Annotated in this window: 114 protein-coding genes and 1 pseudogene (2 of these 115 running past the window's edge); 57 read left to right on the forward strand and 58 right to left on the reverse strand. The window is 44.2% G+C overall.

Annotation, left to right across the window (positions count from 1 at the left end):
- Positions 1-2,422, reverse strand: partial view of a ribonuclease E/G gene (locus F9L33_RS02880; protein ID WP_152141222.1) — the 5' portion only. 320 nt of this gene lie to the left of the window's left edge; 2,422 of the gene's 2,742 nt are visible here — the first part of the coding sequence; its start codon is at positions 2,420-2,422; the stop codon falls past the left edge of the window.
- Positions 2,423-2,855: 433 nt separating this feature from the next.
- On the opposite strand from F9L33_RS02880, the gene F9L33_RS02885 reads away from it, so the two are divergent.
- The 3 genes from F9L33_RS02885 to prfB all read left to right on the forward strand — a co-directional run bounded on the left by F9L33_RS02885 (position 2,856) and on the right by prfB (position 7,970).
- Complete coding sequence (locus F9L33_RS02885) at positions 2,856-4,085, forward strand: N-acetylmuramoyl-L-alanine amidase (protein ID WP_193221952.1); 1,230 nt, start codon at positions 2,856-2,858, stop codon at positions 4,083-4,085.
- 135 nt (positions 4,086-4,220) lie between these two features.
- On the forward strand, positions 4,221-6,776 hold the full coding sequence (locus F9L33_RS02890) for a penicillin-binding protein 1A (protein ID WP_152141224.1): 2,556 nt from the start codon (positions 4,221-4,223) through the stop codon (positions 6,774-6,776).
- Positions 6,777-6,842: 66 nt separating this feature from the next.
- Positions 6,843-7,970 carry a peptide chain release factor 2 gene (gene prfB, locus F9L33_RS02895; protein ID WP_152141225.1) on the forward strand — a complete coding sequence of 376 codons (1,128 nt, stop codon included), beginning with the start codon at positions 6,843-6,845 and terminating at the stop codon, positions 7,968-7,970.
- A gap of 64 nt (positions 7,971-8,034) precedes the next feature.
- Here the strand turns inward: prfB and F9L33_RS02900 are convergent, their stop codons facing one another.
- From F9L33_RS02900 to bcp, 4 genes are all read right to left on the reverse strand, one after another.
- The gene (locus F9L33_RS02900) at positions 8,035-8,517 is read right to left on the reverse strand and encodes a polymer-forming cytoskeletal protein (protein ID WP_152141226.1); all 483 of its coding nucleotides are present in this window, start codon (positions 8,515-8,517) and stop codon (positions 8,035-8,037) included.
- Positions 8,507-9,823, reverse strand: coding sequence for a DUF5930 domain-containing protein (locus F9L33_RS02905; RefSeq protein ID WP_152141227.1), 1,317 nt, complete (start codon positions 9,821-9,823; stop codon positions 8,507-8,509). The genes F9L33_RS02900 and F9L33_RS02905 overlap by 11 nt, the downstream gene beginning before the upstream one ends.
- Positions 9,824-10,011: 188 nt before the next feature.
- On the reverse strand, positions 10,012-10,830 hold the full coding sequence (locus F9L33_RS02910; RefSeq protein ID WP_152141228.1) for a ferritin-like domain-containing protein: 819 nt from the start codon (positions 10,828-10,830) through the stop codon (positions 10,012-10,014).
- On the reverse strand, positions 10,827-11,288 hold the full coding sequence (gene bcp / locus F9L33_RS02915) for a thioredoxin-dependent thiol peroxidase (protein WP_370452072.1): 462 nt from the start codon (positions 11,286-11,288) through the stop codon (positions 10,827-10,829). The genes F9L33_RS02910 and bcp overlap by 4 nt, the downstream gene beginning before the upstream one ends.
- 118 nt (positions 11,289-11,406) lie before the next feature.
- Here bcp and F9L33_RS02920 point away from each other — a divergent pair, with 118 nt between their 5' ends.
- The 5 genes from F9L33_RS02920 to lpdA all read left to right on the forward strand — a co-directional run bounded on the left by F9L33_RS02920 (position 11,407) and on the right by lpdA (position 19,355).
- On the forward strand, positions 11,407-14,772 hold the full coding sequence (locus tag F9L33_RS02920) for a DUF3971 domain-containing protein (protein WP_152141230.1): 3,366 nt from the start codon (positions 11,407-11,409) through the stop codon (positions 14,770-14,772).
- 41 nt (positions 14,773-14,813) lie between these two features.
- Positions 14,814-15,863, forward strand: a complete 1,050-nt coding sequence (gene queA / locus F9L33_RS02925) for a tRNA preQ1(34) S-adenosylmethionine ribosyltransferase-isomerase QueA (protein WP_152141231.1) — start codon at positions 14,814-14,816, stop codon at positions 15,861-15,863.
- Positions 15,864-15,962: 99 nt separating this feature from the next.
- Positions 15,963-17,240 carry an MFS transporter gene (locus F9L33_RS02930; protein ID WP_152141232.1) on the forward strand — a complete coding sequence of 426 codons (1,278 nt, stop codon included), beginning with the start codon at positions 15,963-15,965 and terminating at the stop codon, positions 17,238-17,240.
- Positions 17,241-17,294: 54 nt separating this feature from the next.
- Positions 17,295-17,870: a DUF924 family protein gene (locus F9L33_RS02935; protein WP_152141233.1), complete on the forward strand. Its 576-nt coding sequence runs from the start codon at positions 17,295-17,297 to the stop codon at positions 17,868-17,870.
- Positions 17,871-17,960: 90 nt separating this feature from the next.
- A complete protein-coding gene (gene lpdA, locus F9L33_RS02940) occupies positions 17,961-19,355 on the forward strand; it encodes a dihydrolipoyl dehydrogenase (RefSeq protein WP_152141234.1) in 1,395 nt (464 codons plus the stop codon).
- Here lpdA and F9L33_RS02945 read toward each other — a convergent pair.
- Together F9L33_RS02945 and F9L33_RS02950 are read right to left on the reverse strand one after the other, a co-directional pair.
- Positions 19,352-20,086: a VIT1/CCC1 transporter family protein gene (locus F9L33_RS02945; RefSeq protein WP_152141235.1), complete on the reverse strand. Its 735-nt coding sequence runs from the start codon at positions 20,084-20,086 to the stop codon at positions 19,352-19,354. The two genes, lpdA and F9L33_RS02945, sit on opposite strands and share 4 nt — an antisense overlap.
- 96 nt (positions 20,087-20,182) lie before the next feature.
- Positions 20,183-20,728 (reverse strand): peroxiredoxin, encoded by a 546-nt coding sequence (locus tag F9L33_RS02950; protein WP_152141236.1) that lies wholly within the window; start codon positions 20,726-20,728, stop codon positions 20,183-20,185.
- A gap of 262 nt (positions 20,729-20,990) precedes the next feature.
- Between F9L33_RS02950 and lipA the strand changes: the two genes are divergently transcribed.
- Together lipA and F9L33_RS02960 are read left to right on the forward strand one after the other, a co-directional pair.
- Positions 20,991-21,941, forward strand: a complete 951-nt coding sequence (gene lipA / locus F9L33_RS02955; RefSeq protein WP_152141884.1) for a lipoyl synthase — start codon at positions 20,991-20,993, stop codon at positions 21,939-21,941.
- Positions 21,942-21,957: 16 nt separating this feature from the next.
- Complete coding sequence (locus tag F9L33_RS02960; RefSeq protein WP_152141237.1) at positions 21,958-22,287, forward strand: DHCW motif cupin fold protein; 330 nt, start codon at positions 21,958-21,960, stop codon at positions 22,285-22,287.
- 37 nt (positions 22,288-22,324) lie between these two features.
- Here the strand turns inward: F9L33_RS02960 and F9L33_RS02965 are convergent, their stop codons facing one another.
- Together F9L33_RS02965 and F9L33_RS02970 are read right to left on the reverse strand one after the other, a co-directional pair.
- Positions 22,325-23,905 carry a DEAD/DEAH box helicase gene (locus F9L33_RS02965; protein WP_152141238.1) on the reverse strand — a complete coding sequence of 527 codons (1,581 nt, stop codon included), beginning with the start codon at positions 23,903-23,905 and terminating at the stop codon, positions 22,325-22,327.
- A 113-nt stretch (positions 23,906-24,018) separates the two neighbouring features.
- Positions 24,019-25,089, reverse strand: coding sequence for an NAD(P)/FAD-dependent oxidoreductase (locus F9L33_RS02970; protein WP_193221953.1), 1,071 nt, complete (start codon positions 25,087-25,089; stop codon positions 24,019-24,021).
- A 308-nt stretch (positions 25,090-25,397) separates the two neighbouring features.
- On the opposite strand from F9L33_RS02970, the gene F9L33_RS02980 reads away from it, so the two are divergent.
- A complete protein-coding gene (locus tag F9L33_RS02980; RefSeq protein WP_152141240.1) occupies positions 25,398-25,847 on the forward strand; it encodes a type II toxin-antitoxin system RatA family toxin in 450 nt (149 codons plus the stop codon).
- Between the two features lie 64 nt (positions 25,848-25,911).
- On the opposite strand, the gene F9L33_RS02985 is transcribed toward F9L33_RS02980, so the two are convergent.
- The 5 genes from F9L33_RS02985 to ispD form a co-directional block, all read right to left on the reverse strand.
- Entirely contained in the window at positions 25,912-27,093 is a 1,182-nt protein-coding gene (locus F9L33_RS02985; RefSeq protein ID WP_152141241.1) for an ammonium transporter, read from the reverse strand.
- Between the two features lie 181 nt (positions 27,094-27,274).
- Positions 27,275-27,748 (reverse strand): CinA family protein, encoded by a 474-nt coding sequence (locus tag F9L33_RS02990; protein ID WP_152141242.1) that lies wholly within the window; start codon positions 27,746-27,748, stop codon positions 27,275-27,277.
- Positions 27,748-28,236 carry a phosphatidylglycerophosphatase A gene (locus tag F9L33_RS02995; protein ID WP_152141243.1) on the reverse strand — a complete coding sequence of 163 codons (489 nt, stop codon included), beginning with the start codon at positions 28,234-28,236 and terminating at the stop codon, positions 27,748-27,750. The genes F9L33_RS02990 and F9L33_RS02995 overlap by 1 nt, the downstream gene beginning before the upstream one ends.
- Positions 28,233-28,712, reverse strand: a complete 480-nt coding sequence (ispF, locus tag F9L33_RS16035; RefSeq protein ID WP_370452073.1) for a 2-C-methyl-D-erythritol 2,4-cyclodiphosphate synthase — start codon at positions 28,710-28,712, stop codon at positions 28,233-28,235. The genes F9L33_RS02995 and ispF overlap by 4 nt, the downstream gene beginning before the upstream one ends.
- A gap of 3 nt (positions 28,713-28,715) precedes the next feature.
- Entirely contained in the window at positions 28,716-29,375 is a 660-nt protein-coding gene (gene ispD / locus F9L33_RS16040; RefSeq protein ID WP_370452074.1) for a 2-C-methyl-D-erythritol 4-phosphate cytidylyltransferase, read from the reverse strand.
- A gap of 114 nt (positions 29,376-29,489) precedes the next feature.
- On the opposite strand from ispD, the gene dusB reads away from it, so the two are divergent.
- The 9 genes from dusB (at position 29,490) to hflX (ending at position 41,249) form a co-directional block, all read left to right on the forward strand.
- A complete protein-coding gene (dusB, locus tag F9L33_RS03005) occupies positions 29,490-30,473 on the forward strand; it encodes a tRNA dihydrouridine synthase DusB (RefSeq protein ID WP_152141244.1) in 984 nt (327 codons plus the stop codon).
- Positions 30,470-31,546 carry a nitrogen regulation protein NR(II) gene (locus F9L33_RS03010; protein ID WP_152141245.1) on the forward strand — a complete coding sequence of 359 codons (1,077 nt, stop codon included), beginning with the start codon at positions 30,470-30,472 and terminating at the stop codon, positions 31,544-31,546. The genes dusB and F9L33_RS03010 overlap by 4 nt, the downstream gene beginning before the upstream one ends.
- 2 nt (positions 31,547-31,548) lie before the next feature.
- Positions 31,549-32,928, forward strand: a complete 1,380-nt coding sequence (locus F9L33_RS03015) for a sigma 54-interacting transcriptional regulator (protein ID WP_152141246.1) — start codon at positions 31,549-31,551, stop codon at positions 32,926-32,928.
- A 71-nt stretch (positions 32,929-32,999) separates the two neighbouring features.
- Positions 33,000-35,234, forward strand: coding sequence for a PAS domain-containing sensor histidine kinase (locus tag F9L33_RS03020; protein ID WP_226803977.1), 2,235 nt, complete (start codon positions 33,000-33,002; stop codon positions 35,232-35,234).
- A gap of 18 nt (positions 35,235-35,252) precedes the next feature.
- Positions 35,253-36,653, forward strand: coding sequence for a sigma-54 dependent transcriptional regulator (locus F9L33_RS03025; protein ID WP_152141248.1), 1,401 nt, complete (start codon positions 35,253-35,255; stop codon positions 36,651-36,653).
- A 75-nt stretch (positions 36,654-36,728) separates the two neighbouring features.
- Positions 36,729-38,105 (forward strand): Trk system potassium transporter TrkA, encoded by a 1,377-nt coding sequence (gene trkA, locus F9L33_RS03030; RefSeq protein ID WP_152141249.1) that lies wholly within the window; start codon positions 36,729-36,731, stop codon positions 38,103-38,105.
- 4 nt (positions 38,106-38,109) lie between these two features.
- The gene (locus F9L33_RS03035) at positions 38,110-39,615 is read left to right on the forward strand and encodes a TrkH family potassium uptake protein (RefSeq protein ID WP_152141250.1); all 1,506 of its coding nucleotides are present in this window, start codon (positions 38,110-38,112) and stop codon (positions 39,613-39,615) included.
- A gap of 132 nt (positions 39,616-39,747) precedes the next feature.
- Positions 39,748-39,984, forward strand: a complete 237-nt coding sequence (gene hfq / locus F9L33_RS03040) for an RNA chaperone Hfq (protein WP_152141251.1) — start codon at positions 39,748-39,750, stop codon at positions 39,982-39,984.
- Positions 39,981-41,249, forward strand: a complete 1,269-nt coding sequence (gene hflX / locus F9L33_RS03045) for a GTPase HflX (protein ID WP_152141252.1) — start codon at positions 39,981-39,983, stop codon at positions 41,247-41,249. The genes hfq and hflX overlap by 4 nt, the downstream gene beginning before the upstream one ends.
- On the opposite strand, the gene F9L33_RS03050 is transcribed toward hflX, so the two are convergent.
- Complete coding sequence (locus F9L33_RS03050; protein WP_370452084.1) at positions 41,246-43,693, reverse strand: penicillin acylase family protein; 2,448 nt, start codon at positions 43,691-43,693, stop codon at positions 41,246-41,248. The genes hflX and F9L33_RS03050 overlap by 4 nt on opposite strands.
- A gap of 109 nt (positions 43,694-43,802) precedes the next feature.
- Between F9L33_RS03050 and F9L33_RS03055 the strand changes: the two genes are divergently transcribed.
- Positions 43,803-44,669, forward strand: coding sequence for an NAD(P)-dependent oxidoreductase (locus F9L33_RS03055; RefSeq protein ID WP_152141254.1), 867 nt, complete (start codon positions 43,803-43,805; stop codon positions 44,667-44,669).
- 7 nt (positions 44,670-44,676) lie between these two features.
- Positions 44,677-45,360 (forward strand): ribulose-phosphate 3-epimerase, encoded by a 684-nt coding sequence (gene rpe / locus F9L33_RS03060; protein WP_152141255.1) that lies wholly within the window; start codon positions 44,677-44,679, stop codon positions 45,358-45,360.
- 48 nt (positions 45,361-45,408) lie between these two features.
- On the opposite strand, the gene F9L33_RS03065 is transcribed toward rpe, so the two are convergent.
- Both F9L33_RS03065 and hemB read right to left on the reverse strand, forming a co-directional pair.
- A complete protein-coding gene (locus tag F9L33_RS03065) occupies positions 45,409-45,963 on the reverse strand; it encodes a YSC84-related protein (protein ID WP_152141256.1) in 555 nt (184 codons plus the stop codon).
- Positions 45,964-46,092: 129 nt separating this feature from the next.
- Positions 46,093-47,097, reverse strand: coding sequence for a porphobilinogen synthase (gene hemB / locus F9L33_RS03070; RefSeq protein ID WP_152141257.1), 1,005 nt, complete (start codon positions 47,095-47,097; stop codon positions 46,093-46,095).
- Between the two features lie 130 nt (positions 47,098-47,227).
- Between hemB and F9L33_RS03075 the strand changes: the two genes are divergently transcribed.
- From F9L33_RS03075 to F9L33_RS03090, 4 genes are read left to right on the forward strand one after another with little or no spacing between them, the layout of a single operon-like run.
- Positions 47,228-47,728, forward strand: coding sequence for a hypothetical protein (locus F9L33_RS03075; RefSeq protein WP_152141258.1), 501 nt, complete (start codon positions 47,228-47,230; stop codon positions 47,726-47,728).
- A gap of 39 nt (positions 47,729-47,767) precedes the next feature.
- Positions 47,768-51,232 carry a transcription-repair coupling factor gene (gene mfd, locus F9L33_RS03080; protein ID WP_152141259.1) on the forward strand — a complete coding sequence of 1,155 codons (3,465 nt, stop codon included), beginning with the start codon at positions 47,768-47,770 and terminating at the stop codon, positions 51,230-51,232.
- Positions 51,233-51,269: 37 nt separating this feature from the next.
- Positions 51,270-52,520 carry a DsbA family protein gene (locus tag F9L33_RS03085; protein ID WP_152141260.1) on the forward strand — a complete coding sequence of 417 codons (1,251 nt, stop codon included), beginning with the start codon at positions 51,270-51,272 and terminating at the stop codon, positions 52,518-52,520.
- Between the two features lie 17 nt (positions 52,521-52,537).
- Entirely contained in the window at positions 52,538-52,924 is a 387-nt protein-coding gene (locus tag F9L33_RS03090; protein ID WP_152141261.1) for a VOC family protein, read from the forward strand.
- On the opposite strand, the gene F9L33_RS03095 is transcribed toward F9L33_RS03090, so the two are convergent.
- From F9L33_RS03095 to F9L33_RS03105, 3 genes are all read right to left on the reverse strand, one after another.
- Positions 52,921-53,589, reverse strand: a complete 669-nt coding sequence (locus tag F9L33_RS03095; RefSeq protein ID WP_152141262.1) for a site-2 protease family protein — start codon at positions 53,587-53,589, stop codon at positions 52,921-52,923. The two genes, F9L33_RS03090 and F9L33_RS03095, sit on opposite strands and share 4 nt — an antisense overlap.
- Before the next feature lie 85 nt (positions 53,590-53,674).
- Complete coding sequence (locus F9L33_RS03100; RefSeq protein ID WP_152141263.1) at positions 53,675-54,157, reverse strand: metal-dependent hydrolase; 483 nt, start codon at positions 54,155-54,157, stop codon at positions 53,675-53,677.
- Positions 54,154-54,798 (reverse strand): DsbA family oxidoreductase, encoded by a 645-nt coding sequence (locus tag F9L33_RS03105; protein WP_152141264.1) that lies wholly within the window; start codon positions 54,796-54,798, stop codon positions 54,154-54,156. The genes F9L33_RS03100 and F9L33_RS03105 overlap by 4 nt, the downstream gene beginning before the upstream one ends.
- Before the next feature lie 66 nt (positions 54,799-54,864).
- Here F9L33_RS03105 and F9L33_RS03110 point away from each other — a divergent pair, with 66 nt between their 5' ends.
- Positions 54,865-55,491 (forward strand): helix-turn-helix domain-containing protein, encoded by a 627-nt coding sequence (locus F9L33_RS03110; RefSeq protein ID WP_152141265.1) that lies wholly within the window; start codon positions 54,865-54,867, stop codon positions 55,489-55,491.
- Here the strand turns inward: F9L33_RS03110 and F9L33_RS03115 are convergent.
- Both F9L33_RS03115 and F9L33_RS03120 read right to left on the reverse strand, forming a co-directional pair.
- Positions 55,472-56,125: an MIP/aquaporin family protein gene (locus tag F9L33_RS03115; RefSeq protein ID WP_152141266.1), complete on the reverse strand. Its 654-nt coding sequence runs from the start codon at positions 56,123-56,125 to the stop codon at positions 55,472-55,474. The two genes, F9L33_RS03110 and F9L33_RS03115, sit on opposite strands and share 20 nt — an antisense overlap.
- A complete protein-coding gene (locus tag F9L33_RS03120; RefSeq protein ID WP_152141267.1) occupies positions 56,122-56,607 on the reverse strand; it encodes an arsenate reductase ArsC in 486 nt (161 codons plus the stop codon). Before F9L33_RS03120 ends, F9L33_RS03115 begins: the two co-directional genes overlap by 4 nt.
- A gap of 294 nt (positions 56,608-56,901) precedes the next feature.
- Here F9L33_RS03120 and F9L33_RS03125 point away from each other — a divergent pair, with 294 nt between their 5' ends.
- Positions 56,902-58,716: an extracellular solute-binding protein gene (locus F9L33_RS03125; RefSeq protein WP_152141268.1), complete on the forward strand. Its 1,815-nt coding sequence runs from the start codon at positions 56,902-56,904 to the stop codon at positions 58,714-58,716.
- Positions 58,717-58,722: 6 nt separating this feature from the next.
- Here F9L33_RS03125 and F9L33_RS03130 read toward each other — a convergent pair whose 3' ends face one another.
- The gene (locus tag F9L33_RS03130) at positions 58,723-59,853 is read right to left on the reverse strand and encodes a calcium-binding protein (protein ID WP_152141269.1); all 1,131 of its coding nucleotides are present in this window, start codon (positions 59,851-59,853) and stop codon (positions 58,723-58,725) included.
- A 132-nt stretch (positions 59,854-59,985) separates the two neighbouring features.
- A complete protein-coding gene (locus tag F9L33_RS03135; RefSeq protein WP_152141270.1) occupies positions 59,986-60,705 on the reverse strand; it encodes a DUF502 domain-containing protein in 720 nt (239 codons plus the stop codon).
- 234 nt (positions 60,706-60,939) lie between these two features.
- On the opposite strand from F9L33_RS03135, the pseudogene rpsB reads away from it, so the two are divergent.
- The 3 genes and pseudogenes from rpsB to F9L33_RS03150 all read left to right on the forward strand — a co-directional run.
- Positions 60,940-61,716: pseudogene (rpsB, locus tag F9L33_RS03140) on the forward strand (30S ribosomal protein S2); the annotation flags it as partial.
- 376 nt (positions 61,717-62,092) lie between these two features.
- Positions 62,093-62,968 carry a translation elongation factor Ts gene (gene tsf / locus F9L33_RS03145; protein ID WP_152141272.1) on the forward strand — a complete coding sequence of 292 codons (876 nt, stop codon included), beginning with the start codon at positions 62,093-62,095 and terminating at the stop codon, positions 62,966-62,968.
- 147 nt (positions 62,969-63,115) lie between these two features.
- Positions 63,116-63,862 carry a hypothetical protein gene (locus tag F9L33_RS03150; protein WP_152141273.1) on the forward strand — a complete coding sequence of 249 codons (747 nt, stop codon included), beginning with the start codon at positions 63,116-63,118 and terminating at the stop codon, positions 63,860-63,862.
- 15 nt (positions 63,863-63,877) lie between these two features.
- Here F9L33_RS03150 and F9L33_RS03155 read toward each other — a convergent pair whose 3' ends face one another.
- Positions 63,878-64,321 (reverse strand): YqaA family protein, encoded by a 444-nt coding sequence (locus tag F9L33_RS03155; protein WP_152141274.1) that lies wholly within the window; start codon positions 64,319-64,321, stop codon positions 63,878-63,880.
- A gap of 7 nt (positions 64,322-64,328) precedes the next feature.
- Positions 64,329-64,913 carry a TetR/AcrR family transcriptional regulator gene (locus F9L33_RS03160; protein ID WP_152141275.1) on the reverse strand — a complete coding sequence of 195 codons (585 nt, stop codon included), beginning with the start codon at positions 64,911-64,913 and terminating at the stop codon, positions 64,329-64,331.
- A gap of 139 nt (positions 64,914-65,052) precedes the next feature.
- Between F9L33_RS03160 and F9L33_RS03165 the strand changes: the two genes are divergently transcribed.
- The 3 genes from F9L33_RS03165 (at position 65,053) to F9L33_RS03175 (ending at position 67,607) form a co-directional block, all read left to right on the forward strand.
- Positions 65,053-65,601 carry a carboxymuconolactone decarboxylase family protein gene (locus tag F9L33_RS03165; protein WP_152141276.1) on the forward strand — a complete coding sequence of 183 codons (549 nt, stop codon included), beginning with the start codon at positions 65,053-65,055 and terminating at the stop codon, positions 65,599-65,601.
- Between the two features lie 149 nt (positions 65,602-65,750).
- Positions 65,751-67,058: an FAD-binding oxidoreductase gene (locus tag F9L33_RS03170; RefSeq protein WP_152141277.1), complete on the forward strand. Its 1,308-nt coding sequence runs from the start codon at positions 65,751-65,753 to the stop codon at positions 67,056-67,058.
- Positions 67,059-67,061: 3 nt separating this feature from the next.
- The gene (locus F9L33_RS03175; protein ID WP_152141278.1) at positions 67,062-67,607 is read left to right on the forward strand and encodes a thioredoxin family protein; all 546 of its coding nucleotides are present in this window, start codon (positions 67,062-67,064) and stop codon (positions 67,605-67,607) included.
- 5 nt (positions 67,608-67,612) lie between these two features.
- Here F9L33_RS03175 and F9L33_RS03180 read toward each other — a convergent pair whose 3' ends face one another.
- On the reverse strand, positions 67,613-68,470 hold the full coding sequence (locus tag F9L33_RS03180; RefSeq protein ID WP_152141279.1) for a bile acid:sodium symporter family protein: 858 nt from the start codon (positions 68,468-68,470) through the stop codon (positions 67,613-67,615).
- A 144-nt stretch (positions 68,471-68,614) separates the two neighbouring features.
- Complete coding sequence (locus F9L33_RS03185; protein ID WP_152141280.1) at positions 68,615-69,208, reverse strand: outer membrane protein; 594 nt, start codon at positions 69,206-69,208, stop codon at positions 68,615-68,617.
- Positions 69,209-69,626: 418 nt separating this feature from the next.
- Here F9L33_RS03185 and F9L33_RS03190 point away from each other — a divergent pair, with 418 nt between their 5' ends.
- From F9L33_RS03190 to F9L33_RS03210, 5 genes are all read left to right on the forward strand, one after another.
- The gene (locus F9L33_RS03190; RefSeq protein ID WP_152141281.1) at positions 69,627-70,682 is read left to right on the forward strand and encodes a saccharopine dehydrogenase; all 1,056 of its coding nucleotides are present in this window, start codon (positions 69,627-69,629) and stop codon (positions 70,680-70,682) included.
- 11 nt (positions 70,683-70,693) lie between these two features.
- On the forward strand, positions 70,694-71,839 hold the full coding sequence (locus F9L33_RS03195; RefSeq protein ID WP_152141282.1) for a saccharopine dehydrogenase family protein: 1,146 nt from the start codon (positions 70,694-70,696) through the stop codon (positions 71,837-71,839).
- A 64-nt stretch (positions 71,840-71,903) separates the two neighbouring features.
- Positions 71,904-73,151, forward strand: coding sequence for an Hsp70 family protein (locus F9L33_RS03200; RefSeq protein ID WP_152141283.1), 1,248 nt, complete (start codon positions 71,904-71,906; stop codon positions 73,149-73,151).
- A gap of 69 nt (positions 73,152-73,220) precedes the next feature.
- A complete protein-coding gene (locus F9L33_RS03205; RefSeq protein WP_152141284.1) occupies positions 73,221-74,150 on the forward strand; it encodes an AEC family transporter in 930 nt (309 codons plus the stop codon).
- A gap of 107 nt (positions 74,151-74,257) precedes the next feature.
- Positions 74,258-74,872 carry a Hint domain-containing protein gene (locus F9L33_RS03210; protein WP_152141285.1) on the forward strand — a complete coding sequence of 205 codons (615 nt, stop codon included), beginning with the start codon at positions 74,258-74,260 and terminating at the stop codon, positions 74,870-74,872.
- Between the two features lie 7 nt (positions 74,873-74,879).
- Here the strand turns inward: F9L33_RS03210 and aroQ are convergent, their stop codons facing one another.
- Positions 74,880-75,314, reverse strand: a complete 435-nt coding sequence (gene aroQ / locus F9L33_RS03215; protein ID WP_152141286.1) for a type II 3-dehydroquinate dehydratase — start codon at positions 75,312-75,314, stop codon at positions 74,880-74,882.
- A 341-nt stretch (positions 75,315-75,655) separates the two neighbouring features.
- Between aroQ and thyX the strand changes: the two genes are divergently transcribed.
- On the forward strand, positions 75,656-76,570 hold the full coding sequence (thyX, locus tag F9L33_RS03220) for an FAD-dependent thymidylate synthase (protein WP_152141287.1): 915 nt from the start codon (positions 75,656-75,658) through the stop codon (positions 76,568-76,570).
- Entirely contained in the window at positions 76,571-76,906 is a 336-nt protein-coding gene (locus F9L33_RS03225; RefSeq protein WP_152141288.1) for a hypothetical protein, read from the forward strand.
- A gap of 180 nt (positions 76,907-77,086) precedes the next feature.
- On the opposite strand, the gene F9L33_RS03230 is transcribed toward F9L33_RS03225, so the two are convergent.
- Positions 77,087-78,304, reverse strand: coding sequence for a GTP-binding protein (locus F9L33_RS03230; RefSeq protein ID WP_152141289.1), 1,218 nt, complete (start codon positions 78,302-78,304; stop codon positions 77,087-77,089).
- 156 nt (positions 78,305-78,460) lie between these two features.
- Complete coding sequence (locus F9L33_RS03235) at positions 78,461-78,664, reverse strand: DUF6525 family protein (RefSeq protein ID WP_152141290.1); 204 nt, start codon at positions 78,662-78,664, stop codon at positions 78,461-78,463.
- A 441-nt stretch (positions 78,665-79,105) separates the two neighbouring features.
- Here F9L33_RS03235 and F9L33_RS03240 point away from each other — a divergent pair, with 441 nt between their 5' ends.
- Positions 79,106-79,414: a hypothetical protein gene (locus F9L33_RS03240; protein WP_152141291.1), complete on the forward strand. Its 309-nt coding sequence runs from the start codon at positions 79,106-79,108 to the stop codon at positions 79,412-79,414.
- A 122-nt stretch (positions 79,415-79,536) separates the two neighbouring features.
- Here F9L33_RS03240 and F9L33_RS03245 read toward each other — a convergent pair whose 3' ends face one another.
- Both F9L33_RS03245 and F9L33_RS03250 read right to left on the reverse strand, forming a co-directional pair.
- Positions 79,537-79,743 carry a cold-shock protein gene (locus F9L33_RS03245; protein WP_152141886.1) on the reverse strand — a complete coding sequence of 69 codons (207 nt, stop codon included), beginning with the start codon at positions 79,741-79,743 and terminating at the stop codon, positions 79,537-79,539.
- Between the two features lie 382 nt (positions 79,744-80,125).
- On the reverse strand, positions 80,126-80,332 hold the full coding sequence (locus F9L33_RS03250) for a cold-shock protein (protein WP_152141292.1): 207 nt from the start codon (positions 80,330-80,332) through the stop codon (positions 80,126-80,128).
- Between the two features lie 207 nt (positions 80,333-80,539).
- Between F9L33_RS03250 and F9L33_RS03255 the strand changes: the two genes are divergently transcribed.
- Positions 80,540-80,866 carry an ArsC/Spx/MgsR family protein gene (locus tag F9L33_RS03255; RefSeq protein WP_152141887.1) on the forward strand — a complete coding sequence of 109 codons (327 nt, stop codon included), beginning with the start codon at positions 80,540-80,542 and terminating at the stop codon, positions 80,864-80,866.
- A 40-nt stretch (positions 80,867-80,906) separates the two neighbouring features.
- Here the strand turns inward: F9L33_RS03255 and F9L33_RS03260 are convergent, their stop codons facing one another.
- The 10 genes from F9L33_RS03260 to cysG all read right to left on the reverse strand — a co-directional run bounded on the left by F9L33_RS03260 (position 80,907) and on the right by cysG (position 89,062).
- The gene (locus F9L33_RS03260) at positions 80,907-81,452 is read right to left on the reverse strand and encodes a DoxX family protein (RefSeq protein WP_152141293.1); all 546 of its coding nucleotides are present in this window, start codon (positions 81,450-81,452) and stop codon (positions 80,907-80,909) included.
- A gap of 11 nt (positions 81,453-81,463) precedes the next feature.
- A complete protein-coding gene (locus F9L33_RS03265) occupies positions 81,464-82,210 on the reverse strand; it encodes a DUF2063 domain-containing protein (protein ID WP_152141294.1) in 747 nt (248 codons plus the stop codon).
- Positions 82,207-83,079, reverse strand: a complete 873-nt coding sequence (locus F9L33_RS03270) for a DUF692 family multinuclear iron-containing protein (protein ID WP_152141295.1) — start codon at positions 83,077-83,079, stop codon at positions 82,207-82,209. Before F9L33_RS03270 ends, F9L33_RS03265 begins: the two co-directional genes overlap by 4 nt.
- Before the next feature lie 62 nt (positions 83,080-83,141).
- A complete protein-coding gene (locus F9L33_RS03275; protein ID WP_152141296.1) occupies positions 83,142-83,444 on the reverse strand; it encodes a DUF2282 domain-containing protein in 303 nt (100 codons plus the stop codon).
- Positions 83,445-83,634: 190 nt separating this feature from the next.
- Positions 83,635-84,465 (reverse strand): ferredoxin--NADP reductase, encoded by an 831-nt coding sequence (locus F9L33_RS03280; protein ID WP_152141297.1) that lies wholly within the window; start codon positions 84,463-84,465, stop codon positions 83,635-83,637.
- Between the two features lie 48 nt (positions 84,466-84,513).
- Positions 84,514-84,945: a DUF934 domain-containing protein gene (locus F9L33_RS03285; protein ID WP_152141298.1), complete on the reverse strand. Its 432-nt coding sequence runs from the start codon at positions 84,943-84,945 to the stop codon at positions 84,514-84,516.
- Between the two features lie 3 nt (positions 84,946-84,948).
- Complete coding sequence (locus F9L33_RS03290) at positions 84,949-85,689, reverse strand: phosphoadenylyl-sulfate reductase (RefSeq protein ID WP_152141299.1); 741 nt, start codon at positions 85,687-85,689, stop codon at positions 84,949-84,951.
- Between the two features lie 5 nt (positions 85,690-85,694).
- A complete protein-coding gene (locus F9L33_RS03295) occupies positions 85,695-87,362 on the reverse strand; it encodes a nitrite/sulfite reductase (protein WP_152141300.1) in 1,668 nt (555 codons plus the stop codon).
- Positions 87,363-87,365: 3 nt separating this feature from the next.
- The gene (locus F9L33_RS03300) at positions 87,366-87,665 is read right to left on the reverse strand and encodes a DUF2849 domain-containing protein (RefSeq protein WP_152141301.1); all 300 of its coding nucleotides are present in this window, start codon (positions 87,663-87,665) and stop codon (positions 87,366-87,368) included.
- Positions 87,665-89,062 carry a siroheme synthase CysG gene (gene cysG, locus F9L33_RS03305; RefSeq protein WP_152141302.1) on the reverse strand — a complete coding sequence of 466 codons (1,398 nt, stop codon included), beginning with the start codon at positions 89,060-89,062 and terminating at the stop codon, positions 87,665-87,667. The genes F9L33_RS03300 and cysG overlap by 1 nt, the downstream gene beginning before the upstream one ends.
- A 150-nt stretch (positions 89,063-89,212) precedes the next feature.
- On the opposite strand from cysG, the gene F9L33_RS03310 reads away from it, so the two are divergent.
- Positions 89,213-89,674 carry an Lrp/AsnC family transcriptional regulator gene (locus F9L33_RS03310; RefSeq protein WP_152141303.1) on the forward strand — a complete coding sequence of 154 codons (462 nt, stop codon included), beginning with the start codon at positions 89,213-89,215 and terminating at the stop codon, positions 89,672-89,674.
- A gap of 66 nt (positions 89,675-89,740) precedes the next feature.
- Positions 89,741-90,724: a hypothetical protein gene (locus F9L33_RS03315; protein WP_152141304.1), complete on the forward strand. Its 984-nt coding sequence runs from the start codon at positions 89,741-89,743 to the stop codon at positions 90,722-90,724.
- Positions 90,725-90,762: 38 nt separating this feature from the next.
- Here F9L33_RS03315 and F9L33_RS03320 read toward each other — a convergent pair whose 3' ends face one another.
- On the reverse strand, positions 90,763-91,161 hold the full coding sequence (locus F9L33_RS03320) for a hypothetical protein (RefSeq protein WP_152141305.1): 399 nt from the start codon (positions 91,159-91,161) through the stop codon (positions 90,763-90,765).
- A 50-nt stretch (positions 91,162-91,211) separates the two neighbouring features.
- Positions 91,212-92,414 carry a pyridoxal phosphate-dependent aminotransferase gene (locus F9L33_RS03325; protein ID WP_152141306.1) on the reverse strand — a complete coding sequence of 401 codons (1,203 nt, stop codon included), beginning with the start codon at positions 92,412-92,414 and terminating at the stop codon, positions 91,212-91,214.
- A gap of 111 nt (positions 92,415-92,525) precedes the next feature.
- Here F9L33_RS03325 and F9L33_RS03330 point away from each other — a divergent pair, with 111 nt between their 5' ends.
- From F9L33_RS03330 to F9L33_RS03370, 9 genes are all read left to right on the forward strand, one after another.
- Positions 92,526-92,795: a succinate dehydrogenase assembly factor 2 gene (locus F9L33_RS03330; RefSeq protein WP_152141307.1), complete on the forward strand. Its 270-nt coding sequence runs from the start codon at positions 92,526-92,528 to the stop codon at positions 92,793-92,795.
- 65 nt (positions 92,796-92,860) lie between these two features.
- Positions 92,861-93,370: a MarR family winged helix-turn-helix transcriptional regulator gene (locus F9L33_RS03335; protein WP_152141308.1), complete on the forward strand. Its 510-nt coding sequence runs from the start codon at positions 92,861-92,863 to the stop codon at positions 93,368-93,370.
- A gap of 121 nt (positions 93,371-93,491) precedes the next feature.
- Positions 93,492-94,715, forward strand: a complete 1,224-nt coding sequence (hemA, locus tag F9L33_RS03340) for a 5-aminolevulinate synthase (protein WP_152141309.1) — start codon at positions 93,492-93,494, stop codon at positions 94,713-94,715.
- A gap of 113 nt (positions 94,716-94,828) precedes the next feature.
- The gene (locus F9L33_RS03345; protein WP_152141310.1) at positions 94,829-96,034 is read left to right on the forward strand and encodes a helix-turn-helix domain-containing protein; all 1,206 of its coding nucleotides are present in this window, start codon (positions 94,829-94,831) and stop codon (positions 96,032-96,034) included.
- A 90-nt stretch (positions 96,035-96,124) separates the two neighbouring features.
- Entirely contained in the window at positions 96,125-97,255 is a 1,131-nt protein-coding gene (ispG, locus tag F9L33_RS03350) for a flavodoxin-dependent (E)-4-hydroxy-3-methylbut-2-enyl-diphosphate synthase (protein ID WP_152141311.1), read from the forward strand.
- Positions 97,256-97,266: 11 nt separating this feature from the next.
- Positions 97,267-97,716, forward strand: a complete 450-nt coding sequence (locus F9L33_RS03355; protein ID WP_193221954.1) for a DUF1499 domain-containing protein — start codon at positions 97,267-97,269, stop codon at positions 97,714-97,716.
- 297 nt (positions 97,717-98,013) lie between these two features.
- Positions 98,014-99,069, forward strand: coding sequence for a peptide chain release factor 1 (gene prfA / locus F9L33_RS03360; protein ID WP_152141313.1), 1,056 nt, complete (start codon positions 98,014-98,016; stop codon positions 99,067-99,069).
- Positions 99,066-99,914: a peptide chain release factor N(5)-glutamine methyltransferase gene (gene prmC / locus F9L33_RS03365; protein WP_152141314.1), complete on the forward strand. Its 849-nt coding sequence runs from the start codon at positions 99,066-99,068 to the stop codon at positions 99,912-99,914. Before prfA ends, prmC begins: the two co-directional genes overlap by 4 nt.
- Positions 99,915-100,087: 173 nt before the next feature.
- Positions 100,088-100,648 carry a DUF4167 domain-containing protein gene (locus F9L33_RS03370; RefSeq protein WP_152141315.1) on the forward strand — a complete coding sequence of 187 codons (561 nt, stop codon included), beginning with the start codon at positions 100,088-100,090 and terminating at the stop codon, positions 100,646-100,648.
- A 1-nt stretch (position 100,649) separates the two neighbouring features.
- Here F9L33_RS03370 and rsmA read toward each other — a convergent pair whose 3' ends face one another.
- Genes rsmA through F9L33_RS03400 form a run of 6 tightly spaced genes read right to left on the reverse strand, consistent with a single transcriptional unit; the run spans position 100,650 to position 108,068 of the window.
- Positions 100,650-101,489 (reverse strand): 16S rRNA (adenine(1518)-N(6)/adenine(1519)-N(6))-dimethyltransferase RsmA, encoded by an 840-nt coding sequence (gene rsmA / locus F9L33_RS03375; protein ID WP_152141316.1) that lies wholly within the window; start codon positions 101,487-101,489, stop codon positions 100,650-100,652.
- Positions 101,473-102,465: a 4-hydroxythreonine-4-phosphate dehydrogenase PdxA gene (gene pdxA / locus F9L33_RS03380; RefSeq protein WP_152141317.1), complete on the reverse strand. Its 993-nt coding sequence runs from the start codon at positions 102,463-102,465 to the stop codon at positions 101,473-101,475. The genes rsmA and pdxA overlap by 17 nt, the downstream gene beginning before the upstream one ends.
- Positions 102,462-103,673 (reverse strand): peptidylprolyl isomerase, encoded by a 1,212-nt coding sequence (locus tag F9L33_RS03385; protein ID WP_152141318.1) that lies wholly within the window; start codon positions 103,671-103,673, stop codon positions 102,462-102,464. The genes pdxA and F9L33_RS03385 overlap by 4 nt, the downstream gene beginning before the upstream one ends.
- A 17-nt stretch (positions 103,674-103,690) precedes the next feature.
- Positions 103,691-105,835 (reverse strand): LPS-assembly protein LptD, encoded by a 2,145-nt coding sequence (locus F9L33_RS03390; protein WP_193221955.1) that lies wholly within the window; start codon positions 105,833-105,835, stop codon positions 103,691-103,693.
- A 5-nt stretch (positions 105,836-105,840) separates the two neighbouring features.
- Complete coding sequence (gene lptG / locus F9L33_RS03395) at positions 105,841-106,941, reverse strand: LPS export ABC transporter permease LptG (protein ID WP_193221956.1); 1,101 nt, start codon at positions 106,939-106,941, stop codon at positions 105,841-105,843.
- Positions 106,938-108,068: an LptF/LptG family permease gene (locus tag F9L33_RS03400; protein WP_152141321.1), complete on the reverse strand. Its 1,131-nt coding sequence runs from the start codon at positions 108,066-108,068 to the stop codon at positions 106,938-106,940. The genes lptG and F9L33_RS03400 overlap by 4 nt, the downstream gene beginning before the upstream one ends.
- Before the next feature lie 143 nt (positions 108,069-108,211).
- On the opposite strand from F9L33_RS03400, the gene F9L33_RS03405 reads away from it, so the two are divergent.
- Both F9L33_RS03405 and F9L33_RS03410 read left to right on the forward strand, forming a co-directional pair.
- On the forward strand, positions 108,212-109,681 hold the full coding sequence (locus F9L33_RS03405; RefSeq protein WP_152141322.1) for a leucyl aminopeptidase: 1,470 nt from the start codon (positions 108,212-108,214) through the stop codon (positions 109,679-109,681).
- Positions 109,681-110,145: a DNA polymerase III subunit chi gene (locus F9L33_RS03410; protein ID WP_152141323.1), complete on the forward strand. Its 465-nt coding sequence runs from the start codon at positions 109,681-109,683 to the stop codon at positions 110,143-110,145. Before F9L33_RS03405 ends, F9L33_RS03410 begins: the two co-directional genes overlap by 1 nt.
- Here the strand turns inward: F9L33_RS03410 and F9L33_RS03415 are convergent.
- The 4 genes from F9L33_RS03415 to F9L33_RS15705 form a co-directional block, all read right to left on the reverse strand.
- A complete protein-coding gene (locus F9L33_RS03415) occupies positions 110,142-110,723 on the reverse strand; it encodes a TIGR02281 family clan AA aspartic protease (protein ID WP_152141324.1) in 582 nt (193 codons plus the stop codon). The two genes, F9L33_RS03410 and F9L33_RS03415, sit on opposite strands and share 4 nt — an antisense overlap.
- Positions 110,723-111,337 (reverse strand): MarC family protein, encoded by a 615-nt coding sequence (locus F9L33_RS03420; RefSeq protein ID WP_152141325.1) that lies wholly within the window; start codon positions 111,335-111,337, stop codon positions 110,723-110,725. The genes F9L33_RS03415 and F9L33_RS03420 overlap by 1 nt, the downstream gene beginning before the upstream one ends.
- Complete coding sequence (locus F9L33_RS03425) at positions 111,334-113,217, reverse strand: ABC-F family ATP-binding cassette domain-containing protein (RefSeq protein WP_152141326.1); 1,884 nt, start codon at positions 113,215-113,217, stop codon at positions 111,334-111,336. The genes F9L33_RS03420 and F9L33_RS03425 overlap by 4 nt, the downstream gene beginning before the upstream one ends.
- Before the next feature lie 105 nt (positions 113,218-113,322).
- A complete protein-coding gene (locus F9L33_RS15705) occupies positions 113,323-113,466 on the reverse strand; it encodes a hypothetical protein (protein WP_193221957.1) in 144 nt (47 codons plus the stop codon).
- 187 nt (positions 113,467-113,653) lie between these two features.
- Between F9L33_RS15705 and ndk the strand changes: the two genes are divergently transcribed.
- Positions 113,654-114,076 carry a nucleoside-diphosphate kinase gene (gene ndk / locus F9L33_RS03430; RefSeq protein ID WP_152141327.1) on the forward strand — a complete coding sequence of 141 codons (423 nt, stop codon included), beginning with the start codon at positions 113,654-113,656 and terminating at the stop codon, positions 114,074-114,076.
- A 59-nt stretch (positions 114,077-114,135) separates the two neighbouring features.
- On the opposite strand, the gene F9L33_RS03435 is transcribed toward ndk, so the two are convergent.
- The 3 genes in view from F9L33_RS03435 to purM are tightly spaced (each overlapping or abutting the next) and all read right to left on the reverse strand, a layout consistent with a single transcriptional unit that may run on beyond the window.
- Positions 114,136-114,471, reverse strand: coding sequence for a TfoX/Sxy family DNA transformation protein (locus F9L33_RS03435; RefSeq protein ID WP_152141328.1), 336 nt, complete (start codon positions 114,469-114,471; stop codon positions 114,136-114,138).
- Positions 114,468-115,040 (reverse strand): phosphoribosylglycinamide formyltransferase, encoded by a 573-nt coding sequence (gene purN / locus F9L33_RS03440; protein ID WP_152141329.1) that lies wholly within the window; start codon positions 115,038-115,040, stop codon positions 114,468-114,470. Before purN ends, F9L33_RS03435 begins: the two co-directional genes overlap by 4 nt.
- Positions 115,040-115,343, reverse strand: partial view of a phosphoribosylformylglycinamidine cyclo-ligase gene (gene purM, locus F9L33_RS03445; protein ID WP_193221958.1) — the 3' portion only. 740 nt of this gene lie beyond the right edge of the window; the window shows 304 of its 1,044 coding nt (coding positions 741-1,044); its start codon lies off the right edge, out of view; the stop codon is at positions 115,040-115,042. Before purM ends, purN begins: the two co-directional genes overlap by 1 nt.

A 115,343-nucleotide genomic window follows, 5' to 3' on the forward strand; every position in this document is an offset into this window, starting at 1 on the left:
TTTTGCGTGGTGCGCGTTTACGCTTTGGTTTTTCTTCAGCATCTGCAGGTGCGTCTGCTGTTGTTTCTGTTTCAGCGGCTTTTTTTGCAGCTGTTTTGCGTGGAGCACGTTTACGCTTTGGTTTTTCTTCAGCATCTGCAGATGCGTCTGCTGTTGTTTCTGTTTCAGCGGCTTTTTCCGCTGCCGTTTTGCGTGGTGCGCGTTTACGCTTTGGTTTTTCTGCGGACGTGTCTGTGGTTGGTTCTACATCTGTTACAGAGGTAGTTTCCGTTTCTGCATCTGAAGTTTGTTCTTTGCTTTCAGAATTTTGTGGGTTTTCGCCATCTTGTTTGTTGCGCCCACGCCCACGGCCACCACGGCGGCGACGTGATTTTTTCTTTGGCTTCTCCTCCTCATCATTTTCAGAAGATGCCTCAGAAGAAACGTCATCCATACCTTCCATGGATACATTCTCCATTGAGACAGGTGCATTTTCTGGCTGCGGGATAAAGCGTGTTGCCGTTTTAAATTTTTCGACGGAATATTCTGTGCCGATTAATGTTACATCCGCTTCAACACGCACTGATAAGCCGTAACGTGTTTCAATCTTACTGATATGATCACGTTTCTCGTTCAACAAATAGTTAGCAACATTTATCGGTGTTTTCACCAAAACCTCACGAGAACGCTTACGTACACCTTCTTCTTCCAACTCACGTAGGATAGAAAGAGCAAGACTGTCGTCAGAACGTAGTAAGCCTGTGCCGTGACAATGCGGACATTCTTGTGTCGTGGCTTCCAACATACCTGGGCGCAGGCGTTGGCGTGACATTTCCAACAGACCAAAACCAGAAATACGACCAACTTGAATACGCGCGCGATCGTTTTTCAACTTATCCTTCAGACGCTTTTCAACGGCAGTGTTATTGCGCCGTTCTTCCATATCGATGAAATCGATCACGATCAAGCCAGCCAAATCGCGCAGACGCATCTGGCGTGCGACTTCTTCAGCGGCTTCTAAGTTTGTTTTTAAAGCTGTCGCTTCGATAGAATTTTCTTTGGTTGCTTTACCAGAGTTCACATCCACAGCAACTAGTGCTTCGGTAATACCGATCACCAAATACCCACCAGATTTCAATTGAACTGTTGGATTGAACATCGCACCAAGGTGCGTTTCAACCTGGTAACGTGAGAACAATGGCATTTGTTCTCTATATAACTTTACCTTATCCACACGGTTCGGCATGAACATCGTCATGTATTCGCGCGCAGCATCGTATCCACGTTGTCCTTCAACATGAATTTCGTCGATGTCACGCGTGTAAAGATCGCGGATCGAACGTTTGATCAGGTTACCTTCTTCGTAAATCGGAGCAGGGGCGATAGATTTTAATGTCAATTCTCGGATTTGTTCCCACTGACGTGATAGGAATTCATAATCTCGATTGATATCCGCTTCATTGCGACTTGCACCAGCTGTACGGATAATCAAGCCAGCACCTTCTGGAACAACCAGTTTATTCGCAATAGCTTTGATTTTTTTGCGGTCAGCGGCATTGGTGATTTTACGTGAAATACCACCACCACGCGCTGTATTTGGCATCAATACGCAATAACGACCCGCAAGAGATAGGTAAGTTGTAAGGGCAGCGCCCTTATTGCCGCGTTCTTCTTTAACCACTTGGATCAATAGAATTTGACGTACTTTGATGACTTCTTGGATTTTGTAGCGCTTTAGACGTGGTTTACGTGGGCGCACTTCTTCAGATACATCATCATCAGCAACAGACTCTATACCTTCTTTTGGTGTGTCGTCTTTTACCTGAGAATCATCGTCCTCTTCGTCTGTATCATTATCAGAAGGTTCTTCTGATGTTTCAGATTCTGTGTTTTCTTCAATCTCTTCAGTAGGTGTGTTTTCCTCTTTAGGCGCCTTTTTTGTTTTTTCAGCAGCTTTTGCCTCGGGCACTTCAACCAAATCAGATTCGGTTGCGTCTACATCGATAACATCGCCTTCAACTACATCGCTTACAACAATGGCGTCTTCAACAACGGCTGCTTCTGCCACTGCTTTCGCAGGTTTGCGACGACGACGTGTGCGTGATTTTGCGGGTTGTTCGGCGCGGCGCGCTTCTTCTTCTGCCATTGCTTTCGCATAAGCAGCTTCTTCTGCCAGCAGTCTTTCACGATCTGCTACAGGTATTTGATAGTAATCGGGGTGAATCTCGTTAAAGGCCAAGAAACCATGACGGTTTCCACCATAATCAACAAAGGCCGCCTGGAGCGACGGTTCAACGCGCGTTACTTTTGCGAGGTATATGTTGCCAGCTAGTTGGCGTTTATTAAGACTTTCAAAATCGAACTCGTCGACCTTGTTTCCTTCGACCACGACCACGCGAGTTTCCTCTGGGTGGGTGGCATCGATAAGCATTTTCTTTGACATTTAGTATACTCTGAACGCGCATGCGTATTGATCCCTAATGGGTCAACTTCGTCATTGGCGTTATATGTTATGGCGATGGGATGTGGTCGAGCGGTTAGGGCGAAGATTAATTCGTCACAGAGCGCTAAAAAATATATCCACACGCGTTGCATCGCGGTTTTTCTCCAACGTCCTTATGAGCGGACGTTCAGTTCGGGTCATACGGTCTGCATTCGCTAGGTCATACGACAATTCTGTGGCCACTTGGCCTATCGAGCGGATCAGAGGATGACTTTGGCTTTTGGCCTGTCTCATGGTCACAATCGATGAAACTTGTGAGTGCGGCGATATTTTCGCCAGCTACCTTCTTATCATTAGGCACCTTATTTGCGAAATACAATCGCATTTTTCAAAACGTTGGGGTATAAAGAGAAAAAAAAGACGAGGCAGTGCAGTGTTTAAGAAGATTACGGTTTTCGTATGTCTATTCATATGGGGTGTTAATAGTGCAGTATATGCACAGGATTTACGCGCTTTGGCGCGCGTTGATAACGATAATTCTACTATTGCGGATCTGTCTTACCGCGAGATGCAAGTTGAGTTAGAGCTATCACAACCAATTCCATATCGTATCTTCACCCTGACAAAACCAAACCGTATTGTGTTTGATTTCAAAGAAATTGATTGGGCGGGATTCTCTAGTGAAAAGACATTAAAGACTGAAAAAGTAAAGAGCTTGCGCTTTGGTGCCTATCAAGCGGGGTGGTCCCGTATGGTTATCGAATTAACTGAGCCAATGATCTTAGATGAAGTTGAAATGCGTACTGATCCCGATCAGGGTAACGCACGTATGGTTGCGAAATTCAAGTTAAGTAACCAAGATGAATTCAATACACGTTCAGGAATTCGTGAAGAAGCAGGCTGGGATTTGCCAAAGCCAATAGATGTAATCACCCCTAAGCAGCGTCAAGTCGGAGACGCGCCATTGGTCGTTGTCTTGGACCCTGGTCATGGAGGTATAGATTCTGGCGCACGTAGTGGTGGCAAACTTGAAAAAGATTTGGTTTTACAATTTGCGCGCGAATTAAAAGAAAGTCTAATTTTAACAGGGCGCTACAAGGCGCATATGACGCGGGATAAGGATGAGTTTGTATCTTTGCCTGCAAGAATTACGCGCGCACGCGCAGTTGGGGCGGATCTGTTTATTTCATTGCACGCAGATGCATTGAAAAGCGGTTGGGCCACGGGAACAACAGTTTACTCATTATCCGATGAAGCCTCCGATGAAGCTTCAAAAGACCTTGCCGAAAATCAGAACCGTGCTGATTTATTGGCAGGGGTAGATTTGACACAGCAATCAGATGCTGTTGCAACAACTCTCATGGAATTGGCGAGTGTGGAAACGCAATCGCGTAGTGATTTGTTGGCTGATATGGTTGTGTCAGGTGTGGCCCAATCCATTGGGCGTTTGCGTAAACGGCCGCATCTGCAAGCAGGGTTCACGGTTTTAAAGGCGCCTGATATTCCATCTATTTTAGTAGAGCTTGGATTTATGTCGAATGAACGTGATCTGATTAATCTACAAAACCAAGAATGGCGTACGAAAGTGATTGAGGGAATCATATTGGCATTGGACACTTGGTCAGTTGAAGATGCCGCTCAAGGACAATTATTACGTCAATAGGTTACAAAACGTTGCAGAATACCTATGTAATATAGAATATCAGGCATAAACGAGCGCAAATAACTGATAAGTGTTTTTGACCTTCAAACACGCTCGGCCTATAAGCGGTTCAATCTGTAATAAGGGAGGCCACTTGTGCTTCGACCAATCGTATCGTTTTTTGGATGGATTTTCAGTTGGATTACTATTGGTGTAGTCCTTGTTGCTTTAATCATTGGAGCTATCTTTTTTATGTATGGCCGTGATCTACCTGATCATGAACGTCTTGCCAGTTATGAACCAGCTACGATCAGCCGTGTCTATTCTATTGAAGGCAAGGTTATGGATGAGTTTGCACAAGAGCGTCGGTTGTACACGCCAGCGGATGAAATTCCAGAGCTGGTCAAACAGGCATTTATTAGTGCTGAGGACAAAAACTTTTACACTCACAAGGGGTATGATCCACTTGGTATCATTAAAGCGGGTTTTTCTTTTGTAAAAGCTAAGCTTGCTGGCCGTGATAAACGTTTATCAGGTGCGTCTACAATTACCCAACAGGTGATGAAAAACTTTTTGTTATCTGGGGATCGTAAGGTCGAGCGTAAAATCAAAGAGATTATATTGGCAAGCAGGATTGAAGAAACCCTGTCAAAAGATCAAATTCTGACGCTTTACTTGAATGAAATTTTTCTTGGTCAGAATTCATATGGTGTTACAGCAGCAGCACAAACTTATTTTAATAAGAATCTATCGGAATTGTCTCCACAAGAAGCGGCGTATCTAGCTTTATTACCTAAAGCTCCAAGTGATAGGCATCCTGTGGCTGATAAAGAAGTTGCAATTTTTTGGCGTAATTTCGTTTTAAAGGAAATGGGTGAAAACGGTTATTTAACCGTTGAAGAGGTCAAAATAGCCCAAGAAAGCCCATTGTTAACAGTGCAAAATGGTGATTACCCGTCTTCGCGATCTCAACGCCCATCGCGTGATTACTTTACTGATGAAATTCGACGCCAGTTGTCTGGTACTTTTGGCGAAGACGAATTTTTTGGTGGTGGTTTAGCTATTCGTGCGACGATGGATCCCGAATTGCAAAAAGAAGCAGCATTGTCATTACGTGCAGGTTTGGAAAAGTATGATCGCCAATTACGCATATATCGCGGTGCTACTGCTAAGTTGGAAGAGACTGATTTAGTTAATGAGGCAACTTGGCGTAATGCACTATCCAATGTAAAAATTGCCCGTGATGTTGACAGTTGGCATGTGGCCGTTGTTTTAGAACTGGGTGATAAATCTGCGCGTATTGGTATTGAAGGCGTCGACGAAAGTGCAGATGGACATTTCTTGCCAATGGTAGAACTTACATGGCGCCCGCAGGTGGATGGTAAAACACGTGCGAAAGCTAAAAAACCAAGTGATATATTGGCTGTTGGTGATGTGATCCATGTGAAAGCGATTGAAAAAGATGGCGTGTTTAAAAATTGGTCACTGCGCCAAATCCCTGAAATCCAAGGTGGTTTCATGGCAATGGATACAAACTCTGGCCGTGTTCTGGCGATGCAAGGTGGATTTTCTTATCAGCACAGTGTGTTTAACCGTGCAACGCAAGCAACACGCCAACCCGGTTCATCGTTTAAGCCGTTCGTATATGCATCTGCATTAGACAGCGGCTATTCGCCTTCAACAATAATTATCGATGCGCCGATTGAAATCGCAACACCACAAGGGTTATGGCGCCCAAAGAACGCATCTAATAAATTCTATGGTCCAGCACCATTACGTACAGGTATTGAGCGTTCTCGAAACTTGATGACCATTCGATTGGCGCAAGAGGTCGGTATGAATGTTGTTGCTGATTATGCCGAACGTTTTGGTGTTTATCAAAACATGGACCCATTCCTTGCGAATGCTTTGGGAGCTCAAGAGACGACGTTGTTTAAAATGGTTGCTGCCTATGCGATGTTTGCCAATGGTGGTGAGCGTGTAGAACCAACTATGGTCGACCGTGTGCAAAACCGTTGGGGAGAAACTGTTTATCGCCATGATCGTCGATCTTGTGTTGGGTGTACACTTGCATCACTTGAAGCTGGAGTTGCTCCTGAAATTCAAAGCAATCGTCAGCGTATTATGGATGATGTGACCGCTTATCAGCTGACATCTATGATGCGTGGTGTTGTTGATCGTGGTACCGCTAGCCGCACTGTGAACTTGGGCGTGCCTGTTGCTGGTAAAACAGGTACAACAAATGATGCAAAAGATGTCTGGTTTGTTGGATTTACACCAAATATCGTTGCTGGTTGTTACATGGGCTATGATCGTCCACGCAGCCTGGGTCGTGGCGCATCTGGTGGTGGCATGTGTGGCCCTGTATTCAACAGCTTCATGAAGAAAGCTATTGAAGCATATGGTGCTGGTAAGTTCGAGCAACCTGAGAATACCTATTTTATAAAGTTTGACCGTTTCACAGGCACACGTCTGCCAAATGATGCAAAGGGCGAACATGTCGTTGCAGAACTTTTCCGTGTTGGTGAGGATCCATTAGACGGCGCACTTGATATTATCGATGGTGGTTGGGGTTTGGGTTCTGACTTGCTACTATTCTCACGTGGAGAAGGGGATAGTGCAGATACAACTGTAAAAACGGCAACGGGTGCAGTTAAGAAAATTCCGAAAAAAGCCAGCTTTGGTTCGCTTTCATCGGGCGGGTTGTATTAGCACCCTTTACCCGCGCGCAATCGCTTTGTAGAACATCTTGAACACTAAAAAGAATAAGCAGGGCACATGCGCGCAGAAATCGAAAATATTGCAGATGAAATCCGTGACACATTAGAGCTGTTAAAACAGCGTATGGATTGGGAGACTGCTGAGCATCGTTTGGAAGAATTCAATGCGATGTCAGAAGATCCTGATTTGTGGAATGACCCCGCCAAAGCACAAAAACTGATGCGTGAACGCCAGATGCTTGTCGATGCGATGGATAATTTCAAGTCATTAGACCAAGATTTGAATGACAACATTGAGCTTATTGAATTGGGCGAGATGGAAGAGGATCAAGACGTTATTGATGAAGCTGAAAAAGCCATCAAAGGACTTGTTAAGCTTGCAGCCAAGCGCAAATTAGAAGCTTTGTTGAATGGTGAAGCGGATTCCAACGACACATTCCTAGAAGTAAAATCTGGGGCAGGTGGTACGGAAAGCTGTGACTGGGCCTCTATGCTGGCGCGCATGTACGTGCGTTGGGCAGAGAAGAAGGGGTATACTGTAGAACTTCAATCCGAGACGGCTGGCGAGGAGGCGGGGATTAAATCTGCTTCTTATAAGATTTCGGGTCACAATGCTTATGGCTGGTTGAAATCTGAAAGTGGTGTGCACCGTTTGGTCCGCATTTCTCCGTTTGATAGTGCTGCTAAGCGCCATACATCTTTTAGCTCTATTACTGTTTATCCTGTAGTCGATGATAATATTGAGATTGAAGTGAACCCAGCTGATATCCGGATTGATACATACCGCTCTTCTGGAGCAGGCGGTCAGCACGTTAACACAACTGACTCTGCTGTCCGTATCACCCATAATCCCACAGGGATTGTGGTGACATCATCTGAAAAGTCTCAACACCAGAACCGCGAGATTGCGATGAAGGCTTTGAAATCGCGCTTATATCAAATGGAACTAGACAGACGGAATGCTGCTGTAAATGAAGCACATGAAAATAAAGGTGATGCAGGGTGGGGGAACCAGATACGGTCCTATGTATTGCAACCGTATCAGATGATCAAAGACTTACGTACCAATACAGAAACTTCAGATACACAAGGTGTATTAGATGGCGATCTAGACCAGTTCATGGCTGCTGTTTTAGCACAAGATGTTGTTGGTAAAAGTCGTGGTGAGGCAAACGCTGATACTTAAATCTACCATTAAAAAAGCCCGCTTCCTATGACGCGGGCTTTTTGTTTAAACTGTATGTCTAAATTTATGATGCAGATGCTGTCTTTGATTTTGACGATGTCAAAGGATCTTCTTCGCGACGTACAGAACCTTCGAAATGCGCGCCACTCTCAATAGCGATTGTTTTGTGGATGATATCACCCTCAACGCGTGCAGTTGCTGTTAGACGAACTTTCAGACCGCGAACAGTACCAGCAACATGACCGTTTACCACAACATCATCAGCGATTACTTCACCTTTGATTTTTGCTGTTTGGCCAACTGTTAGCAAGTGAGCGCGAACATCGCCAACGATTTCGCCTTCGATTTGGATATCACCAGATGTTTTGATGTTGCCTTTGATGTGCAAGTCGGTGGACAAAACAGATGCAGGTGGTTTTGCTTTTGGAGCAACTGGAGAAGGAGCCGCAGCAGTTGATGACGGCTTTGGTGTATCCGTTTTCTTTTCTGCAGCTTTAGGAGCTTCTGGCTTTTTCTCTGGTTCGTTGATTTTGCTTTTAGAAAACATCTTTAGCAGCCTTTATATAATTCATTGCGTTAACTGGTTTTCCGCCGATGCGGATTTCATAGTGAAGGTGAACACCTGTACTGCGACCCGAGTTGCCCATAGCACCGATTTTATCACCGCGCGAGACCTTTTGTCCCTCTTTTACATTTATACGGTGTAAATGAGCGTAATAGCTCTCAAAGCCTTGCTTGTGTCTGATCTTGATCAGGCGACCATAACCAGATTGACGGCCTGCAAATACAACAACACCGTCACCTGTTGCAACAATTGGTGTGCCTAATGGGCCAGCCATATCCGTACCATTGTGTTGGCGCCATCCACCGTTCTTAGGGTCGCGACGTCCACCAAAACCGCTTGTATAACGATACGACCCACGTACAGGATGAGATAGCGGCATTTGATTGCCAGCAATTTTCAAGAGATTGATACGATCAAGATCTTTCAAAATACCATAAGCGCGCTCAGTATTTCTGTAAGCTGCTGTGCCCTTAGTAGATATTGTCAGTGCTGTTAAAGGGCCGCCAGAGCCAGAATGCGTTCTTTTTACATCACGCAAGAGGGCATCAGCATTAATGCCCGAACGTTTCAACGCGCGTTCAAGTGGTGATAGTGATACTTCGACAGCTTCTGATAAGCGGTTAAAGATTTGTTCATTTTGAAGGTCGTTCAATTCAGCTGTAAACAATAAATCTTGTGCTTGTTGCTTTGCACTCGTTGCTTCATCGTGAAGCTCTTTGCGTTTACCAACTGATGTGGTTAATTCTTGAGACAATAGGGCGACTGTTTTATTTAATTCTTCTGCAGCACCAAGATGCGTTGTCTTATTACCATTCGCTTCTTGTAGTTCTGCCAACAGGTTATCTGAATTGCGTTCCGCTTTATCACGTGCTTTCACTGCATCTTGCAGCTTCGTTTGCATAATCTGTAAGCCTGTCGCTAATTCACGGCGCTGTTCTTCTGCCTCAAGTAAGTCTGTCTGTTGTGCAGAAATTTGATTAAGAGCCACATAGAACTGTTCTTGTGCTGCTTGTGCTTCCAATGCGCGGCGGTCGCGTTCTGCTGAAAGTGTGTTCAAGCGCAACTCATAAGCTTCTTTCAAAGTTTCTGCACGTTTAGATGCAGAGCGTTCCTCGAACATTTCAAAACCAAGAATTGCCGTTGCTATCATCAACCATGAAACGCTAACTGTAGCGATGCCACCAATGAAAAGTTGTGCTTTTGACGTAAGAGTCAAGAAACGCGTTGATTGATCTGTGCGAATATAAATCCGCTGTTCAGGCAAATATTTATTTAGTGCATTTTTCATGCTTTTTTTTCACCAGCCAATTTCATGTATCTCCCCGCACGCCCTATTCCACAAGCGTGGATGTAGAGTTTTTATGCAAATTTTGCCCCTCAATCAACATATTATAATAGAACGTGGCGAAAATATGTCGTTATCCCATATGTTTAGGCAGTTTTACGCTTATTTACCTTGCGTTCTTTTTACAAAAGTTAGCTTTTTTCTCTGACCATTGGCCAGTAGAAATCCAAAGGCAGACCAGCCTCTGCACGTTTTTCATCATTGAAAGGTGGTTTCAATCCCCCAGAGAAATAGGTTTGAACCAATGTATGAAAGCGTTCCTTTGGGTCTTTGTCATGTCGTCCACACAAAAAGTGGAACCATTTAGAGCCGTAAGCCACATGCCCAACTTCTTCGGCATAAATGATTTCCAGGGCTTCGGTGGTTTTAGTGTCTTTGACCCTCTTGAATAAGTCGATCATGCCTGGTGTCACATCTAATCCGCGGGCTTCTAAAACCATTGGAACAATCGCAAGACGTCCCATGAAATCCTCGGCTGTATCTTTTGCTGCACGCCACATTCCAGCATGTGCTGGCATGTCCCCATAAAATGACCCCATTGCTTCAAGTCTATCGCATAGAAGATTGAAATGTTTAGATTCTTCATCAGCTGCTTTCACCCAATCATCGAAATACCCGTGGGGCATTTTTATGTGGGCAAACCGTGGGATGATGTCCCAATGCAAATCAACTGCATTCAACTCTATATGTGCAATAGCGTGAAGTAACGCGATACGCCCTTTTTCTGTACCAGTACGTCTGCGTGGAACTTCGTTGGGTGGGAGCAGTTCTGGTCTATTCGGTCTGCTAGGATCGTTTGGCGGTTGGCTGTTGCCGATCTCCAATGGATTGCCAGCCTCTACACTTGCAAACCATGTTTTCGCGGCTTCGCGTGAAATGTGTGTTTTTTCGCGCCCATCTGCAGTGGTTAATACGGTGCAGGCTAATTCAGTTAAAGTTGGGCGGCTCATAGGTTTTTAACAGCTTCAAGGACAGCTTCTACATGACCTTTTACACGTACCTTTGTCCACATTTCGCGGATAATACCCTCGCCATCTATAATAAATGTTGACCGCTCAATACCCATGTAAGTTTTGCCATACATAGATTTTTCCTTCCAAACACCAAAATCTTCACACATTTGACCGTCAGCGTCCGAAAGAAGAGGGGTTTTTAAGTTATGTTTCGCAATAAATTTATCATGCTTTGCAACTGTATCTTTTGATACACCAATAACAGCAGCACCTAGCGCTTCGAATTCAGATAGGTTTTCGGTAAAACCGATAGCTTCTTTGGTGCAGCCAGATGTGTCATCTTTTGGATAAAAGAAGACGACAAGTGGCTTCCCTGCAAAGCTTTTTAGACTTAATGAACCTTCACCATCGCGTGGGAGTTCAAAACTAGGTGATTTTTTTCCGATTTCTAACAATTGGGACCTCATGGACTGGCGTTTATTCATCTGAATGATAAGATATAATTTATAAATACAAATAGTGTTTGAATAAAAAGATCAAACAAAATTCTAGAGCAGGAGTGTTTCCAAAGAAATGGTTGGGAAGCAAGCTGATATCGAAGAAAGACCTCGGTCAAAATCTGCGTTTCGCAGAGTGTTCAATGCTGCCGTGTATTTAGTTTCGCTTGTTATTGTTCTGTTTGTTATTGCGGGCGCTGCTTTTCTCATACGAATAAAATCTGGCCCCCTTGCTGTTCCAGCAGCGCAACAGACTGTAGAGCGGCTTGCAAGCGATGCCTTAAGTGATTTTGATGTAACGGTTGGGGCCGTCAATTTGGTTATGGCTTCGGAAGGTTTAACCACTCAGGTGCAGTTGTCTGATGTGGTTATTTCATCCAAAGAAGGGCAAAGAATTGTTGCTTTGCCTATTGTGCGTGCAACACTTGATCCAATCACATCAATACGATCAGGTATAGAAGTAAATACTGTTGAAGTAATTGGTGCTGAAATTCGTGTTTTACGTGATCGCAACGGTAAATTTAATTTCTTACCCGCAGATAGTGATAATACTGCGGTTATTGGGCCTGACGTGGTTTTTGCAAACATAAATGCAGCCGCTGTAAAACGTCCATTAAACACTCTAAAACTGATCACTATGGCTGATACACAAGTCACATATGTAGATCAATTGAATGGGCAAATATGGACATCGACTAAGACGCTTTTGAAATCTGAACGTGATGGGGATGTCATAACGGCAGATGCTGACATTGTTCTACAATCTACGGGACAAGAGGATACATCTGCTGGGTTTAGGTTTTCGTATAATGTTGGTGCGGATGATTTTGATTTCGGTTTGAAATTTGAGAATGCAAAAACCACTGTACTTGCCGATCAGGTTCCGACTTTGAATTTTATGCGTAGTTTTGATGCCGCTGTTACGGGTTCTTTGAACACAACGGTAACGACAGATGGGACATTGGGGGCTTTGTCAGGTGTGTTAGAAGCATCTGAAGGCCAACTATTAGAGAGCCCACAGGCGCATCCAGTAAAGTTTAATGGGATCAAAGCCTATTTTGATTACGATAAAGCCGCAGATAGTTTTAATTTTACAGAAGTGACAGCCGAAAGTTCTGTGGGCAAATTATCTGGTGGAAGTAATGTATCACTCTTTAGGGATGATAAAGGTGTTGTTACGTCTGTTTCGGGGGTGATGGATTTAACTAAGTTGGAGCTTTATCCAGAAGGTGTTTTTGAAGAACCTGTTGTCTTAGATAGTGCGCATGCAAATGTTCATCTGACATTGTCACCATTAACACTTACCTTACAAGATGCGACCCTTAAGGCGGGTGACCAAAGTATAAACCTATATGGGTCCTCTGTTGCAGGGGATGTATATTGGAATAATTCGTATCTCATTACATTCAACGAAGCGACGCGTGATGAGGTGATGCATTATTGGCCTGTGATCGCAAAACCAAAAACGCGTGATTGGATTAAACAGAACGTTCAAGAAGGCATTGCAAAAAATGGACGCGCGCAAATAAGCAGTAAAAATGGTGCGATTAATGTCGATTTTAAATTTGATATTGAAGATGCTAAGGTCCGTTATTTGAAAACATTACCCGTTATTCAGAGTGGTTTTGGGAAAGGACACCTGACGGAGAAAACGTTTTCAGCATTTCTATCCACTGGACATGTTATTTCCCCAAATGGTGAGAAAATTATCATCGACGGTTCGAAATTTACGGTCCCCAATTTAACAGCTAAGCCGTCAATTGGGGAGGTGGATCTAAAAGCCAAAAGCACATTACAGGGTGCTTTGTTCTTGCTCGATGAACAACCTTTTGAGTTCCTTAAGAAAGTAAATCTAAAGCCGAATTTGGGAACAGGGCAAGCGGACGTTGTTGGGAAACTCCTGATACCACTTGAAAAAGGTGTCACGACAGATGACGTGATTTTTGATGCGAATGCTATCGTTACAGATTTGACGTCAAAAGAGCTTGTAAAGGGCCGAACAATTGTGTCTGAACAAATGAAGTTACATGCAGATAATGATGGGCTGACGCTAACTGGAAATGCAAAGTTAGATGGTTTATTGGCAAAGACAGAATGGGTCATGCCGATTGGCAAAGAACATAATGGACGCTCTTCTATTGTGGCGGATGTTACTTTGAATGATGCGAATTTACGTATATTGGGTATCCAATTTAATAAAGGGACTGTAACAGGCGCTTCTCCAGCTGTTTTTAAAATTGACTTTGAAAAAGGGCGTGGGCCTGAATATTCCTTGACGTCTACAATGACTGGCTTGGGACTTAACCTGAGTGGATTGAATTGGGCAAAACCTAGGAATGCAAAGGGTAAACTGGCTGTTTCTGGGAAATTGGGAGATAAGTTAACCATTGATGCGCTTTCTGTTGAAGCTGCAGGTTTGAAAGCAAAAGGCGCTGTTTTATTAAACGCTGACAACACATTTAGACGGGCTGACTTTACTAATGTGACTGTGGATCGTTGGTTGAATATTACAGCTGCCATAGAAGCAACAGGTGGAGGGAAAACTAAGATTACAGTCAGTAAGGGGACTGCCGATCTACGCAATGTAAGTTTTTCTAAGTCAGGACAAGGTCAATCTGGTGCGCCAATGGATATTCTTCTTGATCGTTTGATCCTTGCTGATGGCATGACCTTAACGAGTTTACGTGCCAAACTGCAAAACAACAAAGGATTGCGTGGCAATTATTCAGCTCGCGTGAATGGTGGAGCCGCAATTAAGGGAACAATATTTCCGCAACAGCATGGAACAGCAGCAGAGATTACATCTGTAAATGCAGGTGAGGTCATGCGCTCTGCTGATCTTTATAAAAAAGGTGTTGGCGGTGGTTTGCGGATGGTAATTGTCCCGACTGAGAAAGAAGGCGAATATAAGGGCACATTTCAGATCAAAAAGTTTAAAGTAAAGCAAGATAGTGTGTTAGCAGATATTTTGAATGCTATTAGTGTTGTGGGATTAGTCCAACAATTGTCTGGCGATGGAATTGTCTTTGAGAGTGTTGATGGGCAATTTGCATTAAAGCCAAAAGGGGTGGAATTGCGGAAAACTAGCGCTGTGGGAGCATCTATTGGAATGACGCTAGATGGAACATATAATACAGCGACAACAAACTTGAATTTCGAAGGGGTTGTTACGCCAATTTATGCTTTGAATGGGACGTTGGAGCGCATTTTCGGAAAGCTTTTTGGGCGAACAAGGGGGGAAGGATTGTTTAGTTTTGTTTATAACATGTCTGGTCCAGCAAAGGATCCTCAAATTGGAGTGAACCCTTTTTCAATTTTAGCGCCGGGTGCGTTTCGTGAAGTGTTCAGGACGGATATTCCGAATATTGATGCGCCTCAGAAAACGAAGCCTGTCAGAAAGAAAAAACAAACGGATCCAGTCGATGTCGATACACGTAATTAGTACGCTTGAAATTTGATCGTCTTCAAGTCAAAAGACCTTCTATGTACTTATCTGATTTCGACTTTAATCTTCCTGAAGAGCTGATTGCTCTGCGTCCCCTAAAGCCGCGTCCATCGTCACGTTTGTTAATCTCTGACGGCGGAGATAAATTTGACCATCATTTTTCTGATATCTGCGATTACCTTCAAGCAGGTGATAGATTGGTGCTCAATAATACAAAGGTCATTCCTGCGCGTTTAAATGGTCGTAGGCGTCGTATCTCAGATCAAGGAGAAACTTTTGCTGCTGTAGAAATCACATTAATATCTTGTGACGCACAGGGTAACTGGTTGAGTTTAGCGAAACCAGCACGTCGCTTGAATGTGGGTGAAGAGATATACTTTGATCTTGAATTGATTGCGACTGTCATTTCTAAAAACACAGAAGGTGTTGGTCTGTCATTCAATAAAACAGGTAAAGAATTTGATGATGTGATTGCAAATATTGGTATCATGCCTCTTCCACCATATATCGCTGCAAAGCGGCCTGCTGATGAGCAAGATCATGATGACTACCAAACCGTATTTGCAAAAGAATTGGGGGCTGTTGCTGCTCCTACGGCTTCGTTACATTTCGATGAAGCCTTAATGGATAAATTAAATGCCAAAGGAATAACCTTTTCTGAAGTGACACTTCATGTTGGGGCAGGTACTTTTTTACCTGTTAAAACGGATGATATATCAGCGCATAAAATGCACTCAGAATGGGGTCACGTTTCTGAACAAGCGGCTACCGAGATTTTAGATACGAAAGAGCAAGGTGGGCGTGTCATTCCCGTTGGAACTACAGCATTACGGCTGATTGAAACTGCTGCGCGTGATACAGGCCAAATACAAGCTTGGACGGGAGATACAGATATTTTTATTAAGCCTGGTTTTCAGTTTTATGCTACAGATGGGTTAATCACAAATTTTCACCTGCCAAAATCGACACTATTAATGTTGGTGTCTGCGTTGATTGGGCTGGACAGAACACGTGAAATCTACGAACACGCGATTGAAAAAAAGTATAGATTCTTTTCCTATGGAGATGGATCACTTCTTTTCCCATAAACGAGATTAAAAACGACGTTCTAAGGGTCGCGTCTGAAATAATATATTTTCAGAAATGCGCTACAATTTGAATACCGAATAGCGAATACGGAGTACGCCATGCTGTTGGTTCTAAGAAATTCATGGCCCTTGTTTCTGGGTGTTATGTTACTGATGCTTGGCAATGGTTTGCAAGGCACGCTTTTAGGTATCCGCGGTTCTATTGAAGGGTTTAGCCCGAATACAATGGCATGGGTTATGTCAGGGTATTTTGTTGGGTTTCTGGGTGGTAGTCGTATGGCCCCGGAAATGATCCGGCGTGTTGGTCACGTACGAGTGTTTGCTGCACTTGCATCCTTTGTGTCTGCTTGTCTTCTGCTTTATGCGGCCATTCCGAACGTTGTTGCGTGGTTTTTATTGCGTGTGATGATTGGGTTCTGTTTTTCTGGTGTCTACGTCGTGGCGGAAAGCTGGCTGAACGATTCAGCAACGAATGAAACGCGTGGTCAAACATTGTCTTTATATTTGATCGTCCAGATGATCGGTATTGTAACAGCCCAAGGTGTCTTAAATTTTGCTGACCCAAGCGGATACACATTGTTTATTATATCATCTGTTTTGGTTTCTATATCTTTTGCACCTATTTTGCTATCGATCAGTCCTGCGCCAATGTTCCAAGCAACGAAACCGATGTCATTCAAAAAGTTGTACACTTCATCACCAACGGCAGTTGTTGGAACATTCTTCTTGGGTGCTATATTTGCAGCATTGTTTGGTATGGCATCTGTTTTTGGCACTGAAAAAGGGTTGGATGTTAAAACAATTACTATTTTTGTGGCGTCAATCTATATAGGTGGCATGTTGCTACAATATCCAATTGGTTGGATTTCAGACCATATGGATCGCCGTAAGTTGATCATAATGTTGACAATTTTTGCAACAGTGTCGATGTTTGGCGGCAAACTATTCACAGATAATATCTATGCATTATTGATACTCGGTTTTATTATTGGTGGCGTCGCAAATCCACTTTATTCGCTTTATATTGCATACATGAATGATTATCTGGACCACGATGATATGGCAGCAGCCTCTGGTGGTTTGATCTTTATCAATGGGTTAGGGGCTGTTGGAGGACCGTTCTTAGTCGGTTGGATGATGACTGAATTTGGTGCTGATAGTTTTTTTGTTTATCTTGGTGCTCTTTTTGGAGTTAGTGCACTTTGGGCCTTAGTTCGCTCAACACGCCGCGAAGCACCAAATGTCGAAGATACAGCATCTTATGCTCCTATTACAATGAGTGCGACTGCTGTTGCTATGGAACTTGCAACTGAGGTTGCGATTGATATGGCCGAAGACGCGGAAACTGAAGCAGAAAGTGATAATTCAAAAGCTTGATCTAGGACCTGTTTTATTCTTTGTTCTAAGTATTGATGGCAAAGGATAAATATAATGACCATTGCAGATAAAATTGTGCAGTTTTGGGTTCACGACACTGGACCCAAAGGTTGGTACATGGGTACAGAAGAACTTGATGGAACTATTCGCGCGCAATTCCAATCCCATTGGCAAATGGCCCTTGAAGGCGGTTATTTAGACTGGGGGCAGACAGCACGGGGTGCTTTGGCTTATCTTATACTTACGGATCAATTTCCACGTAATATGTTTCGCGATGACTCACGTGCTTTTGCAACGGATGAATTGGCACGATCTATGACACGCAGCGCAATAGAGCAGGGGTTTGATTTGGAAATAGAAGGAGAGGAGCGCCAATTTTTTTACATGCCGTTCGAGCATTCCGAAGATTCTTATGATCAAGAATTATCTATTTCGCTAATTGCAGAGCGTATGCCAGATCACCCAACACAGCTATTACATGCAAAAGCACATCAAGAGGTTATTCGAAAATTTGGACGTTTTCCATATAGAAACAATGCTTTATTACGTGCGTCGTCTGATGAAGAGACTGATTTTATGTTGAATGGTGGGTATCAAATGATCATACGAAAACTGGATAAGAAAGCGTAAATTTCACAGGCTTGTGTTTTATTTCTAAATCCAGCATAAAGAATGCAATAATGGTTTAATGTTAAACTAAATTTTTGAAGGTGCTTTGATATGGCTGCAAAATCTTATGATATGATCGTAATCGGCGCAGGCCCAGGTGGTTATGTGGCAGCTATTCGAGGTGCACAACTTGGATTGAATGTTGCGATCGTTGAGCGTGAACATATGGGTGGCATTTGTTTGAATTGGGGATGTATTCCAACGAAAGCTATGCTTCGATCCTCTGAGGTTTTCCACTTGATGCACCGCGCCAAAGAATTTGGCCTTTCAGCGGATAATATCAATTATGACCTTGATGCTGTTGTAAAGCGTTCGCGCGGCGTTGCTGGACAGCTAAATGCTGGTATCGGTCATTTGCTAAAGAAAAACAAAGTGACTGCTATTATGGGCGAAGCGACTTTGACTGCTAAAGATAAGGTTTCTGTAAAGACGGATAAGGGCACGGAAAAACTGACATCTAAGAATATTGTATTGGCAACTGGTGCACGTGCAAGAGAGTTGCCTGGGCTAGAGGCTGATGGTGATCTAGTTTGGACATATAAAGCAGCATTAACGCCGCCACGTATGCCTAAAAAACTGCTAGTAATTGGATCTGGTGCTATTGGGATCGAGTTTGCGAGTTTTTATAACACACTGGGCGCTGACACGACTGTGGTTGAAGTCATGGAGCGTATTTTACCTGTCGAAGATAAAGAGATTTCTGATTTTGCCAAGAAAGCGTTCAAGAAACAAGGCATGAAGATCATGGAGAATACCATGGTTAAAAAGCTGGACCGTCAAAAGGGCAAAGTGATCGCGCATATCGAAACAAGCGGCAAGCTTGAAAAGGCCGAATTTGATACAGTTATCTCTGCCGTAGGTATAGTTGGTAATGTCGAAGGACTTGGTTTGGATAAAGTTGGCATCAAAGAAGACCGCAGTCATGTTGTTACAGATCCATATTGTCGTACAAATGTTGACGGTATCTTTGCTATTGGTGATTTAGCAGCTCCACCTTGGTTGGCGCATAAAGCCAGTCACGAAGGTGTTATGGTTGCGGAACTAATAGCAGGGCTAAAACCACACCCTGTGAAACCAGAAAGCATTGCGGGGTGTACTTATTGCCATCCACAAATCGCTTCAGTGGGTTATACAGAAGCGGCTGCCAAAGAAAAAGGCTTTGACATCAAAGTTGGGCGCTTCCCATTTGTTGGGAACGGTAAAGCGATTGCTTTGGGGGAGGCGGAAGGCATGGTGAAAACCGTTTTTGATGCGAAGACAGGTGAATTACTTGGCGCGCATATGGTTGGGGCTGAAGTCACCGAAATGATCCAAGGCTATGTTGTTGGACGTCAGTTGGAAACGACAGAAGAAGATTTGATGCACACAGTGTTCCCGCATCCAACATTGTCCGAAATGATGCATGAAAGTGTATTAGATGCTTACGATAAAGCGATCCATATTTAAGCGAATGCTAATCCAACACTGTAAGCAACTGCGGCACATACGCCACCTACCAATACGGTCTCGCCAACACAACGGGTGATATTTTGTTTAATAACCCAATAACGTAACAGTCCAAGAATGGTTAAGGCACTGAAGGTTGCTATAACAGACAGGTGGAATGTGGATTGAATTGGATCCAAAATGAAATATGGAAGAAGGGGGATTACCCCGAATACCATAAAAGCACTAAATGTTGCCAAACCATTTAATGCAGGATTTTCGCCCTCAGGATCAGACATGCCGATCTCATATGTCATCATGAAATCCGCATAGTAATCAGGATACTTCTGCATAATATCCGCCATGGCTCTGGCATCATCACTTGATATCCCTTTTTCTTCTAGTATTTCTAATGTTTCTATGCGTTCCATAGTAGTATTATGTTCGATTTCGTATATTTCTTTTTCACGAATAGAGTAATATAAATCCCTTTCAGAGCGTGCAGATAAGAATTCTCCAAGACCCATTGCCGCTGCGTCTGCGAACAAATTCGCTAAACCAAACAGCAGAACGGCAATGCCCCCAATCTGTGCAATACCATCTGACCCAGCCCCAGCAAAACCAGCAACTACGGCAAAAGTTGTCACAATCCCATCATTGCCGCCATAGATGATTTGCTTGATGAATTCTCCAACACGACTGATGCTGTGTTCTTGGCGTTTATGTTCTGCAAGTGTCTGTATGTCTGCCATTTTGAGCCACCTTTCAACAGTAACGAGCCTAAAGTGTTTCATGAAAAAGGGCCACCCGTGTGGGCAGCCCTAAATCAGTGTTGATGTTAAAGCCGATTATGCCGCTTTGTTTGCATTCGCTTCAAAGTATTTCTTAAGATTTTCTGGTGAGCTTTCACCATATGGGTCATCTGCATGATTATCTGCTTTGCCGGGCTCTTCAAACCATGCTTCAACTTGGCCGTCATTGATAATGGCCGCATAGCGCCATGAACGCATGCCAAAACCAAGGTTATCTTTATCAACCAACATACCGATCTGACGTGTGAATTCGCCAGAGCCGTCAGGGATTACTTTAACGTTTTTAAGATTCTGAGATTGCGCCCATTTATTCATAACAAAGCTGTCATTCACAGACATGCAATATATTTCATCAACACCTTGGGCTTTGAAATCCTGAAAGTTGTTTTCAAAGCCTGGTAACTGGTACGTTGAACATGTTGGTGTGAATGCGCCAGGTAGGGAAAAGAGAACAACACGCTTGCCAGCGAAATAATCATCTGTTGTCATGTTTTGCCAACGAAATGGGTTATCACCACCAATAGATTCGTCGCGAACGCGTGTTCGAAAAGTTACGTTTGGAAGGTTAACGCCAGTTTTCATAGGATATGTCCTTATTGTTGAATATGAGTATAAGACTCACTTGGTTTATTACAGGATATGCCTACGATATTGGTGTCAGAGGACAACTGATAAAACCACTGTGGTGACAACTTGCGACATTATATCCATGACCTTGTTTATGAACGATGAAAAATCAAAATGGGCTGTGCTTTTTTAATGGTTTTATGACGTTTCTGCACAGTTTTTACGGGACATTCTGATCCGCAAGAGTTAGGCTTGTGTGAACAAGAAAGGTATCGCTATGCGTGACTTGAATATTCCTGCGGAACGGCATCCAGAAAAGGCCCATAAGCCTGATAATGTTCAGCCGAAAAAACCTGATTGGATCAGAGTGAAAGCTCCCAGCGGGCAGGGCTATGCAGACACGCGTAAAATCATGCGCGATAATAATCTTGTGACTGTTTGCGAAGAAGCAGGATGTCCAAATGTTGGTGAATGTTGGTCGCAAGGCCACGCCACAATGATGATTATGGGCGAAGTTTGTACGCGTGCCTGTACTTTTTGTAATATCGCGACAGGTAAGCCACCAGAAGATTTAGATGTGTTTGAACCGGGCCGTGTTGCTGCTGCGGTAAAAAAGCTTGGATTGAACCATGTGGTCATCACATCCGTAGATCGTGATGATATCAAAGATGGTGGTGCAGAGCATTTTGCACAGACTATTCGTGCAATCCGTAAGCAATCACCAAAAACAACGATCGAAATTCTAACGCCTGATTTTATTCGTTGTGATAACAGTGTGTTAGAGGTCGTTGTTGAAGCGCGCCCTGATGTGTTTAACCACAACTTAGAAACTGTTCCAGGCCTTTATCCAGAAGTACGTCCTGGTGCGCGGTATTTCCACTCTTTGCGCCTTTTACAGCGTGTGAAAGAACTTGACCCATCCATGTTCACGAAATCGGGTATCATGGTGGGATTGGGTGAAGATCGCCAAGCTGTTATGCAAGTTATGGAAGATATGCGTGCTGCGGATTTAGATTTCTTGACAATCGGTCAGTATTTACAGCCAACACCAAAACACCACGCGGTGGATCGTTTTGTGACGCCTGAAGAGTTCGCAGCTTATGAAAAAGCAGCTTATGGTAAGGGTTTTCTGATGGTTTCTGCCACACCATTGACGCGTTCTAGCTATCATGCAGGTGATGATTTTGCGAAACTGCGTGCCGCACGCACCAAAGCGTTAGGGCTCTAATATTTAAGGGTTTATTATGAAAATGAATAACATTCCGTTTGGAATAACGGATTGGTCTGCCATTGAAAAAACAGAGCATGCAGGCGACACTGGCAAAGCTTTTTGGCAAACGCAGGTTTTTGATGATATCCGCGTGCGTATGGTGGAATATACTGCTGGGTATTTAGCTGATCACTGGTGTGAAAAGGGGCATATTTTAATGTGCCTTGAGGGTGAGCTTACAACCGAATTGGATGATGGCCGTATATTCGTTTTAAAACCTGGTATGAGTTATCAAGTTGCAGATCATGCTGAGGCACATCGTTCATCTACAGAAACTGGCGCCATATTATTCGTAGTAGATTAAAGTAAAGCCCCGCAAAAATTTTGCGAGGCTTTTATTCTTAACGCTTAGATTTACGACCTTTGCCACCGCCTTTTGGTTTCCCTTTTCCTTTAGGGCCACCAAATGATTTGCTTGGGCGAGGGCCACCGCGACCGCGGCCTGACCTGCCGCGTGGTTCTGGTTTTTCCTCTGGTGGGATAACAACCGAAGTCAAGCCTTCTAACTGAGTAACAGGAACAGGCTTTTTAATTGTTTTTTCAATATCGCGCAGGAGTTTTTGTTCATCTGGAGAGCAGAATGAAATCGCACGACCAGATGCGCCCGCACGTGCAGTGCGACCAATACGGTGTACATAGCTTTCTGGAACGTTTGGCAGGTCATAGTTGATTACGATCTCAATACCCGAAATATCAATACCACGTGCTGCAATATCTGTTGCAATCAGCACATATGTTTTACCTTTGCGAAAATCTTCTAATGCACGCTGGCGTTGACCTTGGGATTTATTACCATGAATTGCATCCGCTTTAATATCCTGTGTTGCCAACCACTTAACCAGCTTATCTGATCCATGTTTGGTGCGTGCAAATACGATGATACGCTTGCTAGGGTTTTTCTTTACAATACGTTCAAGTGCCAATCCCTTGTTCATTTTGACAAGGTGCATTACCTCTTGTTTCACTTTTTCCGCTGTTGTGCTTTCAGGGGCAACAGAAACCTCAACTGGGTCATTCAGATGGTCAGATGCTAATTCGCGAATAAGCTTGGGCATTGTTGCAGAAAACAATAAAGTTTGACGTTCTTTCGCCAACTTAGGCAAAATACGCTTGATGGCTGGCATAAAGCCAATATCCATCATTTGATCTGCTTCATCTAAGACAACAAAATTGGTTTGATCTAAGCGTAAACCTTTTTGATCAACCAAGTCTTCTAGGCGACCTGGAGTTGCTACAAGGATATCTACGCCACGAGATAAGGCTTGCATCTGTCTGCGAATAGGGGCGCCACCGATGGCAACCGCAAAATCGAGAGGTAGTTTTTTACCCATATCGCGCAGGTTGGTGTGAATTTGCATCGCCAACTCACGTGTCGGTGTCAGTATTAATACACGTGTGGAACGTGCTTTGCGCTCTATCGGGTTGTGCAATAATTTGTGCAGAATTGGCAAAGAAAAGGCTGCGGTTTTACCAGTGCCCGTTTGGGCCAAACCAACAATATCACGGTCCTTTAGAACTGCTGGAATCGCTTGCGCCTGAATAGGTGTAGGTGTTGTGTATCCAAGGAAAGACAAGGATTTAACCAGCAATGGATCAAGACCAAGCTTATCAAATGCAGATGCATCGCTTTTGGGTGTTTCAGCGATAACCTTCGCTTCGGCCGCTTTCTCCTTTGGAGATTTCTTTTTGGGACGCGGGCGCGGTGCTTCACCTTTAAGCAATGCAAAATTTGCACCAGCTTTGCGACCTGTTTCTGTATCTGTTTGTACATCAAAAGATACACGTATACCTTCTGCAAGGTCTTTCAGGCCAGACGCCTTCAAAGCCTTCATGTGTACAAACACATCATTTTCACCTTCATCGGGATTTACGAATCCGATGCCCTTTTTGGCATCGTACCAAAGCACAGTTCCTGTCAGCATATCGCTCTTTCAAAAAGGCGCAGCCTTCACATACAGGCGCGCGTTAAGGGATGGCGGAGGTGCCGTATATCCCGTAGGCGGCTTCAATAGGGTTCGAGGGCTAAAGTCAAGGCTTATAGATCAAGTGTGTTTGCTACAAAGCGGCGGCGCAGGGATGGAACGCGTGCAAACAGTTTTAAGAGGCGCATAAGGATAAAACGTTTCGTAAAGCTGGTTGTCGTAACCGCTTTTCTCATACGTTCCGACATTTGTATGGCTTTCTTGCCCAACGGGTGGCGGATCGCAGTATAGTTCTTAGTCGTACCATTCGCGATGCATTCGGCCAGTTCTGCGGCATCTGCGATACCTAAGTTCATTCCGCGACCGCCAACAGGGGAATGACAATGCGCTGCATCACCCGCCAAAAACGCGCGACCAAGTTGGTAGGTTTTGGCCTGCCGAATAGACACTTTAAAGGTGCCAGAACGGCGAATCTTTTCGACAATCATTGGAATTGGAAGGGCGGCAAGGGCATCTTTGGATGTAGCAACAACTCTAAAACGCTCTTTATCTAGGGGAACTGTAACCGCAACGTTTCCATCTTTAAGTAAGAAGATACTGAAACTGCGTGGATTTCGCCAAACTTTGGCATCCACATCAGCAATCGACCATGTTTCAGGTAAGTCAAACCCTTCATAAGGAATACGTAAGGCCTCGCGTACTGTAGAATTTACGCCATCTGCACCAATCACGTAATCAAACCGGAAAGCCTTGCCCAAGATGCTAACTGAAACCTCATTGTCTGATTGCGAAAGTGATAAAAATTCGGCGCCGTAATTCACTTTACCACCTAATTCTCGAAATACTTTTAGCAAATGATATTCAGTGCGATCTTGGGGAAGTGCGTACAAACGCTTGTTCAAACCCCTTAAGCCATTCATCTTGATCGAAGAGACCTGTTTATCTTGATTGTGGAAAACACTGGATTGAATAATTACAGCTTCTTTGCGAATGGCTTTTGCAGCGCCAGAAGGTGTCAAAATATCCATTGAGTTTGGTAAGATGCCAACGGCGCGGGATAAATTTGACGCTGTTTTCCGTTTTTCAATCACAACAGGCATAATCCCGCGGCGCGCCAATTCGATTGCAGCGGTTAATCCTGTTGGGCCTGCACCCACTATTAAGACACGTGTGCTTTGGGTCATGATTGTCAGAATTTCGGTGTTCGTCGGATACTGTTGACTGATAGAAAATCTGGCCAACCGTAAAAATATTCGTAAGCGTATAAAAGCGCGCAAGCGAGGATGATATAGAAAACAAATTTTACGCGTTTCCATGACGGAGGGTTTTGCGCCCAACGCTTCATGCGCATCATCCAATGCAATCCAATCATGGTTCGTTTTCCTTTAACCTGCTTACAGGTATTACGCCCTTATGTACCACATGTTAGCGAATTTACCTTATGCTACAAGATAGCACGTGACCTTTGTGAAAACGCTGCCTAAATAGGGGTATGCCTACACACGCTGAAACACGAATAATGCCTTATACAGCCAAACAGATGTACGATCTGATCGCGGATGTGGATGCTTACCCCAAATTTTTACCTTGGTGTTCTGCTGCACGCATTCGTAAGCGCACCCCAGATGGTATGAACGAAATTGTGGATGCGGATTTGGTAATCTCTTTCAAAGTGTTTCGTGAAAGATTTGGGTCTCGCGTTACTTTGATGCCGGAAGATAATAAAATTGTTGTTGAATATCTGGACGGGCCTTTCAAATACCTGAAAAACAATTGGTCATTTGTTGATTGTAAGGATGGCTGTGAGGTGGATTTTTTCGTTGATTTTGAATTTAAATCTAAAATCTTACAAACGCTTATTGGTGTGGTTTTTACCGAAGCTATGCACCGCATTGTAAGGGCATTCGAAGATCGCGCCGCAGAACTATACGGCACTAAATAAATATACAGTATAAAAAAAACCGCCCCCGAAGGGACGGTTAAAGTACAGGAAGAGTACTCGGTAATTATGATGCGTGATCGTATGCGCGCTCACCATGTGATGTCAGATCAAGACCAGTAACTTCATCTTCTTCTGACACACGAATTGGGAAGATAACCGCTACTAATTTCACCAGGATGAATGTCACAACAACAGTAAAGACCCCTACAACGATCAGGCCGCCCACTTGTGCGGTCCAATCTGCGTGACCTAATACTGCTAACATTATGATACCAAACATGCCGCCAACACCGTGTACGGCGAATACGTCTAATGTATCGTCAATTTTCAACATGTTCTTAACAACACCGCAAAGTTCTTGGCAAAGTACGCCTGCGATTGCACCGATCAACATGGCTTCCATTGGGCTAACTGAACCAGATGCAGGTGTAATAGATGCAAGGCCAGCGATTGTACCTGTGACCATGCCAACCATGGATGCCTTACCGTACTTGATACGTTCGTAAGCGGCCCATGTTAAGGATGCTGTTGCGGCAGAGATGTGCGTTACGGTCAATGCCATAGCTGCTGTACCGTCTGCTGCAAGTGCTGAACCGCCGTTAAAGCCGAACCAGCCAACCCATAACATTGATGCACCGATCATCACATAACCAGGATTATGTGGGGGTACGTTTTTATTTCTGCGCGCGCCAAGTACGACGGCAACGACCAAAGCTGCAAGACCAGCTGTTTCGTGTACAACGATACCGCCTGCGAAGTCATTGACGCCTTCTGCAAACAAGGACCATTCAGCGCCAGCCAATAGGCCGCCACCCCAGATCCAGTGCGTGACTGGTGCGTAAACCAACAACATCCATAGGCCAGAGAATGTTAGAACGAATGCAAAGCTGATCCGTTCTACATATGCACCTACGATCAATGCAGGTGTGATGACTGCGAATGTCATCTGGAAAGCAAAGAATAGGATTTCAGGAATAGTGCCCGACATTGTATCTGATGTAACACCTGTCATGAACATTTTGCCTAAGCCGCCCCAGTAAGCGTTCCCTTCGCCAAATGCGATGGAATACCCCGCTACCAGCCATAGGACTGACATCAAACATGCAATTGCAAAACATTGCATTAATACTGAAAGTACGTTGCGTGCGCGAACCAAGCCGCCATAAAAGAGCGCAAGGCCCGGAAGTGTCATAAAGAGTACCAGCGCCGTTGCGACGATGATCCATGCTGTATCTGCACCGTTCATTTTCATATCCCTCAAAAAATGCGTAATTGAGGTGTTTTTAGTCGCGATTGCAGGTTTAGAGGAAGATTAAAGGGCCGTATCGCAGTTTTATAAATAGGCATATTGGTTCAATTGCTTAAAAAATAATCAGTAAAACTTAGAACGCATAAAAAACATGCAAATTTGAGTCTTTCAAATTGCTTTATTTTGCAGCGTTTAAAATCAAATTGAGTGCAAATTGGGCAGATTCTAAACGCACATTCTCGCGTCCAAGGGGGCCAAACTCTACTGTTTGCGTCTGTGTTTTTTGACCTTTAACAGCAAGTCCAAAGCAAACACGTCCCTCTGGTTTATGCTCTGATGGCCCAGGGCCAGCAATGCCTGTAATTGATACAGATATATCTGTATGGCTTGCTTCTAATGCGCCATCAGCCATTTCTTTTGCGACTGGTTCGGACACAGCGCCGTATTCACCCAATGTGTTGCCTTTAACATTGATCATCTGCATTTTTGCAGCATTAGAATATGTAACGTACCCACGATCCACAACATCAGATGATCCAGAAATTTGAGTTAAGGCCGCTACAACCATGCCGCCAGTGCAGCTCTCAGCGGTTGCAAGGGTCCATCCTTTTGCACGGCAGGCGTCTAAAACATCTGATGCGAGTTGTTCCATTAGATATATCCGTGTGCCAACGCACCCAATAAGGTGGTTAAAGTGGCGGCCATAATACCCGCGAAGACATCGTCCAACATGACACCAAAAGGTGTCTCTTTCTTATCTGCCCAGCTCACAGGCCAAGGTTTAAGAATGTCAAAGAAGCGAAAAAACATCAGGCCAACGACCAAACCAGGCCATGGTAGAATGGCAAGTGGTACTTCCCAAAGCCATAACATGCCTGCAAGCGGGAATAGGGTGATCCATTGTCCAACTACCTCATCAATCACCACTTCGCCTGGGTCGTGGTTATCTGTGTTGGCAGTATGCTGTGCGGTTGCCCACCAACCGATGAAAAAGGTGGCGATAGTTGCAATAAGAAGTGCGGGGAAGCTGCCCATTGCAAAAATGATGATTGCAAAAGGTAGCGCAGCCAAAGAACCCCATGTGCCAGGTGCTTTTGGCATCAGACCAACGTAAAAGAAGGTTGCGATTAATTTGCTCATATTTTCACCAATGTTGCAGTGGCTTGGGCTGCAATGCCTTCGCCACGCCCTGTAAAGCCAAGTGTTTCAGATGTTGTTGCCTTCACGCTAATGCGCTCAAGCTCCAACCCAGTGATATCTGACAATGTTTTACGCATTGCTAGTGCGTTTGGGCCGATTTTGGGCTGTTCACAGATCAAAGTGCAATCGATGTTTGTGATCGTAAAGCCCCTAGATGTTGAGGTTTCGACTGCTTTCTTTAGGAAAATATCAGAAGCAGCGCCTTTCCATTGGTCATCATTTGGTGGAAACCATTGGCCAATATCACCTTCTGCCATTGCGCCAAAAATTGCGTCTGTGATTGCATGCATGCCAACATCGGCGTCAGAATGCCCGATCAACCCGCGATCAAATGGGATTTTAACGCCACATAATATTACGTGGTCGCCTTCACCCAATTTGTGAACGTCAAATCCGTTTCCGACACGAATATCCATGCTCTATCCTATTAGTCTTTCAGCCAGATCAAAGTCTTCTGGCTGTGTTATTTTTAAGTTTAGCTCTGACCCAAGAATAGGGGTCACGTCAAGACCTGCTGCGCGTGCCATTGCCACATCATCATCAGCGGGCTCTTTAGCATTTTCATGAGCCGCTATAATATCTGCCGTATAAAAAGCCTGAGGTGTTTGTCCACGCCATAGTGTATCGCGTTTTTGAGCATCTTGAGCTTTTCCATTTGCAACATGCCAAAGGGCGTCAGTGACGGGCAGGGCCAAAAAGGCTGCTTTATCTGTATCTAGGGCATCAATAATGCGGTTAAGCGCGTCATATGGCAGTAATGGTCTCGCACCATCGTGGATGAAAACCTGTTCGCCCTTACATGCTTGAAGGCCATTTAAAACAGACGCGCTGCGTGTATTGCCACCAATGGATGGTGTTTGTAATCGTGCATCATTAATCATTTCGACACAGGCAGCATAATGTACCTGATCGTCTGGATTTATAACGACACGAACCTCGGTAATGCGATCGCTTGCTAGTAACGCTTTGATCGTATGCGTTAAAATAGGGATTCCCGCTAAAGGGCGGTATTGTTTTGGTAATCCACCGCCTGCGCGTGTTCCGCGTCCTGCGGCAACGATAAGTCCTGTGCGTTTCATTGGCATTTTCGTCATTTTTGCTTATTTATTGTGCATATTTCAGTTTGATAGGGCTTTGGCGGATTGCTGATCCCGATAAAGGCGTATAGATGTGATTTTGCATAAGGATTAAGCATGACCTCTATTTTGATTGAAAATAAGGCATTATCACCTGCGGTTTTTCTGGCTCCCCTTGCTGGTATCACAGATTTACCGTTTCGTAACCTCGTATCTGAATTCGGGGCAGGATTAGTTGTGTCCGAAATGGTGGCATCCCAAGAGATGGTTCAAGAACGGCCATCTGTACAAGCGCGTGCAGAGCTAGGGTTTGAATCACAGAACACATCCGTACAAATAGCAGGACGAGACGCTTACTGGATGGCTGAGTGTGCCAAAATGTGCGCTGATAATGGGGCGAAAATCATCGATATCAATATGGGATGTCCTGCAAAACAGGTTACAAATGGTCTTTCTGGTTCTGCTTTGATGAAGACACCAGATTTTGCACTAACATTGATCGAAGCAGTCGTGAACGCTGTTGATCTGCCCGTCACATTGAAAACCCGCCTTGGGTGGGATGATGATATGCTCAATGCCCCGCATATTGCAAAACAGGCGGAAAGTGCTGGCATTAAAATGGTCACAATCCATGGTCGCACACGGTGCCAATTTTATAAGGGCAATGCAGACTGGAACGCTATTCGCGACGTTAAGGATGCAGTTGATATTCCTGTGATTGCGAATGGTGATATCGTTGACACGAAATCCGCAAAGCGGGCGCTAGAAGCCTCTGGTGCAGACGGCATTATGGTAGGGCGCGGGGCGCAAGGTAAACCATGGGCTTTGGCGCAAATCGCACATGATATTTTTGGGACAGATGCACCAAGTATTCCAGTTGGGAATAGTCTTATTGATATGATTACAAGGCATTACGAAGAAATCTTGAAGTTTTATGGGGCAGAGCTTGGCAATCGCGTAGCACGTAAACATCTGGGTTGGTATATGGATTATATCGGTACAAACCGTACATTGCGCCGCGCTGTGCAAACGGAAAAAGATACGACTGTGGTTCTATCATTAATACAGAATTTATATGATGATACCGAGGTGGCGGCATGACTGATACATCTTTTGAAAATGTCTGGAATGCGCTGCCATTCCCTAGCTTTGTTGTAACACAAGACGGGCAAATTACTGATGCGAATGGGGCTGCTGAACAATTGGTGTCTACATCTCAGCGTCAAATGCGCCAAAAGACACTATCGCAAATCTTTCATGAGAATTCGGTGGTCGTGGGAACGGTTCATCAAGCAGCTAAAGATCAGGGATCTATGACGCAATACAATGTGGATGTTGCGATTGAAAATAAAACTACGGCAGTGTGCAATGTCTATGTAAGTTTCCTAAACCCTGAACAGTCTAAGTTGCTTTTGGTTGTGCAGCCCACTGGTGTTGCACAGAAAATGAGCCAATCGCTTACTAATCTGTCGGCTGCCCGTTCCGTCACTGCAATGGCGGCAATGTTGGCGCATGAAATCCGTAATCCATTGGCGGGGATTACTGGCGCGTCGCAACTTTTAGCCATGAACGCCAACGAAGAAGATATCGAATTGGCCGACATGATTGCCCAAGAAGCCAAGCGTATTGGACAATTGGTCGACCGCGTGGAACATTTTGGCGATCAACGTCCAATGGATCCCAAGCCTGTTAATATCCATGACGTTCTAGATCGTGCGCAACGCGCTGCAGCTGCCGGCTATGCATCGCATGTGAATTTCACAGTGGAATATGATCCATCGTTACCTGATACATCCGGTGATGCTGATCAATTATTACAAGTTTTTCAAAACCTTATTAAAAATGCAGCTGAAGCTGTGGACGAGAAACGCGGCACTATTAAAGTACGGACATCATATAATTCTGGCGTAAAGCTTGCAATGCAAGGTAACAAAACCCAAAACTTACCATTACAAATTGAGGTGATTGATAATGGTCGGGGTGTTCCTGCCAATTTGATATCTGAAGTTTTTGACCCGTTTGTTACCAGTAAATCCAATGGCACAGGGCTTGGCCTGTCGCTTGTATCTAAAATTATCGCTGCACATGGCGGCTTGGTTGAGTGTTCCAGCACAGAAGGGCGTACAGTATTTGTTGTGCGCTTACCTGTTTGGCGCGTCAAAAAGGAGAATTAATTATGGATGGAACAGTCATAGTCGCAGACGATGACCGCACAATCCGCACGGTTTTAACACAAGCGCTAACACGAGCAGGCTGCAAGGTTCGTTCGACGGGCAGTGTTTCGACTTTATGGCGCTGGATCGAAGAAGGCGAGGGCGATGCTGTCGTATCGGATGTGATGATGCCAGACGGCAATGGTTTGGATTTATTGCCGCAAATCCACCGTAAACGTCCGAACCTACCTGTGATCATTATTTCTGCACAAAATACGGTTATGACAGCGATCAAGGCTTCTGAGCATGGTGCGTATGATTATTTGCCAAAACCTTTTGATCTGAAAGAGTTATTATCGAAAGTTAGTCGTGCCTTAAGTCAGTCAAATATGGCTGCCGCGCCGACGGCAACAGCTATGAATAGTGGTCAAAACTTGCCACTTGTTGGCAGTTCACCTGCAATGCAAGAGGTGTACCGTGTTGTTGCGCGTGTTCTGAATACGGATCTTAATGTGATGATCACGGGGGAAAGCGGTACGGGTAAAAACCTGTTGGCGAAGACCTTACATGATCTTGGACATCGCGGATCAGCACCAATGGTTACTATAGGAGCCGCCTCAGCAACGCCTGAAAGTGTTGAGCAAATTTTGCAAGACGAAAATAAAACGCCAAATGGAGCGACCATTTATCTTGATGAAATTGCTGAAATGCCAGCCGATACACAATTGAGATTGTTGGATTTAATGCAATCTCCCGTTGTTCAAGATAAAAACCTGCGCTTCATTTCGTCAACACAAAAACCATTGACGAACTTGGTGAATGAAGGTCTGTTCCGTGAGGATTTATTCTACCGTCTTAGCGTTATGCCCATTTCATTGCCGCCGCTACGTGACCGTATGGATGACATTTCTGAGCTTACATTGTACTTCTTGCAAAAAATTGCAGCGGACGGCCAACCATTGAAGACGATTGCCAGCAAAGCGCTGGATCATATGCGTTCAGCACTTTGGCTGGGTAATGTCCGCGAATTGCAAAATTTCGTACAACGCGTTGCCGTACTGTGTACCGAAGAAGAAATCACTGCTCAATTTACCGAAGAGACATTAAAACAAATGCCTAAGGCTAAACCAGAAGGGGTGCCTTTGGGCAATGAACGCCTTTCATCAGCGGTTGAGGCGCATTTGAAACGGTACTTTGATTTGCATGGCGATCAGTTGCCACCACCTGGTTTATACAACCGTATTTTACGTGAAGTTGAACTGCCATTGATAGCTTTGACATTGTCAGCGACCCGAGGAAATCAGATTAAAACGGCAGAATTGCTGGGTATCAACAGGAATACTTTGAGAAAAAAGATCAATGACCTCGATATACAGGTGACACGCACTAAGAAAATGATGTAAAACTGCCACAGTGTATATCGTAATTATGGAACGACTCGGGCAGGATGAGAAAGTTTCCACTTCTAAATAGAATGAACCGCTTGAATATTTGGCGTAAGCGCCGAAATGTTCAAAGCGCTTTAACTTTGTGCCTTGTAGCACTTGGTCCAATCTTACTTGTAACAACAGTTTTCCTGTTGAACCGTTTTGGTTCGCAGATTTCACCTGGGTTGTTTCGTGGGATTGTTCTTGCTGACTTCGTTTACGTTTTGGTAATTGTTGCGCTTGTTGCACAACGTATTATGCAGATGGTAGCAGCACGGCGTGCAAAATCGGCGGGCTCTCGCTTACACATTCGCTTGAGTGGAGTTTTCGCGGCTGTCGCTTTTATTCCAACAGTTTTGGTTGCTGTATTTGCAACTATTACATTGAATATTGGTATCGAAGGTTGGTTTTCAGAACGTGTAAGGGACGCGGTTGGCACATCTTTGTCAGCGGCAGAAGCTTATGAAGCAGAACAACGTGATGACTTGTTAGAAGACGCCGCTTTTCTTGGGCAATATTTGGTAAACCAGAAACGTAGGTTCCCGTTAATAGAAACTGCTGGCATTCGCGATGTTATGATCCAAGGGCAGTCACTTGTACAACGTGGATTGAAGGAAGCTTACGTTATCAACAGTAATTCTGAAATTGTAGCACGTGGGGATCGCAGCTATTTATTTGATTATGAGCCGCCAATCTTAGAAGAAATTACAACAGCAGATGATTTTAAGACCGTTATTATTCGCGACTGGGAAAACAATGAGTTTCGGGCGCTGCTAAAACTACCAAATTTTTTGGATCACTATTTATTAGTTTCACGCACTGTTGATGGTGATATTTTAACTTTGCTGGATGAAACCAAAGAAACCGTATCACTTTATAACCAACTTGAAAGTGATCGAGGTCGCTTACTGTTTGATCTTGGTTTGATGTATCTTGGTTTTGCTTTTTTTGTTATTTTATCTGCTATCTGGTTAGGTTTATGGTTTGCAGAACGTCTTGCGCGCCCTGTTGGCAAGTTGGCTGGTGCAGCACAGCGTGTTGGTGCAGGGGATTTAACAGTACGTGTACGTGAAGAAGCTGGCGATGATGAGATTGCGATGTTGGGGCGTATATTTAATCGGATGACACAGCAGGTGAAACGCCAACGGGATGACTTGATAGATGTAAACGAACGTACGGAAAACCGCAGACGCTTGTTTGATAGTGTATTAACGGGGGTATCAACAGGTGTCATTGGTTTAACACCAAGTGGCGAGATCGAAGTGTTTAATGCGGCGGCCTCTCGTTTGTTAGAGGTCGATGTAGAGAAAGTTATCGGTAAAACACTAAAGAAAACCGTTCCAGAATTTGCAGCCTTATTTAAAGAAAGCCAAGATAAAGGCGGGCAAACGCGCCAAGATGAGATCAGTTTGACACGCGCAGGTCACGCCGAAGTGTTATTGGTACGTATTGCCGCACGTATGACTGATGGGGAAACACTTGAAGGGTATGTTGTGACCTTTGATGATGTTACGGATCTTGTATCTGCTCAGCGTATGGCGGCTTGGGGCGATGTCGCGCGCCGTATTGCGCATGAGATTAAGAACCCGTTAACACCAATTCAACTGTCGGCAGAACGTATGCGCCGCAAGTTTATGCCTTTGGTTGGTGATCAGTCTGATACGTTGGAACAATATACAGATGTGATCATTCGGCAAACAACCGATCTGCGTCGCATTGTCGATGAATTCTCTAAGTTTGCACGTATGCCAGAGCCAGAACGCCGTACACATAACTTGTCTAAACTGATAGGCGATGCCGTTCTATTGCATCAAAATGCGCGGCAAGACATTGAGATTAAACTTAAAAATAATAGAAAGCAGTTGGATGTCGATCTTGATGACACGATGATTTCTCAAGCTCTTACAAATCTTATAAAAAATGCTGGTGAAGCAATTGATAGTTATATCTCACAGCATGGTAACGAAAACTACATACCTGAGATTAGAGTGTTGGTTGATACAAAAGATAAAGTTACAACTATATTGATACAGGATAATGGTATTGGGTTGCCTAAAGAAAAGAGATCAAGATTATTTGAGCCATATGTTACGAACCGTGAAAATGGTACGGGATTGGGACTGCCCATTGTGAAGAAGATTATTGAAGAACATGGAGGTACATTAGAATTACTTGATGCACCGAAGTTTAAAGGCAATAAACATGTAGGTGCTATGGCGCGTATAGTATTGTCTGTGGTAAACCAAGAAGAACAAGAACCTGAAAAAGCCAAAGTAGCATAAGGGTCAAAGGAAAGTATTATGGGCGATATTCTAGTAGTAGATGATGAAAAAGACATTCGAGAATTAGTGTCGGATATTTTAATTGATGAAGGCTATACAACGCGTTTGGCAGCCAATTCGGATGATACATTTTATGAAATTAACTCCGAAGCACCAGATTTGATCATTCTGGATATCTGGCTGAAAGAAAGTAAGTTGGACGGTATCGATATTTTAAAAACGGTCCGCCGTGATAACCCTGATATCCCTATTGTGATCATCTCGGGTCATGGCAATATCGAAATCGCTGTTGCCGCAATCAAACAGGGCGCTTACGATTTTATCCAAAAACCGTTCAATATCGATCAATTGATGGTTGTTATATCACGAGCGATGGAAACTTCCCGCTTACGTCGTGAAAATGCAGCCTTGAAAGTAAGGGATGTAACTTCATCTACGATGGTTGGCGAAAGCCTAATATTCAAAGCGCTTAAATCGCAATTGGATAAAGTTACAAAAACCAATGGTCGAGTAATGTTGCGTGGCGCGTCTGGTTCAGGAAAAGAAGTTGCAGCACGTTATATTCATGCAAACTCTGACCGTTCAAAAGCTCCGTTTGTGTCTGTGAATTCTGCAACGATTGAACCAGAACGTATGGAAGAAGTTTTATTTGGCCGTGAAACAAAAGAGCGTGGCCATGAGCCAGGTCTGCTGGAACAAGCGCATGGCGGTTTTGTCTTTTTTGATGAAATCGCAGATATGCCAATTGGGACACAATCTAAAATCTTACGAGTGCTTGTTGACCAGCAATTCACACGTGTTGGCGGTTCAGATAAAGTCCGCGTTGATATGCGCGTTGTGTCTGCTACGAATAAAAACCTGTTAGATGAAATCGCTGAAGGTAATTTCCGCGAAGAGCTGTACCATCGCTTAAACGTTGTTCCAATAGAGGTTCCAGCTTTGGAAGAACGTCGTGAGGATATTCCTGTTCTAGCGGAACACTTCATTGATGAATTGCACAAAACGCAAGGATTACCCAAACGTAATCTATCCGAAGAAACAGCCGCGATGCTCCAAACTATGTCATGGCCTGGAAATGTTCGCCAATTGCGTAATATTATTGAACGTGTATTGGTGTTGGGTGCTGATACTGGCGACATAGAGCCAAACGAATTACCAAATAACGTAGCAACAGAAAATGATGATGGTCCTACTCAAAAATCTTTTGCTATGTTGCCACTAAGGGAAGCACGCGAAATGTTTGAACGGGACTATTTAATGGCTCAAATCAATCGATTTGGCGGTAATATTTCTAAAACTGCCAATTTTGTTGGTATGGAACGTTCAGCACTGCACCGTAAATTGAAGTCACTAAATGTGATTACTACAAATAAATCCGGCGCACGTGTGGCAGAAATTGATGAGATAGATCAAGGTTAATTATTGACCTAGCTCTATGAATTTGCGATTTATTTGCGATTGCGCTGATTTTTGCGCGTTGATCAGGAGACCGAAATGAAGGTCATCATATGTGGCGCTGGACAAGTTGGTTGGCAAATCGCAAGGCACTTGTCCTCTGAAAGCAATGACGTGACGGTTGTGGACAACAATGCTGAATTGGTTGCACGTGCGACTGACACACTAGATGTCGGTGGTATAACGGGATTTGCATCTTACCCAGATGTTTTGGCTCGTGCAGGTGCAAATGATGCAGATATGATCATTGCTGCAACATTCTCGGATGAGGTTAATATGGTCACATGTCAGGTGGCACATTCGGTTTTTTCAATTCCGCGTAAAATTGCGCGACTACGCTCACAATCCTATTTAGATGTGATTTATTCTGATTTATATCAAAGGGACCACTTGCCAATTGATGTTGTGATCTCACCAGAACTCGAGGTTGCAAAAACAGCTCTTCAACAGATTGAATCACCATCAACTTTTGACACAGAGCCTTTCTTAGAGGGGCAAGCAAAGTTTATTGGCATTGAACTGGATGAAGACTGTCCTGTTCTAAACACGCCATTACGCCAGTTGTCGGAACTCTTTTCAACACTTCGTGCAGTGGTTGTTGGTGTTCGCCGCGAAGGCCATTTGTTTGCACCAAGTGCAGGTGACCAATTGTTTGCTTGTGATCAAGCATATATTGTTATCCACAATGAAGATTTGTCTCGTTGTTTGGAGGTTTTTGGAAAAACTGTCAAAAAACGCGAACGTGTCATTATCTTAGGTGGTGGTAACGTTGGGTTACATGTTGCATATACATTAGAGCAGAGTGGTGACCGTATTCGCACAAAAATTATTGAGAAGAACCGAGAGTGCGCTGAAAATGCAGCTGATGCATTGACCCGTACGATTGTTTTGAATGGCGACGGTTTAGATATGGAACTGCTTGAAGAGGCAAATATTGCACAAGCGGATGCTTTATTGGCTTTGACTGATGATGATAAAACGAACCTTTTAAGTTGTACACGTGCAAAAGCCGCTGGAGTACCTATGACTGTGGCTTTGGTAAATGACCCATCATTGACGGAATTAAAAGAACCACTTGGCATTGATGCTTTCATCAACCCACGCGCAACAACGGTATCATCGATTTTACGGCACATTCGGCACGGACGTGTGAAAGAGGTTTATTCTATTGGAGATGCAGAAGCAGAAGTAATTGAAGCCCAAGTTTTAAACAGTTCTCCGATTGCGGGGATGAAAGTGCGGGATATTGATTTTCCAGAAGGTGCTATTTTAGGGGCTGTACAGAAAGGTACAGAAGTTTTGCGCCCAAATGGTGATACAAAGATCGAAGATGAAGACACCGTGGTGATTTTCTGCCTAGCAGAGGATATTCCTAAAGTGGAAACATTGTTCCAAGTTCAAGTTGATTTTTTCTAGTAATATGAAAGGGATAACAGATATTCCTTTCTTTGTTATTCTTATGGCATTGTCATGTATTGCGATGTTTTTTCCAATTTTACATGCCATTCGCTTGGAGGATTGGTTAACAGCGCGCACGTTTTTCTATAATGGTGCTTTTTTAGGGATTATTACTACGATCATTGGCATTGCTGTAAGACGCCAAGACAGAAGCGCATCCGCAAGCACACATTTGATTACTATGTTATGCGCCTATGTGGTTTTACCCATATTCTTAGCAATGCCGTTTGCCGCCTTAGTTAAAACAGCCTCATTTTTCCAATCGTATTTCGAAATGCTGTCAAGTCTGACAACAACTGGTGCAACATTATTCGATGATCCTAAAGTCTTGTCTGAGCCATTACATTTATGGCGCTCGTTGGTGGGGTGGCTTGGTGGTTTTATGATTTTAGTGGTCGCAATGGCTATTTTCGCCCCCTTAAACATGGGGGGCTTTGAAATTTATGCTTTGCAACGACATCGGAAAGAAGCTGTATCGCAGATGCAAAAAGCTGAGGTTTCTGAGAGACTTAATAAGTTTGCAAATCAAATTTTTCCAATTTATTTGATGCTTACATTGGTTCTGACATTTACTTTGATTATTCTTGGTGAACGCGCGTTTATTGCGGTTACACATGCAATGGCTATTTTATCAACCAGTGGAATATCCCCTGTTGGCGGCTTATCAGGATCGTCTGGTGGTTTTTTCGTTGAACTGGTTATGTTTTTATTTCTGTTTTTTGCGGTTTCTAGAAACACGTTTTTGCCAGGACGTGAACAAGAAAGCTGGCGAACAATCAAACATGATAAAGAAATCACACAAGCTTTGCTGTGTATTACGATCATTCCAGCCTTATTATTTATCCGGCATTGGACTGGCGCAATTGAGGCAAATGCTCAAGGTGATGCTATAACTGGGGTTAGTTCACTTTGGGGGAGTAGCTTTACGATTTTATCGTTTCTTACGACAACAGGTTTTGAAAGCCAATCTTGGGGGACAGCACAAAATTGGTCTGGCTTAGGAACTCCAGGCCTTATTTTTATTGGCCTTTCTGCATTAGGTGGCGGCGTTGCTACGACTGCAGGAGGCATTAAGTTGCTACGGATTTATGCATTATACAAACACGGAATACGTGAGATGGAACGCCTAAGTTACCCAAGTTCTGTGGGGGGTGCAGGGCAACGTGGCCGAGCCATAAGGCGTGAAGGGGCATTTATTGCATGGATATTCTTAATGGTTTTTGTCTTCACATTGGGAATTATTATGTTGGGACTAACTTTAACAGGCTTAGACTTTGAAGAAGCGCTCGTTTTTGCTGTTGCAGCATTGGCTACCTGTGGTCCATTGGTAGGGATTTCGATCGAAGGTAGTTCAAGTTATATACTTCTCTCAGACGAAGCAAAAGCTATCTTATGTGTTGCGATGATTCTCGGACGTTTAGAAACGGTTGCCGTTATTGCCTTATTTAACCCCAATTACTGGCGTTAAAGGCACAATATAGCGAAAAAACGCACTAAAAACGCTGGTTTGCTCTGGATAATCCCAATTTGCTGACTAGTATCGCGCTTATAAAAAGAAAACGCTCACGCAAATGTGGGCCAATAACGAAAGCTGGGACAAATGGCTGCCGATAAACAAAACTTGCAGGACGCATTCCTGAATAACGTTCGCAAAGAAAAAAACTCCGTAACTGTTTTTTTGATTAATGGTGTAAAACTACAAGGTGTTATCACTTGGTTTGATAACTTCTGCATCTTGTTGCGCCGTGATGGTCAATCACAACTGGTGTATAAGCACGCGATTTCTACAATTATGCCTGCACAACCTGTTGTTTTGTATGATGGAGATGGAGAATAGGCGCTCTCGAAACTCGCGTAAGCGTCCTACATCCAAGTATCTGGAACTTAGAAAGCCGCCGCGCGCCAGAACATTCACTGGCAGAGGCCGTTTCTCTTGCGCATGCCTTAAAACTTGACGTTGCCCACGAACTGGTTGTGTCTTTGAAAAAGCCACAAGCTGGGCTTTTATTTGGCAAAGGCAAACTTGAAGAACTGGACGCGATCTTTAAGGCCAAAGAAATTGGCCTTGTTATCATCGATGGTCCTGTTACGCCCATTCAACAACGTAACCTTGAAAAGAAATGGGATGTAAAAGTTCTGGATAGAACGGGCCTAATCCTTGAGATTTTTGGGGATCGTGCGGCAACGCGTGAGGGGGTATTACAAGTTGATCTAGCACATCTATCCTATCAGAAAACGCGTCTTGTACGAAGCTGGACACACTTGGAACGCCAAAGGGGTGGCTTAAGCTTTATCGGTGGTTCAGGTGAGACGCAGATCGAGTCGGATCGTCGCATGATTGACGATGCTATTGTACGGTTGAAGCGGCAACTTTCTAAAGTCGTTAAAACACGCTCATTACACCGCGATGCGCGTAAGAAAGTACCGTACCCGATTGTGGCTTTGGTCGGATACACCAATGCAGGTAAATCCACTATTTTCAATCATATAACAGGTGCTTCTGTTATGGCGAAAGATATGCTGTTTGCCACATTGGACCCAACAATGCGGGCGGTAAAATTACCATCTGGGCGTGATATTATCCTATCAGATACTGTAGGCTTTATCTCCGATCTCCCAACGCAATTGGTCGCCGCATTTCGTGCTACATTGGAAGAGGTTTTAGATGCTGATCTTATTTTGCATGTCCGAGATATTTCGCACCCTGAAACTGAAGAACAAGCACATGATGTTCTAGATATTCTAACAGGATTAGGAATTGAGGAAGAAGCTCAACAATCCATGTTAGAAATATGGAACAAAATTGACGCTCTTGATAAAGGTAAAGAAGAGCCTTTGGTGAATGCTGCAGAACGGAATCCAAAAATCGTTGCTACATCAGCACTAACGGGTGTTGGTATTTCCGAACTTATGGACGCGATAGAGTGGAACTTGGCGGAACCAACAAAAACAGAAAAGGTCAAATTAGCCTTTTCAGAGGGCAAACGCCGTGCATGGTTGTTTGACCACAATGTTGTTGATAGCGAAGATCAGATTGATATTGGCTTTGAAGTCACTGTTACATGGACACAAAAACAAGCTGCGCAATTCCAAAAAGTCTAATTTTCAATGTTGATAGGTTGTAGGGTTGTTATACCAACAGCCCCACCACGTGCCAAATCGGGGTCCAATGACATTGGAATGTATTCACCACGACGCCAAAGTTGGGCTAAGTTATCATAGTAATGTGATAATGGATGCCCAGATTGTCCTGTTGAAATAATAAAAACAGAACTGTCTGGGTCTGAAAAGTCCACCACAGCGCGAAAACCACCTGCATGTACATTGGCATAAGGATTGGGCCCTGTGCCCGATGTCCGGGCACGTTGTAAAGTGTTGTCACCACCTGCAGTATCTTGGCGAATATTCGTAAACCACTTTAACACAGAAATTTTGCCCAAAACTTCGTGGTCTTGATGTGCCTGATGTGCTTGTCCCCAACGCCAACTGTCAATGCGTGGGCCATATTTCTCGGTCAACTCGATCAAAGCATCATCCAAAGCTATACGTGCTATATCTGTACATGTTTCTTCGCGTGATGAGGGGCGGATATCACACCATTGTGCGGCGCCATCTATATTGCGGAATACACGCTCAATGAATACGGGATCGGGGCGGGGGAATTTTTCAATCAAGGGCCCCAGTTCATCTGACGCTAAACGGCGTTGTAAATTACGAAGCCATGCTGCGAAAATTAAAGGTTCTGGTAGATGCTGGTCCATTTCACCGTTCCAACTGGCAAGTAACTCTAGTGCAACTTGCTGCTGTCGCTCTGGCGTACCTGCAAGTGCCTTTGTGCCTGAAAACCACAACTCACTTGCGATCAGAGGTAAAAGGGATCGTGCTGTAAATGATACCGCATCGTTTTGTGTTTCGATGAAGCTTTCACGCGTATGTACAGCGCGATTATTCAAAAGTTTTGTTAGACGTTCAATACGTTGTGTATCACCCCAAGAATAGCTGACATGGTTTGGAAATGCTTTATCCGTTAGTTTATTATTGGTATTGGCTACAATACCACTAGACGGGTTACGTACATATGGGTTTTCATTAAAGTCAAAATACCCATCCCAGCGGTTTTGCGGCAACCATCCTTGTGATGGAATACGACCTTTGCTGGAGTGATTGATATGTCGTTTTGGCATTTTGCCAATAGTTTGCATCGCAATTGAGTTTCTATCCGCCAACATCAAATTCTGCGACGGTGCTATAAATTTTTCGGCCGCACGGCGAGCTGCGAAAATTGATTTTGATCGCATCACTTCTAAAGCACCAGACATAGAAGTGTCATCTTGCTCTAAGGCAACCCACCTTAAAGATACCACATGACCTTCTGGCGTAATATCACCTAATGAATAATGTTCCGGTGGGATAACAGGACCATTTTCTGTGTACTTTATAGTTATTGTACGGCTTGGCGCATCTTTGACATTTATGATCACGCTTTTGGTTCGAAATGATTTGTAACCAATTGGCGTTAGATATTCGTCTGGGTTTTCTGGGTTTAATTTCTCAATGTAAACATCAAGGTTATCTAAATAAGAGCTTGTTACACCCCATGCTAAATCATTTGAACGTCCAGCTAATACAGCAGGCATGCCTGGTATGGTTGCGCCAATAACACCGCCCGATTTAAAATCAAGTCGCGCTAACATCCAAATAGAAGGCGCAGAAAGCCCTAAGTGAGGGTCCGTTGCCAATAGGGGCGCATGTGCTGCGGCGCGTTTTGAACCAACGGCCCAAGCATTAGATGCGCCACCCATATTTAATGGGCGAATTGGGTCCAAAGGGTCATAGTCGCTTTGCGCAAATTTAATGGGCTTTTTGATATCTTCGAAAAGCTCTGCAAACTCTGGTAATCCAATCACGCCATCGCCTGGGGCATCAGGCATGATGTCTTTTATCAAATCTGCCCCGACAGTCAGAGAAACTTGAGCACGTGTAATTTCACTACGTAATTGGCTGTCTAATTGCAAAGACATCAATTTTATGATGGCTAAACTGTCAGATGCGACCCATGGAGCAATTTCATTGGAAAACAGAAAAAACTCAGGTGCTCCACGCCCTAAAGCATCCTCATTCACTTTACGTAACCATGCATTTACACCATCTGCGTAAGCATCCAGAGCAAGCTGCGTTTCAGTTGTCTGAACTTTGTATGAGCCTTGTGCCAATGCATATAGGTCTAGGCGACGGATAAAACTATCTATGTTTACTGTGCGTTCCCCAAACAATTCCGATAATCTGCCTTGAGCTGTGCGGCGTAACATTGTCATTTGCCATATGCGATCTTGTGCATGGGCAAACCCTAGACCAAAATAAACATCGTGATCGGTATCGCCAAAAATATGAGGTACATTATGATTGTCGCGGACAATTTCAATCGGTGCTTCTACATCGGGAATATCATAAGCAATGTTATATTCTGGCAATGAGCGTACAGCAAAATAATAGGCTAACACACTACCTGCGATAGCTAAGACAAACATCATAACAAAACTGCGCATAAGCCAGCGAAATAAGAAAGCCAAAGCCACCTCCGATATTGACCCCCAACGATTAGCAGTCCATGTCTATAGGAGCAATATGAATGACATGACAATCGGGAGCTAAAACATGGTAAAAGTAGCGTTTATCGGCTTGGGTGTAATGGGATACCCAATGGCAGGACATCTTCAATCAAAAGGGCATGATGTAACTGTTTATAATCGCACTGTTGCAAAGGCCGAAGATTGGGTGGAAAAATACGGTGGTGCAATGGCTTTAACGCCTGCAGAAGTTGCGAAAGGACAGGATGTTGTCTTTGCATGTGTTGGCAATGATGACGATTTACGCGGTGTTACAATGGGGCCGGATGGGGCTTTTCAAAACATGAGTGCTGGATCTGTATTTGTAGATCACACAACGGCTTCTGCAGAAGTGGCGCGCGAACTTTCGTCTGCTGCTTCCAAAGCGGGCTTTGAATTTATTGATGCACCTGTTTCTGGAGGCCAAGCGGGTGCAGAAAACGGTTTGCTGACTGTTATGTGTGGTGGCGATGAAACTGCTTATGCGCGTGTTGAAGAGATCATTATGTGTTTCGCACAAGCCAGCCGTTTGATGGGTGGTTCTGGTGCTGGGCAGTTAACGAAGATGGTGAACCAGATTTGTATTGCTGGTTTGGTTCAGGGGCTTTCAGAAGGTTTAGCATTTGCCCAGAAATCAGGTCTGGATGGTAAAGCCGTTGTTGATGTGATTTCCAAAGGGGCCGCTGGATCATGGCAAATGGCGAACCGTGGTCATACGATGATTGATGATGAGTTTGAATTCGGCTTTGCTGTGGATTGGATGCGCAAAGATTTGGGCATTTGTCTTGAAGAAGCAAAAAACAATGGCGCTTCATTGGATGTTGCCAAAATGGTTGATGGCTATTACGCGGAAGTCCAAGAAATGGGCGGAGGTCGTTGGGATACATCCAGCCTAATCCGTCGTTTGAATAAGTGAGATTATTATGACTGTAGAGTTTGATCCAAAACGCGAATTAAAAATTGCGCCATCTATCTTATCTGCCGATTTTGCCAGATTAGGCGAAGAAATCCGGGATGTAGAAGAGCAGGGCGCTGATTGGATTCATGTTGATCCGATGGATGGACATTTCGTTCCCAACTTAACCATTGGCCCTAATGTTGTTGCCGCGATCCGCCCACATGTAAAAACGGTGATGGATGTACATTTGATGATTTCGCCAGCAGATACTTATCTGGAAGCTTTTGCTAAAGCGGGTAGTGATATTCTAACTGTACACGCCGAAGCTGGGCCACATTTGGATCGCAGTTTACAAGCAATACGATCTTATGGTTGTAAAGCAGGGGTAGCGTTGAACATCACAACACCTTTATCTGTGATTGAATATTGCTTGGATAAGATTGACCTGATCCTTGTGATGACAATCAACCCTGGTTTTGGTGGCCAGAAATTCACACATTCTGTCGTCGATAAAGTGGCCGCTGCGCGTAAAATGATTGGGGATCGACCTATTTGGTTAGAAGTAGATGGTGGCGTATCGCCAGAAACAGCACCACTTTGTTGGAATGCAGGTGCTGATGTTCATGTAGCGGGTTCTGCTGTGTTTAATGGTGGCACACCAGAAGATTACAAACGCAATATGGATGCTATTCGTGCATCATGTGCATAGAAAAGGCAGCTTAAAGCCGCCTTTTTAGTATTTGAATGTAAACAATAATTACCGAACAATACGGTTGTATTTGGATCCTTCCAAAGACACACCAAGCAACAGCCCAGCTTGTCCGAACACAACGCTGTAAACACCGTCACGGATGCTGTTGCTGTCAAGGCCAGCGGCATCTGCGTTATCAATCAAAGTGTATTCAAGGTCTGCGCCTAAAGTCCAACCTGGCTTAGAGCGGAATTTTTGTAATGAGTTTTGGTCTGCAAAAAACAGAACTTGTGCCACTTGCTGTACGCCGATTTGCAAACCCCATGAGCCAGCAACGATAGAATAATAATCAACAGGGGCTTCGCCCACCAAAAGTGAGCCTTCACCGTAAGAACCGCCAATGATCAAACCACCTTTGGTAATTTTTGGCATCACCAGCATACCAACGGATTGGTTGCGTAATGTCGTTGTGAATGGAAGCTCTGCTTCCATCTGGCGCAATGCTGCATCAACATTTGCGTCAATTTTAAAGCGTGCACGGCTTTCTGTGCCGCCTGCACATGCTGTGGTTAATGATGCGCCAGCTGTCGCGATGAAACTCCGCCGAGTCCAATTTTGCATGGAATGCTCCTGTAATGCCTACTCTTGTTCGATCTTATGCCGATTTCTATACTCTTTTTAGGACAAAACGGACGTGCTGTCATCCTATTACGTGCAAATAGGCGTGATTTTGCTGGAAAATAACACTTATTAGAACGGTTGGGATAATTTTTCAGCAACTTCGCGAGCATAATATGTTAAAATGCCAGCACATCCCGCGCGTTTGAATGCCATTAGGCTTTCCATAATGATTTTATCACGATCAACCCAACCATTGGCAGATGCGGCTTCAATCATCGCGTATTCACCGCTAACTTGATAGGCAAATGTAGGTACTTGGAATTCTGTGTTCACACGTTGGCAAATATCCAAATAGGGTTGGCCTGGTTTCACCATGACCATATCCGCACCTTCATCCAGATCACGTGCAATCATGCGCATCGCTTCATCAGAATTACCAGCATCCATTTGATATGTAGATTTATCACCTGTTAAGGCACCTGTTGCACCCACAGCATCGCGGAAAGGGCCATAAAAAGCAGAAGCATATTTTGCAGAGTAGGCCATAATAGCGACATGCGACAAATCGTTTTGCTCTAAAGCACGACGAATAATGCCCACACGTCCATCCATCATATCAGATGGGCCAAGGATATCTGCGCCAGCCTCTGCGTGGCTTAGCGCTTGACGCTCTAAAATCATCAACGTCTGATCGTTTAGAATTTCACCTTCATGAACTATGCCATCATGGCCCAATGAATTATAAGGGTCTAATGCGACATCCAGCATGACGCCTATATCTGGTACAGCTGATTTAATTGCACGTGTCGCACGGTTAGCAAGGTTTTCAGGATTATAAGCTTCTTCACATTCCGGTGTCTTTAAGTTGGCATCAGTGTATGGAAACAAAGCAACAACGGGAATACCAAGGTTTGCCGCTTCATTGGCCGCGATCACTGCGCGGTCAATCGTCAAACGCTCTACACCAGGCATGGATGGCACCGGTTCAGAAGCGTCTGTGCCGTCCATAATGAAAATAGGCCAAATGAAGTCTGATGCTTTAATATCATTTTCACGCACTAAATCGCGCATCCAATCAGTCCGGCGTAAACGGCGTGGGCGGTTTGCAGGGAAAGGTGCGATTGGCAATGTCATAGCGTATCCTTCAAATATTCAGGCTTTGAGTGCCTAAATTTTGACGTAACTTCAAGTGAAAAGGTTTTTTCTATTGGTTTTCATGAGCATTTTGCTTAGGGAGGTCTCTGAAGTTTGGAACTGATACAAAATGTACGAAGTCATTCTCACCGAAAACACTTTTGCCAACCCTTGGTATTGGGCTGTTGTGATTATTGCGTGGGTTAACCTTTTGCAATACAGCTTTGGAATATCACGTGAAATGTTTAATGCTGCACGTCGTGGTGATGTACAAGCCAAGCAAGATACAATGGCACTATTAGATGTGAATTCGCGTATTATTATTACGGATTACACGAAACTTGGAAGCCTTTTAGTGCTTCTAACATGTTTTGTTCTCTCATCCTTTGCCGTTATTGGCTTCAAGAATGATGTATACACTTTACAAGCCGTTGTCTTTTTGGGTGTTCCCATCGCTTTGATCGGAATTATGGGTTTTGCATACTCAAAGAAAATGATCAGCTATGCAGATAATTGGGAAAGAATTTGCCGAACTTATACTCTGTTTTGGTTTATCAAATGGGCCATAGCGTTGATTTCAATAACGATCACAATGTTTTGGGCCGTTTATATCGAAGTCACAGCATTTTAAGCGGTTGAAGTAGGGCAATAGCTGCGATACCCGTCCCATATGGACACGAAAATACATAATCCAAATCTAACAACAGTAGGCGGCGCACCCGAAGGCTATGATGCGCGTTTATTAGCAGAGCATTTGCAAAAAACGAATGCACCTGTGATCCATATTGCACGGGATGATGCGCGTTTGGCTGACACACAGACAGCCTTACAGTTCTTCGCCCCTGATGTGCCTGTTTTTGTCTTTCCTGCATGGGATTGCTTGCCGTTTGATCGTGTTTCTCCGAACGCTGATATTTCCGCAATGCGTATGGCGACATTAGCAGCACTTGCTGATGGTTTTGATCGTCCATTCATCATGCTGACGACTGTAAGTGCTGCAACGCAACGGATACCTGCACGTGAGATATTAAAGCAATCCAGTTTTACTGCGACTGTCGGGAAGCAAATTGACGAAACCGCTTTACGCAGTTTCTTTACCCGCATGGGCTTTACCCAAGCGCCAACAGTGATGGAACCAGGCGATTATGCGATCCGTGGTGGTTTGATCGATGTCTATCCACCAGGGGATAGTGGTCCAGTACGTCTTGATCTCTTTGGTGACGTTTTGGATGGTGCGCGCCGTTTTGATCCAGAAACCCAGCGCACAGTGGAAAAACTGACCCGTATTGAATTGGCTCCAGTATCTGAAGTGATCTTAGATGAGGCCTCTATTCAACGTTTCCGCCAAAATTATCGGTTAGAATTTGGTGCAGCTGGCACAGATGACCCGCTTTATGAAAGTGTGAGTGCAGGGCGTAAATATCAAGGTGTTGAACATTGGACGCCGTTTTTCCACGAAAAACTGGAAACTCTGTTTGATTACATCCCAAACGCAACAATCTTTTTGGATGACCGCACCACGCAATCACGCCTAGCGCGTTGGGAAAGTGTTGCGGATCAATATGATGCACGCAAAGACGCTTTAGCAAACAAATCGCGTATGGACAGTGTCTATAAACCTTGCCCTGCTGAGTTATTATATATGGATGATCTGGCTTTTGAAAAAGCTCTACACGATCACCAATTGCGCCAGTTATTTGCTTTACCACAAGGTACAGGACCAAATGTAATTGATGCAGGCGGCCGTATTGGGCGCAACTTTGCCCCAGAACGCCAACAAGAGGAAATCAGCCTGTTTGGTGCATTGGCAGATCATATCAAAGACAAACGCGTAAATGGTCATGTCTTGATTGCGTCTTTCTCTGAAGGTGCACGTGAACGTTTGACTGGATTGTTAGAAGATCACGATACCACTGGAGCTACGAATATTGCTAAATGGTCTGATGTTCAGGCTGAAAAGGGTGGTCTGTCTCTAGCCGTTTGGCCCTTAGAGCACGGCTTCGAAGCCAAAGGCTTAACTGTAATTTCGGAACAAGACGTTCTGGGGGATCGTTTGATCCGTACAGGAAAACGCAAACGTAAGGCTGAGAATTTCTTGACTGAGGCAACCAGCCTAACACCTGGTGATCTCGTTGTGCACTTAGATCACGGTATTGGTCGCTACAAAGGTTTGGAAACCGTCACAGCCGCAGGCGCACCACATGATTGCATCCTTTTGGAATACGCAAACAATGATCGTCTGTTTATCCCGGTTGAAAACATCGAGCTTCTTAGCCGTTATGGGCATGAAGAGGGGATGTTGGACCGCTTAGGCGGCGGAGCATGGCAAGCGAAAAAAGCGAAGCTGAAAGAACGCATTCGCGAGATGGCAGATAAGCTGATCCGTGTCGCTGCCGAACGTATGTTGCGTAAAGGTGAAGTTATGGAGCCGCCCGCTGATGCTTGGGACAGTTTTTGCGCGCGTTTCCCATATACGGAAACCGATGATCAGCTAAATGCGATTGAAGATGTGATGGAGGATATGTCCTCTGGTCGTCCTATGGATCGCTTGGTTTGTGGTGATGTCGGTTTTGGAAAAACCGAAGTAGCTTTACGTGCAGCATTCGTAGCAGCTTCTGCGGGTACACAAGTTGCAATTGTTGCACCAACTACGTTGCTAGCCCGCCAACATGCAAAATCATTCGAAGAGCGTTTCCGTGGCACAGGTATCCGCGTAAAACAGCTATCTCGCTTTGTGACTGCAAAAGAAGCAGCCTTAACAAAAGAAGCCATGGCGAATGGTGGCGTAGAGATTGTTGTTGGAACGCACGCTGTATTGGCGAAAGGTATCAAATTCGCAAACCTTGGTCTGTTGATTGTCGATGAAGAACAGCATTTCGGTGTGAACCACAAAGAACGTTTGAAACAACTGCGTACAGACGTGCATGTATTAACCCTAACAGCCACACCAATTCCACGGACATTACAAATGTCACTCTCTGGTGTACGTGAGCTTAGCATCATTGGCACGCCACCAGTCGACCGCCTTGCGATCCGTACATATGTTAGTGAATTCGATAGCGTCACTATTCGCGAAGCCTTGCTGCGCGAACATTATCGTGGTGGCCAAAGCTTCTATGTCGTACCACGCATCAAAGATCTGCCAGAGATTGAAGCATTCCTCAAAGATCAACTGCCAGAGCTCACCTATGTTGTTGCCAATGGACAAATGCCAGCTGGTGAGCTGGATGACCGTATGAATGCTTTTTATGACGGAAAATATGATGTTCTGTTGGCTACAACGATTGTTGAAAGTGGTTTGGATATTCCAACGGCCAATACAATGATCGTCCATCGCGCTGATATGTTCGGCCTTGCACAGCTTTATCAAATTCGTGGTCGTGTTGGTCGTTCCAAAACACGCGCCTATGCATATCTGACAACAAAGCCGCGCCAACGCATAACACCAAACGCAGAAAAGCGTTTACGGGTTCTAGGCTCATTGGACAGCCTGGGCGCAGGTTTCACACTGGCATCGCAAGATTTGGATATCCGCGGGGCAGGGAACCTGTTGGGCGATGAACAATCTGGACAGGTTCGTGAAGTGGGCTTTGAACTGTACCAAGAAATGCTTGAAGAGGCGATTGCCAAGATGAAAGCAGGCGAAATGGAAGGCCTGTCCGAGGTTAATGAAAATTGGTCACCTCAGATCAACCTTGGTGTGCCTGTTTTGATCCCAGCCGATTATGTGACTGATCTTGATGTACGTCTTGGCCTTTACCGTCGCTTATCCAGCCTATCGAAAAAGGTAGAATTAGAAGGTTTTGCCGCAGAATTGATTGACCGCTTTGGTAAGCTGCCTGATGAAGTGAATATGCTGTTGCGCGTTGTACGTGTCAAAGCCATGTGTCGCGCTGCTGGTATTGCGAAACTAGACGGCGGTCCAAAAGGAATTGTGATCCAGTTCCGTAACGATAAGTTTGCACGCCCAGAAGGTTTGGTGCAATTCTTGGCAGATCAACGTGGTACGGCGAAAGTCAAAGACAATAAAATCGTCGTCCGCCGGGATTGGCCCAATGATGATAAGAAGATCAAAGGCGCCTATATCATTACGCGCGATTTAGCCGTTCAGGCAAAAACGCCCAAAAAGAAATAAGCCGCGCTCCATTCGGTTGCGCTGAATGGAGTTATGAATGTCTTTCAAATCGCTTGTTCTGTCTCGGATTATTGCTTTTATCACAGATCAAGACAGACGTGATAAGCGTGCAGATAAATTCGAAGCAAAGCGCAAACGTGCGGGTGATCCGCATGAGGTGATCTTTTTCCATGATGTAACCGATCCATACAGCCATATTCTGTTATTGGCATTGCCAGATGTAATCAAAGATACGGATATTAAACTGACTTGCCATTTGGTGAACGAGCCGAAAGACGATGTTGTGCCTGAACGTGTAATGTTATCGGATTACGCTTTGAAAGACGCTCAAGTTTTGGCAACGAGAGCTGGCTTTAAATGCAAATTAATACCTCCAAGCGATCAGCAAGTAAAGAAGGTGCGCAGTGCAATCGCTGCTGCTTTTGTCGAAAATGATATTCGTACTGCTTGTAATATTAGTAAAGCACTTTGGAGCGATGAAAATATACCAGATTCTGAATATCACTGGCAGCAATCGCAATCTGAAGGTACCGCAATATTAACTAAGCTTGGTCATTATATGGGCGGTATGCTCTATTACGGTGGCGAATGGTATTGGGGTCTGGACCGTTTACATTATCTTGAAACGCGTCTGCGCTCCGTTGGTGCCCTAACAAAGTCTGATACGTTTCCAATGCCGTCCGTTCCCGCATCAACGGGTAAGGTGCATGGTAGGCTTCACATGTATTTTTCTTTTAGAAGTCCTTATTCTTATATCGCTTTGCAACGCGCGATTGCATTGACTGATGCTTATGGCGTCGAATTAAAGCTTCGGTTTGTCTTGCCAATGGTGATGCGTGGCTTACCAGTGCCAAAGTCAAAACGCTTATATATCGTCAATGACGTCGCCCGTGAAGCCAAACGCCTTGGCTTGCCTTTTGGGCGTATCGTCGATCCATTGGGCAAAGCTGTCGAGCGTGGATATGCCTTAATGCCATGGGCAAGAGAACAGGGCCAAGATATAAGACTGGCCCAAAATTTTTCCACGGCAGTTTCGTCTCAAGGCATAGATGCCACCACAGACAAAGGATTGCGCCGTATCGTTGAGACGGCAGGGCTATCTTGGGATGAATCTAAAGAGAAATTGCTAATTGATGAATGGAGCGCAGAAGCAGAGATCAATAGGCAGGAATTAACAAACCATAGCCTATGGGGTGTTCCCAGTTTTCGGTTTGAGGACAAATGCGTCTGGGGACAGGATCGTATGTGGTTGATCGAGGAATGGTTTCAAGACAAGAATAGAGAATAAAGTCTTGGAGGCACAAAATGCAATTCGAACGTACAGGGATTATTCTATTCACCTATAACTATGATGCCTGCGTATCATTTTATACAAAAATCCTAGGGCTTCCTGTACTTTTTTCCATAAATGAAGGTGATACACATTTAACGTGTTGTGATTTTTTCGGTGCGTATCTGATGATTGAAACAGGTGGGCCAGATGCACAACATACAAAGACCATGGCACAAAATCCGACTAAACTTCGTTTTAATGTTGCCGATGTTGAAAATGCTGCCCAAGAGTTGGAAAGCAAAGGTATCATTGTCCAGCGTGGCGTTTTTGACTGGGGCACAATTGCTAATTTTACAGATCCAGACGGTAATATGTGTTCCCTAAGAGATCAAAAAACATTTAGCGAGCAGATGGGTTAAGCGCGCTTATTTCTGAACATATTGTAGTGCATTATGATCGATGGGAAAAAGAACAAGAACCAACCGTTCGTAAAATAGAACCAAAGTGCAGCAGGAATCCATAATACTGACAAAACGGTTCCAACTGCCCCAGAAATACGTGTTGCTATTTCATAAGATGTCAGCCGCATAGCAAATAGGTGGAATAGCTTTCCACCATCTAGTGGATGAACTGGGATCAGATTGAAAATAGCAAGGTACAGATTTAACGTTGCAAAATACCCTAAGTAAGACAATACCATGGCTATTTCATAGCTATCTGCAGGTGCAAATTCAGATATTAAACCACATACGGCCCACAGTATCAGATTTACAATTGGCCCCATTGCAACCACAAGTTCTTCTTCATACGGTGTTGCTGAATGTACGCCCTGACAATATCCACCACCACCATGAAGCGTAATGTTTCGCACAGGCAGACCTTGTATCAAATACCCCCATGCGTGTCCCAATTCATGTAAAAAGATAGAGATCACTAACATTATAAAGAATGTCAAAGACCAAAGGATATCATTACCGCCACCAATAACCACTATAATGACAAAGAGCATAATCAAAGAGGGGTTTATTTGTACAGGAACGCCAAAAGGACCGCGGAATTCAAAAAAAGGGGTTTCGTTTTGCATAATATAATTTACCAAATAAAATTAAACTATTGAAAGTTATAATAAAGTTCTTGGGCGAAATTGCGGCTGAAAAATGGTTTCAAAATTATTTTAATGAGCTTCTTTTTGATCGAAACAGTAGGAACGTTGCTAATATCCAAATGATTATTTCAAGCCAAAAAGTCCAATGAGCTATAAAGGATAATACGAAATGATTGTGGGTTGGTTGCACTCTGACCAATTCATATAAGCGATCTGAAAAAGGCCATAGCCACATTATTCCGCCTGCAATTGTATCAAGAAAAATATGCAAATATATTCCAATCAGGAATGTAAGGAACACTTTAAGAATATATCTGTTCCAAATCGCCAAAACACAGATAATGATTGGTGAAAATAGCAACCAAAACCCAGGAGCATGCACCCAGTAGCGATGATGATGAAATGCTTTTTCATCAAAATAGTAGAACCAAAGTAAATCTAAGTCAGGAAAAATTGCACCCACCATGGCAGCAAACATTAAAACTCGCGTATCAACGCGCATCACTTTACCTAATAAATATCCCGATGGTAAGTGAGCTGTGATCATCCAGTTGCTTTGTTCTTTTCTGCGATCTCTTTAATTACACTGTCCCACATTTCAGTCGGTTGTGCACCGTTCACGACATAATGGTTATCAACAACAAAACAGGGGACACCTTGCACACCTGATTGACGGGATTTTTTATCGCGTTCACGTATATCGCTTTTATCTGCATCACCTTCTAACAACACACGGATCGCTTCACCGTCCATACCAGCAGCATCTGCAATGCGCACCAAGACAGAATGTTCTGAAATATCGCGACCTTCTTTGAAGTATGCTTTGAACAAACGGTCAACGACCGCATTTTGTTTGCCTTCAATACCAGCCCATAAGATTAGGCGATGAGCATCCACTGTGTTTGGCGTGCGCTTGATACCCGCAAAATTTAATTCTAAACCATTATCGCGCGCGGCTTGATCAATTTGACCATAGACTTTGATCGCACCTTCTTGGCCCCCAAATTTGGTTTCCAGATATTCGCGACGATCCATACCATCCGCTGGCATCGTTGGGTTTAATTGAAACGGATGCCATTCAATGATGATATCATGGTTGGGGTTTGCCTCTAAAGCACGGTCCAGACGGGTTTTGCCAATGTAACACCACGGACAAATAGGATCAGAGATAATATCAATCTTAGTCATTGGTTATATAGTCCTTTTAGAACATCTCGTTTGCAAGTCCCTTCGCATTTAGGCTAGAAGAACATCATGAGCAATATAAATGAACCCAGTTTAATCACAATCGCGCGTGCTGACGGTGCGCAAGAGCAAAGTGCCGCCCTTAATTTGGGGCAACGTGTCCGTCAATTGCGCAAGGACCGTAAATGGACTTTGGAACAAGCCGCACAAGAGGCGGGGCTTGCCCGTTCGACTTTATCAAAGATCGAAAATGAACAAATGTCCCCAACATTTGATGCCGTGAAAAAGCTGGCAGAAGGTTTGGGGATTTCCGTTCCTCAATTATTTACTGCCCCAAAATCAGAACAGGTGATGGCACGATTAGCTGTGACCAAGATGAGCGAAGGCCGTGAATTAATCACCAGCACATATGAGCATGAGATGTTAGCACCAGAGCTGAAATCCAAAGCAATGGTGCCATATCGTGCCCGTATTCGTGCGCGTTCTTTTGATGAATTCGAGGGCTGGGTACGCCATGATGGCGAAGAATTCTTGTATGTTCTTTCTGGTGTTGTGAAATTTTTTACAGAATTCTACGAACCCGTAGAAATGCGCCGTGGTGACAGTGCATATTATGATGCCGCGATGGGCCATAACGTGATTTCAACAAGCCAAGATGATGCAGTCGTTTTATGGGTTACGTCTCTTCCGAGTTAAATAATAATTTAGCGCATCCGAGTGCCAATCCCATGCCGACCAACTGACAGACAATGAAAAGCGGTGCATTCATTGGGCTGATACCTGCGAATGTGTCTGACATTGTACGTGCAATCGTAACAGCAGGGTTTGCAAAGCTGGTAGAAGCCGTAAACCAATAAGCCGCAGTAATATAAAGCCCTACAAGCATTGGAACGCTTTCTGGACGATGTTTTATACCACCAAAGATCACCATAAGTAGTCCAAAGGTCGCAATCACCTCTGAAAACCCTTGCGATGGTCCAGCACGTAGTTTGGATGATGTTTGCAATACGGATGTTTCAAACATCACATGTGTGGCCCAGACCCCTAATATGGCCCCAATGATCTGTAGAATAATATAGATGCTGCCGTCTTTTACGCTGATTTTGCCAAGTAAGAAAAATGCTAATGTAACCGCAGGGTTGAAATGCGCTCCAGATACAGGTCCAAAGATCGTAATCAACACATAAAGAATAGCGCCCGTTGCAATTGTATTGCCCAGTAAAGCAATCGCGATGTTTCCACCTGACAATGTATCGCCCATAATGCCAGAACCGATGACTGTTGCTAATAAAAACGCCGTTCCCAGTGCTTCTGCTAGATATCTATTCAAGGTGTAATATCCCCAATGTCGATCAGATGTTTTTGTAACTCGTCTGATGACATATCTTCAAACGGCAAAGCAAGCAATGCAGTGGCGCGGTGATGTAATATTTTATAAGCCTCTGCAAAAGCTGCAGCAACGGCTTCTGGTGGTTCTGTTACATCAGCAGGATCCTCAACCCCCCAGTGAGCTTTCAAAGGTGCGCCAGGCCAGTAGGGACATTCTTCGTTACGGGCATTACCACAAACGGTAATGACTAAATCTACGTGTGGCGCATCATCACCAGAAAACTCGTTCCACGACTTAGAGCGTGCAGTGCTGGCATCAATACCGACAGTCGCTAAATGTGCAACTGCAGCTGGGTTCACTTTGCCCACTGGTTTTGATCCAGCGGAGTAAGCCGTGATGCGATCAGCTTCAAATGCGTTAAATATTGATTCTAAAAGAATCGAACGAGCGGAGTTGCCAGTGCAAAGAACAAGTATTTTCATAGTGGTGCCTTACTCGATTCTGATAACAGTTTTATGACAGGTTGAAAGTGTCCATTAAGTATTTGTTAATAAATGCTTATTTTGAATTCATGAAGTGCGGTTTTACCAAAAAAAACGCCCTCACGAAGAGGGCGTCAAGTATTGAGGCAGGTTTCATACAGGCAAGAAACCTATCGAGCAGTGAAACCTTTATACAAATTACAGCCCGAGTCTCCAAGAGAAAACTTTGTGTTTTCCGTGAATTAAGGCACATAACCCATTGAAAACTGATTCAATTCAATGAATGTTGCCTGCATGTCACGACTCTTATCCAAAGCCCCGCTTATTGTTTCCATATTGGCAACTATAAACATTTTGACGGCAACAATTGCCACATCAGAGCCACAATATGGCATTGCAATGTATGGAAAACCAGCGCTTCCACCGGGATTTGCGCATCTGCCATATGCAAATCCTGAAGCGCCAAAAGGTGGAAAGATCGTTTTAGGCGAATCTGGTGGGTTTGATTCTCTTAATCCGTATATCTTGAAAGGGCGCGCACCTTGGGGGCTTCGGTTGCACGTTGTGGAAAGCTTAATGGGGCGCAATTGGGATGAACCTTTTGGGTTATATGGCGTCTTGGCGCAAAGTATTGAAACGGGCCCAAAGCGCGAATGGGTTGCTTTTACAATTCGCCCAGAGGCAAAATTTTCAAATGGTACGCCTGTAACTGTAGAAGATGTGTTGTGGTCTTTTAAAACTTTGGCAAGCAAAGGGCATCCACGTTATGCAAATGCTTGGGCAAAAGTTGAAACTGCAGAAATCACTGGCCCACGTACTGTACGTTTCACATTTAATACTATTGATCGTGAACTCCCCTTAATTCTTGGCCTCGGTCCCATTTTACAAAAAGCCGATTGGGATGGGCGAGCATTTGAAGAAAGCTCGCTGAATATTCTAAGAGGATCGGGTCCATATGTCGTTGCTGATTTCGAACCTAACCGTTTTATAAGTTTTAAACGTAACCCAGACTATTGGGGAAAAGACCTTCCATTTAATAAGGGGCGTCATAACGTGGATGAAATCCGCTACGATTTCTTTAGTGATAGTGATGTGGTGTTTGAGTCATTTAAAGCAGGTGAAAGTAGTATCTTTCGTGAAAATAACGCAGGCAAATGGGATACACATTACAACTTTCCGGCCGTGATCAATGGTGAAGTCACTAAATCATTGATCGCACATCAACGTCCTTCTGGTATTCGAGGCTGGGTTATGAATACTCGTCGCCCTCAATTTGCAGATATCCGCGTACGTGATGCTTTGATCCATGCATTTAACTATGAATTCATCAACCGCACGATTAATGGAAACCCACAACCACGCATCACATCCTATTACTCAAACTCGGTGTTAGGGATGGAGCAGGGGCCTGCAACAGATAAAGTGCGCGCATTGCTTGAGCCATTTCAGGCCGATCTGCCCAAAGGTGTACTGGATGGCTATATGTTGCCAGTATCGGATGGATCAGAACGCAACCGCAAGAATTTGCGCAAAGCCAAAAAGCTTTTGCAAGAAGCAGGGTGGACTGTTCAAGACGGTATTTTGAAAGATGCTAGTGGCATGCCGTTTAAAATGGAGGTCCTTCTAAGGGCAGGGTCTGCAAGTAATGAAGGCATTATGAATATATACAGTGATGCCCTTAAACGCTTGGGTATAGATCTGGAAATCGCGGTTATTGATGCCGCTCAGTATAAAGAACGCACAAATACATACGACTTTGACATGACCTTTTACCGTCGCGCTTTATCACTCTCGCCTGGTAATGAACAAAAGCTATATTGGGGTGCAGATGGTATTAAAAACCCTGGGACGCGCAATTACATGGGAATGAACAGCCCAGCCGCTGAAGCCATGATTGATCATATGTTAGCCGCCGAAGATCAAGAAGAGTTTACAGCTGCTGTAAAAGCTTTAGATCGCATCTTAACCGCTGGCCGCTATGTAATCCCACTATGGCATTCATTGGAGTCGCGTTTGGCACATAAATCTGAATTGCACTTTCCAGAAAAAAACCTGCCCATGTACGGAGACTGGACAGGTTTTATACCAGATGTCTGGTGGGTTAAATAACCCAGATTAGATGCTTGGATCAGGAAAGAATGTGACCAAGTCAGCTGCCGTAGTACTGGAGGCGTCTAATCCTTGAATTGTGGCTGCAACATTGCCATCCACAAGAATGTTCGTCCCACCAGCACCATCATCAGCGATTGTGACTGTTGGTTCAGCATCAGCAGATGGATACTGTACGTTAATTGTGTCTGTTGCACTGTCAAAATCAGTGATGACAGAACCAGATGTGTTGGTAACCAAAGGATACGACAGTATGAAGTTGTCATTACCGTCGCCGCCAGTTGCCGTATCACCATTTCCGATAATGAATGTATCGTTACCTTCACCACCAAATAGTTGATCTGCTAAGTCTACATCAACTCTGCCAAATGTGCCGTCAGCATTTTGCTCAACGTTTACACCTGAAAGAATATCATCACCATTGCCGCCAAACAATGTGTCTACACCTTTGCCGCCAAATAATGCATCATTACCTTCGCCGCCATTGACAACGTCAGCACCACCTTCGCCAAATAGCGTATCATTACCATCGCCACCGAAAAGTTCATCCGCAGCACCAGATTTGTTCACATCGCCAGTGTCACCGAAGATAACGTCATCGCCAGTGCCACCATATAATTCGTCAGTACCAAAGCCGCCGAATAATGCATCGCCGCCTTCACCACCAAACAATATATCAGAATTGTTCTGGCCATTTAAAAGATCATCGCCTTTAGCGCCGCGAAGAATATCGTCACCGCCGTTACCGCTGATGTTATCATTACCAAAGCCACCGCCTAAATCATCATTGCCGGTCCCGCCAGTAATTGTATCGAAACCATTACCACCAGAGATTTTATCATCACCAGGGCCACCATTGATGTTATCATTACCTTGATTGCCGCTTAAGCTGTCATCGCCTGCAAGGCCATTGATTGTATCGTTGCCAGCAAGACCAGAGATTGTGTCGGCTTCTAAAGCGCCACGTAGTAAATCATTACCATCGGACGGAGACGTTGATGTTGGTTCACCCATGCCGTCATCGTTACCGTCATCTATTATACCTGTTGTGCTTGATGAAGAAGAAGAATCATCATCATCAATCTCAGCAGCTGCAAACCCTAATGCCAGAGGCAATAGGAAAAATAAACCCAACATATCAATAAGACCCCTCAGTCAAACTTTAAACAAAATAATGACACAATTTAAGCCACTCATCAGCAAAAGAGTCAATCTAATGAATTGCAAAAACACTGTTGATGATATGGAAACAATGGGGGGAAAGTCGTGTTATTTGCTTGCTGCAGCTTTTTTTGTACGCACAGTTTTTGCTTTACCAGCAGCCTTCTCTTGCTTTGATGGCGGCATAACAAGACCTGCTGAAATCACAAGTTTTGCAGCTTCCTCAACAGTCATATCTAATTCTAAAACATCTTCTGTGGGGACAAACAGCAAAAAACCCGATGTTGGGTTAGGGGTCGTTGGTAAAAATACAGATGTCATATTCGATTGTTTTGACTTGGTTAAAAGCTCACCACTTGATTTCGTAGATATAAATGCAATCGCCCAAATTCCTTTGCGCGGGTATTCCACCAAACAAGCACGCTCAAACGAGTTGTTACTTTGATTGACCACAGTCTCTGTAATCTGCTTTAGACCATTATAAATAGTCCGCACAACGGGCATACGATCAACCATTGCCTCAGCTGTACGCACTAATGAACGTCCAAAGATACCTTTGGTCATACTACCAATAATTGTCGTGAATATTAAGAAGACGATCACGCCCAAGCCGCGTACATTGATATCCAAATATGTCAGCGGGTTATATTTCGCTGGCAGGAATGGCAGTACACTGGCATCTACAAAGCCAACAAAGCTCCAAACAGCCCAAATTGTTACAGCAACAGGCAAAACCACGGCCAACCCAGTGATAAAGTTATTCCGTAATGATGTGAACATGCGCCCGCGTGGTTTCTTAACAGGCTTTTTCTTTGGTTTTTGCGCCATTTGACCGTATATTCCCTCTAATTGTAGAACAGTTAAGCTACATATTGCGCTTCTTCAAGCTGTTCGTGCATTTATAGTGAAATAGCCCTTGCTATCCTTATAAAACCATCATAAAGACCCCCTCATAAATCCACAGGCGAGGCTTGCGGGTTGCAGGGGAGAAATCCCTGTAGCTCCACCGGTTGGGCATATGTCCTTCTCCTCGCTGCGGCTAAACCGGAAAAGGAAAGTATTATGGCTCTACCTGAGTTCACTATGCGCCAATTGCTAGAAGCAGGCGTACATTTTGGTCACCAAACACATCGCTGGAACCCTCGTATGGGTCAGTTCATCTACGGTCAACGTAATGGCATCCATATCATGGACCTTACACAAACTGTACCATTGTTGGATGCAGCTCTTAATGCGGTTCGCGAAACAGTTGCGAAAAACGGTCGTATCCTATTCGTAGGGACTAAACGCCAAGCATCTCGCGCAGTTGCAGAAGCAGCTGAGCGTTCAGCACAATACTACATGAACCACCGTTGGTTGGGCGGCACTTTGACAAACTGGAACACAGTGTCAAAATCAATCGCACGTCTAAAAACTATCGACGAGAAAATGGAAACTGGCGCAGAAGGCTTGACGAAAAAAGAACGTCTGGGCATGGAGCGCGAACAAGTTAAACTAGAAGCATCATTGGGCGGCATCCGCGAAATGGGCGGCACACCGGATCTTGTTTTCATCATCGACACAAACAAAGAATCTTTGGCTGTGGCAGAAGCGAAAAAATTGGGCATCCCAGTTGTAGCTGTTGTTGATACAAACTGTTCACCAGACGGCATCGACTTCCCGATCCCAGGTAACGATGATGCGGCACGCGCTATTGAACTTTACTGTGACTTGATCGCACGTTCAGCACTAGACGGTATGGCATCTGCTATGGGGTCTGCTGGCATTGATATTGGCGCAGCAGAAGAAGCACCAGTAGAAGAGCTACCAGCGGCTGTTGAAGAAGTTGATGCTCCTGCTGTTAAAGTAGAGAAAAAAGCTACGAAGAAAAAAGTTGCTAAAGAAGAAGCACCTGCTGAAAGCGCTGGCACAAAACCTGCTTTGCTAACAGAAGCACCTGCTGAAAAAGACGATTTGAAAAAAATCGGCGGCGTTGGTCCAAAATTGGAAGAAACATTGAACGGCCTAGGCATCTACCACTTCTCACAAGTGGCAGCATGGTCAGCAGACGAAGTTCAGTGGGTTGATGATAACCTATCTTTCAAAGGTCGCATCGACCGTGATGACTGGATCGGTCAAGCAACAGAATTGATGAACGCTTAATCAGCGTCACACACCTGTCACAGTAGGGCGGTAGACGCCGCCCTATATACGAATTCCGAATTGGAGACATATTATGGCTATTACAGCTGCAATGGTTAAAGAACTACGCGATACAACTGCCGCTGGCATGATGGACGCGAAAAAAGCACTGACAGAAACAAACGGCGACATGGAAGCTGCAATCGATTGGTTGCGCACAAAAGGTCTTGCTAAAGCTGCGAAAAAAGCGGGCCGTACGGCTGCTGAAGGTCTTGTAGGCGTTGCAGTAAATGGCGGCGTTGGTGTTGCTGTTGAGGTTAACTCAGAAACTGACTTTGTTGGTAAAAACGCTGAGTTCCAAGAAATGGTTGGCGGTATCACTGCTGCTGCATTGAACGTATCTGATGTTGACGCACTTAAAGCGGCTGACATGGGCGGCAAAACTGTTGAAACAGTTGTCACAGACAAAATCGCGACAATCGGTGAAAACATGTCTGTACGTCGCATGGCAAAAATCGAAGGCGACGTTGTTGGATCATATATCCACACAGCAGCCGCTGACGGCATGGGCCGCATTGGTGTTTTGGTAGCACTTAAAGGTGGCGACGAAGGCATCGCAAAGCAAATCGCTATGCACGTAGCAGCAACAAACCCTGCATCTTTGTCAGAAGCTGACTTGGATCAATCTGTTGTAGATCGTGAAAAAGCTGTTCTAACAGAACAAGCACGCGAAAGCGGTAAGCCAGACGCAGTGATCGAAAAAATGATCGTTGGCCGTATGAAAAAGTTCTACTCAGAAGTGACTTTGGTCAACCAAGCGTTTGTGATGAACCCAGACGTAACAGTTGGCGAAGCTGCAAAAGAAGCGGGTGCAGAAGTTGTTGCATTCGTACGCTTGGAAGTGGGCGACGGCATTGAAAAAGTAGAAGAAGATTTCGCAGCAGAAGTTGCAAAAACAATGGGCGGCTAAGCCGAACAATTCTTCTTACTAAGAATACAGAAGGCCTCGCATATTTGCGGGGCTTTTTATTTTTATAATGTAGATTAGATTATGAGGGAAATAATTGTAAGATATCATTTTAATTGGTAAGGTGTAATGACATTATAAGGTGCATATGTGCTTAAGAAATTCATTAACAGTTTTAAAAGGAATCCTTCTTCTAGAAGTAAAGTGCAATTTCGTAATGGGCGGCTTGTAAAGCATTATCAATCATTTGATGTAAAAATACCAGATGATGAACTTGAAGAACTTGTTTACGAACCTTTTGATGAAGCGCTTTCAAATATCGACTATGAACGAGTATCTAAGAAGCTCTGGGTTCGCCGTGAATTAACTCCTATATGCCACCTTTTTTCATTAGAAGGGCACGGTAAATTTTATGATAAAATTGCCCCGTCTTTCGGTTTCTCATTAGATTTTGTTCCTCATATATCAGGGAATGATGTTAAATGGCATCGTACTTTGAAGTCTGCGCGTTATGATATGCAAGTCAAAACTTATTCAAAATGTTTTCATATTAATAAATATGATTGTAAGGACTTAATTAAAAAGGATGTGAGTTTTATTTTACCAAGAGGGTTGAAAATGGCTAGCAGGTTTTGTTCGCGTTCCAATACCTTAATGAGTTTACCAGAACTTTTTGAATGGCATAAGCTACATTGGAAATTACGTTCAAATTTTCCATACGAGGTGGTTCATCACTTTGATTCACCTGTGAAAGCATTTTTATTTAAGAAATTAGGAAAAGACTTGGAGGCAAAGGAAATTTTAGATATTTGGCTAGAAGAGAAAAACGCTATGTGTGAATATCCGTTAGAGTCTAGTATATATAAGAAGTTGCATGACTTATTAGAACGAACATAAACATTAACTTACTTATTAAGCTTTTCCCAAATTCAGAACAACCCCAGCCAAAACAACATATCGTCCAACCTTGGCAATCGTTACCAATACTAAAAACCGCCAAAACGGTTCGCGCATCACACCCGCGGCTACGGTGATCGGGTCGCCGATAAGTGGCACCCAACTTAACAGTAATGACCACCGCCCATAACGGCTGTACCATCCTTGTGCGCGTTCCAATGTCTGGGGCTTTGCGGGAAACCACCGTTTATGGCGATAACTCAACGCCAACCGCCCCAGCACGTAATTCACCATGGATCCCAGCACATTCCCCACACTTGCCACGGTGATCAGTAAGGCAGGGGAATATTTGCCCAAAGCCAGCATAACCCCCAAAACCGTTTCGGATTGCGCAGGAAGTATTGTGGCCGCAACGAACGCAGACAGAAACAGCCCTAAATATGCGGAAAGATCGCCCAAATTCGTCTTATATGCTTACAAGTTGCAAGGCTTGGTCGCGAATGTTTTTCAAACCCGCTTGCGTATAGGCACCGCGCGATAGCACGCGCAATGCAATCATATAGGCCAGTAAAGCACTGCCAACCTGTTTGGCATTCAAACCCTTTGGGAAAACACCTAAAGCCTGACCACGTTCAACTATGCGAACGAAAAACGCTTCGGTGCCAGCAATCGAATCTTGGACAATCTTTTGTATCTCTGGGTTATGATGCGGTGTTTCTAGGGACGTATTTACAATAAAACATCCCTTATGGTCGGTATCATTCGTGCAATCTTTTATGATGCTTTCAAACAAAGATTCTAATGCTTCTTTCGGGTTCTCTATTTTTTCAAACATATCCAAAGTACGTTTGGTCACGTCACGGTCATATTGCACAAGAGCACGTTTAAACAGATCATTTTTGCCGCCGAAAGCATTGTAAAGACTGCCTTTATTGATCCCCATAGTCTTGGTTAAATCTGCCATAGAGGTGGCTTCATAACCTTTGCTCCAGAAAAGCGTCATCGCTTTTTCTGTTGCGGTATCAAGTTCAAAAGACTTTTCCCAAGGCATAATAGCTTCCTCTTTTACGCAGTTTATACCGATTGTTCAAAAAAATACAATGCGGGTGTTGACTGATCGGTATAAACAAATTACCCAATATTTAAACCGATCGGTATAAACTATCGATCCTTCATCCTAAGGAAAGAAAATGACGACTTTTACAAGACACACAATTGAAACAGCACCAGAAGCCGCAAAACCAGTTTTAGAAGAAACAAAGGCAGCATTCTCTTTTGTTCCAAACCTATTGGCCAATATGGCCGAAGCGCCAGCATTGCTCAAAGGATACATGGAATTGGCTGCAACATTTGACACAACGAGCCTGACAGTAGCGGAACGTCAGATCGTATTGATGACAAACAACCGCTTGAACGGCTGCACATATTGTATGGCGGCGCACACAAGCATTTCGCAGATGCAGGGCGTAGCTGCCGATGTTATTGAAGCTTTGCGCAACAACACACCGATCGCTGATCCGAAACTAGAAGCATTGCGTCAATTTTCGATCATTGTGAATGAAACGCGCGGGTATCCAAGTGATGCCCAAGTCACTGCATTGTTGGATGCAGGTTATACAAACCAAACAATCCTTGAGGTGATTTTGGGCACAAGTTTGAAAGTGATGTCAAACTACACAAACCACATCGCCCATACAGAAGTGGATGAAGCATTCCAAACAAACGCTTGGGCTGCATAAGTATTCATGTGGATAGTGAACTGTTTGCTATCCACAAACCACAATTGTAACCCGTTCAAATTTCTCATGTGCAAATCAAATAAACCTCTTTCACAAACCGTAATTTCGATTACGCTTCATCCATGTTCTATGAATAGGGAGAAGGGCGCATGACGAAATCATATGATGCCATAATCATCGGCGCAGGTGTGATCGGGGCAAGCATTGCCAAAGAGATGGCCGAAGCGGGATATAAAACCTTGTCATTGGATAAATTACCAGAAGCGGGTCATGGCTCCACCTCTGGGTCATGTGCAATCATTCGCACGTATTATTCTGCCTTCGAAACCTGCGCCTTGGCCTATGAAGGCTGGTTTTACTGGAAAGACTGGGAAAATTATATCGGGCGTGAAAACACCGAAGACATGATCCAATACTTCGATACGGGGTGCTTGGTGATCAAAACTGATCACAACAATCACCTGAAAAATGTATGCGATATGATGGATCAAGTGAGCTGCCCCTATGAACATATTGCCACCGAAGACATTCACAAACGCTTTGGCGGTGTGAACACAGAACGTTTTGATCCAGCAAAACGTCCAGACGATGATGGTTTTGGGCAACCCACAGGTGGTAATGTTTCTGGCGCTGTATTCTTTCCACGCGGTGGATATGTCAGCGATCCAAAGCTTGCAGCACAAAACGCTCAGTCAGCTGCCGCGGCTTTGGGGGCAGAGTTTATGTTCAACGCCGAAGTAACTGAAATCCGTCAATCTGATAACCGTGTTCAAGGAGTAACACTATCCGATGGCACTCAAATTGATGCGCCAATCTTGATCAACGTAGCAGGGCCACATTCCTTTGTTATCAACAAGATGGCGGGTGTTGTTGATAAAATGAAGATGACCACACGCGCACTTCGCCATGAAGTGGCACATGTGCCAGCTCCCGCAAGCTTAGATTATGAAAACAACGGTGTGATTTATTCAGACAGCGATATCCACACATATGCGCGCCCAGAAGTGGGGAATAACATTTTGATTGGGTCAGAAGATCCGCCCTGTGATCCGCAAGAATGGATCGAAGACCCAGATGTATTCGATGACAATATCACCGATCAATGCAAAACCCTTGCCATGCGCTTGGCACAGCGTCTGCCTGATCTCGGCATACCAGAACAGGGGCGTGGTTTGGTGGCGCTTTATGATGTTAGCGAAGATTGGATGCCGATTTACGATAAAAGCGACCTAGGCGGCTTTTATATGGCTATTGGGACCAGCGGAAACCAGTTCAAGAATGCGCCAGTCGTGGGCAAATTAATGACCCATCTGATCAAAACCGTCGAAGGTGGGCAAGATCACGATCAACACCCAGTTTCTTTCCATCTTGATAACATCAACAAAGATATTTCTTTAGATGCGTTTTCGCGGAACCGAGAAATCAATCAAAACTCCAGCTTTTCTGTGATAGGATAATCCATGCTACTTGATACCCCCATATGCGACTTTGACTGGCCAGCGCCAGAATTCACATTGAACGATTTTGATGGGGTGTCTCATAAAATGTCTGATCACTTGGGCGAAAACGGTTTGTTGATCGCCTTTATCTGCAATCATTGTCCGTATGTACTGGCAATCGCCAACCGTCTTGCTGAGGATGCAAAAGAGCTTCAAGCACAGGGCATCGGTGTTTTGGCGGTGATGTCGAATGATTACACATATGTCCCAAGCGACAGTCCAGAAAACATGAAACTATTCTCTCAAAAATACGGGTTTTCCTTCCCATACTTAGTGGATGAAGATCAATCCGTTGGCAAATCATATGGTGCCGTTTGCACTCCTGACTTCTTTGGCTTCAACACTCAAGGTGGTTTACAATACCGTGGACGTTTAGATAGTGCAGCGATGGGGGATCCAACAGGGCGTACATGTGAATTGGTGGATGCTATGACCCAGATTGCGAAAACGGGGCAAGGGCCCCGTCAACAAACCCCAAGCATGGGGTGCTCTATTAAGTGGTCGTAACCTGCTTAGATTTTGCGGAACCATGCCAGCAAAGGTAGGAATACAAAGTACATTGTGATGCCATAAACAGCTGCAGGTAATGAATACGCTGTAAAGCCTGCTGCAGCGCCTGCAATTAATGTGGCAACCGTGATACCCAGTGTAGAGTTCTGAATGCCAGTCTCAATTGCAATGGTTTTCATTTCATTTGCACTTAAACCTGCGGCTCTTGCCGTTAAACACCCAACCGCTAGCAATGCGACATTCAATGTTACCAAAGCAGGCGCAAGTGTTGTTAGATTTTCAATGAATGTGTCCCAATTGGTTGCAACAGCGGCGATGACGATGACAACAAACAGCACGGTCGCTATTTTGCTAAGGATAGCCTCTGCACGATCCGCAGCACCTTTCAAAAGGCGGCGGAAGGTCAAGCCCAATAGAACAGGTAATGTGCTGATCAAGAACATCTTAATTGCGATATCTGTGACATTTACGGGCTCTGCATCTGCACCCATGAAATGCGCAACTGCCAAAGCCAAGAAAAATGGCAAAACCAAAATACTGGATAGACTAATAACGGCTGTCAGAGTGACTGACAAAGCAACATCGCCTTTTGCCAAACGTGTCAGGATATTACTGGTCACACCGCCTGGGCAGAATGATAAAATCATAAAGCCAACGGCCAATTCTTTGGTGATACCAAAAAGCATAATTACGATCAGTGCCATCACTGGTATGATCAGAATTTGGTTCACAGCCCCCACGCCAAACGACAATGGTTTTTGTAAAACACGGCCAAAGTCTGCAAATGTAAGCCCTAGGCCCAGCGAAAACATGATAAACGCAAGCGACAGTGGCAAGACAACACTGATAAGAATGTCCACTTTAAATCTCCCAATTTCCCTTGGGCGACTTTAATCAGACATGATCTTTAAATCTAGTCTGCGCATAAAACGTGACGTGACGAAATTTACAAAAAAGCAGATGCTAAAAATAGCACCCGCTTAATTATTTTATGATACTCTTTATTAGAAGCGGAAAGTACCGCGCACTTGCAGAGTTGTAGCATCTAAATCGATGCCAGATGAATTGAAGTTATCAAACTCATGATACAATAATTCTCCACCGATTGAGAAGTTATCGTATAAAATGTGCTCATAACCTGCACCAGCAAAATATCCATCATCATCGCCAAGACTGTTTGTATCGGCGTTTGCGTAGCCAGCTGTTGCGTATACTAAGCCCTGACCAATCTTATAACCGCTACGCAGTTTTAAGCGCAGTACATTTTCCAATTCAGCCGTTGGGCTGACATCTATTTTGGCAAAGTCATAATCGACACCAGCGCCAGCAACCCAGTTGCCAAAGTCATAATCATAACCTGCAATTATACCACCAATAGCACCATCACCATCGACACCGGCTGTATTAGAACCAACATCACCATAGCCGATTTGGCCACCGATATATCCGCCAGTCCAATTTGGCGTAGTTGGTGCCGCAGCAATTGGTTCTGGTTCAAATACGGGTGCTTCCTCTGGCGGTGTGGCCAATGACCCTGCCATTGCTGGACCTGTTACTAATGTTGCCGTTAATATTGTGTATATGCTCTTTTTTAGCATGCTCTATCCTTTCGAATACTTGTTTGTTCGCAGACCATTGCGGTTTGAATAAACAGAGGAAAGAGCGGAAGATATGATCATAGTGAAGTGGCAGAACTATGCTGGTCGTTGGCGGTATATTGCTGCTATTTTCCGCTCATGTGTTTGATTAAACACAATAAACACAATGCAAGTTGTCACATATATGTGAAAATCTATCATGAGCGTTTTATAACTTAGAATTTTGTTCGAAGATTTTCGAAATTCATGACATTTACGCAGAGTCGAAAACCGGCAATCTCTTCCATGATAAAAATGTCTTTTCATAACAATAAAAGCTAATGATCAAGTCTCGTAAGTTTTGATAATTTAAGCCATGGTCATGAATTGACCGACACATTTATATGTGACATCAAACTTCAAAGACTTGGGAGATTTCATGGCACATATATGGGTGCGCGCAGAACAACGCGCGTTTGAACAGCGCGTTGGCTTAACACCATCAGGGGCAAAAAAACTTATAAGCGCTGGTCATACCGTGACTGTCGAAGAAAGCTCTACACGTGCAATACCCATTATAGGTTATGAAGATGTTGGTTGTACAATTGCAGCGGAGCATTCATGGATGGACGCACCCGATGATGCGATTATTTTTGGCCTGAAAGAATTAAACGAAGATGGCCCAGATCTCAAACATCGCCACATCATGTTTGGTCACGCCTACAAAGGGCAATCAGAAGGGCCTGCCTTATTAAATCGTTTCAAGCGGGCAGGTGGCACACTTTATGATCTGGAATACCTTGTAACTGAAAATGGTCGCCGTATTGCAGCCTTTGGCTATTGGGCTGGTTTCGCAGGTGCCGCTGTTGGTGTAATGACATGGATTGCACAGCAAAAGGGTGAAAAACTTGGCCCTGTAGGTGTCTACCAAAGCAAGGATGATCTTGTTTTTGAATTAAAAGCAGGACTTGTTGGTAAAGTCGACTTACCAACAACAATCATCATCGGTGCTTTAGGCCGTGTTGGTACAGGCGCTGGCGATCTATCTGAAAGCTTAGGGCTTCAGACAACCAGATGGGACATGGCAGAAACGGCTCATGGTGGCCCATTCCCAGAAATTCAGGAACACACATTATTTGTGAATTGTATTCTTGCAGCACCAGATGTACCGCAGTTTGTGCCAGCAGATAGCATTTCAAAATCACGCACTTTAAGTGTGATTGCAGATGTATCGTGTGATCCAAGCAGCGATTACAATCCAATTCCTATATACGACCACTCAACCACTTTTGCAGAACCTGTGATACGTATTGCAGATACACCAAATCTATTGGATGTTATGGCAATTGATAATCTGCCATCTATGTTGCCCGTTGAAAGCAGCGAAGATTATGCCGAGCAATTATTGCCAAGTCTCTTGGAAATCGATGCAATTGATCAAGGCGTATGGGGCCGTGCTGCAGAAACATTCAAAACACACGTGAACAAACTATAAGGAGAGAGACTATGGCAACAATCAATTGGGTCGGCACAGGACTGTCTTCTATTCCGGGTTTACGTCGCTTAATAACTGCAGGCCACGATGTAGTCGTGTGGAACAGAACCGTTGAAAAAGCTAAAGCTGAATTGGATGATCTGAATGCAGACATTCGCACCTTTGATCTTGATACGTTGAAATCCACCTTAACAGCAGGTGATCTGGCAATCTCTATGCTACCAGGTGAATGGCACGTTCCAATTGCCGAAGCCTGTTTTGAAAAAGACGCACATTTCGTGTCGTCATCCTACATTTCCCCTGAAATGGCCGCGTTAAATGACCATGCAAAAGCAAAGGGCTTGTGCTGTGTTAACGAAGTGGGGCTTGATCCAGGTATCGACCACTTAATGGCGCATTGGTTAGTGGCGGATTACCGTGCCTCAGATGCTTATGATGCCAATAATGACCTAAGCTTTATCTCTTATTGTGGAGGTATCCCTAAAATCCAAAATGACTTCCGCTATAAGTTCAGTTGGTCACCGTTGGGTGTTCTAAAAGCTCTTACATCACCATCTAAATCAATACGTGATTTTAAAGATTATGATGTTGCACGCCCATGGGATGCTGTCAGCTCTTATGAAGCACCATTGGAAAAAACGGAAAGCTTTGAAGTTTACCCAAACCGCAACAGTATCCCATTTATGCAGGATTATAACTTTGATCCGACATGGAATGTAAAAACATTCGTGCGTGGCACATTACGTTTAAATGGTTGGGCCGAGGCATGGAAAGATATCTTTACAGAGATTGAAACGCTTGAAGGTGCGGCAGGTGATGCACGTCTCAAAGAAATGTCAGATGGCTTCTGGAAAGCACATGCTTACGACGAAGGCGAACCAGATCGCGTTGTGATGTGTGTAGCTTTGAAAGCAGAGCAGGGGGATGAGGCCGTTTATCATAAAACATACGCAATGGATGCTTGGGGTGACGAAAAGTCAACGGCTATGGCAGACTTGGTCTCTATAACGGTTTCAATGGCTGTCGAATCTGTGCTTGCAGGTGAAATAGAAGCGGGTGTTACACCCGCGCCAGGATCTATGGAACTGGTTGCAAAATGGTTGGATACTGTGGATGGCATTGTACAACATTTAAATATTGTTGATCACACTACCTAAATAGACTTGAGCCGTTCTATAAACTGTTCTAAATGCCGTCTTTCCAAAACACCAAAGGCGTAACATGACCAACAACACACTCGGCATAGATTTCGGAACATCCAATTCTGCCGCTGGTGTATTGGTGAATGGAAAGCCGCACCTTATTGAAATTGAACAGGGACAGAAGACCCTACCCACATCCATATTTTTTGATTTTGACACTCAAAAGACCTTGATTGGTAGCCCAGCAAATGCATCCCTAATTCGCGGTGAAGAGGGGCGATTTATGCGCGCCCTTAAAAGCGTGCTTGGCACATCTTTAATGAATGAACAACGCCGCATTATTGGTCAAACGCTTAGCTTCTACGACATTATTGCTTTGTTTTTAAAACAATTGAAAAGCCGCGCCGAAGAAGCCTGTTATCAAGAGTTTGATTACGCCTTATCAGGTCGCCCAGTTTTATTTCACTCCAATGACGCAACCAAAGACGCCAAGGCTTTGGCTGACCTAACAAGATGTTATGAACTCGCAGGGTTTAAAGGCGTTGATTTCCTTTATGAACCAGAAGCCGCAGCAATCGCAAATGGGGCTTTAGAGACGGATGAAAATATTGGCCTGATCGTAGATATTGGTGGCGGTACATCCGATTTTACAGTGTTCAAAAGCAAAGGCCAAACTATTGATATTATGGCCAGTCACGGCGTGCGTATAGGCGGCACAAACTTTGATAAATCAATAAGCGTCGATCATGTTATGCCACTTCTTGGCAAGGGCACAGATATCCGCAATGAAATGGGCTCTGGTACATTGCCCGCACCAAATGCGATTTTCCAAGATTTAGCCACGTGGGAGAAAATCCCGTTCATGTACAGTCAGGATACACGTAAATCTGTCGCTAAGATGCATAAAATGGCAGTGGAAAAACCACTTTTTGCCCGCCTTGAAAGTGTTTTAGAGCATGAGCTGGCCCATGAAATGGCCTTTGCTGTGGAAACTGGGAAAATCCAAGTGAATAAAGCCGACCAAGACAGATCAAAGATTGACCTAAGTATGATTCAACCAGACTTGGCTGCAATCTTGACCCAATCAGACTTAGATATATCGTTGGCCATTCACGCCCAAGGTATCAAAGAGTGTGCATTGGAAACAGTCAAACGGGCAGAGTGCAACCCCAGCCAAATAAACACGGTCATATTTGTGGGTGGCTCGAGTTTAATGTCAGTTGTTGGGCAAACGATGGCCGATATTTTTCCACAAGCAAAACAGCAATATTCAGATGCATTTACGGCTGTTGTTGACGGCTTAGCGATTGCAGCGGCAGAAGGTTGAAATTCGTATTTACAGACCTAAATGATTTGCCTAATGGGCTGTTAAAACGCTTATTATCGGAATTCTTCCATGTTTAGTATTGCACTCCTTATCGCCCCAATCTTTGCTTTGCTTGTCATCGGAAATCTATTGCGCCGTCACGGCGTGTTGGATACAGACTTTTGGCGCTTAAATGATCGGCTGGTCTATTGGATACTGATGCCCTCATTACTGTTTTATAAAACGTCAACAGCAGATTATGATCTATCCCTTGTCAGCACGTTCGCCACCGTAATCCTTGGCAGTTTCGTTGTTGTCCTTATCTATGGCATTATAATATGGCGCTTGTCATTTTTCTCAGGTGCCGTTTCCAGCTCCATTATGCAAGGTGCTCTACGTCACAACACATTCGTTGCCTTAGCCCTAACCGAACGCATATACGGGGCAGAGGGTTTGGCACTCGGCACATTGGCCTCTGCGATGTTGATCCCAACTACTAACTTCTCAGTCGTCTCTTTAATGGTCGTAATGACAGCAAAAGATAAATCGCAAAACATCGTTACTGCAATCGCACGCGATCTTTTGCGAAACCCACTGCTATTAGCCGTTCTCGCAGGCTTTGCCTGTAACACGGCATTCAGCGGAGATATACCAATCTTACATGACACCACGCGCATTTTAGGCCAAGGGGCACTGCCAATCACATTGCTCAGCGTAGGGGCCAGCATCCGTATCAAACAAATGGCAGCCGATTGGAAACCAATGAGCTTTGCCATCTTTGGCCGCATGATCCTATTCCCAGTCGCGACATTTATCATCGCCCAAATGATTGGCCTCACAGAACTGCAAACAATGGTTGCCTTAATCTTTGCATCTGTCGCGACAGCATCTGCCTCCTATACATTGGCAAATCAAATGAACGGAGACGCACCTCTTATGGCCGCGATCATAACATTCCAAACTTGCCTGACGTTCATTACAATCCCTGTGACACTTACTGTGGCGGCATTTGCATTTTAATCTTAGTAATAAAACTTGAAAAATATAATCTAATGAACATGTTAAAAACACATTCTTGAATGATGAATAAAGGTATCAACTCATAAAGTTCTGATTGGATCATACAGATGTCAATCGTTTCAGATCGCAGCGATTTTTCCGCGCCCTATGGGGCATGGATTGTTGCAGGGTCTCGAATATTCACGAAGTTTGGAGTGGTGCGCATAGAAAGCCTATCCATTGATGATGAGGTCATCACAAGGAGCAATGGATTTCAGAGGATTCAATATTTAGGAAATACGCGCCAGCATGATGAGAAATTCAAAACTTCCATCATGATAAAGACAGGCGTTATTAATAATGAACAAGATATTTTTGTGTCACCTGATCATAAGATATTAGTTTACGGCTCCAAAATTAAACAAGAGTTTGGCAAGCTCGAATATCTGGTGGCAGCCAAAGATTTAATCAATGGCAGCAGTATTGTTAAACTAGATGCGAATGATCTAGAATATCATTGTGTGCTCTTTGAAAAGCACGAGGTAATTTATGTAGAAGGGGCAGCCTTAGAAAGCTTTAACTTAAATGATATCAAAGCGCAGGGCGGTATGTTTTTTGACAAAGGCATGACTGAAATTGCCATTCAAAAACAAGCCAGCTTTACTGAAACAACCAAACCAATCTTAAATCGAACCAAAGCATCCGTTTTGCGAGACAACCCTGATCTTATGCTACGCGATTAGTATAAATCTACCCCAGATGCTGAACCATCCGTTCAATCGCCATCGGATACCCATCTGCGCCATGCCCCATGATTGCATCAAACGCGACACGCCCCACATAACTTATATGGCGAAACTCTTCTCGGGTATGAATATCTGACAGATGCAACTCTAGCGTGGGCACTTCAACAGAAGAAACCGCATCCATAATGGCAATTGATGTATGCGTATAAGCACCCGCATTGATGATGATCCCATCAAACGCTCCACGCGCTTCATGTATCCAATCAATCAACACACCTTCGTGGTTCGACTGCCGACATTCCACTGAAATTCCCATAGCCACAGCTTTATCCGCACACATCTGTTCGATGTCTGCCAAAGTCGTGGTGCCATAAACCTCAGGCTGACGTGTGCCAAGTAGGTTCAAATTCGGGCCGTTCAGGATCAATATACGTTTCATAATTCTGTATCTGCCACGGTTAGCCCCAAAAAACTAGACTATAAAAGAGCGGGAGAAGGGGCGGGTTGCCGGCCGGGAGAGGGCAACCCGCAGAAGAAAGGATAATCAAGCAAGAACATCCTCTACAATTCGTATCTAACAGAACTCAGATCATTGAGAGTGACGAATATCACTCTTTACCCAAAGGAAATAAAATAATTTCCCTTAGGGTAAGGCGCTCAACCCAACGTCAAATGAAAAAACCTGCAAGAAACCCCGATATAGTAGTTCACGAAAACGCTATCGCTAGATATAGTGGCAGGTGAATCATAAAAAAGACCAACGGGACGCAGGGAACAAACATGCCATTAACACCAGAACAACAGGCCGAAATCCAAGATCAACGCGCACAACAGGGGACAACCCGCCGCGCGATATCCGAAGGTATGGAAAATCACCTATACACGGCACATGAAGTTCTGGATCACGGGCTGATCCGCGTCATCGATTACATGGGCAATGACAGTGCCATCACCCAAGCCGCCCGCGTATCATACGGCAAAGGCACCAAAGCGGTGACAAATGACGAGGGTTTAATCCGTTACCTTATGCGCCACTGGCATTCCACACCGTTCGAGATGTGCGAAGTGAAATTCCACATCAAACTCCCAGTGTTTGTTGCACGCCAATGGATCCGTCACCGCACAGCGAATGTGAACGAATACTCTGCACGCTATTCCATCTTGGACCGCGAATTCTATATTCCAAAAGCGGAACACCTTGCCGCCCAATCCGTGATCAACAACCAAGGCCGCGGTGAAGCCTTAACAGGCGCCGAAGCGGACGCCGTGTTGAAATACCTTAAAGACGACAGTGAAAAAGCTTATGACCATTACGAAGAAATGATGGCAGAGGGGGATGACAGCAAACAGGGCTTGGCCCGCGAATTGGCTCGCATGAACCTGCCAGCCAATGTCTATACCCAATGGTATTGGAAGGTCGACTTGCACAACTTATTCCACTTCCTACGCCTGCGCGCCGACAGTCACGCCCAATACGAAATCCGCGTCTACGCCGAAAAAATGTGCGAAATCGTCAAAGACTGGGTGCCAGCAGCCTATTCAGCATTCGAAGACTACCGCATGGGCGGCGCCAATGTATCCGAACGCGGCCTAGAATGCCTACGCCGCCGTTTGGCAGGGGAAGAGGTCACGCAAGAGAACAGCGGCATGTCTAAAGGTGAATGGCGTGAGTTTGAGGCGATGATTAAGGGGTAGATGGTTGATTATCGAGAAATTTCTCAAGATTACGCTCAAGGTGCAATAAAGGCAGCTTTTGCTTTGAATGGAACTTCATGCATAGCTATAGTATCTCAACTTTCCGATATTCGTGATAGTTTATTTTCTAGTTATGTTGGCCTTAGTTTGAAGCTTTGGTGTATTGGCCTTTCCCTGTCAGCATTGACTTGGATTATAGGGTTTGCGTCTGCAAGATATGTGGATAAATCGTATAATGAATCTGGGGAGTGGCAATTAAAAAGAGCTAACGAACTTATGATTGGTGGTTATGTCATTATAATTACATCTATTTTGTTTTCTTATTCGGCGCATTAAATTTAGCTAATGGTTTTAACTCTTAATTAATCACCACAAACACCAGCGCCCGAGACGAGGGTGGGCGCAATGCGCCCTCCCGTGGGGGAGGATCGGGCGCGTCCGTGCTATGCACGGACATGGTTATGGCTGGCGTTGTGTTGTACTGTGCGCAGGTTTCAACGCACCGCACAAAAATATCTACGCAGACTTTTGCATTTCAGCCTGAGCCCAATTCGGGAACGGATCGCTGTATTCTGGCAGTTCTTCCACGCTCTCCGCAATCCCTTCAGGGATCAAAGCACCGTCCAGTTTCGACGTTAAATCCAGCCAGTTCATCCCTGTGCCAATAAACACGATCTCTTGACGGCGATCGCCCCATGGTTCTTGCCAATGTGTTTCCATATAGGCGCGTGCGGTTTCATTCTCTGGCCATCTTTCCTTTGGTGTGGTTGCCCACCACTGGCCAAGCGGTTTCACGGATGACAAAGCCCCCGCCAAAGAAAACTCTGCAACCCACTCAGGACGTGATGCAATCCAAAAGTGGCCTTTGGCGCGGATCACACCTGGCAAAGCGCCGTTTAAAACGGCCAAGATTTTTTCTGGGTCAAACGGGCGGCGTGCGCGGTATACGAATGTTTTCACATCATATTCATCGCTTTCTGGTATGTGATCGGCAAATCCATACAGCTCTTTTGCCCACATCGGGTGATCATGTGCAGAAGCGAAATCAAACAGCCCTGTGTTCAAAATCTCTTTTGCTGGCACATCAGAATAGCTGCTGCGAATGATCTTAGCGTCCGCATTCAAGCTTCGAATAATTTTCAACGCCGCATCCACCTGATCTTTTGTGGCATCTACAACTTTGTTCAGCACCACAACATCCGCAAATTCGATTTGCTCGACCAGTAGGTTTACCAAAGTACGGTCATCCTGTTCGCCCAAGCTTTCACCACGATCGCTTAAGAAGTCATGGCTTGAATAATCATTCAGCAGGTTCACCGCATCCACAACAGTCACCATTGTATCAAGGCGGGCTATATCAGACAGGCTTTGGCCGTCTTCATCACGGAACTCAAATGTTGCGGCTACAGGCAGGGGTTCGGAAATACCCGTGGATTCAATCAACAAATAATCAAAACGACCATCCTCAGACAATCTGCGCACTTCTTGCAAAAGGTCATCACGCAATGTGCAGCAAATACAACCGTTCGACATTTCAACCAATGTTTCATCTGTGCGGCTCAGTTCTGTATTCGCGCGAACAAGGTCTGCATCGATATTCACCTCGGACATATCATTCACGATGACAGCAACTTTTAATCCATCACGATTATTTAAAACACGATTGAGCAAGGTGGTTTTGCCTGCACCAAGGAAACCAGATAAAACTGTTACAGGAAGACGGGTGTCGGACATTATAGTGCCTTTCTATTTGATATGTTATAACATAACATACATAGAGCATAAAGAAACTACAACCATTACTGTAAAATTTTCTCTGAATAGGGTTGGAGCCATATATTATATGATCATCCGTTCCTTATCCTTTGCCAATGTCCGCCCTTCTGTCGTTTACAAGGCCATCAAAGCACCTTCAGCATTTTCGCCTTTTGACAAAGTTTTCACCCAAATACGCTTGGCAGATTTCGGTGGCCAAGGCAAAACAACCTCTGATAACCATACGCGCAATGGAGCAGGGAGGGTATCGTAAGATTGCACTGGATTAACCACGCGCTTTTTCCCGCGAAGTGATGTTGAGCCTAAATTCTTGTTCATTGATGTGCATAGGGTAAGTAATTTAAGTGCAATGTTATGCCATAATGCGAAAGCATAAAGGCAAGCGTTGGTTAAGCTATAGTTCACGCATAATATTATTCCCCCGAAGGGGTCTGCGGGGGCGGGGAACCACCGCAGACAAATCTTCTACTGCTCAAGAAGACTTTCTATGAATTCACCGCCGTGGGAGGGCAATGGTAAATCCAGTTTGGCATGATCGGATAGGGAAAGATCAGTCTGCCATGAATTGAGCATATGATATTATATCTGGAAGGTGTGTAATGCACATTACGTAAAGAGCTGAGCATATCTCTTAGAAACCTACGTAGTCGATAAGTTCGAAATATGGTATTTTATATATGTGTCACAATATTGCCCCGAAGCCATCTCAATCTTGGCACAACCCTTCGTCATAATGTTCGAAAAGTGCAGGAGCAGTCCATGAATTTTATCATAAGTTACAGCAGTGTTGAGGGTGTATCTGCGTATACCAAAATTACGGCAGCTAATTTGATTGGGTTTTCATTTATTCTTCCCATCGCTATGTCATATGCCCCTTTGCCTTTCCCAACAGCGCTTTTGGTATTGGTTCTATATCTGATGATGTCTCATGTCCGTCATTGGGAACGTGATAACACGTTGACGGATCCAGAAGGGGTGCGTTTGGACTGGTTTCGCAGTGGTATCTATTTATGGATGCCGATGGCATGTGGTGTGTTTTCCACGATTTTGGTGGCAACAGTCATTTAAAGTGGTCTGACATTTGTCATACGTCCAGTGCACGCACTGTGCACGCGGATCATACATCAGTTTTGCATAAAAAAACGGCGATCCGAAGACCGCCGTTTCAAAATTCCGTAAGCTATAAAAGCTTATGCAAGTGCGATTGCAGTTGCGTTTTCTTTACCGTTACGGCCAGTTTCTAGCTCGTAAGATACTTTTTGGTTGTCGTCCAAACCTTGAAGGCCAGCCGCTTGAACAGCAGTGATGTGTACGAATACATCGTCGCCGCCTTGGTCAGGTTGAATGAAGCCGAAGCCTTTAGTTGGGTTAAACCATTTTACAGTGCCAGTAGCCATCTGTTTATCTCCTAAGTTTCCGCGCACGACATGCCGCGGTGTGGTGTTATCTCCTTGATCCCATTGCAGAAATACAAGGCGGCGCACGGCCGTTAATACAGGACTTTCAAGCATCAGATTTAGGAACTTGGAAAGGCCGGACACTCTGTTAGGAGAGAGGCTGAAACCGTGCAGACCATAATCTGCGTAAGTCTCTTAATTCATCGAATTCTACTAATGTATAACGATCCGAAGACCGCCGTTATCATATATTAAGTGGCACATAAGCTGGAATAGGGGCATCGGTCAAGGGGTATCGGTTTTTGAGACTTTGATAAGCGGGTTTCCCCAAACAAAAACGGCGACCAATGGCCGCCGTTAAAAATCATGAAAAAACAATGAATTATACAAGAGCGATGTTCGTCGCGTTTTCCTTGCCGTTACGGCCAGTTTCTAATTCGTATGTTACTTTTTGGTTGTCGTCCAAACCTTGCAAACCTGCAGCTTGAACAGCCGTTACGTGTACAAATACATCGTTTCCGCCATCATCAGGTTGAATAAAGCCGTAGCCTTTCGTTGGGTTAAACCATTTTACGGTGCCATTCGCCATCCGTGTTCTCCTTCGTAGTGCCACGCGCGACATGCCGTGGGGTGGTGCTGCTGTAGTATTCTCGGTATCAGCAGGCATCACGGGGGAAGTCAGCGGATCAGTGGAACAATTAGCTTTACATCGTGGATAATGGTTCGATTCTGTTGAATTGCAAGCATTTCCTTTGAGGGTTATAGATTTCGGCAATTAACGGAGAATCTGATGAATATTACACTATATGGACTAAAGACCTGTGATACCTGCAAAAAAGCTTTAAAATCACTATCTGCAGCTGGGCATGAGGTGACTTATGTTGATGTACGTGCAGATGGTGTTGCACCGGCTAAATTAGCAGAGTTTCAAGGGCTTTTTGGTGATGCGCTGACAAATACACGCTCAACAACCTGGCGCGGTTTGGATGAAACACAACGTGCACGTCCAGCATTAGAGTTGATTGCAGAAAACCCAACCTTGATGAAGCGACCTGTCATTGAAACAGCAAATGGTTCATATTTAGGATGGGGAAAAGATGTTCAAGCACAGTTTGAAGATTAAGGAAAAGGCCTTAGATATCTACTCTAAGGCCTTTTAATTATTAGCGAATTTTAAGAACGCGATCCAAGGATAATGGTCCTGCGCCTTTTACGATCATCGTAATAAGTAAAGTGATCCACAATAGACGTTGATCCAAGACCAAGCTGTCTGATGCACGGTCAAACCAAGAGCCGAATGTTGCAGAATCAAGGTCATGCCCTGTTTTATCGACGAATGATTGTACAAAAACAAACCCAATCATGCCGATCGCAGCAAAACGCGTGAATAAACCAACGAGGATTAAGAAAGGTAGAACAAACTCTGCGGTCGTACCAGCAATCGCAATCAGTTTGTAGATACCGCCCAATGCACTGCTGTCGTATCCAACAGCATCAAATACTTTTGGGAACATCTGGATGTATGCGTTGTCATTCGGGAATAAGAAGCCCAGAACGCCATCGCCAACTTTGGTTTTTGCAGAGTTCCAGAAATAAACAAGCAAAACAGCAGCAAAAGCAAAACGTGCCAATGTTGGAAGCAGCCATGTGCCTGCTAACTTTGTGATCATATCTATGACCTTATTATAGAGTGTAAAAATTGCGTTCATGATCATCCCCTTTATATGTTTATGTGTGTGATCAGTTGGTGTGTCAGTAATAATCCAAGCGCTTGGCCCAGATCAAAGGTTTCATCGATACCCAGTGTTGCCTCATAGGCTTCGCCAAGTGTGTTATTCTGTAAGTTTGATAAAAAACAATGTGTTGCATCATCTATTTCAACCATATCTACGTCTAGTTCTGGTCTAAATAATAGAACGGCTTGTGCCACAGCTTTTGGTTGCGGTGCCCCTTCAACCATATTCATGTTCCATATTGAAAGAACTGGATATGCTGATTTAAGCATCCGGGCAGCTGGTGATAATTCTAATTTCACGTTCATCAGATCTTCGGGCGCAATAGCGCCAAGAGCATCAGGTGAAATCGCGATGCTGTCTGTTGCATGATAGCTGCTGCGACGCGCCAGTTCCAAACGGGCAACATCTGGCAGATAGGGAAGCTGTTGTACGTGTTCAAAGTTTTCTAAAAATTCAGGGAAGGCTTCACCGTAAAACATCATCATTGGTGTGGTCGGCGGATGTGCACGAACATAAACGCCTGCCATCGCTTTGAAAAATTCATCTCCGACCAATTTATGGATAGCTGGAAAGGCTGTTTCCATTGCATCAATCAGGCTGACCACCACATTATTGCGGTAGACATCAAAGCGTTTGCCAGCAGGACGGCCTTGATAATCAACCATGCCTGCGGGTGTCGCCAAGTCTGCGTTTAACAGGGCGGCTGTGAAATCTGTTTGCGTTACGGTCATTCTGCAGCGACCAACTGCGCGTTTGCCAGCAAATCATCTGCAAGGCGGGCTTCATTGGCTAGAACATCCCAGCTTGGAATGTCATTGTCCCACTCAATCAATGTTGGGCGTGGGCCAGATTGTTTAAGCGTATATTCATATAATTCCCAAACAGGATCAACGACTTGGCGTGAATGGCTGTCGATTAACAGCGTTTCGCCATGATCGTCTGCATCTTCTTCATGCCCACCTAAATGGATTTCCCCAACGTGCTCTAAAGGATAGGCATCAATATAGGCTTCTGGGGAATACTGTTGGTTGGTTGCAGAGATGAAAACGTTGTTCACATCAAGCAGCAAACCACAGCCTGTACGTGTTGCAACTTCTGATAAGAAATCAATTTCAGACATATCGCTTTCTTCAAAAGCGCAATATGTGGATGGGTTTTCAAGCAGCATACGGCGGCCAACTGTATCTTGCACTTGATCGATGTGATCAACGACACGATCAACGACCGCTTGTGTGTAAGGCACAGGAAGGAGATCGTTTAAGAAATGCGTTTCATGTGTAGACCACGCCAAATGTTCAGAAAACAGGGCAGGATTTAACCAGCTTACCAGATGTTTTAGGCGTGCAAGGTGATCTGCATCCAATGGACCTTCAGCACCAATAGACAATCCAACACCATGACAAGACACGGGATACATATCGCGAAGATGTTTAAGCTGCGCTATTGGGCGACCACCGTCACCCATATAATTTTCGGCGTGGATTTCGATCCAACCGATTGCAGAAGGGTCTTTCAAAATGCCATTCAAATGTTGTGCTTTATAGCCTACACCCGCGCGATTGGGGATTTCAGGGATGTTGGCAGAGCTTTGATCTAGCATTGTGAAAACTCCTTTTCAGGGTAGGTGTGGCAGAGTGTCCGCCACACCAAAAGACTTAATGCTTATGCAGGGATGTCGCGTGAAAGCTCTTCCAAAGAACCTGTACGTGGTGTGCCGTCTGCAAGTGCTGGTAGTTCGATACCTTCACATGTACCTTTAGCAACCAATGACCATGCGTTACCTTGGTAATCTACTTTAGATGTACCTGCACATGATGTACCTGGACCAGCTGCACAACCGTTTTCACCAGCCAGAGCAACGCCGTAGCATTTTTCTTTACCAGCTGCTGAAGCTGTGTGTGTTTGCGCTGTAAGAGCTGCTGCAACTGCTGATGCTACTGCTAATGATTTTACTGTTTTTGACATTGTGTGTCTCCTTGAAGGGTCTGTTAATACTGTTCGCTTCTTTGCGATGACTAAGACTTAGCAAAATAAATGTCTAACGCGCCACTCACATCGATGTGAATAACATGTAGTTCAGAGTTTGTAACATTACGGGGGCTAAAACGCAAAAAAGGCTGGAAAACCAGCCTTTTTCAATAAGTTTTGTTACAGATTAGCCTACAAAGGCTTTTTCCACTACGAATTCAGCAGGGGCACTGTTAGAGCCTTCTGTTAGGCCAGCAGCCTCACAAATCTCTTTAATGTCGGTATTTAGACCCATTGAACCACAGACCATCAAGCGATCTGTTTCTGGGTTCAATGGTGGAAGACCAAGATCAGCAGCCAATGTGCCGTCTTTCATCAATGTTGTGATACGGCCCATCTTTGGGCTCTCTTCGCGTGTCGTTGTTGGGTAATATTTCAGTTTGTCACCAACCATTTCACCGATCAAAGGATCAGTCGCCAATGAGGCAATTAAGTCTGCGCCGTATTTTAGTTCCGCCACTTCGCGGCAGGTATGGCACATGATCACTTCGTCATAGCGTTCATATAGATCTGGATCACGCATCAATGATGCAAATGGGGCAATACCAGTACCTGTTGCAATGAAATACATGCGTTTTGCAGGTAAGAGCGCATCTAACACCAATGTACCCACTGGCTTTGGACGTACGATGACTTCGTCACCAACTTTGATATTTTGCAATTTAGATGTCAAAGGACCGTCTTGAACTTTGATCGAATAGAATTCCAATTCCTCGTCCCATGATGGAGAGGCGATAGAATAGGCACGCAACAGTGGTCTTTGCTTGCCAGTTTTTTCATCAGGATCACCCATAAGGCCGATCATTACGAATTCACCAGAGCGAAACCGCAAGGATTGCGGGCGCGATAGGCGGAACGAAAACAAATGGTCCGTATAATGTGTAACGGACTTTACGATTTGTGCATCTGGCAGCACTGGTTTAGCTTTTTCTGTTGTCACAACTGATTGCTCTGTCATTGGTCTTACTTTCGGGAGTGTCTATAGAGGGATTATAGAGAGTTGTTATTACGCTTTTTGGCGCATACGGGATTGGTAATCATGGGCTTTCCAATCTGCGCGGAATTGCCATTGATCTTCGGGCTGGCGTTGGGCTAGCTCATCGGAAATTTCTACTTCATCAAAACCACAGCGACGCGCCATAGCGTATTGGTCTGCTAAGACGTGACCATGCGCACGAATGCGGCCTGTATAGCCCAGCATGCGCAAATGGCGCGCGATTGAAAAACCGCGACCATCTGCAGAAGAAGGGAAATTGATGCGGATGACAGCCGCTTGATTGAAATACGGCTTAATCTGCTCTGCGCCCACAGTATTGGGAACATCCAGACCGTAGCCTGCATCAGCACCGTAAGAGGAAGATGTTACACCCTCCCAATCACGGAAACCGTCTTCCCAATCATCAGCTACAAAGCCAGTGTCATTGATAAGTTGTGTCATTCGTTACTCCGCATCTGCACGCGCTGTAGTACCATTGTCGAAATGGATACCACATTCTGTTTTTTCAACCCCACGCCAGCGGCCAGAGCGTTCATTCTCGCCATCTTTAACAGGGCTGGTACATGGTGCACAACCAAGGGACAGATAGTTTTTAGCTACCAGCGGGTGGCGCGGCAAATCATTATCTACGATATAGTCACGCACATCGCCTTTGCGCCAATGGCTGAGTGGGTTTATTTTGATGCGTTTGTTATCTTCGTTCTCAAACAACGTCAATTCAGCGCGTTGACCCGATTGGAAACGCTTACGGCCCGTGATCCATGCATCAAAACCGCTCAAGGCTTTTTCAAGAGGCTCTGATTTACGCAGGGCACAACATGCATCTGGATTTGACTTGTGTAGTGTACCAGATGGATCGCGTTCAGCGATTGCAGTTTCATCCGCTTTGATCACGCGCACATCTTTCAGGCCAAGCTTTTCAGAAAGCTCGACTTGATACTCAAGTGTTTCTGGAAACAACATTTCCGTATCAATGAACAATACAGGTGTTTCAGGTTTAATAAGTGACACCATTTGCAACAACACAACAGATTCAGCACCAAAAGAAGACACCAAAGCCACATCACCAACGATAGGATCGTTTAAGGCATGACGTAAAACAGGGATTGCCGCATGGTGGCGGTAATATCCGTTCAACATCTGAACCCGTTCATTAATTGAAATATTCGAAATCTCAAAAGGCATAATATTTACTCCGCAGCGACGCGCGTTTCAGGATAAAGCGCCGCTTTAAACGGTGCTGATCCCAAACGGCGATACGTTTCAAGGAAAGTTTCATCCGCGCTTGTGCGGACTTCTAAGTAAGCGCCGACCAACCGTTCGATCGCAGGTACGATTTCTGTATACGAGAAACCTGGGCCAGCACGTTCGCCAATTGCAGCATTTTCAGAGCCGTCACCACCCAAAGTGATCTGATAGCTTTCAACACCAGCTTTATCCAAACCAAGGATACCAATGTGACCCACGTGGTGGTGACCACAAGCATTGATACAGCCAGAGATTTTGATTTTCAGTTCACCAATCTCATGCTCAAGTTTCAACTCGTCAAAACGTGTTGCGATTTGCTGTGCAATAGGGATCGAGCGCGCTGTAGCCAAAGCACAGTAATCCATACCCGGGCAGGCGATGATGTCTGAGATCAAACCAATGTTAGCCGTCGCCAAACCATGTTCACGTAATTTTGCATGGATTGCAGGGATGTGCGACTTGTGCACGTGTGGCAGGATCACGTTTTGCTCGTGGCTGATACGCAGTTCGTCATGCGCGTATTCTTTCGCCAAATCTGCCATAACGCGCATTTGTTCGGATGTCGCATCACCCGGTGTTTGCCCGTGCTTCTTGATGCTGATCGAAACGATCGCATAATCAGGATTACGATGTTCAAACAAGTTTGTATCCGCAAAAGAACGGAAAATAGGATCGCTGTTCACAGCCTCATCAAAAGCAGTAGTTGGTGCTTTCAAATAATCAGGTGCAGCAAAGGCTTCGCGAATGTCTTTGAACAACTCTTGATCATAGCCAGCAAAGGCTTCGCGTTGGATGATGAAACGTTCTTCAACCAACTCCTGAATTTTTTCGATACCGTTTTCATGTACTGTGATCTTAATACGCGCTTTGTATTTGTTATCACGACGACCAAGGGCGTTATAAACTTGCATGATCGCTTCTGAATACGGCAGCAAGTCTTCGCGTGGAAGGAATTCACGCAAAACCTTACCGATCATCGGTGTACGGCCCAAACCGCCGCCGACAAGAACTTTGTAACCAATTTCGCCAGCTGCATTCTTAACGACCTGAATACCAACATCATGCGCTTTAATAACAGCACGGTCTGTTTCAGAGCCAGTTACTGCAAACTTAAACTTACGACCCAAGAAGGCAAACTCTGGATGATCTGTTGACCATTGGCGCAACAACTCAGCAGTCGGGCGCGGGTCTTCAATTTCGTCCTTAGCAGCGCCAGAAAAATGGTCGGCGGTCACGTTGCGGATACAGTTGCCTGATGTTTGAATGGCGTGCATTTCCACGTCTGCCAAAGCTTGCAACATATCTGGCACGTCTTTCAGTTTTGGCCAGTTGTATTGGATATTTTGACGCGTGGTGAAATGGCCATAACCTTTATCCCACTTGTCCGCTACATCTGCCAACACATGCATCTTTTGTGAATTCAGCGTGCCATATGGGATTGCAACGCGCAGCATATAAGCGTGTAATTGCAAATACAGGCCGTTCATCAAACGCAAAGGCTTGAATTCATCTTCTGTTAGGCTGCCATCAACGCGACGTTCCACTTGGGAACGGAATTGTTTCACACGTGTTTGGATGAAATCTTTGTCAAATTCGTTATAGCTGTACATGGGTTATACCTCTGCTTGCTTGCCGTGGTGGTAGTTTGATGGACCACGGGTGCGAAACTCTTCGCGGAAATGAGTAGGGACTGGTTTGCCGTCTTCTAAAGCGGCATTCGCCAAATATGCGCCAACCAGATATTCGGAAAGCTTGCTACATGCCGCCAACAGCTCATTGGCTTGCACTTCATCTGTTAAATAAAGTGCATCATCATGGGATGTGACCCAATCGCCATTGGCGCTGTAATAAATCACGTCACCTTCCAAAAGGCGGTTTGCTGTTAGAACTTTAGGGGTAAATGCACGAGCCATTATGCCAATTCCGTTTCTTCAAGTGTTTCTATTTCGTCCATTGCTGCACGTGGTGATAAGCCAAGTAGGATGACGGCAGGGCCATCAACATCTGCCTTGCTGATCACGTCAGGCAAACCCAATAGGGTGGTGGACAATATGCGTTGATCTGGGCGCGATGCGTTTTCAACGATGGTAATAGGCGTGGACTCTGAAGCACCAAACATCATCAGACGACCGCGCAAGTACGCTGAGGCACGTTTGCCCATGTAAATGACGGCTGTTGAGCCTGTTTTTGCTAGCTCTTTCCAATCGTGATCAGCAAAGCCATCTACATCGTGACCCGTTAGAATACGAAGGGAAGAATTGCGACCGCGTTTTGTAAGCGATTGACCAATGCTTGCAGCTGCTGCTGATGCAGCAGTGATGCCAGGCACGATGTTAAAAGGAATGCCTGCATCTGTTAGGGCATCCATTTCTTCATCCAAACGACCATAAATTACAGGATCGCCAGATTTTAAACGGACAACATGATGGCCTAATGCGGCGTGTTTGATCATGAGTGCGTTGATATCATCTTGTTTCCAAGATGGGCCGAAGCCCTTTTTACCAGTTTCGATCACGATTGCTTCGCGGCGCGCGAGTTCCAAAACGGGTTTGGAGACGAGTTGATCGTGGATCACCACGTCAGCTTCGTGTAATAGATTACGTGCCTTCAGTGTTAAAAGTTCTGCATCACCAGGGCCTGCACCCATCAACCACACGCGACCATTTTCAGCAGCCGTTGAAAGTGTTTGGTTTAGAAGGGCATCAAGTTCTTCTTCCACGGCAGGTTTGCCACCATTCGCCAAGGCCAATGGACCGCGCTTGAAATAGAATTTTGACCAAAAGTCACGGCGACGACGTCCCATTGGGATCTGATCTGCAACAGGGCGAAAGGCTTGACCTATACGCGCAAGTACCCCCAATTGTTCTGGCAGGCTTTCTTCAAGCTGTTGCTTGATCTTACGTGCCAAAACTGGTGCCGCACCCTCTGTGCCAATCGCAACTGTCACAGGGTCACGGTCTACAATGGCAGGTGTTATGAATTGGCTGTCTTCCAGATTATCAACGATATTGATCAATGCGCCAGCTGTGCGACCCAGATCAGTTACACGTTTATCTTCAACAGCATCTTCATTCGCACCGTAAACAAGAACAGCACAAAGTGCGTCGCCTTCTTTCATTGGGCGATCAATATAAGTAATTTTTTCGCTTAGAGCCCATCTCAAAACCTCATGATGAGGTTTTGTGCCAATCACAGTGATATGGGCTTCGGTTTTCAAAAGCAGGCGTAATTTAGCAACCGCGCATTCACCAGCACCAGACACGATGACACGTCTACCAGCGAGGTTCATAAAGATCGGAAAGTGGCGCATGGCTTGTTCCTTTCGGGTTGGCTTTCAAAACATATAGCGTTATTAGAATAAAATTCCTATATCATAGGGTATGTAATTATAAATTAGAAACTTTGTTCTGATTTATTGAGCTAAGAGAATAAAGTATTTTGATTTGAAGGGAAAAATAGAATGGCAGACCAATTAGATGCGATTGATCGAAAAATTCTTATGGAACTGCAATCAGATGCCTCACAAAGTCTTGATGAGATTGCTAAGAAAGTAGGGGCATCTAAGACACCTGTATGGAACCGCATCCGTAAGTTTCGCGATTCTGGACTAATCAAAGCAAACACAGCTATTTTGGACCCTGAAAAACTTGGTTTAGAGGCTTGCTTCTTTGTGCTTGTTCGAACGTCTGAACATGAAAAAGAGTGGCAGGATAAATTTTTGAAGGTTCTTATGGACCGCCCAGAAGTGCTGGAGGCCCATCGTTTGGCTGGTGACATCGATTATATTTTAAAAGTACGCGTTCAAAACGCGAAAGCCTATGATGCATTTTATCAAGCCATGATTGATGATGTACGTATTTTTAATGTGACGGCCTTGTTGTCGATGGAAGAGATTAAGGCGACTACGGTTTTATCTATATAAAGTCATTAAAAAGTCTTTTTTTATCAGTATAATTCGATAATAAATTTATTTTTAGGTAAACTCATAATGATATTCCGTGTCCTTTTCTATTTTGCGATATTTTCGATTTCGCTGTCAAATATAGCTTCATCAGAAGAGCTCTTAGATCGTTCTAATATTCGATCAAAGGTTGACTACCTTTTTTTCAATAAAGATTTTATTGGCGTAGATGCATTGGCAGACGAATATAGAGATACTAGAGCGCGTACTGATAGCGGAGTATGGAAACTTGCTCAATTATATTATGGATTAGGGGATTCAATAAAATATACACGAATTGCTTCGGATAAGAAGCAATTGGATAACATTACTAAAGAATACTTAGAAAAACACCCCAATTCACCTACAGCTATCATTGCGCGCAGTAAGTTCTTTGTTGCATTGGCCTGGAGTTATCGTGGAGGCGGTGTTGCGAGTACCGTTCCTGATGATGCGTGGGAGCCATTTTATGAGAATCTAAAATTAGCTCAGAGCCTTCTTCAGGAGCACAAAAATATAGCGAGCTCTGATCCGCATTGGTATGCTTTAAATATTGAGATACAAAAAGGCTTGGGACGTTCTCAAGGAAATTTAGCGGCAAGCATTGCAGAAGGTGTTCAAGTATTTCCATATTATTATGATATTTATTTTCAGGCCGCTTCAGCCCTTTCTCCTTTTTGGAATGGCAGCCGTATCCATATTGACGCTTTTGCCAGAAGCGCTGCAGAAAGCACAAAAGATATAGATGGTAATAGTGTCTATGCGCGCATCTATTGGTCGCTAAAGAAAGGTTTGCGGAAAAGTGAGAAGCTATTTCGTGATTATGATGTTGACTGGGAGAAAATGAAGCGAGGTATGGAGGATATTATGGTGCAATATCCAGACCAATGGAATATAGTTAATTTTGCAGTCTTTTCCTGTGAGGCGGGGGATGTGGACACAACACGAGATTACATAGAACAAATTAGAACCGATAAATATCACTTCCTATGGAAAAAGGATATTTCTTTTGAAAAGTGTAGTAACTTATAGATAGTAATAAAATTATTGCTAAGCTTTAAAGATAAGCCTTACTTTTTCATTAAGATGTTAGATTTTTTGCGAACTAATACGGTACGTAAATCATGCATTGCCATCAATAAATCATCTGCAAATAGGTCAACTTGTTCATCTGTTGCATCAGATTGGACCCATTGTGCTGTATCATTTAAATGATCCACAGCACGTATAATATCATCAACTTTTCGCGCAGCTAATTGCTTTCGGCGGTCCACAACCCATGCGTCAATGTCGTTGCGTTCAGCAGCTGTTGGAGATTGATCTCCTTGCGGTTTTACTTGTCCATTACGTATATTCACCACCGCAATTTGTTTTAGTTCCAAGCGGCGTTGACGGTTTTCGGTATCCACACGAAATACTGCGGCGCCGTTTTCACGTACTCGAAAGAAAAGCTCTGATTTTTTACTCATTCTGCTAGATACCTGCTATTTTTTCTTTAAACATTACTTTGGCTTTATCTTTAGGTCAACGAAGCGCAAAAGGTCTGAATGCGTGTACAAGCATCCTTTAATTGTTCTTCAGATGTTGCATAACTTACTCTAAAGTTAGGGCTTAAGCCGAAAGCTGCGCCGAAAACAACCGCAACGCCATATTCGGACAGTAATTCTGTTGCAAATTGTTCATCTGTTTCTATTTTCACACCTGATGGCGTCGTTTTTCCGATACAACCCGCAATTGACGGATAAACATAAAAAGCGCCTTCTGGGGAATGGCACTTTATACCTTCAGCTTTATTAAGCATTTCGACAACCATATTGCGGCGTTTTTCAAATATTGGGCGGCTAAATTCGATATAATCTTGTGGACCATTCAAAGCTTCAACTGCCGCCCATTGGCTAATGGAAGAGGGGTTAGACGTACTTTGTGATTGAATTTTGCGCATAGCAGCAATCAGGTGTTCGGGGCCCGCTGCATATCCAATACGCCATCCTGTCATTGCGTAGGATTTTGAAACTCCGTTTACTGTTAATGTACGTTCATAAAGTTTTGGCTCTATTTCGGCAGGGGTGCAAAATTTAAAATCATCATAGGCAAGATGCTCATACATATCATCTGTCATCACCCAAACATGAGGATGACGCAGTAAAACGTCGGTGAGTTCTTTGAGTTCTTCCTTTGAATAACCAGCACCTGATGGGTTTGAGGGCGAATTAAAAATTAACCACTTAGATTTTGGTGTAATTGCGGCCTCTAACTCTGTGGCCGTAAGCTTGTAGTTATTATCAATAGACGCTTGTGCTATAACTGGAGTGCCACCAGCCAATAGGACCATATCGGGATATGATACCCAATAAGGGGCAGGTATAATAACCTCATCATTAGGATTAACTGTTGCCATCAATGCATTGTAAAGTGTCTGTTTTCCGCCAGTCCCAATAGATATTTGTGATTTTGTATAGTCCAAGCCATTGTCACGTTTAAGCTTATCGCACACGGCCTGTTTTAATTCAGGGATACCATCAGGGGCGGTGTATTTTGTTTTTCCTGCATCAATTGCAGCTTTCGCTGCATTTTTGATGTTTTCAGGGGTATCAAAATCAGGTTCGCCTGCGCTCAATGCTATGACGTCTTTGCCTGCGGCTTTTAGTTCTGCAGCATGTGTTGTGATTGCAATTGTAGGGGATGGTTTTACACGTGATAGAGTTTTTGCTAAAAATGACATTAAATTTCCTGCTATACTTCCACAGAATTACTATGCTTGCCTTTATGTTTGTGCAAGTCGGGACTTGTGGTTTTTTTCTGCTTCGTTATCAAACCCGAAAAGGGGATTGTTATGTCTGAGGATCGCGAAACACGTTTAAAACGTCTGCGCTTACGTTCGTGGCGACGTGGCATCAAGGAAATGGATTTAATGTTTGGCAGCTTTGCTGACGAAAAGATGGCGGAACTTACTGACGCTGAATTGGATGCTCATGAAATCTTAATGTCTGAACATGATCAGGACCTTTTGGTTTGGGTGACAGGCCAACAAGAAACCCCAAAAGAGATCAAAACAGCGCTTTCACGCGTAAAAACGCATTATTTTACAAAAATAAACTCATAATTTAACGAGTTGTTTGAGTTTACCCGTCATGAATGAACCAGAGCAGTATCTGGTGGAGTAAAAGAATGAGCGTTTATGAAAACATTTCCGCTGACCCGGTTAAACAACAGGGCAGCGCTTTTTTGGGGTATTATTTAGAGACCCTTTCTATGGTCGAACGGTTGCACAGATTATTATTGGATGTGATTAAAGATGAATTTGAACGACTAGGTTTACTAGATATTAATTCAGTTCAAGCTTTATTGCTTTTTAATATTGGCGATAACGAAGTGACGGCAGGTGAATTGAAATCACGCGGTTACTACCAAGGCTCTAATGTCTCTTATAATCTGAAAAAACTTGTCGAATCTGGTTACATGGAACACAAACGATGTGAAATTGACCGTCGTTCTGTACGTGTCCGCTTATCTGAACGTGGTCGCTATATTCGTAAGGTTGTATCTGAGCTGTTCGGTCGACATTCTGATGGTATTTTAAGCAAAGACGTTCTGGGGGATTTAGATTTAGGAGATCTGAATGGTACATTACATAGATTGGAACGTTATTGGGGCGATCAAATTCGATATATTTATTAATAAACCGTGCTAAAATATAAACAAAAATGAAAAATCTGTGACATTTCGTACCTTGGGAGATTTTTAGCGTGCAGTGCAAGTAGTTTCGTTTTATATCTGACTTGTAAGCTAGGAAAAGACTATGGACTACCAAGCCAGAATAGACTCCGCACTTGAAGCCCTACATGATGAAGGGCGTTACCGTGTATTTCAAAATATTCGCCGTAAAAACCAACAGTTTCCTAAAGCTGTTTGGACAACTACAAACGGCGAAGAGCGTGATATTACTGTTTGGTGTGGCAATGACTATCTTGGCATGGGGCAAAACCCAGTCGTTTTGAATGCAATGCAAAAAGCAATTGAGGTTGCTGGTGCTGGATCAGGTGGAACACGAAATATATCAGGCAACACATCTTATCATAAAGACTTAGAAGCCTCGCTTGCTGATTTACACGGCAAAGAAGCGGCTTTGGTTTTCACATCCGCATATAATGCAAATGAAGCAACGCTTTCGGTATTGCCACGTTTATTTCCAGGTTTAATTATTTATTCAGATGCATTGAATCATGCGTCTATGATCGAAGGTATTCGCCATGGTTTTGGTGAGAAGCGTGTTTTCCGCCACAATGATGTTGCTCATTTACGTGAGATGTTGGAACAAGCGCCAAAAGATGCACCAAAGTTGATTGCATTTGAATCACTCTATTCAATGGATGGTGATTTTGGTCCTATTGAAGAGATTTGTGATCTGGCTGACGAGTTCAACGCATTGACATATATTGATGAGGTTCATGCTGTTGGCCTTTATGGCCCTCGCGGTGGTGGTATTGCCGAACGCGATGGCTTGATGGATCGTTTAGATATGATTAATGGCACTTTGGCAAAGGCTTATGGTGTGATGGGCGGGTATGTAACATGTTCTGCAAAATTGGCAGATGCTATTCGTTCATATGCTCCAGGATTTATATTCACGACATCATTGGCACCTGCAATAGCAGCAGGGGCACTCGCATCTGTTGAGTATTTAAAAATACACCAAGAGTTGCGTGATGAACACCAAGCCCGTGCGCGCAATTTAAAAGAGCAGGTTAAATCATTGGGCATGCCTATTGATGATTACGGCAGCCACATTGTACCTGTGCATGTTGGTGATCCTGTTAAATGTAAAATGCTATCTGATAAGTTATTAGAAGATTATGGCATATACGTTCAGCCAATTAACTTCCCAACAGTTCCGCGTGGAACTGAACGGTTACGGTTTACACCATCACCAGTGCATACGGATTCCATGGTTCGTGAGCTGGTTGTCGCCCTTGACGAACTTTGGGGTCACTGCGCACTAAACCGCTCACAAATGGCTGGCTAACCTTATTTAGTAGGTGGGGCTACATTACTGTACTAATTGTGTTACAATAGAATCGAAGAGGGTATACCTTCTCGATTCGAGGTTATTGAGCGCAGAAATATAGGTAAGTAGAAATGAGCACGTCTGCTGAAGATTTCAGACCACGGGGGTTTGACTCCTACCCATTAGCATTAGGGGATATGATGCGCGGTGAACGTGCAACATTGAATAAATCTCTTATTGACGTTCAAGATGATCTGAAAATCGGTGTGAAGTATATTTCAGCTATTGAAAATGGTGACTTATCTGTTTTTGAAACGCGTGGTTTTATCGCTGGTTATGTACGTTCTTATGCGCGGTATTTGAATTTAGATGGCGATAAAGCTTACAAACAATTTTGTGTTGAAACAGGCTTTGACGCCCAAGCCGTTGATGTTGCCGATCGGGAAACACCAAGTCAAAACCAACGTGAACAACGTATTTTACCTGGTGTCGCTGCAAATGATCCAAATGTATCTACAAAGACGCCTATGGCGCTGCCTGTTCCACCTTGGTATGAAAAAATCTCGTTTTCAGCTATTGGATCTCTTTTGGTGTTAATCGCTTTGGTCTCTGGTTTGGGATATGGTGGTTGGATTGTACTTCAAGAGGTGCAGCGCGTGCAATTCGCACCAGTTAATGAAACGCCAGGCGTGGCATCAAATATCTCTGTTTTATCTGATGGAACAAATGGTTTTGATCAGAGTCCAGTGTTAAGTCAAGAGACGGCATCAGCACAAAACTCAACAGGGCCAAGTTTATCTTTGGATCAACTATACCGTCCGCAAGAGTTAGATGTCCCTAGTATCATTTCTCGTGATGGTCCGATCGCAACAATTGATCCATCTACGCAAGGTGCCTTGGCACCATCTCCAATATTAACAGTCTCAGCGCCTAAAGTAGTTGAAGCGACGCCAGTTGCTGTTATTGCTGAAGGCCCACCAACAATTGACGTTGTTGCTACACGTCCAGCTTGGGTGCGTGTCTATTTACCTGATAATAGTGTGCTATTTGAAAAGATATTAAATGTAGGCGAACGCTACCGTGTACCACAAGACTTGCAAGCGCCATTGCTAAAGGCTGGTAATTCGGGATCCGTTTATGTGATGGTTGGGGAAAAAATATTTGGCCCAGTTGGAACTCGCGGCAGCGTTGCACGCAAGGTTTCATTAGTGCAAGCGGATGTTGAGCAAACGTTTACTGAAGCAACAAATCTTTTCACAGAGCCATTATCACCGCCTTTGAACGTTGATGTTGAGAAAACTGCTGAAGCAATTATTGCTGACATTCAAAACAACTAACGTTTTGGTAATCTTGCCGCATTGGCTTTGACGCTTCCCAAACAGTACTATATCTAAAAGCAAAAGCTTACCTATAGATTAGGCCACCCTATGACCCTTAATCACATTCGTCCTTGGCGGAATATTTATCGCCGCAAAAGCCGTCAAATTCATGTGGGCAATGTTCCTGTGGGTGGTGATGCACCGATTTCAGTGCAAACAATGACCAACACATTAACGCATGATGCGAAAGCAACGATTGAACAAATCCAAGCCTGCGCGGAGGCTGGTGCCGATATTGTGCGTGTGTCTTGTCCTGATGAAGCATCAACAGCTGCGATGCATGAGATCGTCAAAGAAAGTCCTGTGCCTTTGGTTGCGGACATTCATTTTCACTATAAACGTGCAATTGAAGCGGCAGAAGCAGGGGCATCTTGCCTGCGGATCAACCCTGGTAATATTGGCAGTGCTGATCGTGTAGCAGAAGTTATCAAAGCTGCCAAAGATTATGGTTGTTCTATCCGTATTGGTGTAAATGCGGGATCTTTGGAAAAGCACCTGTTAGATAAATATGCAGAACCTTGTCCAGAAGCGATGATCGAAAGCGGTATGGAACATATTCGTATTCTGGAAGACAATGATTTCCAAGAATATAAAATTTCTGTGAAAGCATCCGATGTTTTCCTATCTGCGGCGGCTTATCAAGGCTTGGCAGAGGCCACAGATGCCCCAATTCACCTTGGCATTACTGAAGCAGGTGGTTTGACCTCTGGCACGATTAAGTCAGCCATTGGACTTGGAAACCTGCTTTGGATGGGTATTGGCGATACGTTACGTGTATCTTTGTCTGCTGATCCCGTTGAAGAAGTCAAAGTCGGTTATGAAATTCTAAAATCACTTGGATTGCGCCATCGCGGTGTAAATATTATTTCCTGCCCCAGCTGTGCACGCCAAGGATTTGATGTAATCAAAACGGTGGAAGTATTGGAAAAACGTCTTGAACACATCAAAACACCAATGTCGTTGTCGATTATCGGTTGTGTTGTGAATGGTCCAGGCGAAGCATTGATGACCGACGTAGGGTTTACAGGCGGCGGGGCTGGCTCTGGCATGGTCTATATGGCAGGTAAACAGGACCATAAGTTGGACAACGAAAAAATGGTTGATCATATCGTGGGGCTTGTCGAACTGAGAGCTGCAGAGATTGATGCGCAAGACGCAGTGGATACTGCCGCTGAATGAAGCGAGTAAAAATGACGTTTATTGCAATAACCCTTTTTGTAGCCGTTTCATTATTAATATATGTGCGTTTGGCACCCGATATTATCGAGCATTGGCATCAAGATCCTGAAACGGTTAAACCCACGGGCCGTCCGAATGATTACCGTTTGGCAGGAGAAACCTCTATTAGTCTTAATGCTAAACAAACAAAGGTGTCTCAGTATATCTTGGACTATGCTGGCAAACAGGAACGTACAGAGTTAGTGGCAAATACGGAAGATGGGCAATTATTGACCTTTGTTCAACGTTCAAAACTGATTGCATATCCAGATTACATTACATTCAAGATCACACCACAAGAAAATAGATCACAGGTATCGGTTTTTTCCCGTTCCAGATTCGGTTATCGTGATTTCGGTGTGAACAAGTTACGTGTTGAAACTTGGGTTGATGGTATCCGCAGATTGGCCACTGGAAGTTAAACATCCCTTATTCATTTCGCGCCACATGGGAACATTTTGAGACATTTCACATCTGGCAATAAAATCGCGTCCGCCGACATTCATACAGACCATTGTGCCCAATTCCACGCGTAAACCATCTTTGTCAGTACAGTAGCAATCGGGCCATTTTACTTTGGCGCCGTCACCTTGTGCTATCGATGCAGCACATGTGAATATCATCGTTAAAAGCCCCTTCATAAGCATTTATTAGCATAAAATGTTGAAAAAGTCATCCTTGCTCTTGACCAGAGCCTTACAAACCGCAATGTCAGGCGCATGATACCAGAAGATAAACTTATCCAAATTACTAGTCGTTTTGAATTTCTTGAAGCTAAAATGGCAGATGGATCAGCCGTTGATGATTTTGCTGCTTTGTCCAAAGAATATTCGGATTTAAAGCCTGTCGTTGATAAAATTAACGACTATCAACGCCTTGTTGCCGATATTGCCGAAGCCGAAGAAATGATGTCTGACCCAGATATGAAGGAACTCGCCGAAGAAGAACTACCAGAATTGAAAGCAGCTTTGCCAGATGCAGAACACGGATTGCAACTGTCACTTTTACCAAAAGATGAAGCTGATGAACGTTCTGCAGTTCTTGAAATTCGTGCAGGGACAGGCGGTGATGAGGCTGCTTTATTCGCAGGTGATCTGTTTAGAATGTACCAACGCTATTGCGAGTCGGCAGGTTGGAAAATCGAAGTGATTGAAGAGGCTGAAACTGAACTTGGTGGGTACCGCGAAGTTGTTGCCAACATTAAAGGCGCAGGTGTTTTTGCCAAAATGAAGTTTGAAAGCGGTGTTCACCGTGTTCAACGTGTGCCAACCACAGAAAGTGGCGGCCGCGTGCATACATCTGCTGCAACAGTTGCTGTGTTACCAGAGGCAGAAGAGGTAGATATTGATCTGCCTGCAACGGATTTGCGTATTGATACAATGCGTGCATCAGGTTCTGGCGGTCAGCACGTAAATACAACGGATAGTGCAGTGCGAATTGTGCATATTCCAACGGGTATTATGGTTGTGTCAGCTGAGAAATCGCAGCATCGTAACCGTGAAATTGCGATGCAAACGTTGCGCACGCGTTTATATGATTTGAAACGACAAGAGGCGGACGATGAACGGGCTGCAAGCCGTAAAGGGCAGGTGGGGTCTGGTGATCGCTCAGAACGTATCCGTACATATAACTTCCCACAGGGTCGTATGACAGATCACCGCATTAATCTAACGCTTTATAAGTTAGATCAAGTGATGCAGGGTGACTTAGATGAGATTATTGATGCACTAATCGCCGATGATCAGGCACATAAACTATCAGAATTAAACCCATGACCCAAACAGCCCAAGAATTGTTATCTTGGGGACTGGATCAACTTACGCCGGTTCTTGGGGACACTGCCCGCACAGATGCACGTAGTTTATTAGCGCATGCAATTGGAATTGAACGTGGTATGTTGTCTATCCAAATGCTTGATAGTGTTGGTTCTGACGTAATCGAACAATATAAAAAAATGCTCGCACAGCGATTGCAGAGACAACCAGTTTCTCAGATTATTGGTGTGCGCGAATTTTGGGGAAGACGTTTTATAGTAACCCCAGATGTTCTTGACCCACGCCCAGATACAGAAACCTTGATAGAAGAAATATTGAAAGAACATGCGCCTAAAACTATCCTTGATTTAGGGACAGGTTCAGGCTGTATTTTATTGACATTACTATCAGAGTTACCAGAAGCAACTGGTGTGGCTGTGGATTTATCACAAGATGCTTTAGATGTGGCAAATGATAATGCCAATGCTTTAGACGTAAAAGACCGTGTAAAGTTTGTTCAGTCCGATTGGTTTCAAAATATTGATGGTCAATTTGACCTGATCGTTAGTAACCCACCTTACATTACAGCGACAGCAATGGATGAGATTGAACCAGAGGTCCGTGATTGGGAACCTCGTATGGCTTTGACACCAGAAGGGGATGGTTTAGATGCTTACCGTATTATTGCGAGTAAAGCGGAGACGTATTTGTCACGGAACGGGCATATATTTTTAGAAATCGGTTGGGATCAAGCAGCGGCTGTAATGGATATTTTCAAGGCAAAAGGCTTTGAAAATGGAAGATGTATCCAAGATTTAGCCAATAAAGACCGTGTTCTTCATTTTTGTGCGCCAAAAATAGCTTAAATCGCATGTTTTGACGTATAAAATACCATTAGGGCTTGTATCGTTGATTTTCTAAGATATAGTTTGTTCATTGGATGATTGATGTAATCTCATCCATAGAAACCCCAAAAGCTTAATCGGGACATCGCCAAAAGGCGCAAAAATTTCAAATACGACAAAGGCATTCGGATCATATGAGATCTTCTAACAAATCACGCTCACGTAATAAAAATAACAATAACAACCGTCGCGGTAATCCTGCAAATGTTGTGAATCGCGTTTTCGACTCTTCTGGCCCTGAAGGTAAAGTACGCGGCACACCACAACAGATTATTGATAAATATCAAAGCCTTTCAAGTGATGCGATGTTGTCAGGTGATCGTGTGAATGCAGAAAATTTCCTTCAACACTCCGAACACTATTCACGTTTGTTGACTGAGGCACAGCGTGAAATGAATGAACGCCGCGAAGCACAAGAAGCACAACGCCAGCAACAACAACAGAAACAGCAAAATCAGCAAAAGCAAAAGGCTGCTGTGGATGCAAGTGAAGGTGATCAACCCGATGTTGCAGGAAATGCTGGGGATGTATTTCCGGCTCAGGCAGATAACAATCTGGTAGATACACCAGAAACAAAAAAGAAGCCTAGTAAAGCTAAAAAACCAGTTGAAAAAAAGATTAAACTTGCTGAACCAGAAGCTGAGCCAAAAGCAGCGCCTGCGAAAAATTCTGCACCAGACACAGCTGCTGAATAACTTAGCTAAACATCTGACTTAAAGTACAAAACTCTTCGACAGAAAGCTGTTCTGCACGTTCTGTGGGTTTTATGCCTGCTGCATTGATCCGATCTTCAATATCTGGTGCAAGGGATTTTAAACTGGCACGTAACATCTTACGCCTTTGATTAAACGCGGTTGCAACAACGCGTTCTAATACTTTGGCATCGCAGTTAAATTTCGGTTGATCGCATTTCGTAATGTGAACAACAGCCGAAGACACCTTTGGTGCAGGTGTAAAAGCCTGAGGAGGTAAGTCCATTACGATTTTCGCATCAGAACGCCATTGTGACAAGATCGACAGGCGCCCATATGCTTTGCTGCCTGGTTGAGCGACAATGCGGTGGGCAACCTCTCTTTGGAACATCAAAGTTAAGCTGTCCCAGAACGGGGGCCATTCTTTTGGCGTTAGCCAGCGCACAAGTAATTCAGTACCAACATTATAGGGCAGGTTGGCCACGATTTTGATTGGACCTTCAAAATGCTCATGCGGATTCACTGCAAGTGCATCACCTGATATAACTTTTAAACGTCCATCATAGTGCTCTGAAATTTCTGCAAGCGCGGGTAGACAACGTTCATCACGTTCAATAGCAACGACACGACGTGCACCTTCATAAAGCAAGGCACGTGTCAGTCCACCTGGGCCTGGACCAACTTCTAAAACGTCACAATTCGACAAATCGCCTGCCTGACGTGCGATCTTACCTGTCAGGTTTAAGTCCAAAAGGAAGTTTTGTCCTAGTGATTTTTGCGCACGCAATTCATGTGTCGAGATTACATCACGTAAGGGGGGCAATCCATCAGCTGATGTTGTCATAATTCGCTCTATTCTGCGCCATTTGATGAGCTTGTATAATAGCTTCAATCAGGCTTGTTGCATCTGCAGTACCTTTGCCTGCAATATCGAAAGCAGTGCCATGATCAGGGGAGGTGCGTATGAATGGCAGCCCAAGTGTTGTGTTTACGCCTGCAGAAAAGTTCAATGTCTTCAATGGTATCAAAGCTTGATCATGATACATACACACGGCTGTATCATATTTTTCGCGAGCTTGTGGATGAAACATTGTGTCCGCTGGCAATGGTCCAATGAGTATGATGTCCTCTTGACGTAACTCTTCTAAAAGTGGTGTGATACGGTCCATTTCTTCAGTCCCCATTGTACCACCTTCACCTGCATGTGGGTTTAAACCTGCCACTGCAATTCTTGGTTTGGCGAGCCCAAAATCACGTTTTAATGCATATTCGGTAATTCGAATAGTATCTGCAATTAGCCTGTCAGTCAGGGCGTTAGGAACCTCAGAAAGCGCAATATGAATAGTCACTGGAACTGCACGTAATTCTGGAGCAGTTAACATCATTACTGATGTTGGAACGTTTCCTAAGTGTGCAAGGAATTCTGTATGCCCAGGATAAGGAAATGCTGCGCCATCTTTTAAGACTTTTTTGTTTATGGGGTTTGTACATACGGCAGCAGCTTGGCCAGATTTTGTGAAACCAACAGCCATTTCGATTGACTTAATAACCGCATGGGCATTCCCTGGTTGTTCTTTTCCCAGATTTGGGGGTTCGGCAAAAGGGATGTGTAAAACTGGCAAAGATGAGGGGCAGACGTTTATTGCATCTGCTGGTGTATCTATAATTGTCGTTGGTATATTTGTTACTGCCTGTACATGGTTATGATCTGCAATCAAAAAGAAAGGTGCTTTATCTTTCAGCACCTTCCAAGCTAGCCCAGTAATTTCCAAGCCAATACCACTGGGATCACCAGATGTTAAGGCAACGGGTTGTTTCATCTTTCTATAATCGTAGCATCACTGCGTAATTCTTGCAGATATCCATCGCCAAAGCTGCCAACACGCTGGCTAAACAATGCATTGCGAATATTTTCGCGCGCTCCTTCTGGAATATCTTTGGCGCGGTTACAAAGCATTAAAACATTCACGTTTCCAGTTTCTGTAATGAAATAAGTTGCTTCGTTTTTGTCCAAACGTGCCAACTCTGCGCCAATGCGTGCAGGAATTTCTGGTGCCGTAAATGTATAGCTAGTGATTGCGCCTTCGCCAAAACCTGCTGCGTTTGATTGCATATCAAGACAAGTATCGCCTGCGTTTATAAGTTTCGTTGCTTCTGCAATTTGACCAGATTGTGCACCTTTATTTTTTGGTATCGCAACCTGCATGTAACTTACGGCTAATACTTGTTCACTTGCTGATTTTGCTTCACGTATTCCACGGAGTTGGTACAGAGCAATTGCGCTACCAATACTAACGGGAGCAGTCATTTGACCAGGCTGCAACTGAGAGATGCGCGCGGCGACTTGCGGTGGTAAATTTCCAAGTGGAACCCAGCCAACATTGCCACCATTACTTGCAGTAGGGGATTTAGAATGTTTACGTGCGGCAGCAGTAAAATCTTGTTCATTCTTTATGGTTTCTGACAAACGGTCTGCCAAAGCACGTGTTGGGCCATCTCCACGTTCTGCAAACGGCAGAATAATCTCTGCAACATTAACGGTTTTTGGGAAATCGATTGCTGTGTCACCTAAGCGTGCATCAATCTCTTCATCCGCTATGTTTACTTTGGATGCAAAGCGAGACCCAATTACATTTCGCCAAGCTATGCCAGCACGCACGAATGATGCAAATGTCTCGCGTTCAACGCCACGTTGACGCAAATATTGTAATAACTGTTCTGCAGTAAAGTTCCCACGCGCAGCGAATTCATCCATACCAGCTAAAACATCTTCTTCATTAGTTGTGATGCCTGCATCTTTTGCAGCTTGCATACGTAAGCGATCTTCTATCAGCTGAGTCCTCGCTTGCTCAGGAACATCAATCTGAGAGCCAAAAGCACGCAGCATTGCAATGCGCTGATTTAACTCAAACTGCGTTACAACGCTTTCATTGACCTGTAATATAGGGGAATAGATGCCTGCAAGGGTTGGAGATGTGAAGGCAAAGCCTGCTAACATTCCACAAATTAAAAAAGACGTTTTTTTCATTCTATCACCTGTATTCTTTATAGAGCGCAACTGTGACGGCGACGTTTCGCCCGCGCTTTATTCCCTATGCCAACCAATGAGACGGTTAAACCCAATTCTTTTGTTGGTGTTATTGTACCAGAGGCAGCGTATTGAAGCGAGAGTGAAAGGTCTACTTTCACACATTCATTTTCATACACGACACCAAATTCACCTTCAATTGCGCTATCTGTCACGAAGTCGTGACGCCATTCAGCTAAATATGTCCAATTGTCATTTGGAGTGTAATCTAATTTTAATGTTGCTTCTCGTCGTCTATCGCTGGCACCCGCAACGACATCCTCTTCAAGTTGAAGATAATTAATGCTTGTTTCAAGGTCTTTATATATATAGCTAAGATCGGTTTCATTTTTTGATATCTCGAACTCGCTGCTAAAAAGTGTACGATTTGTTAACGTGATTTTATTTGGGAAACTCAGTGATACTGCACCAACCCAATCGGAATTTTGCCCAGAAAGCCCAGTTGCATTTGAAAATTGCCCGAGATCTTGTTCGCGAAAAATGCGTCCAACTGTGCTGCTAATATTCCAACCCGTTGGATCATAGCGCGTATAATTTACGCCTACATTTGCACGTAAGCCAAGTTCTTGTTGGTCAAAGCCAGGAAATCGGTTTGTAGAGAATAAATTTGTTTCTTCAAATTCAACCTGAACGCTATCTTCATTTGGCGCAGCAGTTTGAAAATCCTCATTCCAAACAATCTGGGCTATTGGTTCAATTACATGAACTGCTGATGCTGTTGCTTTTGACAGTGGTAGACGAATTTCGGCAGAAAGAGTGGGGGTTACGCGAGATATTGAATCATCTGTAAATCCTGTGAAATTGTTCAATGAATAATATTCTGCATCAACCTCACCGCGCGCGCCAAATAGAATACCGTTTTTCAGACTCCATTCGCGCTGCCAATCTAATCCACCACCAATACGCGTAAAGCGATTACCGCCTGATCTGAACAGAGTTGTTGAATTTGCCTCAAGTGCAAGCTTTCCGCCAATAAAGGGCGTTTCGCGGATATTACGCCAATAGACTTCTGGTAGAACCAATGGGATTTGAGCGTCGATTTCATTTGTGCGTAAACTTTGGATACTTGCTGTACTAACATTAAAAAAACTGTTGGTTGTATTACGTTCTAAGTATAGCTCAGACACCAATCTATCTTGGGCTGTAACTGAATCTTCGTCTTCAAAGCCATATTGTGCGCGGTATGTTCGATCTGAAGCAACATCAATGTTAAAGCCCCAATCAAAATTGTTGGGTAAACGAAAACGCCCTTCGCCTTTTAACGATGATCTAAATGGGTTGTTATCAAGACCATCAACCAGCAAAATTGAACCGTCCAATGTATAGCTTCCGTTTCGTGTTTCTCGGCGATATTCAACTTCGGTCACGAAGCTGCCAACTGTAGCGAAGAATGCTGTAACTGTTGCATCTGAATGATCATCAATGGCGAAGAAATATGGAATTTTCCCACCGAATTGCAAAAGATCAGATGTAAAGAAAGACGGGACTAAAAGACCTGATGCGCGATCTACTGTGGGATCAGGTAAACGTAAGTTTGGTGCATAAAGTACCGGTACCCCAAGAAATTCCAACTTTGCATGTTCAAAATAAAGCTGTTTTTCTAACTCGTCATGGATAACGCGGTTCGACCGTATCTGCCAGAATGGAATAGGGTTTGATTTACAAATATAACATGTACTAGCGACCACTCGGTCTAAAACTTTAAAGCGATTATCTTTGTATTGAGCTTGGTCTGCGGCCAACTGAAATTGGTCGGCAATTAATATACGTGCACCCTTGATGATATTATTGGCTAAATCTGCCGATAGATCTGCATCAGTACCCGTTAATATACTGCCGTCAGGATTTGTGATTGTAAAACCACCTGGGATCGTAAGCCGCCCCGTTGCTTCGTTAAACAAAACAGTTTTTGCTGATAATACTTGTCCTTCAGAAACAATACGTACGTTACCTGTAGCGCTTAGTACTTTTGCTCGGGCGTTATAATCAACAGAATCGGCTAGCAATCCCACTGGATTATTTGCTTGGGCCAAGGCAGCTGTAGATGTGGAGTTTAATAATAATGCAACCAGCAAGGCGCTTGATAATCTTTTCAAGGTCATTGCTGTTATCCGTCCTCTAAGTGCAAAAATAGTGCGATTGCTGCCAAAAAAGCCGCGATCGGTGGCGCCCATGCTGCAAAGAATATGGGAATCTCTCCAGCCTCTCCTAGTGTTCTAGCAAGATTTTGCAGAAAATGTAGAGAAAACCCGCATAAAAGAGCCATTAATACAGAAACACCTAAATTACCCAGTCGTGCGTTTTGCAAAGTAAACACGGCACCGATAATTAACATGGCTGCAAAAAGGATAGGGCGTGCCAATTCCATTTGTAAATGTACACGATGTTGTAAGGTTGAAAACCCAGCTGCATCCATTGACCGTACAAATTTTGGTAAATCCCAAATGACGACGGTTTCAGGTTTTTGATACCCTTCCAAAATCTGATCGCTGGTGATTGTTGTAGGAACCCTGATGACAGATTCTAGTCGCGAACTCGCTTCTGGGTTACCTGTTGTATTTGATAAATCCCAAACTTTTGTACGGATCAAAACCCACTCGTCTTTTGAAAGTGTCGCAGTTGCTGCTGCGATACGTTTAACAACATTTTTATCCTCATTAAACTCGATCATTGTAACGTCACGAAGGCTGGTGCCATTTTGGTTGGCCTGACTTGCTGTAATTACGATGTGACCAGTTTCATTTTTTTGTCTAAGCCAAAACCCATCATCATTCACTACAATTGCTTTAGGCTCTCGCCCTAAATATTTGTCTTTTAGTGTATCGTAATGCGTCGAAAAAGTAGCAACTAAAGGATTCAGAAATAAGATTGAAACCAATCCAATTAAAAATGCCGTGCTCATTGGAAAGGTTAATCCTTTGAGGGCCGAAACACCTGCGGCACGTGATACGATGAATTCATTAGAACGCGCTAAACCTACGCAAAAAGTTAAACCTGCCAACATAACTATAATTGGCATCGCTTCGCGTATGAAAGATGGTGAACGTGTGCTTGCTAACGCTAATGCTTTTGGAAATGTAATGCCAGAAGATGACAATGCACGGATGTTTTCCATTGTATCGACAAAGAAAATGAGAAGCCCAATTATCAAGAATACACGGATAAATGCGCTGGCGAATTTTTTTGTAAAATACCAATAAAGCGTCATTTCAATGTCCGCCATTTCTTAAAGATATCAGCCAAAGTAAAGCCATTCCATCCTTTTATCGTCAATACTATCAGAAGCGTTGTTATAAAACAGGACAGGGCTAATGGAGAATATAATGTAAAAGAAAGAGAGGGCGTTTTATTCACAAAACTTTCTGCAGCTCCACGCAATGTATTTAAGCTAAATAGAAGTAGAATGGCGAATGTAATGCGATAGAAAAAACCGGCGCGACTAAAATTACCTGAAAACAAAACAGCTGCACCTAACAAAGGCATAATTAGAGAAAATAACGCTTTTACTAGTCGCGATTGCGCCTCGATAGCACTGCTTTGCTCTGCCGCAGGTGCAGAAGCAATCCACCAAGGAAGTTGTGTTGTTATGGTTTCTGCGGCACTTTTTTTCCTCGGACCTAAGTTCTTTGCGAATTGGGTCAAATCATAGGATAAGCTATCAAATTGCACAACATTTAAAAGCCGGTTTTCTGGATCATAGCGTTGCAAGGCACCGTTAATTAAAACCAATTTAGCATTGGTATCATTATCAACAATCCGTCCAGATGGAGCCGAATGTATTGTTTGATTGCCATCCTTTGATGTTTCCCGAATTAAGATATCTTTAAGCAAGCCATCTTCTTGGACTTTACCGAAGTAAAACGTTACACCTTTTTTAGGAGAGATAAACGAGCCTTCTTTTACCAATTGCGATAGAAATTCTTGTCGAATTTCATACTGACGAGTTTGGAAAGCGCTATTACTAATAGGTGTTATATAGTGAGCTAAGGCTGATACCGACAAAAAACAAATCATACCAAAAATAATGAAAGGGCGTGAAAATTGTAGCGGTGTTTGCCCAGCAGCCGTTAATGCAGCATATTCTGATTCTGAGTATAACCGGTTCGTTAGAAAAACAGCCGCAGCGAATGCAGCAACAGGAAAAACACTTTCGATAACGCGTGGCAGTAGATAGGAACTTAGCTCAATAAAGACCATACCAGGTTGGCCGTTTTCAATCACAACATCAACAATTTTTAAGGCTTGGTTTAACCATAAAATACCTGCAAAAATCAGTAAAAAGAATAAAAACGGCCCAATGAGCTGCTTTACAATATACCGATCAATAAGTTTCACGCGGTAATGGCCCTAACCCAAACTAATAAACTCTCAGATTCTTTACAGGATTTTATTCCTTAACAACAGTCCATAGTGGTCAATTGCTCTGAATCACGTTAGGTCTTGAGGAAATCAAGAAAAAGCAATTACAGGAGCCCGCTATGAATGCCCCAATGACCCCGAAATTTGTTGAAACTGATCTGGATAGTATCTCTGACTTTGATGGTAAAGTTGCTGTCTTTATGTCACCAACTGGGCAAATTGGCTTGCCAGCGCGCCGTGTGAATAAACTGATGAAACGTAGCTTAATACGTTTATCTGAAAGTAAAACCTTTGATGATATGCCAAATGCAGGTTGTCATGTTATGTCTATGCCAAATGGTATGGCTGCAAGCGCTGTTATTGTTATTAAAATGCCAAAGCGTGTGACAATTGATGATGCGCGTGCAGCTGGTGCAAGTCTGGCAAAAATAGCTGCAGGCGATGACGTATTGCTACTGACTGGAACGGGAAAGCGTGCATCTGAGATCGCATTTGCTTTCACGCTTCGCCAATATGAATTCCATGATCATAAAACATCTGATGCAATAGGCGCAGGGCAATTGACAGTTATGGCCAATGATGCTGCAGAAGCGGAAACAGATTATGCAGATAAAGGTGCTATTGCTGAAGGTGTATTTTTCACGCGGGATTTAGTCAATGAACCTGCTAATATCCTGACAACGAAAGAATTTGCAAAACGTTTGCACGATTTAGAAGCTCATGGCCTTAAAGTGAAAACTTTGGAAGAGGCGGATATGGAAAAATTGGGCATGCATTCGCTTTTGGGCGTAGGTCAAGGCTCTGAAAGCCCATCTAAGATTGTCATCATGGAATGGAATGGCGGTGGTGATGAGCAACCATTCGCGCTTGTCGGTAAAGGTGTCGTTTTTGACACGGGTGGCATCTCTTTAAAACCAGCTGGCGGCATGGAAGATATGACCATGGATATGGGCGGCGCTGGTGTTGTGGCTGGTGTGATGAAAACATTGGCAATGCGTAAAGCCAAAGCCAATGTTGTGGGTTTGGTTGGCCTTGTCGAAAACATGCCTGACGCCAATGCACAACGTCCTGGGGATGTTGTGAAATCTATGAAAGGTGACACGATTGAGGTTATCAATACAGATGCCGAAGGTCGCTTGGTATTGGCTGATGTTCTTTGGTATGCACAAGAAACGTATAAGCCAACAGGTGTAATTGATTTGGCCACTTTAACGGGCGCAATTATCATTGGTTTGGGGCATGAAAATGCAGGCGTATTCTCTAACAACGATGAATTATCCCGTAAGTTCTTGAATGCAGCGAATATCGAACGCGAAGGCGCATGGCGCATGCCACTTGGAGATGCTTATGATAAGTTAATCAAATCACGCATTGCAGACATCAAGAACGTTGGCGGCCGCGCGGCTGGTTCTATTACAGCGGCACAATTTCTGCAGCGCTTTATCAAAGAAGACATGCCGTGGATTCATTTGGACATAGCAGGCGTAGCCTCCGTGAAAACAGAAACTGACTTTGCGCCAAAAGGTGCGACGGGTTGGGGCGTGCGGGCATTGGACCGTTACATTGCGGATAATCACGAAGCGGAATAATGGCTGAAGTCTTTTTTTATCATTTAACCAGTTCGTTGCTTGAACAAACCTTACCACAATTACTGGAGCGCACTCTTCAAAATAAGTGGCGTGTTCTGGTGAAGTCTGGAGATAAGGGGCGCTTAAACTGGATTGATACACAATTGTGGGGCGGTAACTCTCCACAATTTTTGCCACATGGTGTTAGTGGCGGTCCACATGATGCGGATCAACCCGTGTTATTATCTGATAGCGGTGAGAATACAAATAAAGCGCAAGCTTTGATGTTGGTTTACGGTGCAAAGACAACACCACAAGAAGTTGCTCAATATGAACGCGTCAGTTTGATTTTTAATGGCAACGAGGATGGTCATGTCCAAGATGCGCGGGCAGATTGGAAAACTCTCACAGATGCTGGAATTGCAGCAAAATACTGGAGCCAAGAGACGGGCCGTTGGCAGATGAAAGCCGAAAAGAATACTTAACGCGTTAACGTCAAAGTATTCCCGCTGATTTTAAATTCTGAAAACTGGTTAATGTAATCCATACCAAGCAAGGATTCAAATAATTCGCCACCATTCACAGACGCGTGCATATCATAAAACGTGATATCTCCCAATGTGATGTGATTCAACTTAACCGATGCGGTATCAACCACACCGTTTGCTGTATATGCTTGACCAAGAAAATTAAGGTTCATGACATCAATACCAATATCTTGTGCATCGTCTTTGCTTAGGACAATTGATGTAGCCCCTGTATCAACAACAAACTTTATATCCTGGCCATTAACAGCCAACGTTGCATAGAAATGCCCATCATTTGCGCGGGATAATGTGATACTGCCTTCGCCATTTTGAACAGCCGCAGATGGAAATACCTGCGATTGAAATACGTCTTTAAAACCATATGCGATAATTACACCAACAAAAATTAAGCCCCATATCAAGGCTTGCTGTATAGATTGACTGAGAGTTTCGCGACGATCATACAGGAACCACCCGCCAACCATTACTAATAAAATTAGCATATAAAATAGGTGAGCTTTATCGTCTACTGTCATTATAAAACACCCAAACCATGCATTCCATCTACTACGAATTGTACGGATAAAGCTGCCAAAAGCATGCCCATTAGGCGAGTGATAACGTTGATACCTGTTTTACCCAACAAGCGCTCCAAAATATTGCCCATCAGAAAACCAAGCCCAACCAAGGCAACAACACTGATCATGGCCGCCATGACAACAGCCACCGCTCTTGGAGAGTTTTGCATATCACTTGCCAAAAGGATCATGGCAGCCATTGCGCCAGGGCCCGCTATTAATGGAGTTGCAAGCGGGAAAACAGAAGGATCATCACTTTGATCCGCTTCTTCGGATTGTTCTTCACGACGTTGTCCACGTTTATTAAACAGCATTTCGACGGCGATAAGGAATAACAACAAACCGCCAGAAATACGGAAAGCTGGTAATCCTATGCCTATAAAATCAAGTAACTTTTCACCAACAAGTCCAAATATTGCAAGAATAACAATTGCAATTAAGCAGGCCCGAATAGCGATACTTGTGCGCTTTGCTACATGCCCAACTGTTAACGAAATAAACATCGGTAACAGCCCAATCGGGTCAATGACTAAAAAAAGCGTAACAAAGGCTGTAATGTAGAACTCAATCATTTCTTTCGGGCAACTTCCAAAGCTTCAACGGCTGTTTCCCAAAGGTTCTCAGCTTTTTCCATTGCTTGCAAGATTTCTCCGTGTTTTTTGGTTAATTCTTCAACCTTGGCAGCATTTTCTGGAGCGTAGAAATTTGGATCAGCCATACGTTCAGCAATTACAACTTTCATTTTTTCTAACTTTTCAATGCGTTCTTCGCATTTCGTCACTTCTTCTTTTAATGGCGTCGTCAGCTTTTTGCGCTCTGAATTGGACAAACGCTTCACTTTTGGACCTTTTTCCTTTTTCTTCTTTTGCTCGGATGCAGCACCACCAGCGCCACGTTCAGATAAAAGAAGTGCTTTATAAGCCTCCATATCCTCATCAAATCGATTTACCGTGCCATCTTTAACCAGCCATAATTGGTCTGCGATAGTGTTAATCAAATGTGGATCGTGACTTACCAAGACAACAGCGCCTTGGTAGCCAGCCAATGCCATAGCCAAGGCTTCACGGCTTTCAATGTCCAAGTGGTTTGTCGGCTCGTCGAGGATAACAAGGTGAGGAGCTTCTAATGTGGCTAATAGTAGAGATAGGCGTGCTTTTTGACCACCAGAAAGCTTCCCGACTAACGTATCTACCTGTTCAACACCCATACCACCTGATGCAAGGCGTGCACGCAGGCGTGCTTGCCCTTCTTGTGGTCGTTCGCGTTGGATGTGTTGTAATGGCGTTTCATCCAGATGTAATTCATCCACTTGGTGTTGAGCAAAGTAACCAATCTTTAGTTTTGACGAGCGAACAAGCTTACCTTCCATTGGTTGAAGTTTGTCTGCTAACAGTTTGGAAAGTGTAGATTTACCTTGACCATTTGCCCCAAGCAAAGCAATGCGATCAGATTGATCTATACGCAGGTTTAAGTTTCGTAAAATTGGTGTGTCGTCATAACCAACATCGACACCATCCAAACGTAAGATTGGTGGGGATAGCTCTGTTGGTTCTGGAAAGTTAAAGGATGCAACTGCATTCTCAACAGATGATGCTATAGGTTCCATTTTTTCAAGCATTTTTAAACGAGACTGGGCTTGTTTTGCTTTAGAAGCTTTTGCACGGAAACGATCGACAAAGGATTGTAGGTGGTCGCGTGCTGCTTCTTGTTTCTTTGCCATAGAGGCCTGTTCTGCCAATTTTGCGCGACGAACGGAATCAAATGTATCGTAATTGCCTTGGTATAGTGTCAATTTCTTATCATGCAGATGCAAAATTGAGTTAACTGACTTATTTAACAAAGTGCGGTCATGAGAAATAACCAGTACTGTATGTGGATATTTAGCCAAATAGTTCTCCAACCAAATTGTACCTTCAAGATCCAAATAGTTGGTTGGCTCATCGAGCATCAGGATTTCTGGCTGCCAAAATAACACGCCAGCAAGTGCTACACGCATGCGCCAACCGCCTGAAAACTCGGAGCATGCCCGTAATTGCGCTTCGCGATCAAATCCAAGGCCATGCAGAATACTAGACGCGCGCGCTTCGCCAGAATAAGCATCAATTGCATCTAAACGTTCATAGATTTCCCCAATGCGTTCAGGGTCTTCTGCCGTTTCGGCTTCTTTGAATAATGCCGCACGTTCAATATCGGCCGCCAGAACTGTATCTAACAAACTTACATCGTTTGAGGGCACTTCTTGGCTGACACCACCCACACGTAAACCTTTTGCGGTTGTAATAGCTCCGCCATCTAGAAGTAATTTACCAGTTGTAAGGTGGAAGAGGGTGGTTTTACCTGTTCCGTTGCGGCCAACAATGCCCACTTTGTGGCCAGATGGAATGGTTGCAGAAGCCCCAGCAAGCAGCTGGCGACCTTGGATAGAATAGGAAATGTCATCGATACGTATCATGATGCTCAGATGGCAGAGCCTCTAGAGCGGGTCAAGCTGATCTTAATCAAACGAAAGATTTAGATTGAAGTGAACCATCTGTTCATGATGGCTCACTTCATTTATTTATGATGTGAATGGGGAAACAGATGCTGGTTTTTCAACTGCACTGTTTGGTTTTTCGGTAATTAAGGTATCGCCATTTGCAACAGTGACCACCGCAACAACTGCAGCCAAACCTGCAACAACGATAAACATCTTATCTTTCATGACAAACTCCATTGGTTATCTGTGATTCCCATTTAATCTTGAATTTATGATTTAAGAAGTGTGATTTCAGCATATCTGCAATGTAAAAATTGCATGGTCGTTGAGGCTGATAATTGAATGCTTTTCAAGTGCGTTTTTCCATGTTACTGCGGCGCAGAAATTCATCCCCTGTTAAAGGAACATAGACATGGCTCTAGAACGCACATTTTCAATCGTGAAACCAGACGCAACAAAACGTAACCTTGTTGGTCAAATCGTAGCAAAATTCGAAGAGGGTGGTTTGCGCGTTGTTGCACAAAAACGCATCCAGCTAACACTTTCACAAGCGCAAACATTTTACGGTGTTCACTCTGAGCGTCCATTCTTTGGTGAACTATGTGAATTCATGATCTCTGAACCAATCGTTGTTCAAGTTCTAGAAGGTGAAAATGCAATCGCACGTAACCGTGAAATCATGGGTGCTACAAACCCAGAAGAAGCAGCAGCTGGCACAATTCGTAAAGAGTTCGCACTTTCAATTGGCGAAAACTCAGTACACGGTTCAGACGCTCCTGAAACAGCAGCAGAAGAAATCGCATTCTTCTTCTCTGGTTTAGAATTGGTTGGATAAACCAATTCAGGTGGCAGGGTAATCTCAAAGAAATTGCCCGAGACCCTAGAACAAGTAGGCTAAACTTTCTTAATAACACCTAATTCATTCAGGGCCGTTTCCAGTTTGGAGCGGCCCTTATCTTTTGGTGAAAGCCTTGCTTTGATAGTATCAAAGCGTTTTTGCAGGTCTTTCTTCTCTGATCCTTGGCAATCATTCCATGGGCGACCTTGCATCCCCATAACCATAGCATAATAGCCAATGAAATGCGGCTTGCCGCCAGCTTGTAAAGCAAGGAAATATGCTTCATCTGGACCTAAATCGCGCAATTGCTCCGCGGATGTAATACCTGCGCGACCATAAAATTCATCCGAAGCAGGGCCGAGATTTCGGATGCTGGATGGTTTCGCGGTCATACTGATACAAAAGCCTTTAGTGCAGATGGATAAAGCTTATGCTCTTCTTTAATCACGCGGGCGGCCAATGTATCAGCCGTATCGCTCTCTAAAATAGGCACTTCGATTTGTCCGACAACGGGTCCCGCATCCAATTCAGGTGTTACGATATGTACTGAACATCCCGCAACCTTATCACCAGCATCTAAAGCGCGTTGATGTGTGTTTAAACCTTTGTATTTAGGCAAAAGAGAAGGGTGGATATTTAACATCTTACCAGCCCAGCGATTGATAAAGCTCTCAGTCAGGATACGCATAAAGCCAGCCAAACAAATCACATCTGGCTGATGTGCATCCAATACCTTGTTTAACTCCACCTCAAAAGCTTCACGATCACCGCTGAATGGACGATGATCTACAACCGCCGTCGATACACCAAACCCATTAGCCTTTGCCAAGCCGCCTGCATCCGCATTATTTGCCAATACCAATACAGGTTCTGCGTTAAAATCATCTGCTTTCATGGCTTCAACAAGCGAAACCATGTTAGAGCCGCCGCCAGAAATTAGAATGGCGACGCGTTTTGTCATTATAGAGAGCCTGTGTAGGAGACACCTTCGCCCGCAACGACTTTACCGATGCGTACAGGTGTGATGTCTTGGCTTGCCAATGCTGCTTCGATTTCAGCTGCATTTTCTTCTGATGCAATCGCAATCATGCCAATACCACAGTTGAAAGTTTTCAAAGCTTCAGCTTGTTCAAGACCTGCTTGTTTGATTAGCCAATCAAAAATTGGCAAACGATCCCAAGCATTTAGATCAATCTCCGCACCTAAACCATCAGGCAAAGCACGTGGTAGATTTTCCGTCAAACCACCGCCTGTAATATGTGCC

Origin of the sequence: Amylibacter sp. SFDW26, from assembly GCF_009184395.1 — a bacterium.
Classification (GTDB): domain Bacteria; phylum Pseudomonadota; class Alphaproteobacteria; order Rhodobacterales; family Rhodobacteraceae; genus Amylibacter.

Bases quoted from the DNA above. Each gene is read 5' to 3' on its own strand.
- prfB (WP_152141225.1), top strand. From the start codon at position 6,843: ATGCGCGCAGAAATCGAAAATATTGCAGATGAAATCCGTGACACATTA.
- F9L33_RS02900 (WP_152141226.1), bottom strand. From the start codon at position 8,517: ATGTTTTCTAAAAGCAAAATCAACGAACCAGAGAAAAAGCCAGAAGCT.
- F9L33_RS02905 (WP_152141227.1), bottom strand. From the start codon at position 9,823: ATGAAAAATGCACTAAATAAATATTTGCCTGAACAGCGGATTTATATT.
- F9L33_RS02910 (WP_152141228.1), bottom strand. From the start codon at position 10,830: ATGAGCCGCCCAACTTTAACTGAATTAGCCTGCACCGTATTAACCACT.
- F9L33_RS02920 (WP_152141230.1), top strand. From the start codon at position 11,407: ATGGTTGGGAAGCAAGCTGATATCGAAGAAAGACCTCGGTCAAAATCT.
- queA (WP_152141231.1), top strand. From the start codon at position 14,814: ATGTACTTATCTGATTTCGACTTTAATCTTCCTGAAGAGCTGATTGCT.
- F9L33_RS02930 (WP_152141232.1), top strand. From the start codon at position 15,963: ATGCTGTTGGTTCTAAGAAATTCATGGCCCTTGTTTCTGGGTGTTATG.
- F9L33_RS02935 (WP_152141233.1), top strand. From the start codon at position 17,295: ATGACCATTGCAGATAAAATTGTGCAGTTTTGGGTTCACGACACTGGA.
- lpdA (WP_152141234.1), top strand. From the start codon at position 17,961: ATGGCTGCAAAATCTTATGATATGATCGTAATCGGCGCAGGCCCAGGT.
- F9L33_RS02945 (WP_152141235.1), bottom strand. From the start codon at position 20,086: ATGGCAGACATACAGACACTTGCAGAACATAAACGCCAAGAACACAGC.
- F9L33_RS02950 (WP_152141236.1), bottom strand. From the start codon at position 20,728: ATGAAAACTGGCGTTAACCTTCCAAACGTAACTTTTCGAACACGCGTT.
- lipA (WP_152141884.1), top strand. From the start codon at position 20,991: ATGCGTGACTTGAATATTCCTGCGGAACGGCATCCAGAAAAGGCCCAT.
- F9L33_RS02960 (WP_152141237.1), top strand. From the start codon at position 21,958: ATGAAAATGAATAACATTCCGTTTGGAATAACGGATTGGTCTGCCATT.
- F9L33_RS02965 (WP_152141238.1), bottom strand. From the start codon at position 23,905: ATGCTGACAGGAACTGTGCTTTGGTACGATGCCAAAAAGGGCATCGGA.
- F9L33_RS02970 (WP_193221953.1), bottom strand. From the start codon at position 25,089: ATGACCCAAAGCACACGTGTCTTAATAGTGGGTGCAGGCCCAACAGGA.
- F9L33_RS02980 (WP_152141240.1), top strand. From the start codon at position 25,398: ATGCCTACACACGCTGAAACACGAATAATGCCTTATACAGCCAAACAG.
- F9L33_RS02985 (WP_152141241.1), bottom strand. From the start codon at position 27,093: ATGAACGGTGCAGATACAGCATGGATCATCGTCGCAACGGCGCTGGTA.
- F9L33_RS02990 (WP_152141242.1), bottom strand. From the start codon at position 27,748: ATGGAACAACTCGCATCAGATGTTTTAGACGCCTGCCGTGCAAAAGGA.
- F9L33_RS02995 (WP_152141243.1), bottom strand. From the start codon at position 28,236: ATGAGCAAATTAATCGCAACCTTCTTTTACGTTGGTCTGATGCCAAAA.
- ispF (WP_370452073.1), bottom strand. From the start codon at position 28,712: ATGGATATTCGTGTCGGAAACGGATTTGACGTTCACAAATTGGGTGAA.
- ispD (WP_370452074.1), bottom strand. From the start codon at position 29,375: ATGAAACGCACAGGACTTATCGTTGCCGCAGGACGCGGAACACGCGCA.
- dusB (WP_152141244.1), top strand. From the start codon at position 29,490: ATGACCTCTATTTTGATTGAAAATAAGGCATTATCACCTGCGGTTTTT.
- F9L33_RS03010 (WP_152141245.1), top strand. From the start codon at position 30,470: ATGACTGATACATCTTTTGAAAATGTCTGGAATGCGCTGCCATTCCCT.
- F9L33_RS03015 (WP_152141246.1), top strand. From the start codon at position 31,549: ATGGATGGAACAGTCATAGTCGCAGACGATGACCGCACAATCCGCACG.
- F9L33_RS03020 (WP_226803977.1), top strand. From the start codon at position 33,000: ATGAACCGCTTGAATATTTGGCGTAAGCGCCGAAATGTTCAAAGCGCT.
- F9L33_RS03025 (WP_152141248.1), top strand. From the start codon at position 35,253: ATGGGCGATATTCTAGTAGTAGATGATGAAAAAGACATTCGAGAATTA.
- trkA (WP_152141249.1), top strand. From the start codon at position 36,729: ATGAAGGTCATCATATGTGGCGCTGGACAAGTTGGTTGGCAAATCGCA.
- F9L33_RS03035 (WP_152141250.1), top strand. From the start codon at position 38,110: ATGAAAGGGATAACAGATATTCCTTTCTTTGTTATTCTTATGGCATTG.
- hfq (WP_152141251.1), top strand. From the start codon at position 39,748: ATGGCTGCCGATAAACAAAACTTGCAGGACGCATTCCTGAATAACGTT.
- F9L33_RS03050 (WP_370452084.1), bottom strand. From the start codon at position 43,693: ATGCGCAGTTTTGTTATGATGTTTGTCTTAGCTATCGCAGGTAGTGTG.
- F9L33_RS03055 (WP_152141254.1), top strand. From the start codon at position 43,803: ATGGTAAAAGTAGCGTTTATCGGCTTGGGTGTAATGGGATACCCAATG.
- rpe (WP_152141255.1), top strand. From the start codon at position 44,677: ATGACTGTAGAGTTTGATCCAAAACGCGAATTAAAAATTGCGCCATCT.
- F9L33_RS03065 (WP_152141256.1), bottom strand. From the start codon at position 45,963: ATGCAAAATTGGACTCGGCGGAGTTTCATCGCGACAGCTGGCGCATCA.
- hemB (WP_152141257.1), bottom strand. From the start codon at position 47,097: ATGACATTGCCAATCGCACCTTTCCCTGCAAACCGCCCACGCCGTTTA.
- F9L33_RS03075 (WP_152141258.1), top strand. From the start codon at position 47,228: ATGTACGAAGTCATTCTCACCGAAAACACTTTTGCCAACCCTTGGTAT.
- mfd (WP_152141259.1), top strand. From the start codon at position 47,768: ATGGACACGAAAATACATAATCCAAATCTAACAACAGTAGGCGGCGCA.
- F9L33_RS03085 (WP_152141260.1), top strand. From the start codon at position 51,270: ATGTCTTTCAAATCGCTTGTTCTGTCTCGGATTATTGCTTTTATCACA.
- F9L33_RS03090 (WP_152141261.1), top strand. From the start codon at position 52,538: ATGCAATTCGAACGTACAGGGATTATTCTATTCACCTATAACTATGAT.
- F9L33_RS03095 (WP_152141262.1), bottom strand. From the start codon at position 53,589: ATGCAAAACGAAACCCCTTTTTTTGAATTCCGCGGTCCTTTTGGCGTT.
- F9L33_RS03100 (WP_152141263.1), bottom strand. From the start codon at position 54,157: ATGATCACAGCTCACTTACCATCGGGATATTTATTAGGTAAAGTGATG.
- F9L33_RS03105 (WP_152141264.1), bottom strand. From the start codon at position 54,798: ATGACTAAGATTGATATTATCTCTGATCCTATTTGTCCGTGGTGTTAC.
- F9L33_RS03110 (WP_152141265.1), top strand. From the start codon at position 54,865: ATGAGCAATATAAATGAACCCAGTTTAATCACAATCGCGCGTGCTGAC.
- F9L33_RS03120 (WP_152141267.1), bottom strand. From the start codon at position 56,607: ATGAAAATACTTGTTCTTTGCACTGGCAACTCCGCTCGTTCGATTCTT.
- F9L33_RS03125 (WP_152141268.1), top strand. From the start codon at position 56,902: ATGTCACGACTCTTATCCAAAGCCCCGCTTATTGTTTCCATATTGGCA.
- F9L33_RS03130 (WP_152141269.1), bottom strand. From the start codon at position 59,853: ATGTTGGGTTTATTTTTCCTATTGCCTCTGGCATTAGGGTTTGCAGCT.
- F9L33_RS03135 (WP_152141270.1), bottom strand. From the start codon at position 60,705: ATGGCGCAAAAACCAAAGAAAAAGCCTGTTAAGAAACCACGCGGGCGC.
- tsf (WP_152141272.1), top strand. From the start codon at position 62,093: ATGGCTATTACAGCTGCAATGGTTAAAGAACTACGCGATACAACTGCC.
- F9L33_RS03160 (WP_152141275.1), bottom strand. From the start codon at position 64,913: ATGCCTTGGGAAAAGTCTTTTGAACTTGATACCGCAACAGAAAAAGCG.
- F9L33_RS03165 (WP_152141276.1), top strand. From the start codon at position 65,053: ATGACGACTTTTACAAGACACACAATTGAAACAGCACCAGAAGCCGCA.
- F9L33_RS03170 (WP_152141277.1), top strand. From the start codon at position 65,751: ATGACGAAATCATATGATGCCATAATCATCGGCGCAGGTGTGATCGGG.
- F9L33_RS03175 (WP_152141278.1), top strand. From the start codon at position 67,062: ATGCTACTTGATACCCCCATATGCGACTTTGACTGGCCAGCGCCAGAA.
- F9L33_RS03185 (WP_152141280.1), bottom strand. From the start codon at position 69,208: ATGCTAAAAAAGAGCATATACACAATATTAACGGCAACATTAGTAACA.
- F9L33_RS03190 (WP_152141281.1), top strand. From the start codon at position 69,627: ATGGCACATATATGGGTGCGCGCAGAACAACGCGCGTTTGAACAGCGC.
- F9L33_RS03195 (WP_152141282.1), top strand. From the start codon at position 70,694: ATGGCAACAATCAATTGGGTCGGCACAGGACTGTCTTCTATTCCGGGT.
- F9L33_RS03200 (WP_152141283.1), top strand. From the start codon at position 71,904: ATGACCAACAACACACTCGGCATAGATTTCGGAACATCCAATTCTGCC.
- F9L33_RS03205 (WP_152141284.1), top strand. From the start codon at position 73,221: ATGTTTAGTATTGCACTCCTTATCGCCCCAATCTTTGCTTTGCTTGTC.
- F9L33_RS03210 (WP_152141285.1), top strand. From the start codon at position 74,258: ATGTCAATCGTTTCAGATCGCAGCGATTTTTCCGCGCCCTATGGGGCA.
- aroQ (WP_152141286.1), bottom strand. From the start codon at position 75,314: ATGAAACGTATATTGATCCTGAACGGCCCGAATTTGAACCTACTTGGC.
- thyX (WP_152141287.1), top strand. From the start codon at position 75,656: ATGCCATTAACACCAGAACAACAGGCCGAAATCCAAGATCAACGCGCA.
- F9L33_RS03225 (WP_152141288.1), top strand. From the start codon at position 76,571: ATGGTTGATTATCGAGAAATTTCTCAAGATTACGCTCAAGGTGCAATA.
- F9L33_RS03230 (WP_152141289.1), bottom strand. From the start codon at position 78,304: ATGTCCGACACCCGTCTTCCTGTAACAGTTTTATCTGGTTTCCTTGGT.
- F9L33_RS03235 (WP_152141290.1), bottom strand. From the start codon at position 78,664: ATGAACAAGAATTTAGGCTCAACATCACTTCGCGGGAAAAAGCGCGTG.
- F9L33_RS03240 (WP_152141291.1), top strand. From the start codon at position 79,106: ATGAATTTTATCATAAGTTACAGCAGTGTTGAGGGTGTATCTGCGTAT.
- F9L33_RS03245 (WP_152141886.1), bottom strand. From the start codon at position 79,743: ATGGCTACTGGCACTGTAAAATGGTTTAACCCAACTAAAGGCTTCGGC.
- F9L33_RS03250 (WP_152141292.1), bottom strand. From the start codon at position 80,332: ATGGCGAATGGCACCGTAAAATGGTTTAACCCAACGAAAGGCTACGGC.
- F9L33_RS03260 (WP_152141293.1), bottom strand. From the start codon at position 81,452: ATGAACGCAATTTTTACACTCTATAATAAGGTCATAGATATGATCACA.
- F9L33_RS03265 (WP_152141294.1), bottom strand. From the start codon at position 82,210: ATGACCGTAACGCAAACAGATTTCACAGCCGCCCTGTTAAACGCAGAC.
- F9L33_RS03270 (WP_152141295.1), bottom strand. From the start codon at position 83,079: ATGCTAGATCAAAGCTCTGCCAACATCCCTGAAATCCCCAATCGCGCG.
- F9L33_RS03275 (WP_152141296.1), bottom strand. From the start codon at position 83,444: ATGTCAAAAACAGTAAAATCATTAGCAGTAGCATCAGCAGTTGCAGCA.
- F9L33_RS03280 (WP_152141297.1), bottom strand. From the start codon at position 84,465: ATGACAGAGCAATCAGTTGTGACAACAGAAAAAGCTAAACCAGTGCTG.
- F9L33_RS03285 (WP_152141298.1), bottom strand. From the start codon at position 84,945: ATGACACAACTTATCAATGACACTGGCTTTGTAGCTGATGATTGGGAA.
- F9L33_RS03290 (WP_152141299.1), bottom strand. From the start codon at position 85,689: ATGCCTTTTGAGATTTCGAATATTTCAATTAATGAACGGGTTCAGATG.
- F9L33_RS03295 (WP_152141300.1), bottom strand. From the start codon at position 87,362: ATGTACAGCTATAACGAATTTGACAAAGATTTCATCCAAACACGTGTG.
- F9L33_RS03300 (WP_152141301.1), bottom strand. From the start codon at position 87,665: ATGGCTCGTGCATTTACCCCTAAAGTTCTAACAGCAAACCGCCTTTTG.
- cysG (WP_152141302.1), bottom strand. From the start codon at position 89,062: ATGCGCCACTTTCCGATCTTTATGAACCTCGCTGGTAGACGTGTCATC.
- F9L33_RS03310 (WP_152141303.1), top strand. From the start codon at position 89,213: ATGGCAGACCAATTAGATGCGATTGATCGAAAAATTCTTATGGAACTG.
- F9L33_RS03315 (WP_152141304.1), top strand. From the start codon at position 89,741: ATGATATTCCGTGTCCTTTTCTATTTTGCGATATTTTCGATTTCGCTG.
- F9L33_RS03320 (WP_152141305.1), bottom strand. From the start codon at position 91,161: ATGAGTAAAAAATCAGAGCTTTTCTTTCGAGTACGTGAAAACGGCGCC.
- F9L33_RS03325 (WP_152141306.1), bottom strand. From the start codon at position 92,414: ATGTCATTTTTAGCAAAAACTCTATCACGTGTAAAACCATCCCCTACA.
- F9L33_RS03330 (WP_152141307.1), top strand. From the start codon at position 92,526: ATGTCTGAGGATCGCGAAACACGTTTAAAACGTCTGCGCTTACGTTCG.
- F9L33_RS03335 (WP_152141308.1), top strand. From the start codon at position 92,861: ATGAGCGTTTATGAAAACATTTCCGCTGACCCGGTTAAACAACAGGGC.
- hemA (WP_152141309.1), top strand. From the start codon at position 93,492: ATGGACTACCAAGCCAGAATAGACTCCGCACTTGAAGCCCTACATGAT.
- F9L33_RS03345 (WP_152141310.1), top strand. From the start codon at position 94,829: ATGAGCACGTCTGCTGAAGATTTCAGACCACGGGGGTTTGACTCCTAC.
- ispG (WP_152141311.1), top strand. From the start codon at position 96,125: ATGACCCTTAATCACATTCGTCCTTGGCGGAATATTTATCGCCGCAAA.
- F9L33_RS03355 (WP_193221954.1), top strand. From the start codon at position 97,267: ATGACGTTTATTGCAATAACCCTTTTTGTAGCCGTTTCATTATTAATA.
- prfA (WP_152141313.1), top strand. From the start codon at position 98,014: ATGATACCAGAAGATAAACTTATCCAAATTACTAGTCGTTTTGAATTT.
- prmC (WP_152141314.1), top strand. From the start codon at position 99,066: ATGACCCAAACAGCCCAAGAATTGTTATCTTGGGGACTGGATCAACTT.
- F9L33_RS03370 (WP_152141315.1), top strand. From the start codon at position 100,088: ATGAGATCTTCTAACAAATCACGCTCACGTAATAAAAATAACAATAAC.
- rsmA (WP_152141316.1), bottom strand. From the start codon at position 101,489: ATGACAACATCAGCTGATGGATTGCCCCCCTTACGTGATGTAATCTCG.
- pdxA (WP_152141317.1), bottom strand. From the start codon at position 102,465: ATGAAACAACCCGTTGCCTTAACATCTGGTGATCCCAGTGGTATTGGC.
- F9L33_RS03385 (WP_152141318.1), bottom strand. From the start codon at position 103,673: ATGAAAAAAACGTCTTTTTTAATTTGTGGAATGTTAGCAGGCTTTGCC.
- F9L33_RS03390 (WP_193221955.1), bottom strand. From the start codon at position 105,835: ATGACCTTGAAAAGATTATCAAGCGCCTTGCTGGTTGCATTATTATTA.
- lptG (WP_193221956.1), bottom strand. From the start codon at position 106,941: ATGACGCTTTATTGGTATTTTACAAAAAAATTCGCCAGCGCATTTATC.
- F9L33_RS03405 (WP_152141322.1), top strand. From the start codon at position 108,212: ATGAATGCCCCAATGACCCCGAAATTTGTTGAAACTGATCTGGATAGT.
- F9L33_RS03410 (WP_152141323.1), top strand. From the start codon at position 109,681: ATGGCTGAAGTCTTTTTTTATCATTTAACCAGTTCGTTGCTTGAACAA.
- F9L33_RS03415 (WP_152141324.1), bottom strand. From the start codon at position 110,723: ATGACAGTAGACGATAAAGCTCACCTATTTTATATGCTAATTTTATTA.
- F9L33_RS03420 (WP_152141325.1), bottom strand. From the start codon at position 111,337: ATGATTGAGTTCTACATTACAGCCTTTGTTACGCTTTTTTTAGTCATT.
- F9L33_RS03425 (WP_152141326.1), bottom strand. From the start codon at position 113,217: ATGATACGTATCGATGACATTTCCTATTCTATCCAAGGTCGCCAGCTG.
- F9L33_RS15705 (WP_193221957.1), bottom strand. From the start codon at position 113,466: ATGAAAGATAAGATGTTTATCGTTGTTGCAGGTTTGGCTGCAGTTGTT.
- ndk (WP_152141327.1), top strand. From the start codon at position 113,654: ATGGCTCTAGAACGCACATTTTCAATCGTGAAACCAGACGCAACAAAA.
- F9L33_RS03435 (WP_152141328.1), bottom strand. From the start codon at position 114,471: ATGACCGCGAAACCATCCAGCATCCGAAATCTCGGCCCTGCTTCGGAT.
- purN (WP_152141329.1), bottom strand. From the start codon at position 115,040: ATGACAAAACGCGTCGCCATTCTAATTTCTGGCGGCGGCTCTAACATG.